Here is a 115343-nt window from a genome sequence, read left to right as displayed (position 1 = left end):
GCGACCCCGACCGCGCTGGAGTGGCAGGCCAACAACGATTTCCTGTTGCTGCGCTCGGCCGAACTGCAACCCTTCAGCGAAAAGCACAGCTACAGCCATGTGCTGCCGAACCTGGATTTCAGCATCAACCTCACCGATACGCTGAAAGCCCGGGCCTCGTTCGGGCAGAGCATCGCGCGGGCGCCGTACACCAACCTGATCGCCGGACCGAATCCGGGCACGCCGACCGGCTCGATCCTGGTCAACCCGTCCACGCGCGCGTCCGGCGCTGCGGAGAACCCGAGCCTGGATCCGCTGGAATCGAACAACCTGGACCTGGCGCTGGAGTGGTACTTCGCCGACGCCAGCTATGTCTCGCTGACGTTCTGGGACAAGCGCGTGTCCAACTTCATCGGCACCAGCGTCACCCGCGAAAACCTGTACGGCCTGCGCGATCCCACCTCAGGACCGGATGCGCAGGCGGCGCTGGCGTTCCTGCAGAGCGCGGCCTGCGCCGCGCAGGTCGGTGCCGCCGGCAACGACGTGGCGGGGGCCTGCTCGGCCAACGACACCTCGCTGTTCTCGGCGGTCGCCATGCTGCGCAACGCCGCGGCCACCGGCGGGCTGGGCGCCTACAACGGCAGCTCGGCGCAGACCCTGGCGCTGGAGAACGCCTACGACCTGGTCGGCGAGGCGGACGATCCGCTCTACGAGTTCGACGTGACGCGCCCGATCAACCAGAACAACGCCAAGATCCACGGCTGGGAACTGGGCGGTCAGTACTTCCTGGGCGATACCGGCCTTGGCGTGTACGCCAACTACACCATCGTCAAGGGCGACGTGGGCTTCGACAACACGGTGCTGGACCGCGACCAGTTCGCGCTGCTCGGCCTCAGCGACACCGCCAACGTCATGCTGATGTACGAGAAGTACGGCTGGAGCGCGCGCCTGGCCTGGAACTGGCGCGACCAATACCTGATCGCGGCCAACCAGAACGGGTCCAGCCGCAACCCGTACTACGTCGAGCCGTACCAGCAGCTGGACCTGAGCGTCAGCTACGCCATCACCGACAACCTGTCTGTAGGCTTCGAGGCGATCAACCTCACCAGTGAGGACGTGCGCTGGCACGGGCGCTCGGAGAAGCAGGTGATCAAGGTGATCGACCAGAGTCCGCGCTACACGCTGGGCGTGCGCTACAACTTCTGAGTCCGGCAGGCCGCGCGCGGCGATGGCCGCGTGCGGCAACGGCGCCCACGCCGCAGCGCGTCTTGCGGGCGCGGCGCTTTGCTGCAATGGTCGCGTGGCGCGGCGCGCGTCCCGCTCTGCCACCGACCCGCTGGAGCCCAGATGGCCCGCTACGAATTGCTCAACAACGTCGCCCACCAGGACCTGCGGGTGATCCTGCGCTTCGGCCCGGAATTCGGTGACGCCACCGGCGTGGTGCCGGCGTTCCCGACCGAATACGCCGAGTTGCAGCGCGAGTATCCGATCCTGCTGCGCAAGGACGCGGACGGCGGCTTCCAGTCGGTGGCGCTGCTGGGCTTCGAACAGCAGGAAAACCTGTTCCTGCAGGACGCGCGCTGGAATGCGGCGTACCTGCCGGGCATCGTCGCCAAGGGGCCGTTCCTGATCGGCTTCCAGGAACAGCACGAGGACGGCGTGCTGCGCCGCGAGCCGGTGATCCACGTCGATCTGGACCACCCGCGGGTCAGCTTCAGCGAAGGCGAGCGGGTGTTCCTGCCGCAGGGCGGGCACAGCCCGTATCTTGAGCACATCATCACCGTGCTGCGCGGCATCCGCGATGGCGTGGAAGGCGGCAACGCCATGTTCGCCGCGTTCGATGCGTTGGGCCTGATCCAGCCGCTGCGCATCGACGTGCAGCTCGGGCAGGCGCACAACGTGCACCTGGCCGGGCTGTACGCCATCGACCGCGAGCGGCTGGCGGCGCTGGATGCGCCGTCGCTGCATGGGCTGCACCGCGCCGGTTATCTGGAAGGCGCCTACTTGCTGCTGGCCTCGCTGCACAACCTGCGCCGGCTGATGGCCGAGAAACAGCGCCGCCTGCAGCACGCCGGCGTGGACGCGGTCGCCTCCGGGCAGGCGGCCTGAGCGGCGTGGCGGCGCTGGCACCGATTGCCGAGCGCAGCGACTGCCAGGCCGGCGCGCTGCCGCTGGCCGACCTGCTCGCCGCCGGGGAACCGGTGGTATTGCGTGGCCTGGTGCGCGACTGGGCGCTGGTCCAGGCCGGCTTGCGCGGCACCGGCGCGGCAATGGATCTGTTGCGCGGACACAGCAACGGCCGCCCGCTGCAATACTCCTACGGTGCGCCGGAGATCGCCGGGCGTCCGTTCTACAACGACGATTTCACCGCGTTGAACTTCGAGGTGCGGCGCGGCGATCTGCACGGCCTGCTGGACGCCATCGCCGCGCACCTGGACGACCCGCGGCCGCCGGCCTATTACCTGGCCTCGCTGCCGGTGGACGACAGCCTGCCGGGGTTCCGCGACGGCAACGACGTGGACTTCGCCGCGCACGCCATTCCGGCGCGGCCGAGCATCTGGATCGGCAACCGCATCACCGCGTCCTGCCACTACGACGCGCCGAACAACCTGGCCTGCTGCGCGGTCGGACGGCGCCGCTTCACCGTGTTCCCGCCGGAGCAGATCGCCAATCTCTACCCCGGCCCGCTGGAGCCGACCCCGGGCGGGCAGGCGATCAGCGTGGTGGATTTCGCCGCGCCGGATGTCGCGCGCTATCCGCGCTTTGGCGATGCGCTGGCGCACGGCCGCAGCGCGCTGCTGGAACCCGGCGATGCGCTGTTCCTGCCCGGCCTGTGGTGGCACCACGTGCAAGGGCTGGAGGCGTTCAACGTGCTGGTCAACTACTGGTGGAGCAGCGCGCCGGCCCATCTGCCGGCGCCGATGCAGGCGCTGTACCACGCGCTGTGGGCGATCCGCGACCGGCCCGAGGCAGAGAAGGCGGCGTGGCGGGCCATCTTCGACTACTACGTGTTCGGCCCGGCCGAGCGCGCCGGCGCGCACCTGCCGGCGCCGGCGCGGCACCTGCTCGGACCGATCGACGATCCGCAGGCGCGGCAGCTGCGCGCGATGCTGCTGGCCAAGCTCAACCGCTGACATCGCCATTCACGACTGCAGGAGAGACGACGCAATGGCCCAGATACGCAAGGTGGTGATCGCGGGCGGCGGCACGGCGGGCTGGATCGCCGCCTGCGCGCTGGCGCACCAGTTCCGCGACCTGCTGGACATCACCCTGATCGAATCCGAACAGATCGGCACGGTCGGCGTCGGCGAATCCACGGTGCCGCCGATCCGCAGCTTCCACCGTTTCCTGCAGATCGACGAGCAGCAGTTCCTGCGCAGCGTGGCGGGCACCTTCAAGCTCTCCATTTCCTTCGAGAACTGGCGCCGGCCCGGCGAGCGCTACCTCCACCCGTTCGGCCTCACCGGGCAGAGCACGCTGGTCTGCGCCTTCCACCATTTCTGGCTCGAGGCGCAGCGGCGCGGGATGGTCTCCGACCTGGGCGACTACTGCCTGGAAACCGTGGCCTCGCGCGTGGATCGCTTCGCGCTGCAGCAGTCGCCGCCGGTCAACTACGCCTACCATCTCGATGCCGGGCTGTACGCGCGGCTGCTGCGCGGCCACGCCGAGCGCCATGGACTCAAGCGCGTGGAAGGCAAGATCCAGCAGGTGCGGCAGCACGCCGAGAGCGGCTTCGTCCAAGCGCTGCTGCTGGAAGACGGTACGCTGGTCGAAGGCGACCTGTTCATCGACTGCACCGGTTTCCGCGGCCTGCTGATCGAGCAGACCCTGCACACCGGCTACGAGGACTGGAAGCAGTGGTTGCCCTGCGATCGCGCGGTGGCGGTGCAGACCGAAGCGGTGGCGCCGCCGGTGCCGTACACCCGCGCCATCGCCCACGCCGCCGGCTGGCGCTGGCATATCCCGTTGCAGCACCGCGTCGGCTGCGGGCTGGTGTTCTCCAGCGCGCACCTGTCCGACGACGAGGCGCGCGCCAAGCTGCTGCACGACGCCGCCGCGCCGCCGATCAAGGAGCCGTGGCTGGTGCCGTTCCGCACTGGTCGCCGGCGCAAGGCCTGGAACAAGAACGTGGTCGCGCTGGGCCTGGCCAGCGGCTTCATCGAACCGCTGGAATCCACCAGCATCCACCTGACCATCGCCGCGGTGATGCGGCTGATCACGCTGTTCCCGAGCGAGGGCATCGCGCCGTCGATGGTGGACCTGTACAACGCCGTCAGCTGCGCCGAGATGGAACACGTGCGCGATTTCATCATCCTGCACTACCACGCCAACCAGCGCGACGAACCGATGTGGCAGGCCTGCCGCGAGATGGCGCTGCCCGATTCGCTGCAGCAGCGGCTGCGCGCCTGGCGCGAGCGCGCGCACGCCTGGCAGGGCGCCGACGAACTGTTCCGGGTGGATTCGTGGATCCACGTGCTGCTCGGCCAGGGCATCGTGCCGGCGCAGCACCACCCGCTGGCGCGCGCGCTGCCGGACCAGCAGCTGCAGCAGTTCCTCGACGCGATCCGCCAGCCCATCGACCGCGCGGTGGCGCAGATGCCGTCGCAGCAGGACTTCATCGCGCGCTATTGCAAGGCCGGGCCGGAGGTCTGGGCGGGGCGGGCTCCTGTCGCGGCGCCGGCATGAGGGGCAGTGCGATGGGAGCCCGCCGTGCAGGCAGCAGCCGTGTTGCAGCGTCCGGTGCAGCAGGCACGCCGCATGCGTCTGGCTGACCGGCATCGCCCGCAGCAGCCCGGACCGATCCAAGCGGACGGCGAGCGCTACCCGGATGCGCCCACCTACCCGTCGTGGCGGGTCGCGGCGGGCGTGGCATGGCTATGATCGAACCACCGCCCTCTTCGAGGATTGCTGCGCATGCACCTGCACGCCCTGGGTCTTTCCGTAGCGTTGGCGCTGGCCGCGGCGCTGCCGGCGCATGCCGTCGACTTCACGAAAGCGGAACTGGCGCGCGCCACCGCGCTGCAGCGGCGCCTGCTGACGCTGGATTCGCACCTGGACACGCCGGCCAATTTCGAGCGCAGCGGCTTCGACATGATGGCCGCGCATGCCGGCAATCGCCTGGCGCAGGTGGACTATCCGCGCATGCTCGCCGGCGCGCTGGACGGCGGCTTCTGGGCGATCTACACCGGCCAGGGCGAGCGGAGTAGGCAAGCGCACCTGGACGATCGCGACGCCGGGCTGCAGCGCCTGATGGCGATCCACGCGTTGCTCGCGGCCTATCCAAAGCAGTTCGGCCTGGCCACCACGCCGGCCGATGCGGCGCGGATCAAGGCGTCCGGCAAGCGCGTGGTGTACCTGAGCATGGAGAACGCCAGCCCGCTGGTCGCCGATCCCATGCTGCTGCGCTTCTACCACGCGCAAGGCCTGCGGCTGATGAGCACGGTGCATTTCCTCAACAACGAATTCGCCGATTCGGCCACCGACCCGAAGGGGCCGGAATGGCAGGGCCTGAGTCCCGCCGGGCGGGAGTTGGTGCAGCAGGCGCAGAAGCTCGGCATCGTCATCGACCAGTCGCATGCCTCCGATGCGGTCTTCGATCAGTTGATCGCGCTGTCGCCGGTGCCGATCCTGCTCTCGCACGGCGGCGCGCGCGCGGTGCATGCGCATCCGCGCAACATCGACGATGCGCGGCTGAAGGTATTGGCCGCGCACGGCGGGGTGATCCAGATGAACGGCTACGGCGGCTACCTGATCGACACCGGCGCCGGCCCCGAGCGCAAGGCCGCCGAGCAGGCGCTGATCGACGGCTACGGCGGCTGGGAGCATCTGTCACTGGCCGATGGGCCCAGGCTCGGCGACGCGATGAAGGCGCTGGATGCCAACCATCCGGTGCGCCAGGCGACGCTCGACGACTTCTTCGCGCACCTGCAACACGTGCTGGCGCTGATCGGCCCCGAGCACGTGGGCATCGGCATGGACTGGGACGGCGGCGGCGGCGTGGTCGGCATGGAGGACGTCGGCGATCTGCCCAAGATCACCGCCTGGTTGCTGCGCAAGGGCTACAGCGAGCAGCAGATCGCCGCCATCTGGGGCGGCAACGTGTTGCGGGTGATGCAGCAGGCGCAGGACTGGGCGGCCGCGCAGGGGCGCGCCGGTGCTTCCTGAGATCTGCGCCTGCGCGGCTCGCTAGCGCGCTCGCGCTTGGCCGTGGTGCTCGGCCGGGCGCCCGCCGATGGCCGAAGACTGGCTTCAGGCCGGCCATCGGCGGGCGCGGTGCCGCGCGCGCCGAACCGGCGCCGTCGCATCGGCTAGCATCGGGCGACCATGAAGATCGTCATCGCCCCGGATTCGTTCAAGGAAAGCCTGTCCGCGCTGGAGGTGGCCACGCAGATCGAGGCGGGCTTTCGCGACGTGTTCCCGGCGTGGACCTACCGCAAGGTGCCGGTTGCCGACGGTGGCGAGGGCACGGTCGCGGCGCTGGTCGCGGCCAGCGGCGGGCGCATCGTCGGCCGCACGGTGACCGGGCCGCTGGGCGCGCCGGTCGCGGCCTTCTTCGGCCTCACCGGCGACGGCCGCACCGGCATCGTCGAGATGGCCGCGGCGAGCGGACTGGCGCTGCTGCCGCCGGCGCAGCGCGATCCACTCGCCGCCACCAGCTATGGCGTCGGCGAGCTGATCCTGGCCGCGCTGGATGCCGGCGCACGCCACCTCATCGTCGGCATCGGCGGCAGCGCCAGCAACGATGGCGGCGCCGGCATGGCCCAGGCGCTGGGCGTACGCCTGTTCGATGCGCAGGGCCGTGCGCTGGACGCCGGCGTGGGCGGCGGCGCGCTGGCGGCGCTGGCGCGGATCGATGCCAGCGCGCTGGACCCGCGGCTGCGCGAGTGCAGGTTCGAGGTCGCCTGCGATGTCGACAATCCGCTGACCGGGCCAACCGGCGCCTCGGCGGTGTTCGGGCCGCAGAAGGGCGCCACGCCGGCCCTGGTCGCCCGGCTCGACGCCACCCTGTGCCACTACGCCAAGGTCATCGAACGCGACCTCGGGATCGCGCTCGCCGGATTGCGTGGCGGCGGCGCCGGCGGCGGTCTGGGCGCCGCGCTGGTCGCGTTTCTGGGCGCGCAGCTGCGCCCGGGCGCGGACATCGTCGCCGAGGCGCTGGGGCTGGACGCGCTGCTGGCCGATGCCGACCTGGTGATCACCGGCGAGGGCCGCCTCGACGGCCAGAGCGTGCACGGCAAGACCCCGCTCGGCGTGGCCCGCATCGCCAGACGCCACGGCAAGCCGGTGGTGGCGATCGCCGGCGGCCTGGGTGCCGGCGCCGACCTGCTGCACGCGCATGGCATCGGCGCGATGTTCGGTGCGGTGCAACGCGCCTGCACCCTGGAGCAGGCATTGGCCGAGGCAGCGGCGAACCTGCGCATGGCGGCCAGGAACGTGGCCGAGGCGATCAGCATCGGACGCAGCCTGGGGCGCTGAGCGGCCCCAAGCCGCGCGTACCCGCCGCGACCTGGCGCCTGCGGCTACCGCCGCGTGCGAGCTGGCATTCGGCCGCCGTGATGCGCGATCGGCTGGTCGGCTGCGCCCGGACCATGGTGCTGCCGCCGCGTTCGCCGAACTGCGGCAGCCGGCTTGGGGCCTGGCGACGCGGCAGGAGACGCGCACCACATTGGTGCCAATCTCGGCCGCATATGGTGCGCAGTAAGCCTATTCAGCTACACTGTAACCGATTACAAAAAAGGAATTGCCTTTCCATGACCACCCAGAACCTCCCCCAGCGCGCGCCGCTCAGCCCGAAGTGGCAGTTCCGCTTCGACTTCTTCGACCGCCACGGCGGGCCGGCCTCGCCCGCCTTCAAGGCCGCGTTCAAGGCGCTGCCGTCGTTCGGCGACCGCCTGAAGATCAACATGAACTTCTTCGCGTTCTTCTTCGGCTGGATCTATTTCTTCATCCTCGGCCTGTGGCGCAAGGCGATCGTGCTGATCGGCATCTCGCTGCTGATCGGCGTGCTGTCGTTCTTCCTGCCCAAGATGGTCGTCAACGGGCTGGGCGTGGCGTATTCGGTGCTGGTCGGCATGATCGCCAACTACGCCTACTACCTGGAAGTGAAGAAGGGCAGCACCAGTTGGAACCCGTTCGAAGGCATGCGTTGGTGGTAAGCGGGGTGTAACCGGGGATGCGGGACTCGGGACCGGGGACCCGGAAGAGCGAAAAGCATAAGGCAAACCCGCCGCCGCGCCGCTTTTCCGGGTCCCCGGTCCCTGGTCCCTGGTCCAGGCTTCAAGCTCCCCATCTCCAGCACGTCAACCGATGGCCGTCGAGGAAGCGCGCGGTCATCGAGCGGGTACTGCGCGACCAGGTCACGCGCGCTGTTTCCCGCGCTGCAGCAGGCTGTGGCGGCGCCCGTAGAGCAGGTAGGCGACCACGCCGATCGCGTTCCACAGCGCGAACCACCGCTGCGTGGTGTGCGGCAGGCTCCAGAACAGGTACAGGCAACCGCCGATCGCCAGCGGCGCGACCACCCAGGCCAGCGGCGTGCGGAACTTGCGCACCCGGTTGGGTTCGCGCACGCGCAGCACCAGCAGGCAGGCGGCGACCGCGATGAACGCGGCCAGGGTGCCGGCGTTGGCCAGCGCGGCGATTTCGTCCAGCCGCGCCACGCCGGCCAGCGCCGCCACCAGGATCGCAGTGAACAGCGTGGTCGCCACCGGCGTACCGGTGCGCGCGCTGACCTTGGACAGGCCGCGCGGCAGCAGCCCGTCGCGCGACATCACGAAGAAGATCCGGCTCTGCCCGTACAGGAACGCCAGCAGCACCGTCGGCAGCGCGATCACCGCGGCCGCGGCGATCAGCGTCGCCGCCTTGCCGTGGCCGAGTTCGCGCAGGATCAGCGCCAGCGGTTCGGCGCTCTGGCCGAACACGGTGTAGCGCATCGCGCCGACCGCGGACAGCGCCACCAGCACGTAGATCAGGGTGCAGCCGACCATCGAGCCGAGGATGCCGATCGCCAGGTCGCGCTCGGGTTTCTTGGTTTCCTCGGCCGCGGTGGAGATCGCGTCGAAGCCGTAGAAGGCGAAGAAGATGATCGCCGCGGCGGCCATCACCCCGCGTTCGACGCCGTCGGCGCCCATCGACTTGGCGAAGCCGAACGGCATGAACGGCTCCATCCGCGCGCTGTCGAAATGCGGCAGCGCGATCACCACGAACACGGTCAGGGCGACGATCTTCAGCGCCACCAGCACCGCGTTGACCGTGGCGCTGGCCTGGGTGCCGAGCATCAGCATGCCGGCGACGACGAAGGTGATCAGCACCGCCGGCAGGTTGACGAACCCGCCTGGCACATGCGGCCCGGCGGTCAGCCACAGCGGCAGGTCCACGCCCACGCCCTTGAGGAAGCCGACCGCATAGCCGGACCAGCCCACCGCCACCGTGCTGACCACCAGCGAGTACTCCAGGATCAGGCTCCAGCCCACCACCCAGGCGATGCTCTCGCCGAGCGCAATGTAGCTGTAGGTGTAGGCGCTGCCGGCGGCCGGCATCAGCGTGGCCATCTCCGCGTAGGCCAGCGCGGCGCAGGCGCAGATCGCCCCGGCCACCGCGAACGACAGCAGCACCGCCGGGCCGGCCTTGTCGGCGCCGACCCCGATCAGTGTGTAGATGCCGGTACCGACGATCGCGCCGATGCCCAGCGCCACCAGGTGCGGCCAGCTCAGTGTGGGCACCAGCCGGCGGCCGGCTTCGTGGACGGTGACCAGATCGAGCGACTTGCGCCGGAACAGGAACGACATACGGGCCTCGGGGAGCGACAGGACACGCCCGCGAGTGTGGCCCAATGCGGTGCAGCAAAGCTATGCCTGGCGGCCCGAGCCGCCGCGCGCGCCGCCGCGGCAGCGGGCGCGGCGGCTACAGCCCGATCCGCTCGGCCAGCCGTACCAGTTCGGCGAGCGAGCCGGCCTGCATCTTGCGCATCGCCTGGCCGCGCCGCACCTTCACCGTGATCTCGCTGAGCTGCAGCCGCGCGGCGACCTGCTTGTTGAGCAGGCCCTGCACCACCAGCCGGGTCACCGCCTGCTCGCCCGGGGTCAGCGTCGCCCAGCGCCCGCGCAGCTCGGCCAGCGCGGCCTCGCGCTGGCGGCGTTCGCGGTCGCGGGCGATCCCGTGCTGGATCGCGTCGAGCAGGTCCTGGTCGCGGAACGGCTTGGTCAGGAATTCGATCGCGCCGTTCTTCATCGCTTCCACGCTCATCGCGATGTCGCCGTGGCCGGTGATGAAGATGGTCGGCAGGTGCAGCCCGGCCTCCAGCAGCTGCCGGTGGAATTCCATGCCGCTCTGCCCGGGCATGCGGATGTCCAGCACCATGCAGCTGGGCGCGTCGGCCAGCGCGTGCTGCAGGAAGGCGCTGCTGGAACCGAACGCGTGCACCTGCAGATCCACCGAGGCGAATAGGTCTTCCAGCGCGGCGCGGATCGAGGGATCGTCGTCGATCAGATACACCACCGGGCGCTGTTCGGACAACGGCAAATTCATTGGCGTGCTCCCGGCTTTGCGATCGGCAGGCACACGCCGAACACCGCGCCGCGGGGGCTGCGCGGCGCGGCCCAGATGCGCCCGCCGCTGGCCTCGACGATGCTGCGGCTGATGCTCAGGCCGATGCCGATGCCATCGGGCTTGGTGGTCCAGAACGCATCGAACAGGTGCGCCTGCGCCTCGGCCGACAGGCCGCCGCCGCCATCTTCGACGGTCAGCCGCAGCGAACGCGCATCCTCCGGTTCGGTGCCGATGCGGAGCGTGCGCGCCTCGGCCGGCGTCTGCGCCATCGCCTCCATCGCATTCAACACCAGGTTGACCAGCACCTGCTGGGTCTGCACCCGGTCGGCCAACACCGGCGGCAATGCCGGCGCCAGCTCCACCCGCAACGCGATGGCGTTGCGCTCCAGTTCGCTGCGCGACAGCGCCAGCACCTCCAGCACGGCGGCATTGAGATCGAACGCGCTCTTGCGCGGCGTCTCGCCCTTGCTAAGGCTGCGGATCCGCGCGATCACCTCGCTGGCGCGGTTGGCGTCGTCGAGGATCCGCTGCAGCGCCGCCTGCGCCCGCTCCAGGTTCGGCGGCTGCTGACCGAGCCAGCGCTGGCAGGCGTTGCCGCTGGTGACGATGGCGGCCAGCGGCTGGTTGACCTCATGCGCGATCGAGGCGGTCAGGCCGCCCAGGCTGCGCGCGCGCGCCAGCCGCAGCAGCTGCGCCTGCGCCGCATGCGCGGCGGCCTTGGCGTGTTCCATCTGCACCGCGATGGAGGTGGTCACCCCCACCACCACGATGCTGATGACCGAGTTGATCACCCCCACCCGGTACGCGCCGGCCGAGCTGAGCTGGAAACTGAGCACGATCAGCGCGATGCAGGCGCCGGCCAGTAGCAGCATACCGGCGCGGGTGAGCAGCCGCACCGCGAACAGGATCACCACCGTGTAGAACAATGCGGCGGCCACCCCGTAGTCGGTCAGCGTATCGGCGGCGAAGATCGCGCTCAGCGCCAGCAGCAGCGCCCCCAGCGCGAGCAGGCGGCGATGCGGCGAGGGCGAGGTGAAGCAGCGGATCATCGGCGTCATGGCAAGGGACGGGTAGTGCGGCGCGGCCGCCGCTTCAGCTTTCGGCGCCGGCGTTCCAGAACGCCTGTTGTACACCGGGTTCGCCTTCCAGGTGCTGGATCACCGTATCCAGCTCTTCGGCGCGTACCGCGGTCGCGTACAGGGTCGCGGCGATCTCCACGTCGTGCTGGCCGAACGGATGCTGGTCCACCTCGCGCGCCGGGTAGTGGGCGGCTTCCAGCAGCTCGATCAGCCGCTCGCGCACCGCGCCGTGCACGCCGCGCGCGCAGATCACGTAGAACACGTAGGTCGCCTCGATCGAGGATTCCTCCAGCGGCCGGCGGTTAATCCGGTTCACCACCGGGCGCAGCAAGGTATTGCTCAGCAGCACGAACACCGCCGCCAGCACCGCCTCGGCGACCAGCCCGGCGCCGGCGCAGGCGCCGACCGCGCCCGAGCCCCATAGCGTGGCCGCGGTGTTCAGGCCGGTGACGTTGGCGCCCTCCTTCATGATCGCGCCGGCACCGAGGAAGCCGATGCCGGAGACCACGTAGGCCACCACCTGCACCGCGCCCTGGGTGCCGCCATGGATCTCGAACAGGCGGTCGCCGAGCGAGACGAAGATGGCCGCGCCGACCGCGACCAGGGTGTTGGTGCGCAGGCCCGCGGTGCGCTGCCGCACCTGCCGCTCGAAGCCGATGACCGCGCCCAGCGCGAAGGCGGTGGACAGGCTCACCAGGGTGTCGAGCAGCGAGGCGAGGTTGAACAGGCGCAGCGCTTCCATCAGCGCGTGGACCGGTGGCGGAGTGGATGGGTCATCGCAATGCCTGCGGAGATGTCGGATGACAGGGACCGCACATGATGCTGCAGATGCGTGGCAAACGCGCGTCGCAGCGCCGCCGCCGAAGCCGACCACCAGCCTCGCGTCCGCTGCCGCCAGCCCGGCAGCAGCGCCACGGCGGGACCGGGCTGGCGCAGGCGCCGCCGCGCCGGCCGCGACAGACGCACCAGCACGCGGATGCGGTCCTCGCTTGGCAGCAGCGACAGGGCATCGGCGAGCACGCGCCCGGGGAAGCGGGATAGCGCCTTGGCAACCGCGCGCACGCCATGCGCGGCGAGCAGCTGGCACAGGATATCGGCGCGGCGCATGGCCACCGCCGCGCGCAGGGCGCGGTGCAGGGCGCGTTGGAAACGGGACGTGTACAGCAGCATGAGAACCTCCTTCCGGCACGCCACCGGAAAGCGCGTCTCAGCCCGGTGGGCAGGCAGACGTCTCCGGGAACGGACCGGGCAAGCGTGAAAAGGACAGCGCAGGCGGGAGCGTGGCGATGGCGCCACGCGGATGCGGGTCGGGGTCCATGGTGATCTCCGGATGAGGGCGGAACAGGCGCGGCCGTGCTATCGGCGAAGGCCGCAGGCCTTGCGGGCGTGGACGCGGCAACCAAGGCGGCGGTGCGACAAGCCCCGACGTGCCGCTGCCGGCAGGGGCAGCGGGTTGCACGCAACGCGGTCTTGTCGCGCTGGCCGGCTGCAGCTTCGCGACGGCGCAAAGCTTGGCATACGGGCATCACCCAGACCAGCATGCGCAGGGCGCTTTTTGATGGCCATGCGCATCGCCCGGATATACCAAGGTATCGTCGCTACGGACCGCGCTTGCGCGACGGCAAATGCGCAACGATTACGGGATGCCGTTGCGCCCGTGCTGCAGAAAGCCGGGGCGTGCCGACAGCCGTTCGTCATATGCCGCCACCGCCGGCAACGGCGGCCGCGCCATCGGCGTGGCCATCCATCGCTGGGTGGGCAGGCCCAGCACGATGTCGGCCAGGGTGAAATCCGCGGCCGCCGCGTAGGCGCCGGTGCGTTGCAGCTGCGCGTCGAGGATGCCCATGTGCCGGTGCCAGCCGTCCTCGCCCTGCGCCCGCGCCTGCGGCGCGCGGCGCAGCGCCTGAGACGCGGCCGGCTACACTGGCGGCATGCAAACCGATCCCCATTTCCTGATCCTGGCCGGCCTGCTGTGCGCCGTGCTCGTGCTGCTGCTGGCGGTGCTGCTGCGCCGCACCGACCACACCGCGCTGGAACAGGTGCTGCGCGAAGAACAGCGCAGCGGCCGCGGCGAACTGCGCGAGCAGCTCGACAGCCTGGCGCGGCAGCAGGACGCGCGCAGCGAAGGCTTCGCCCGCCATCTCGCCGATCTGTCCACCCGCACCGACCAGCGCCTGGATCTGCTGCGCGAGACACTGAGCGAGGACGCGCGGCGTGGCCGCAGCGAGGCCAGCGAGGCGCAGCAGCGCGTGGCCGAACTGCTCAACCAGCGCCTGGTCGAAATGCGCAGCCAGCTCGACGCGTTCGGCCAGCAGCAGGACGCGCGCATGTTGCACTTCGGCCAGCAGCAGAGCGAGTTGATCGCGCGCATCGACGCGCACCTGACCGCGCTGCGCGAGACCCTGGTCGAAGACGCGCGCAAGAGCCGCGTGGAAGGCGCCGAGTCGCAGCAACGCTTCGCCGACACGCTCGGCCAGCGCCTCAACGAACTCATCCAGCGCAACGAGCAGCGCATCGGCGAGATGCGCAGCACCCTGGAAGAGCGCCTGAAGGAACTGCAGGCCGACAACGCGGCCAAGCTCGAGCAGATGCGCGGCACCGTCGACGAGAAGCTGCAGACCACCCTCAACACGCGCCTGGACGCCTCGTTCAAGTTGGTCTCCGAGCGGCTCGAGCAGGTCCAGCGCGGGCTCGGCGAGATGCAGCAACTGGCCACCGGCGTCGGCGATCTCAAGCGCGTGCTGAGCAACGTCAAGAACCGCGGCGGCTGGGGCGAAGTGCAGCTGGAGAACATCCTCGAGCAGACCCTGACTCAGGAGCAGTACGCGCGCGGCGTGCGGGTGCGCCCGGAGCGCAACGAGGCGGTCGATTTCGCGGTGCGCCTGCCCGGTCGCGGCCACGAGGACACGCCGGTGTGGCTGCCGATCGATTCCAAGTTCCCGCGCGAGGACTACGAGCGGCTGCTCGACGCGCAGGAGCAAGGCGATCCGGAACAGGTGCTGCTGCTGGGCGCGCAACTGGAACGCGCGATCCGGGTGCAGGCCAAGTCGATCAGCGACAAGTACATCGCACCGCCGCACACCACCGACTTCGCGGTGATGTTCCTGCCCACCGAAGGCCTGTACGCCGAAACCCTGCGCCGGCCCGGCCTGGCCGACCTGCTGCAGCGCGAGCACCGCATCGTCATCGCCGGTCCCACCACCGTCACCGCGCTGCTCAACAGCCTGCAGATGGGCTTCCGCACGCTGGCCATCGAGAAGCGCTCCAGCGAAGTGTGGGGCGTGCTGGCTGCGGTCAAGAGCGAGTTCGGCAAGTTCGCCGGCATCCTGGAAAAGGCCGAAAAGCAGATCAGCACCGTTGGCAAGAGCCTGGGCGATGCCAGCCGCAAGACCCGCACCATCGAACGCCGCCTGCGCGGGGTGGAGACGCTGGCCGATGCGCAGTTCGCGCCGTCGCTGGATCTCGAACTGCCCGTGGCCGATGCCGATGCGGACGAGGATGCCGCGCGCGACGAGCAGGAATGAACGGCGTCGTTCCCGGCCTTTCATCTTCCTGCGGCGAGCGCATGGCGATCCTTGGCAACGCAGCCGACCGCGCGCGGCGCGCGATGGCCGCTGCGGCGCCATGCGCCTATGCTTGCGATCCCTCTTGTTGCAGGAACCGCACATGCACCAGTCGATCTATGACATTCCGCTGACCGCCATCGATGGCCAGCCTGCGGCGCTGGCCGAGCATCGCGGCAAGGTGCTGCTGATCGTCAACGTCGCCTCCAAGTGCGGCCTGACCAAGCAGTACGAAGGACTGGAAGCGCTATACCGCGAACAGCGCGGCGACGGGCTGGAAGTGCTCGGGTTCCCGGCCAACGACTTCAAGGGCCAGGAGCCGGGCAGCGAGGCGGAGATCCAGCAGTTCTGCCAACTCACCTACGACGTGACCTTCCCGATGTTCGCCAAGATCGCGGTCACCGGCGAGGCGACGCATCCGCTGTACCGCGCGCTGATCGAGGCGCAGCCGCACACCGAGGGCGATGGCCCGATGCGCGAGAAGCTGGCCGGCTACGGCATCGAGCCCAATCCGGCGCCGGGCGTGCTGTGGAATTTCGAGAAGTTCCTGGTCGGCCGCGACGGCCAGGTGCTGGGCCGCTTCGCCCCGGACGTGACCGCCGAGGATCCGCGTCTGCGCACGGCGATCGCGGCGGCGCTGGGGTAACTGCTTGCGGTGTTCGCTGCCGCAAGGCGATGCCTGGGCTATCCGGCTGCGTGTAGGTGGGGCTCCGCTGGCATCGAGCCATGAGCCCCGACAGGTCGCCGGCAGCTTTAGAAATCTCCGCTCCGTTCGTCGCGGCTGAAACCTGCTGCGGGCATAGTGTCCACCGAACCACCGAACCACTGGATGCGCCGCGCTGCAAGTCGGGCGGCAATGCCTCTCAGACTCGCGATGCTCACACAGTGGGAATGGCACAAAAGGATTCGGCCATAAAAAACCCGGCCGAAGCCGGGTTTTTTGCTTACCGCCAGAAACGCGCGCGGCTCAGCGACTGCCGCCGCGCCACTCCGGGATCGGCATCGCGTCCACCGGTACGGTCGGATTGGTCTCTTCCTCGCGCAGATAGTCGGGCAGGTCGTTGTCCTGGCGCTTGTTGTGGCTGCGCAGGTCGCCTTCGATCTGGTAGGTGCGGCGCTGCATCCACGCGTCGCGGGTCAGCTGGTACTCGTCCGGCGCGTTGTCGCGCATGCTGTCCAGCGACAGCAGCTGCGCGCGCGTATCCACCAGCTGCAGGCCCTGCAGGCCGATGCGCACGGTGTCTTCCTCGATCTGCCGCAGCGGCGACAGCGGTGCGTCGCCGGCCAGGCCAAACACATCGCGCACCGTGCGCGGCCCGAACAGCGGCAGCTCCACGTAGCGCGAGCGGCGCCAGCCCCAGGCGCCCAGGGTCTGGCCGAAGTCCTCGCTGCGCCGCGGCAGCTTGGCGTCGCTGGCCGGGTCGAAGAGGCCACCGATGCCCAGCGTACTGTTCATCACGAACCGGCCCAGGGTCTGCCCGGCCTGCAACGGCCGGCCCTGCAGCAGCTGGTTGACCATGGTCAGCGGCGAGCTGAGGTTGTCGAAGAAGTTGGTCACCCCCAGCCGTACCGGCCGCGGCACCACATTGACGTAGGCGCGCGCCAGCGGCCGCGCCACGGTACGGTCGACCACGTTGTTAAAGGTGTGCACCTTGCGGTTGTACTTCTCCCACGGATCGAAGCTCTGCGGCACGGTGACGCCGGCCGGCAGGGTCGCATCGGCGACCGGGTTGTACGGGTCGCTGCCGTACAGCGCGGCGTAGTCGTCTTCGGCCGCAGTGGCCGCGCCCCCGGTGGGCGGCACGCTCGCCGGGGCGGCCATCGCGTCGCCGGCGGTCGGGGCATCGGCCTGCGCCGCCTGGGCGTCGGCGCCCGGCGCCGGCACCATGGCAGCACCCGCAGCACCGTCGGCAACGGCCGTGTCGGCAGGCGTCGCCTGCACCGCGGTCGCGGCTGGCGGCGGCGGGGGGCGCTTGGGGGCGCCGGCGCAGGCGCCGAGTGCGGCGGCCAGGGCCAGGGAAGTGAGGATACGCAGCACGTTCATGGGGTCAGCTCGCCGCCGGGGGAGATTGGAAATCCAGGGTCGGCGCCAGCCGGTAGGCGGCGCTCAAGTCGGTCAGGCCGGCCGGGGCGCCATGCAGGGCGACCTCCGCCTGGCCCTGCGCACGCAGGCGTGCGGCCAGTTCGGCGAGCAGCGCCAGGCCGGCGCTGTCCACCCGCGACACCTCGCGCAGATCCAGCGCCCGCGCGCCGGCCAGCAGCGGCAGCGCCGCCGGCCACAGCGCGGTGGCCGCGGCGCGGTCGAGCACGCCGCTCAGCGCCAGCGTGTCGCCGTCGCGGCGCAGGCGTGGCTCACTTGCCACTGGTGCTCGCCGGTGCCACCTGCATCGCGCCGTTGCGCAGATCGGCCGCGACCTGCGGGATCGACTTGGTGCGCAGCGGCGTGTCGAATTGGTTGCGGAAGGTCTGCACGTAGGACACGCCTTCCACCATCACGTCGAAGATCTTCCAGCTGCCGCCGTTGTTGCGCAGCAAATAGTCGACCGGGATCGGGTCGCCGCCGCTGCGCAGCAGTTCGGTGGAGACCTTGGCGCCGCGGCCGCCCGGCAGCGGGGTTTCCGACTTCACCCGCACCTGCGGCTTGCCTTCGAAGGTCAGCAGCGAGGTGCCGTAGCGCTGCATCAGGTTGTCGGCCATCGCGTCGGCGAACAGCTTGACGTCGGCATCGGAGGCGCCGCGGCCGTGCACGCCCAGCACCAGGCGCGCGGCGTAGTCGCGGTCGAAGGACGTGTCCATCTCGCTGTCGATGAACTTCTTGAGCGCGGCATTGTTGTTCTTGAACTCGGCGCGGCGCTGTTCCAGCGTGGTCAGGATGCGGGTGCTGTTGTCGAGCACGACCTTGCTGGCCGAACCCTGCTGCGCGGCGGCAGCGGCAGGCGCGGCCTGGGCCAGCGCGATGGCGGGTGCGGCGGCGGCCAGGGCGGCGGCGAGCGCGGCGGAAAGCAGTTTGTTGGTCATGGCTTGGGTTCCGTTTCCGTAGAGGGAGGGGCGGTGTTCGCGGAGGATGCGGCAGCGGGCGTCGCGCCGGCGTTACTGCCGCCACTGCCGCTGCCGCCGCCGAACATGTACTTGCCGACCAGCTGGATCAGGTCCACCGCCGGCTGGGTGAAGGCGATCTCCTGGCCGGGCTTGAGCGTGTCCGGGTCGCCGCCGGGCTGCAGGCCGACGTAGCTCTCGCCGAGCAGGCCGCTAGTCAGGATGCCCGCCGAGGTGTCCGCCGGCAGGTCCTTGTAGCGGTCGTCGATGGCCAGGGTCACCACCGAGTCGAACTTGGCCGGGTCCAGCTCGATCTTCGCCACCTGGCCGATGATCACCCCGCCGATCTTCACCGGCGCCTGCTGGCGCAGCTGGCCGATCTGCGAGAAGCGCGCGGTCAGCTCGTAGCGGCCGCCGCCGAAGCCCCACTGGCGGTTGGTGGAGGCGAGCGCCAGCACCAGCAGCGAGGCCAGGCCCAGCAGCAGGAAGGCGCCGACGGCGAACTCGAGACGGGGACCACGGATAGCCATAACGTGTCTACCTTGTTGATTCATCTGGGCCGCGGCGACAGTGCCGCGGCCGGGTGTTGCAGCGGCGCCCGCCGGCGCCGGCGGACGTTGGCGTGCGGTTCCTACTGGAACAGCAGCGCCGACAATACGAAATTGAACATCAGCACCAGCAGCGAGGCATTCACCACCGCGCGGGTGGTGGCCACCGAGGTGCCCTCGATGGTCGGCTCGGCATGGAAGCCCACATACGAGGCCACCAGCGCCGCGGTGCCGCCGAACACCGCCGACTTCAGCATCGCCACGCCGAAGTCGTCCCAGAAATCCACGCTGCTCGACAGCGCCGACCAGAACGTGCCCTGGTCCAGGCCCAGCACATGCACCGCCTCGAAGTAGCTGGCGCTGATCGCCAGCGAGCAGAAGATGCCGGTCAGCAGCGGCACGGTCAGCACCGCCGCCCAGAAGCGCGGCGCCACCGCCTTGGCCACCGGGTCGATCGCCATCAGCTCCAGCGCCTTGATCTGGTCGGTGGCGCGCATCAGCCCCAGTTCGGCGGCGATCGAGCTGCCGGCGCGGCCGATGAACAGCAACGCGGTCAGCACCGGCGCCAGTTCGCGGTACAGCGACAGCCCCAGCAGCGTGGACAGCGCATCGGTGGCGCCGTAGGTCTGCAGCGTGCGGTAGCCCTGCAGGGTCAGCACCAGGCCGACGAAGGCGCCGCCGACGGCGATGATCGGCAGCGAGCGGGCGCCGACCTTGTAGATCTCGCGGACCAGTTCGGCCAGGAAATCGCGGGTCGGCAGCGAGCCGCGCAGCACGGTGATCGAAAACAGCCCGGCGCGGCCCAGCGCGCGGACCGAGGCGACGGCGCCCATCAGGCGGCGCTCCGCGCGCGCGGCGGCGCATCGAACGGGATCGGGCCGTCCGGGCGGCCGTGCAGGAACTGTTGAAGCAGCGGGTCGGCGCTGGCCTGCAGCGCGTCGGGCGTGCCGGCGAAGACCACCCCGCCGTTGGCGATGGCCACCGCCTGGTCGCAGATCGGCAGGGTCTCGTGGACGTGGTGGCTGACGATGATGCTGGTCAGGCCCAGGGTGTCGTTGAGGCGCTGGATCAGGCTCATGATCACCCCGGAGGCGATCGGGTCAAGGCCGGTCAGCGGTTCGTCGTAGATCATTAGCGGGGGGTCCAGGGCCAGCGCGCGGGCCAGCGCCACGCGCCGCGCCATGCCGCCGGACAGCTCGCGCGGCCAGGCGTCGGCGGCGGCGAGCAGGCCCACCGCGTGCAGCTTCAGCGCCACCAGCCGTTGCAGCACCGGCTCGGGCAGACGGGTATGGGCGCGCAGCGGCAGCGCCACGTTCTCGGCCACGCTCAGGTCGGTCAGCAGGCCGTTGCCCTGCAGCAGCACGCCGATGCTCTTGCGGGTTTCGCGCAGCGCGCGGCTGCCGCGCGGCAGCGGCTGGCCGAACACCTCGACCGAACCGGCGACCGGCACCAGCTCGCCGGTCAGCGCCGCCAGCAGGGTCGATTTGCCGCTGCCCGACGGGCCGAGCACGGCGGTGATGCTGCCGCGCGGCACGGCCAGCGAGACATCGCGCAGGATCGCGCGGCCGCCACGGTCGATGCGCACGCCCGACAACTGCACCACATTGGATTCGGAAGACGCCATCGCGGCCTTTAACGAGAAATCAACACAGGATTGAACCAGTCCGCTGAACTTAACCGAACTGGGCCGTGCAGTATTGTCGCATCCGTGACGCCTGCGTGCGCATTGTCCGTGGACACGGTACATGCAACAGCGTGTAGTGGGCCCTGGGCCGCCGGCTCCACGCCGGACTCGGCAGGTCTTCCAAACGGCCCCGCGCGTGCCGCGTCCATGCCGATCCTGCGACGGGATAGGGCGTGTGCAGCCACTGTAGCGGCGTGGGACGCCTCATCCGGCCCTTCGGGCCACCTCCTCCCGAAAAGGCCTGATTAGCGCTGTGTCTCAGCTGTCGTACGCAGTTGCTGCTCTGTGAGCCTTCCCGCGCCGGCCAGGGCACTGGCCAGGCGCGGCACCATGGCGGCCAGGTTGAAGCGGCGATTGAAGCGGTAGGCATGCGCATGCAGGTAGCGCGCGCCGTATTTGGGGAAGTCCACCGCATGGTGGGTGCCGCTAAGCGCCGTTTTGAGATTGCCCAGGATCGTATTGACCCAACGCAGACGAGGCTGCTGGACGCCTTTGCGGCCGCTTCCGGTCACGATGGCATCGTGGGTCAGGCCTGCCCAGCCCACACCGGTGAACGCTGTCAGCCCATCACTGACGACATGGGTGCCCGGTGCCAGTGCCTGCTGAGCCCACGTGTGCACGACGCTTCTTCGGAAGCTGGAGACCACATCCAGGCGGAGATAGCGCGGGCGCCCTTGATGCAGGGAAACCGCTGCAATAAACGGCACTTTATTGCGCCACTGCGGTTGGCCTGGACCACCGGCGCGTTCGCCGCCCAGATAGGCATCATCGATCTGGACCTCTCCGTCGAGCCGGCGTGACTGCTCACGATCGGCCATCGCCGACATCACTTTGTGCTTGATCCGCCATGCAGTGCGATAGCACACGCCCAGTTGCCGAGCCAGTTCCAGCGCAGCAATTCCGTTCTTGGCTTGGCTCACCAGATAGATGGCCAGCCACCACACCCGCAAGGGAAGCTTGGTGTCTGCCATGGGCGTGCCGGCGGTCAAGCTGGTCTGTACCCGGCAGCGCGCGCACTGCCACAGGTGCTGGCGTCCCCGCTCAAAGCCACTGGCATGCGTGTGTCCGCACTGCGGACACACGAAGCCATTGGGCCACCTGGCCTGAACCAAGGCCTCGACACATTGCGCCTCGGAGCCGTAGCGGCTCAGAAAAGCCGGAATCGAAAGCCCCTTTTGGAACTGGATCCGATTGAGCATCATCGCCGTATCTCACTGAAGAACCTGCATTTCTAAACCAAGGCAGCATCACCAGCTGAGACACAGCGCTAATCAGGCTCCCGCGGGAGCCTGATTAGCGCTGTGTCTCAGCTGTCGTACGCAGTTGCTGCTCTGTGAGCCTTCCCGCGCCGGCCAGGGCACTGGCCAGGCGCGGCACCATGGCGGCCAGGTTGAAGCGGCGATTGAAGCGGTAGGCATGCGCATGCAGGTAGCGCGCGCCGTATTTGGGGAAGTCCACCGCATGGTGGGTGCCGCTAAGCGCCGTTTTGAGATTGCCCAGGATCGTATTGACCCAACGCAGACGAGGCTGCTGGACGCCTTTGCGGCCGCTTCCGGTCACGATGGCATCGTGGGTCAGGCCTGCCCAGCCCACACCGGTGAACGCTGTCAGCCCATCACTGACGACATGGGTGCCCGGTGCCAGTGCCTGCTGAGCCCACGTGTGCACGACGCTTCTTCGGAAGCTGGAGACCACATCCAGGCGGAGATAGCGCGGGCGCCCTTGATGCAGGGAAACCGCTGCAATAAACGGCACTTTATTGCGCCACTGCGGTTGGCCTGGACCACCGGCGCGTTCGCCGCCCAGATAGGCATCATCGATCTGGACCTCTCCGTCGAGCCGGCGTGACTGCTCACGATCGGCCATCGCCGACATCACTTTGTGCTTGATCCGCCATGCAGTGCGATAGCACACGCCCAGTTGCCGAGCCAGTTCCAGCGCAGCAATTCCGTTCTTGGCTTGGCTCACCAGATAGATGGCCAGCCACCACACCCGCAAGGGAAGCTTGGTGTCTGCCATGGGCGTGCCGGCGGTCAAGCTGGTCTGTACCCGGCAGCGCGCGCACTGCCACAGGTGCTGGCGTCCCCGCTCAAAGCCACTGGCATGCGTGTGTCCGCACTGCGGACACACGAAGCCATTGGGCCACCTGGCCTGAACCAAGGCCTCGACACATTGCGCCTCGGAGCCGTAGCGGCTCAGAAAAGCCGGAATCGAAAGCCCCTTTTGGAACTGGATCCGATTGAGCGTCATCGCCGTATCTCACTGAAGAACCTGCATTTCTAAACCAAGGCAGCATCACCAGCTGAGACACAGCGCTAATCAGGCCGCGGGAGAGGGGATTCAGCGTGGTGCGCTGTGCGATCAGGCCGCGGCGGCTTCCGGCTTGCCCAGCACGCCGGCGACGAAGGCGCGGATCTCCGCGTCCTGCGCGTTGTCGAAGAAGCACTGCTGGAAACGCGCGCCGCCGACCGCCTGCTTGAGCAGTTCCGGATCCAGCGCGCGCAGGCCGTCCAGGTAGGACTTGGCGGTAGCCTGCTTGACCTGGGCCAGGATGCCGGCATTGGCCTGCTGCGATTCGCGGCGCTCGGCCGGATAGCCCATGCCGCGCTCGCCGCTGAAGGCCTTCTCAAAGATGGAGCGCACGTTGATCTCCGCGCCCCAGCCGTAGCCCTTGGCGAAGGCCAGCGCCAGCGCGTTGCCGTTGTTGACCTGGGCGAACAGGTAGGCGTCGGTCGGCTCGATGCAGTAGCCGCAGAACACGCCCGGGTAGGCGTTGAGCGACATCATCGCGCCCTGGCCGGTGCCGCAGCCGGCGACGACGAAATCCACCGCCTTGGAATTCAGCAGCAGGCTGGCGACGATGCCCAGGTGGATGTAGGTCAGGCGATGGTCGTTGTCGCCGTCCATGCCGACGTTGAACACGCTGTGGCCCTGTTCGCCGGCCACGTCGGTGAGCTGCTGCAGGATCACCGGGTTCTTGCCGGCCTGGCTGAACTCGTTCATCAGTGCGATTTTCATGGGTGTCTCCGATTGCGGGGGGAAGAGTGTTGCGGATGGGGGCGATGCTGCGCGTGTGGTGCCGACCCTTATCCGCCCTGGGGGAGGAGCGTCGGCTGCGGGCGGCGCGCGCTTGGCTCAGCGTGCCAGCCAGCCGCCGTCGACCGGGATGACGGTGCCGTTGACGTAATCCGAGGCGCTGCTGGCCAGGAACACCGCGGTGCCGCCGAGGTCTTCCGGTACGCCCCAGCGTCCGGCCGGGATGCGCTCCAGGATCGACTGGTTGCGCGCGGCGTCGGCACGCAGCTGCGCGGTATTGTCGGTGGCCATGTAGCCGGGCGCGATGGCGTTGATGTTCAGGCCCTTGGCGCCCCACTCGTTGGCCAGCAGGCGGGTGATGCCGGCGATGCCGGACTTGCTGGCGGTGTACGAGGGCACGCGGATGCCGCCCTGGAACGACAGCATCGAGGCGATGTTGATGATCTTGCCGCTGCCCTGGGCGATGAAGTGGCGGCCGGCCGCCTGCGACATGAAGAACGCGGACTTGATGTTGACGTTCATCACGTCGTCCCAGTCCTGCTCGCTGAAATCCACCGCGTCGGCACGGCGGATCAACCCCGCATTGTTGACCAGGATGTCGAGGCGGCCAAGGCCGGCCAGGGTCTCGTCGAGCACGCGCTGCACCGGCGCGATGCTGATCAGGTTGGCCTCGATCGCGACGAAGCGGCGCCCCAGCGCCTTGACCTTGTCCTCGGTCTCGGTGGGCGCCTGGATGCCGGCGGCGGCGATGTCGGCGCCGGCCTGCGCCAGCGCCAGCGCGATGCCCTGGCCGAGGCCGGTGTTGGCGCCGGTGACCAGTGCGACCTTGCCTTCGAGACTGAACGGATTCGTCATTGCGGGTGCTCCCTAGTGATGCGGATACGGTGGCGGGCGGCGGCGCACGTGGCGCGCGCGGCGGCTTACTTGAGCTGGCAGATGTCCAGCACGTGCATGTCGGTGTAGTCCAGGTTCTCGCCGCCCATCGCCCAGATGAAGGCGTAGTTGCTGGTGCCGGCGCCCATGTGGATCGACCACGGCGGCGACACGACGGCTTCGTCGTTCTGGATCACGATGTGGCGCTGCGCGTCGGGCTCGCCCATGAAGTGGTAGACGCGGTCGTTGGCGCCCAGGTCGAAGTAGAAATAGACCTCGCTGCGGCGGTCGTGCAGATGCGGCGGCATGGTGTTCCAGACGCTGCCCGGCTTGAGCACGGTCAGGCCCAGCAGCAGCTGCGAGGACTGGCAGGTGGCCGGCACGATGTACTGGTAGATGGTGCGCGCGTTGCTGGTCTCCAGCGCGCCGCGGTCCAGCGCCACCGCGTCCTTGATCGACAGTTGCCTGGTCTCGAAGCGCGCATGCGCCGGGGTGGAGGCCAGATAAAACCGGGCCGGGTTGGCCGTGTCGTCGGAGGCGAAGCTGACCTCGCTGCTGCCCATCGCCACGTACAGCCCGTCCTTCGGCCCCAGCGCGTAGGCGGTGCCGTCCACGCTGACCGTGCCGCTGCCGGCGCCGACGTTAATCACGCCCAGCTCGCGGCGCTCCAGGAACGGGTGGCCGGCGGCCGAGGCCGGCTCGGTCTGCTTGGGCAACTGCACCGGGGTGCTCACCGGCGCGGCGCCGCCGAGCACGAAGCGCTCGTAGTGGGTGTACTTCAGCGTGACCGCGTCGTCCACGAACAGGCCATCGAGCAGGTACAGCTCGCGCAGCTGGTCGTTGCTGGCGCCGTTGATGGCGTCGGGATGGGTGGCGTAGTGGGTCTTGCTGTACAGGGACATGGGGATCTCCGGGGCAAGCGCAGGCCAGGCAAGGCCCGCAGAAGGACATTCTAGCGGCTCTGGTAAACCGGTGTCATTGCGCAGTGCACGAAAGGACTCGGGACTCGGGACTCGGGACTCGGGACTCGGGACTCGGGACCAGCGGACAGCGGACAGCGGACAGCGGACAGCGGACAGCGGACAGCGGCTTTGAGCATGCATGCGCAATGGATGCCGCGCATGCAAGCCCGCGGGGTCACGGCGATGTCTCGCAGCAGGCTGATTGTCGCAGCCACGGTTTGCCGCATGGCGTCTGGAGAAAAGCCCCCTTTGGTAAAGGGGGCGCGCCGAAGGCGCGGGGATTCGGCAGGCTAGGCGCCGGGGCCCAAGGTTCTGCAACGCAGAACCTTGGGGGCACCTGCCCGCGCAGCGGAAAGGTGCCGCGCTTTAATCTTCCGGCGGCTGGCAGGAGTCGCGCACGATCAGGTGCGGGCGCACGCTGGCGATCGCCAGGGTCGGCGTGCCTTCGGGCTGGATCAGCATCGCCGCGGCGGTGCGGCCGGTGTCGCGGGTGTGGCGGCGCACCGAGGTCAGCGACGGCCACAGGCGCGAGGCCAGCGGGCTGTCGTCGTAGCCGATGATCGACAGCTGGCGCGGGATGTTGATCGCGGCGCGCAGCGCGACCTTGTACACGCCGGCCGCCATTTCGTCGTTGCCGGTGAAGATCGCGCTCGGGCGCTGCTTGCCGAGCAGCAGTTTCTCGGCCGCAGCCACGCCGGATTCGAAGGTGTAGCCGGCCTCGACGATGCGCTGCGGCGGCAGTTCGATGCCGCGCCGGGTCAGCGCGTCGATGAAGCCGGCGGTGCGCTCGTGCGCGGAGCGGTAGGCGCTGGGACCGGTGATCAGCGCGATTTCGCGGTGGCCCAGCGACAGCAGGTAGTCGGCGGCCTCGGCGGCGCCGTCGCGGTCGTGGGTGACCACCATCTGCGAGGTCTCGTCCAGCGGCAGCGAGGCGATGCGGGTGTAGCGCACGCCGATGCTGGCGAGCATGTCGGCCAGCGCCTGGTCTTCGGAAGCGCGCGGCACCAGGATCACGCCGTGCAGTTTCTGCTGCTGCACGAAGCGGCGCACGCCCTCGATGTAGCCGGGGCTGCGGCTGTCGCACGGGTGCACCACCAGTTCGAAGCTGGAGCCGCGCAGCGCGTCCAGCGCGCCGTACTGCATGTCCACGATGTACTGCGCGGTCGGGTTGTCGTAGACCATGCCGATCAGGAACGAACGCCGGAACGCCAGCCCGCGCGCCAGCGGATCCGGCGCGTAGCCGACCTCGCGCATCAGCGCCTCGACCTTCTCGCGCGTGTCCTTGCGCACCAGCGGCGAGTTGTTGATGATCCGCGACACCGTTTTCTTCGAGACCCCGGACAGGCGCGCGATGTCGTTGATCGTCGCCGCCTTGCCGTGGACGGAGGCATTCAGATCGGCGGATGGAGGTTTGCTCGGCGCCATGGACGGAAAACCGGACGGAAGGGGACGGATTCTACCGGTAGTCATGTTCACTCCAGGGCGCGGTAGCGGAAGTGGCGGAAATGCACTTTTCCATTTCCGGCCGCGTACAAGGCCGGTTTCAATGCCAGGAACTTGCCGGCGACGTTGTGGTGGTAGCCGGACACTTCCATCTGCACCGGGTACTTGGTCCAGGTGCTGCCGTCGCGGCTGCTGTGGATCGTGACGATGTGGCGGTCGTTGCACACCCGCAGCCACAGGCGGCCGCCCTTGGCGCTAGGCGCCAGCTGCGCCGGGCGCTCCTCGCCGTAGCGGTGCATGACGAACGCTTCGCCGTTGCTGCCCACCCCGGCGTACAGGCGCTCGCTGTAGAACAGCAGTGCGCCGCCCTGCGCGCCGGGTTCGATCTGCATTTCCACCTCGAACTGGTAGGCGGGGTCGGTGGCGATCAGCGTCAGCGGCGAGCTGTCGCGCGGCGCGCGGCCCTTGCCCTGCACGCTCAACGTGCCGTCGCCGAACGACAGCCGCCGGTCCTCGTCGCGGCCCGGGTTGAAGAACGCCCACTGCGGGCCGAGCCGGCCGCTGCGGAAATCGTCCGACAACGCCAGCCCGTGCGCCAGCGCCTGCCCACTGGGCTTTTTCAGCGGCGTAGCGAGATCGCCGCCCTTGGCCACGAACCAGCCGTCGGCGGTCCACTCGATCGGGTCCAGCAGCGCCTGCCGGCCCAGCGTCCAGTAGCCGTTCTCGTAGCCGTGGTAGAGCATCCACCAGCGCCCGTCGGTGCCTTCGACCAGGGTGGCGTGGCCGCGCGACCACCATGGCTCGGCCGCACGTTGGGTGCGCGTGATCGGGTTGTTCGGCGCGTTGCGCCACGGCCCGTGGATCGAGCGCGAGCGCGCGGTGATCACCATGTGCCCGGTCGGCGGGCCGGCGGTGCCGCCGACCGCGGTGGTCATGTAGTACCAGCCGTTGTGGCGGGCGATCTTCGGCCCTTCCTGCGCATAGGCTTCCACGTCCCAGCTTTCCGGGTATGTCCAGCCGTCGTAGACGTGCCTGGGCGTGCCGACGACCTTCAATCCGTCGTCGGACAGCTGCACGTAGTCGCCGCCGCTCAGGAACAGGTAGCGCTTGCCGTCTTCGCCGACCGCGTGGCCGGGATCGATGTACTTGCCCAGGCCGATGTCGATCGGCGTGCTCCACGGGCCGGCGATGGCGTCGGCCCAGACCACGAAGTTGCTGCGCTGGCCCTGCTCGCCGCGCCGCGCCGGGAAATAGATGTAGTAGCGCGTGCCGTGCTTGATCAGGTCCGGCGCCCAGATCGCACCGACGTTCTCGTTGATGGCATGGCCCAGCGGCTGCCAGTTGACCAGGTCGCGCGAGTGCCAGATCGGCAGGCCCGGGTAGGCGTCGAACGAGGACAGGGTGAGGTAGTAATCGTCGCCGTCCTTGAGCACCGACGGATCGGGATGGTCGCCGGCCAGCACCGGGTTGAGGAAGCTGCCGTCGCCCTGGTCGGCGATGCGCTGATGCTCGATGCCGCGCTTCCACTCGGCCGCCGCGGCCAGCGTGCTGGCGGCGAGCAGGGCGGCCAGCAGCAGCCAGCGCAGGGACGAGGGGGTAGGCGACGCCATGTCGGACATTCCTTGGTTCGTGCCGCAGCGGCTGCGTGCGGCGCGGTGCATCAGGCGCGCAGCGCGCGCGGCAACCACAGCGACAGTTCCGGGAAGAACGCCACGATCAACAGCACGCACAGCGCCGCCAGCCAGAACGGCCAGATCGTGCGCATGCTCTGGGCCACGGTGATCTGGCCGATCGAGGTGCCGATGAACAGCACCGAGCCGATCGGCGGGGTGATCAGGCCGATGCCGCCGGCCAGCACCATCACCAGCCCGAAATGGATCGGGTCGATGCCGTAGGCCTTCACCACCGGCAGGAAGATCGGCGTGCAGATCAGGATCTTCGGCGCCAGGTCCATGAACATGCCCAGCAGCAGCAGCATCACCACGATCATCAGCAGCACGGTGTTCTTGCCGTCGGCGATCGACTGCAGCAACTTCACCGCCGCCGCCGGCACCTGCAGGTAGGCCAGCAGCCAGCCGAACACCGCTGCAGTGGCGATCACGAACAGGATCACGCCGGTGGTGCGCGCCGCATGCGTGACCGCGGCGAAAAACTCGGCCCAGCGCAATTGCCGATACAGCAGCGCGGTGACCAGCAACGCGTACACCACCGCGATCGCCGCGCTCTCCACCGCGGTGAAGATGCCGGCGCGGATGCCGACGAAGATCAGCGCGACCAGGCCCAGCCCGGGCAGCGCGCCGAACAGGCGCAGCGCCACCGCGCGCCAGCCCGGGAACGCCTCGGTGCCGTAGCCGCGATGGCGCGCCACCGCGTAGCCGGTGATCATCATCGCCGCGGTCATCAGCAGCGCCGGGAAGATGCCGGCCGCGAACAGATCGGCGATCGACAGCCCGCCGCCGGCCGCGGCCGAGAACAGGATCAGGTTGTGCGAGGGCGGCACCAGCAGCGCGACCAGCGCCGCGGTCATGCTCACGTTGACCGCGTAGTCGCGGTCGTAGCCGCGGTTGATCATCTGCGGAATCATGGTGCCGCCGACCGCCGACACGTCGGCGATGGCCGAGCCGGACACGCCGCCGAAGAACAGCGAGGACAGCACGCTGACCTGGCCCAGGCCGCCGCGCATGCGCCCCACCAGCGACGAGGCCAGCGCGATCAGGCGATCGGAAATGCCGCCGCGCAGCATCAATTCGCCGGCGAAGATGAACAACGGAATCGCGATCAGCGACGCCGAACCGCTGCCGGCGGAGATCTGCTGCACCAGCACGATCGCCGGCAGATCCAGATAAAAGATGGTCGCCAGCGCCGCAGCGCCCAGCGCATACGCCACCGGCACCCCGATCAACAGCAGCAGCACGAACAGCCCGAGCAGGATTGCAATGGCCATGGCTCAGTTCGCTCCTTCAGCAGCGGTGGCCGGGCGCAGCACCTGCCACGCCTGGTGCAGCGCGAACACGCTCATCAGCGCGCCGCCGATCGACAGCGGCAGGTAGTTGATGCTCTGCGGCAGCCTGGCGCCGGCCATCTTGATGTCCAGCCCGTCCAGCAGCAGCACCGCGCCCCACCAGGCGATGACCGCGCCGATCGCGGCGATCACCAGCGGGCGGATCAGGTCGATCGCGCGGCGCACGTGGGCGTGCATCTTCTCGGCCAGCAGGAAGAACCCGAAATGGCGCCGGGTGTGCACGCCGGCGGCGGCGGCCAGGCTCATCGCGGTGCTCAGCAGCAGCAGCGTCACCGGCTCGGTCCAGCTCGGCGAATCGTTGAGCACGTAGCGGGTGAACACCTGCCAGCCCTGCACCACCACCAGCCCGAGCAGGGCGGCGGCGGCGATGCCGATGGCGAGGTTGGCGATCCGGTCGAGCAGCCGCTGCAGCGGCGCCACCGGGACGGCAATAGCGTGGTCGGTCATCGGCATGGCCTCAGGCGAAATCGCGGATGCGGCGGTACAGGGCTTCGATCTCCGGCTGCCGCCGGTAGTCGGCCAGCAGCGGCGCGGCGGCCTTGCGGAAGGCGGGCATGTCCACGTCGTTGACCGCCACGCCGTAGTCGAGCACTTCCTGGCGCGCCTGCGCCTCGGACGCGTCCCACAGCTTGCGCATCACCGCCACCGATTGCCGCGCGGTGTCCACCACCAGCGCGCGGTCGCCCGGCGACAGCGCCTGGAAGCTGCGCTGCGACATCACCAGCACGTCCGGCGCATAGGAATGCTCGCTCTGCGACCAATAGCGCGCGGCCTCGAAATGGCGGCTGGACTGGAAGCTGCGCATGTTGTTCTCGGCGCCGTCGATCATGTGCGTCTCCATCGCCGAGAAGGTCTCGCCCAGCGACATCGGCGTCGGATTGGCGCCGAGCATGCGCATCAGCTTGAGGAAGATGTCCGACGAGGCCACGCGCAGCTTGAGGCCGTGCAGATCTTCGGGACGATGCAGCGGGTGCTTGGTGTTGTAGAAGCAGCGCGCGCCGGAATCGTAGATGGCCAGGCCGACCAGATCGCGCTGCTCGAAGCTGCGCAGGATGCTGTCGCCGACATGGCCGTCGATCGCGCGGCGCAGGTGCGGCACCGAGTCGAACACGTACGGCAGGCACAGCGCCTGGGTCAGCGGGAAGGTGTTGTTGAGCGCGCCGGAATAGACCCGGGTGATGTCGATGGCGCCGAAGCGGGCCATGTCGATCGCTTCCGCTTCGCGGCCGAGCTGGCCGGAATGGTACTGGCGCAGCTTCAGCCGGCCGCCGGTCTGCCGTTCCAGGGTCTGCCCTAACCAGCGCACCGCCTCCACGGTGGGATAGTCGGCCACGTGCACATCGGTGGCGGTGAGCAGCCGGCTGCCGCCGTCGGCCTGGGCCAGCGTGCCCAGCGGCGCCGCGGCGGCCGCGGCCAGCCCTGCGCCCAGGAAACCTCTACGAGTGATCATGCTGCGCCCTCCCGCGCGTGGTCGGCATGCCGCGGCTCAGGCCGCGACCGCCCTGCAATGAAGTTCGCCATAGCCGTCGAAACGGATCGTCGCGTGCTGGCCGATGGCGATGTCGTGGATGCCGGTGGCATTGCCGGTGGCGATCAGCTCGCCGCGCTTGAGCGGCCGGCCGCGCCGCGCCGATCGCGCCAGCGCGAACGCGAACGCAGTGCGCAGCCCGCCAGGCAACAGGGTGGCACCGCCGCTGCCGACGCGTTGGCCCTCGATCAAGGTTTCCGCCAACAGCGCGGCCTCGTCCAACGCGGTCCAGTCGGCGACCTGCGGCCCCAGGAGCAGACCGTTGTTGTTGCCGAAGTCGGAAATCACCACGCGCGGCCCGAGTTGGTTGATCGTGGCCAGCGGGCTGCTGGCCACTTCCACGCCGATGAACAGCGTGGACGGCACCTGCGCGGCCTGCTCCGGGGTCCACTGCAGCTGGTCGGCCGGCACGTCCGCGTCCAGCCGCATCACGTACTCGGCCTCGACCGCGCCGAAGCCGCCGGCGAACACCGGGATGTCCGTTGTTCTACCGGTAGCATTCCACAGGTTGCGGGCGAAGATCGGGCCGAGCAGGCGCTCGTCGCCGGAATGGTCGCGGCGCTCGGCGGCGATGTAGCCGACCTTCCAGCCGACCACCCGGTCCGGCCATTGCGCGATCGCCAGGTCCTGCACGCGGTACGCGGTTTCCAGGTCGTCGGGGATGATCCCGGGGAAATCGGGCAGCGAACGGCCTTGCCGGCGGGCCTGGACGAAGCGGGCCGCGATGTCGGCCAACGCGGGCGGTGGCGTGTCCGAAGGACCGGAATGAGTGCTCAAGGGCATCTCCGCAAAAATGTAGGGGATCGGAAGAATTGCTGCGCCGCTCATCGACAGCACGTTGCGCAGTTGTATATGGTAAACCGGTGTCATTGGCAATATGCGGTGCGGCAAAGAGCTCGGGACTCGGGACAGCGGACAGCGGGTCGCAAGCGGCCCTGCTTTGACCGGCCGTGCCGATACTGCTGCACTGGCCGATGCGGCCCCGATCAACCCAGACACGCATGCGAGGAAACGATGGCGATGAGCCGAATCCAGGAAAATGCAGGCCGCACGGCAGCGCCGGTGGCGCCGATCACAGCACCGCAGCGATCCGGTGTCGGCACCCGCCGAACGCTTTTCTGCATTTTCGGGCGCTTTCCTGGTTCGGAAGGAGGCCGCGATGGGACCTCGGCATGCATTCGCAGGCCCTCGCCCTTGCGCCGCGGCACGTTGTTGGCGCTGGCCGCCGTGCTGGGCCTTGCCGGCCCCGCGCTCGCCGCCGAGCGCCCGAGCAGCGAGACCGCCGCCGAGCAAGCGGCGCGGATGCCGCTGTGGCCGGGTCCGGCACCGGGTTCCGCGCCCGGCCCCGAGCAGGCACGCATCGTCGAGCGCAGCGACGACCCGGCGCTGCCCGACCGCGCCATCAGTGGCCGCTACCAGCCCTACCTGGTGGTGTACCGGCCGAAGACGCCGAACGGCAGCGCGTTGCTGGTCGCCCCCGGCGGCGGCTACGCGCGCATCGTGCTGGACAAGGAAGGCACAGCCTTGCTGCCGATCTTCGCCGAACAGGCAGGCATCACCCTGTTCGTGCTGCGTTATCGGCTGCCCGACGCGGAAGCCGCGGGGACGGACGCGGCCGCGCAGCGCGACCAGCCGCTGGCCGACGCGCAGCGCGCGCTGCGCCTGATCCGCGCGCACGCCGCCGACTACGGCGTGGACCCGCACCGGGTCGGCGCGATCGGCTTCTCCGCCGGTGGTCATGTCGCCGCCAGCCTCGGCACCCGCTACGACGACCGCGTCTACCCGGCGCGCGATGCGATCGACCGGCTCAGCGCGCGGCCGGACTTCCTGCTGCTGCTGTACCCGGTCATCGATATGGGCAGCGGCACCGCGGCGCATACCGGCTCGCGCCTGCGGCTGCTCGGCCGTCATCCCGATGCCGCCACGATGAGCGCCTATTCGCTGCAGAACCGCGTGATTCCGGCAATGCCACCGACGTTCCTGGTGCACGCACAGGACGACCGGGTGGTGCCGGAGGAGAACAGCCTGCTGTTCTACCAGGCGCTGCGCCAGGCCGGGGTGCCGGCGGAACTGCACCTGTTCGCGCATGGCGGCCATGGTTTCGGCACCCGCGGCATCGCCGGCCTGCCGCTGGCGGCGTGGCCGACGCTGGCGCTGGAATGGATGCGCAACGTGCAGGGCGATGCGGCTGCGCGGGCGCCGATTCCGCCTGCCGCGCCGAAGCAGTAGCAGGCGTCGCCGCGGTGCAGTGGACCACCCCGCCATGACCGGGCGCGCGAACGCGGCTCGCATCGGGCCGCCCTGCGCGGCGCTCGCCACAGGCATGCCGCGCTGCATCCCCCCGCCCCTTTCCGCTGCCGGCGCGGGCCTTCGCCCGTGGCCGCTGGCGCTTGCCCACGGACTCCGCCACGCATGACCACGCCCGCCGCCCTCCCGCCTGCCGACGTTGCCACCGCGTCCACCACAGCCGACGACCACGGCCGGCGCCGCTTCCTGCACGGCAGCGCGCTCGGCGCACTGGCCTTGAGCGGCACGCTACCCGGCGGCAGCGTCGGTGCCGCGTCCGCCGACCCGCAAGCGCCGCTGGCGCGGACCCGCGGCGGGCGCATCCGCGGCTACCGCGAACAGGGCGTGCACGTGTTCAAGGGCATTCCCTACGGCGCCGACACCGCGCCGCGCCGCTTCCAGCCGGCGCTGCCGGAGCAACCGTGGCGCGGCGTGCGCGATTGCACCCGCTACGCCGCTTCCGCGCCGCAGCTCAAGCTCGATCCGGTCAGCGAGGACTGCCTGTTCCTCAACGTGTGGACGCCCGCCCTGCGCGACGGCGCAAAACGCCCGATCCTGTTCTACATCCACGGCGGCGCCTACAGCAACGGCTCCGGCAGCGATCCGCTATGCGACGGCGCGCGCCTGTGCCGGCGCGGCGACGCGGTGGTGATCAGCGTCAACCACCGCCTCAACGCCTTCGGCTACCTGTACCTGGCGCAGTTCGGCGGCGCCGCATTCGCCGCGTCCGGCAACGTCGGCCAGCTCGATCTGGTGCAGGCGCTGCAGTGGGTGCGCGCGCACGCGGCCGAGTTCGGCGGCGATGCCGGCAACGTCACCGTGTTCGGCCAGTCCGGCGGCGGCGCCAAGATCGCCACGCTGATGGCGATGCCGGCCGCGCAGGGCCTGTTCCACCGCGCCTGGACGATGAGCGGCCAGCAAGTCACCGCCGCCGGGCCACGCGCGGCCACGCAGCGCGCGCAATTGCTGCTGCAGGCCTTGCAGCTGGATGCCACGCAGCTGGCCGCGTTGCGCACGCTGCCGATGCAGCGCCTGCTCGAGGCCACCCGCACGCGCGATCCGTCGCGGGCTGAGAACACCTCCCTGTACCTGGGTCCGGTGCTGGATGCGCAGGTGCTGCACCGGCATCCGTTCTGGCCGGACGCGCCGCCGCAATCGGCGACGATCCCGATGGTGATCGGCAACACCCACGACGAGACCCGCGCCTTCCTCGGCAACGACCCGGCCAACTTCGCGCTGAGCTGGGACACGCTGCCGGCCAGGCTGCAACAGGAGCAATTCGTAGACCTGCTGCCACAGGTGGTGATCGCCGAATACCGGCGGCTGTATCCGCACTACACGCCGAGCGAGGTGTTCTTCGCCGCGACCACCGCCGGGCGCTCATGGCGCGGCGCGATCGAGGAAGCCGAGGCGCGCGCACGGCAGGGCGCGCCGACCTGGGCCTATCAACTCGATTGGGGTTCGCCGCTGGACGGCGGCAAGTTCGGCGCGTTCCACACCCTGGACATCCCGCTGGTGTTCGACAACATTCTCCAGCCCGGTTCGCGCACCGGCGACGGCACCGACGCGCAGCGCGTGGCCGATGCGATGAGCGAGGCGCTGCTCGCCTTCGCCCGTCACGGCGATCCCAACCACGCCGGGCTGCCGCGCTGGGAACGGTATTCGCTGGCCCGGCGCGAGACCATGTTGTTCGACGCCGACAGCCGCCTGGCCAACGACCCGCGCGGCGGCGAACGGCGCTTGTACCAGCAGGTGCCGTTCGTGCAGCGCGGGACATTCTGAGGCGGCGGATGCGAACGGACGACCACGCCGTGTTTCCGCGCATTGGCAAGCGGTCGCGGCAGTGACTTCATCCCGATAGACGCCACGGCGCGGCTTCGCGCGAGATGGCGCCGCTATTTTGTGGGAGCGACTCCCACAACGTTCATTGAACTGAGAGGAAAACCGCTCCCGCCTGCATATGGGGCCGCAACGACTGCTCATCGGCTGGCGCACAGGCCAGCATCGCCATGCGCGTCCAGTCCGCGTCGACCACCGGCGCGCTACCAGCCGGTGTCCTCGGCCAGCACCACCTGATTGCCGCCGCCGATGCGCGCGCGCTGCAGTTGCGCTTCGGCGCGTTGCATCAGCGTGGCGGCGGTGTCGGTGGGCGTGGCAAGCAGGGCGCCGACGCTGACACTCACCTGTTCGTTGGCCATGTCGGCGTGCGCGATCGCCAGCAGCTCGACCATGTCGCGCAAGGCCGGCGCCACCTGGCGCAGGTGCGCGCCGCTGGCGTCGTACAGCACCAGCGCGAAGCGGTCGGCGTCGATGCGCATGGTCACGTCCATCGGCCGCAGCAGGCATTGCAGCACCTCGGCCACGTCCACCACCGCGCGATCGGCCTCGCGCGGGCCATAGCGCTGCACGAACGCGGCGTATCCATCCAGTTCGACCAGGATCAAGGCCAGTCCGCGCTGCAGGCGCCGGGTCTCGGCCAGCGCCACCGCCAGATGTTCGTCGAAGCGGCGGCGATCGCCCAGGCCGGTGAGCGCGTCGCGCAAGGCCTCGTCGTCGCGCACCCGGCGCTGCAGAAACCCCTCGCGGCGCGAATGCTCGCGCAGATAGCCGCCGACCGCGCCGATCGGCACCGCCGCCCACAGCAACCACTGCAGGCGCAGATAGGCCTCGCGCGCCGCGCCGTCCAGCAACAGGTGCGCGGCCGCGGCGCTGATCGCACACAGGGTCAGCGCCACCGCCACGCTCTGCCACAACGCCAGGCCCAGCGGGAAGAAGCCGGCGACGATCACCAGGGTCATCACCGCAGCGGCATAGCGCAGTTCCTGCGGCGGATAGCCGATGCTCGACAGCACCAGCCCGGTGCCGCCGACAAGCAGCAACAGCGCCGCCCGGCCCGGCCCATGCGCATGCGCGCGATGGATCGCCACCGCCACCCACAGCAGCGCCAGCAAGGTGGCCGCGCGCACCGCCACCGCATAGCCGACCAGCCCGGTGCTGCCCGACCAACCGAAATGCAACGCATCCCAGGCCAGCAACGCCAGCGCGATCAGCACCCCGAGCGAGGCCGCCACGCGTTGCGCGAAGCCCATCGTGGATGCGGTGTAGCGGCGATACACCCGTTCCAGCGGCGGGTCGAAGCGCAGCGCGGCAAAGCCGTGATGCAGTTGCCTGGCGTAGTCCTCACCGGACAGCGCATCCGGCGGCCCTTCGTAGCGTTGGTGCATGCAATCCCCTGTACGCGGCAGCGTGGAACAGAACGCGGCGGCTATCACACAATTCACCGCACAACGCTCAGCGCCAACGCTGCAGACTTCGACTTCGGCGTACATGAGAAGTCAATGGCGCGCAATTGTCCACTTTTGTCCACCGCGCATGCGCGCGATGCGCAGCGCATGCCAGCGACAGGATGCAGCGTGGACACGCCACGGCTGGCATGCGACAACGCGTGCCGCCGGTGGCCGCAGCGGCCCGTGCGACGGCGCTCAGGTCTTCGCCGGCAACGCCCAGACGCTGTTGGGATCGCCGTTGCGGCCACGCCGATGGGTCGCGCGCGCCATCTGCCAGTACGCCCAGGCCAGGGCCAAGGCGCAGCCATCCACCGCCAGCAGCAGCGTGCTGCTCCACGGGGCCACCCAGCCGTCGGCGCCGCGCAGCGCGGCCAGCGGCACCAACGCGTTGAGCACGGCGCAGGCCAGCAGCAGTTCGTACGCGCCGCGCGCGGTCGGACGCAGCAGCGCCCAGGCCACGCCCAGCCCGAACACGGCGTAGTACACGACACGCTCCTGCCCCGGCGGCAACAGCCGCGCAGCGACGAACAGCGCCGACACGCCGGCCACGCAGCCCAGGCAGAGGCCGACGGTCAGCCGCGCCATCGCGTGCGTGCGCCACGGCTGCGCCTGCTGGCGTCGCTTGCGCCGCGCCTCCACCCACAGCAGATTGCCGGTGTAGAACAGGAACGCGCCGCCCAAGCCGAGCAGGAAATACAGCCAGCGCAGCGGCGCGCCGCCGAAGTTGGCGTAGTGCAGCGCCTGCAGCCCGCGCAACGACGCCACGCCGGGCGCCATGGTCTGCGGCGCCAGCACCCGCAGCACCTTGCCGGTGGCCGCTTCCATGGCCACGCCGGCCAGCGTGTTGAGCCGGCGCTGCGGCGGCTGGCCATAGATTTCCACACGCGCATTGGCATCGCCGGCGTCGTGGAAGGACAGGCTGTCCGGCGCGAAGCCCGGACTGGCCGCGCGCGCCCGCGCCAGCAGGTCGGCCACCGGCAGCAGCGGCGCCTTGATGTGCGCCGGCAGCAGCACGCCCAGTGCCAGCACCGCGCCGGACCAGGCGAAGATCGCGTGGAACGGCAGCGACAGCATGCCGATCACGTTGCGCGCGTCCTGCCACAGGCGCTTGACGTTGCGCCCGGCGCGCAGCGCGAACAGGCCCTTCAGGAACACCGGCGCATACAGCACCACACCGCTGACCAGGGCCAGGCCATAGAAGATGCAGACCACGCCGGACAGGTAGGTGCACAAGGTGCGCGGCAAGCCGCCGGTGAAATGCAGGTCGTACAGGAACCCGACGAAACCGCTGCGTTGCGGCAGTGGCAGCGGTTGCCCGTCGGCGCCGGGCTGGAACTGCACCGTGCCGCCGAACGGCTGCGCCGGCGGCCCGAACGCATACAGCCGCGGCGGCGCGCCGTGCTCGTCCGGCAAGGTCAGGGTGAACGATTCGGCCAGCGCCGGGTAGCGCGCCAGCACCGCGTCGGCCAGTGCCTGCGCCGCCTGTTCCGTTGCCTGCGCCGGCGGCGCGACCGCGGCGGCCCGGCGCGGCCAGCCGCCGAGTTCGTGGGTGAACACGGTGATCGCGCCGACGTAGAAGGCGATGAACAAGGCCATGCCGGCGAACAGGCCCATCCAGCTGTGGGCGGACAGGAACTGGCGCAGGGACGCCGCCTTCATGCCGTCACCTGTACCAGGCTCAGCAGCGCGCCGGCCATGCGCAGCGCGCGCGCAGGCGCTGGTGCGCGGTGGCCAGGTAGAACGCAAGCGCCGCCAACGGCGCGGCGAGCAGGTACAGGGCAGTGGTCAGCGCGTGCATGGCCAGGGTGGATTACCAGCGCGCTTCGAAGCCGATGCCGACCACGCGCGGTGCGCCGAGGAGGGCGACCGGCTGGTCCGACCAGCGGTACTGGGTGGATTGCCGGTCGAGCAGGTTGTTGGCGAACAGCCACGCGCTCCAGTCCAGCACGCTGCTGGTGGTGTCCTGCAGCGTGCGTGCGCGCTTCTCGCCGGTGACGAGGACGCGGTCCACGGTGGTGGGATCGGCGACATCCGCCTCGGCGGCCGGCGCAGGCGCTGGAGCATGCAAGGCCAGAACCGCTGCGACGGAAACAGATGAGGGCAACCCATGGACGCGCACGCGCATCGCTCCGTGAAAGAAAATCGAACGGAGGCATGCGACGGCTGTGCCTGGCTGCCGGACCCGGCAGCGCTGGGCGCGGACTTTAACAGAGCGTGAAGATGGCGGCTACAGGAAGAGGGGGAGTGGCAGGTCGCTCCCGTGTAGGAGCAACTGTCTTCTCATCCGATAACCTCACGCCATGGTGTGCGATCTCGTGCCATGGCGTTGAGTCGGATAAGCAGCACGCGCATGCATGCGGTGATGGCGACCTTGGCGGGCTTGCCGCGTGCCCGTAACTGTTGATAACGCTCCTTGAAGGAGGCTTGAGTGCGCACAACGCTCCAACAGGCCATGTACAGCACTCGTCGGATCGTGGCACGCCCGCCGCGGATGCGGCGTTTGCCGCAGTGCTGCCCGCTGTCCACGTTGTAGGGAGCCAGGCCGACCAGGGCCGCGATCTGGCGACGATCCAGCGTCCCCAGTTCGGGCAGATAGGCCATCAGGCTGGCGGTGGTGACCTCGCCGATGCCCGGGACCGTGCCCAGGGCGTGCGCCAGCGCATCGTCGAGCTGGCACCGCACCTGCTTGATCGCCTGGTTCATCCGCTGGATACGGCGGCGCACGTCGCCGATCTGCTCGATCAGGCACGCGCGCACCATGGCCAGGGTCGCCTGATGCAAGCGACGGCGCTCGTCGTCACGTTGCTGGACCAGTTGCTCGCGGCGCTGGACCAGCATGCGCAGTTGCTCACGCAAGGGATCGGGAGCCGGCGCGGGCGCTTGCACCAGGTGAGCCATGCGCGCCAGCAAGGCCGCATCCAGCGGATCGGTCTTGGCGGTTGTGCCCAAGGCCGTGGCGAAAGCGCGTGCCCGGCGCGGATTGATCCGGGTCACCGGGATCCCTGCCGTGGCCAGTGCCGTCATCACCGCCCGTTCGTAGCCGCCGGTGGCCTCCAGCAGCGCGTTGCCGACGCAGTGCCCGGCAAGGTGGTCGCACAGGCGCTGGTGGCCCTGGGCGGTATTGGGAAAGGACAGCAACTGGTCCAGGGGAAGCACGTGGACGGCCAAGGTGTCCTTGGCCACATCGATACCGATCCAAAGAGGCATAAGCGTTAGGTAGACTGGGGGACAGGAGAGAGCCACCTCGTCGCTGCCCACGCTTGTGAAGTTCGAGCGAACGCTCGTTCAACTGTTCGGGCTAGGCAACGAGGTCGATGTGCGGCCGCCCTGGCTCCTACACGTGCTTGAACACTACGGCCTGTCGGCGTGCCGCACATCGCTCTCCACTCAAACTGTAGAGCAATCTCCAGACACAAGCGGCTTCAGCCGCGACCAGGCGTTACCGGTAACGCCCGGTCGCGGCTGAAGCCGCTCCTACAGGGAGTGCGCAGGCCCCTGCCGGAGCCCGCGCGAACCTCAGCGCTAGGCGATCAATGCCAGTGCACGTCGAGCGACAGGCCGACGATGCGCGGTTCGTTGTACACCGCCGCCATGTAGTTCTCGATCACGCCCTTGAGGTTCTTCTCGTTGGTGATGTTGCGCGCGAACGCCGCCACTTCCCACGCGCCGTAGTCGCCGCTGTAGCCCAGCTTCAGACCGCCTTCGAAGCTGCCCTTGGAATTGAACTCGGTCGAGTCGTACAGCACGAAGCTGGTCTTGCCCTGCTTGTTCCAGTCGGTGGCCACGAAGAACGCGCCGCCGTCGGCGACCGGGATGTCGTAGCGCGCGGCCAGGTTGACGTTGTAGGTGGGCGCGTTCGGCAGCGGATTGCCATTGATCTGGGCGAAGGTGTTGGCGCCAACCTTGAGCGTCGGATCGTTCACCGTGCACACCACCACGCCGTTCAGCGCGCACACCTGCGCGTACACGCGCGTGTCCTGGATCTCGCTGTGCAGCAGGCTCAGGCCGTCGCTCAGCGACAGGTTCGGGATCGGGCGCCAGTCCAGGTCGGCTTCCATGCCGTAGGCCTTGGCCTTGTCGGCATTGAACAGCACGCCGTTGCCGTTGGAGTCGTTGCCGTTGAGCTGGATGTCCTCGACCGTGTAGGTGAAGCCGGTGACGTTCAGGCGCAGGCGGTTATCGAACAGGCTGCTCTTGATGCCCGCTTCCCACGACAGGATGGTTTCCGAATCGGCGGTGGTGAAGTCCGAATTGAACACCGCCGAACGGCCCTGGATGGTCGGGCCGCGGAAGCCGCGGGCGACCTTCGCATACACGCTGACGTTGTCGTCGAGCGCGTACATCGCGCTGAAATCCCAGCTCGGCTGGGTGTCGGCCATGCGCACGTCGCGGCGGCCGCGGTAGGTGACCACGCCGGCGGCAGTGTCGGCGGTCTTGAGCAGCCTGGTTTCCTTGCTGTCGCGGGTCTGGCGCACGCCCGCGGTCAGGGTCAGCGCATCGGTGGCCTTGTAGGTCAGCTGGCCGAACCCGGCCCAGGAGGTGTTGCTGTTGCGCAGGCGCACCCAGTTGTTCGGATTGCGCGCGGCGGTCTGCAGGAAATAGGCGCGCTGGTAGAAATCGGTGGTGTCCTTGCCGTCGAAGTAGAACGCGCCGGCTTGCCACTGCAGCGCCGCGTCGCCTTCGCTGGCCAGGCGCAGCTCCTGCGTGTACTGGTCCAGGTCGCGCACCTGGCCCATCGACTGGCCGTAGCCGTTGGCCACGCCGTTGACCGGATAATTCGCCGCCGCGCCGCCGTCTGTATCGCCGCGGCTGTAGCCGGAGGTGGTTTCGTAGGCGCTGATCGAGGTCAGCGACACGCCACCGAAGTCGTACACCGCCTTGAGCGAGCCGCCGTGGGTCGTGTACGCCTGCGGATTGTCGTGCGCCTCGTCGTAGGCCACTTGGTCGCGCGGCACATCGACCTTGTTGGAGCCCTTGGTGACCGCATTGCGCAGGAACAGGGTAGAGGTGCCGTCGTAGTCGCGGGTATGCGCCGAGGCCAGCAACGAGAAGTTCTCGCTCGGCTTGAGCAGCAACTGCAGGCGCGCGTTGCGGTCGTCGTAGCCGCCCATCGCGTCCTTCTTCGGCGTCACCGTGCCGTCGGCGCTGGGGCCGCTGTAGGTGTTGTCCACCCAGTCGTCGCGGTGCTGATACAGCGCCGACACGCGGAACGACAGCACGTCGTTGATCGGCCCGCCGAAGCCGCAGTCGAGCGAGGTGGTGCCATAGCTGCCGTAGCTGGCGCTGAGCCGGCCGCTGTAGTCGGCACTGGGCTTGATGCTGTCGAACTTGACGATACCGGCGGTGGTGTTGCGGCCGAACAGCGACCCCTGCGGCCCGCGCAGCACTTCCACCTGGTCCAGGTCATAGACCGGATTGGACTTCAGCACCACGTGCTCCAGCACCACGTCGTCCTGGATGATCGACACCGGCTGCGAGGCGCCGAGGTAGAAATCGATGTTGCCCAGGCCGCGGATGTAGAAGCGCGGGAAGATGCGCCCGGTGGTGGTCTCGGCGTAGAAACTGGGCACCCGCCCGGACAGCGCCAGCAACGTATCGTCGCCGCCGGCGGTGTAGTTGCGCATCGCATCGCCCTGCACCACGCCGACCGACACCGGGACGTCCTGCAGATTCTGCTCGCGGTACTCGGCGGTGACGGTGACGGTGTCCAGCGAGGTCGCCGCAGCGCCCGACGCCGCCGCATTGCGCGTGGCTTGCGGCGCGGTGCCGACCAGCGATGGCGACGCATCCTGCGCGACGGCCGCGGTGGCGGCCGAGGCCAACAACAGGCCGGCGCAGGCCTGCGCCAGGCGGTTGCGGACCGGAGCGCCAGCCAGACGCGACGAGCGCACGGCCGAGCGGCGCGCGCAAACAGGGGGATGCAGCAACATGGCGATTCCTTTGGGGCGCTGGATGACGATTCCGTTCCGCTTGCGCAGCAGCTGGCGACGGCGCGCCATGATATGGCGCAGCGCGGCACGATATGTCATCCATGTTGCAACTCCGTGGCATCGCCGACATGCGCGCGATCGCATGCACGGGAAGCTCGGTCCCCGCCAGCCGGCGGGTCTGTGCCTGCGGCAGCGCCGCGTGCAGCGCCGCGTCAGTCGCTATCGATCCCGATCACCGTCAACCGCAGATTGGGGGAGCCTTCCCCCGCTGCGACCTCGGACAGCATGCCGGTGACGCGCACGATCTGCCCGGCGCCTTCCTCTTCCAGATGCGCCGCCTGGTCCTTGCTCAGCGCCAGGCGCAGGCGGCGCACATCCTCATGGCGCGGCGCCTGTCCGGCGGGCGACGCCGCCACGCACACCGGCGTCGGCAGCATCAGCACCTCGCTGGCGCCATCGGACGCCGCGGCAGCGCCGACCGGCGCTGCTCCCGCACGCCGCTCCAGCTTGCCGGACAGCGTGACCTTGATCGGGCCATACGGCAGGCAGTGCTTCTGCGCCTGCGCCAATGGCGCCGCGCCGAACAACAGACAGGCAAGCAACGACACGGTGCGCAACGACATTCGGTTTATCCGTGGACGGCAGAGGCGGGCAAGGATACGGGAGCTGCATGACCGCTGCGCGTTGCCGAAGCGATCTTGACGATCAGTGCAACGTTTGCCGCCATCTGCAATCCAATGACGCTTGCGGCGCACACGCCACAGGCCTAGTCATGAGGACGGCAAGCGCCATCGCTTGGCATCAATCGGCCCGCATCGGCGAAAGTTTTTTACCACACGTAGGACAGAAAGCATCGCTTGCCGATACGTCGTGGCCGTCACGACAACGCTGCCGCAGCAGCAGACGCGGGTTGCGGTATGCCGAGTAGAAGATCGCGAAGGCTGCGCCATAGAAGACCAACCAATGTCCGGAGAATGCACGGATGACGGAAGCATCATTGACGTTTTTCAGGTGATCCTGCGATTGGTTGGTCGCGATGAACCAGAGGAAGTTCGCAAGGGCATAAGCGGCTAGTGCGTATCCCGCATAGCGCATCCATGGCGGGCAACCGGACAATACCGTTCTCCAGTAGTCGCGTTGTGGTCTTCCGCGATTGGCGCGCTTGGCCACCAGCACCGCAGGAATCCATACCACGACGATGCCGATGTGCAGCGACCATACCAGCGCGCCGCCGGGAACGTGAAGTGCGAACAGGGAGGCGACGTGCACGCCGATGCTCAGCAGCAGCCCGGCCGCCGCCAATGCCATGAACGGGAGAAGGAGGACTGCCATCATGTGCTCCTGATCGATGTCCTGCGGCCAGGTCGGCCGCGCCAAGCAGCTTGGTCCGAACGCATTGCCCAACGGTGAAATGATACCGCGAAGCGGCGCCGGCACTGCAACGCGTCAGGTCGCGATGACCCGGACCTGTACGACATTGCCTTCCGGATCATGGCCATCCAGGTGCAGTTGCTCGCGCCAGCGCCACGCCGACGCGAGCGGCTTGAGGGCGCCGCCACAGGACTCGGCGGCGGACCGTGCCTGCTCCAGGCTCTCCACCAGGAACGCGCATTTGATTGGCGTCTCGGTTCTGACGTGGAGCGGCCCAGGTGCGGGAGTTTGTGTCCTGTCGCCCGCCATGCGGACCACCGCTATTTCGTAGTGGCCATTCCCCACCACCACGAAAGCGTCGTCCTGTTCCACAAGCTCAAGCGAGAGCGTCTTCCTGTAGAACTCCGCGACCCGCTCGATGTTCCTGGCGTAGATCACGGTGAGGGCATGGACGGGATGGGAGGTGCTCATGCAATCGGCTCCGGTTCGAAGGCTTGGTTGGGCAGCGCCTGGCCGTAGCATGGACAGAATCGCGCAAACGCATCCTGCGCATTGATCGACCAACACCCGTCCTCGCCCGTGAACATTTCGAACGCGAATCGGACCTCGGCGTCGGGATGCGTCGCAGCGGCGATCATCCCTTCCAGCGTCAGCTTGAGCGCCGCATCATTGTCGATGCGAGCGCGCATGCGCGACATCGTCTGTCGAGCGGCAAGGCAGGTTTCGCCGGTCCTCATGCGCTAGCCTTTCGTTGCACTGCATGCAGGAAGATGTCCGGCATTCTGCCGGCAAGCCCGGCATCGCCCAGCGCGGCGCTTCACGTCTCCGGCTCTTGCTCGCCGTAGAATTTCAAGCCCAGGCGGATGCGGTCGCGGCCCTGCGCGCGGCGGTGCCGGTTGCTGTCGCGTAGCGAATAGACGCACCCGCAGTATTCCTGCTGATAGAAATTTTCGCGCTTGCTGATCTCGATCATGCGCGCGCTTCCGCCGCCCTTGCGCCAGTTGTAGTCCCAGTACACCAGGTCCTGGTAAGGCGCTGCGGCACGGTGGCCGCAGTCGTTGATCTGCTGCATGTTCTTCCAGCGCGAGATGCCCAGCGAACTGGTCATCACCGTAAAACCGTGCTCGTGCGCGTACAAGGCCGTGCGCTCGAAGCGCATGTCGAAGCACATCGTGCAGCGGATGCCGCGCTCCGGCTCGTTCTCCATGCCCTTGGCGCGGGCGAACCAGTTCTCGGTGTCGTAGTCGGCATCGATGAAGGGCACGCCGTGCTTCTCGGCGAAGCGGATGTTCTCCTGCTTGCGCAGTTCGTATTCCTTCAGCGGGTGGATGTTGGGGTTGTAGAAGAAGACCGTATAGGCGATCCCCGAGGCCACGAACGCCTCCATCAGCTCCCCGGAACATGGCGCGCAGCACGAGTGCAGCAGCAGGCGTTCGCCGCCGTTGGGCAAGGTCAGCGTCTCTGGCGATCGGTTCATGGGCTAGCTCCTGCGATGGTTCGGGCGGACTCGGTTCCGCGCCGCGTCGGCGATCTCACGGACCAGGCGGACCTTGGCCCACGGCTGCGCCTCGGTCAACCTAGTGCCTTGCCCGGTGGACGCCAAACCACGTCGCGTGTTCAGGCATGAACGCTCCAAGGCGGGAGCGGGAGGTCGGCCCGGTCGCGCCGCCCCATCCTCCGCGATGGCTGCCATGGAACTACGCTCGGCAAGTCTACAAAAAAGCGGCACCAAGTCGAAGGGTGGTTGCGGCGATCGGAGCGATTTCGCGGGAATTTTAGCCCATGCGATCAGCTCGACCTGGTTTTTTGCGTCGTCTCATGCCTCGCGCGCGTCGCAGATGCAGGGCGCAAATGTGAACAGACCTGAAGCGGGCGCAGGCCGAAGTTCCGCAACCCGGTTGCGATGTTGCGCGAAGCGTTTGTTCGCTTATCCGTTTGCGATTGCGCCGAGCGGCGTGGCGGCGCGCGCCCTGCATTGCACCATTTCGCCATTGGTTGATGGACGCCTCATGGACTCTCGTATCAATCGCCCGACGGGAACCGCGGGTTCGCCCCCCCGTGTAAATCACGATCGACAGCCGCAAAGTGCCCCTGTCGCTCTGCCCCCCGCGCAAGGTGGCGACCCTCGGCTGGAGGGACTGCCGCCGCGCAGAAGCGCGCCCGGTGGCGCGGCGTCGCCTCCGCGCAAGCGCGCAACGCCGCCCGCAGCGAGTTCCACGCCAATGCCCCCTGCCGCATCGGCGGCGCACGCAGATCGCCCCGAGCGGGACATGTTCTCGATCGTCAGACAGCTGTCGTTCCTGTCGACCGACCGCGATGCGGGCAACGTTCCCGCAGCATCGGCGGTGTCCGGGAATGGCGTGGTTTTCTCGCGCTCGAAGCAAACGCTGGGCGGCAGCGACGTCGGCATGGTCGCCACCATCGACGGCCAGGAGCATCTCGTCAAAACCGGAATCTCGCGTAGCCTGCTCGGTCAGGCGGTGACCTGTTGCGTGAAGGGGCAGGTCGATCAGGCGAACAGACGCCTTGGCTATATCGTCGATGGCGCGGCCAGGCTCTTGAAGGGCGACCCTACGCAGGAGAACCAGAAACCACTACTGGAACAGGCGTTCCATGCCTTTCTGCAGACGGAGAAGGGCAAGGAACTCGCGGAAAAAGCGAAGACGGAGGCGTTGGACATCGCCGATGTCGGCGACATTCATGCAAGCCTTGTTGACGCAGAACCTCGATTGAGGAATACGCTCGGTGTGCCGGTATTGTTCGACGTCATCAACGTGGCAGCCGGGCAACAATTGGTCAACGCATTGCAAGGCACTTACCTGCCGAAGCAGCACATGCCGGATTCGTCGCTGCTGGCCGTGCAGAACAATGCATTGATCGCGTCCCGGCTCATCGCCGATGCCAAGCCGCTGGATGCGTTCCTGACCGAGCCCTTTCTTCCGCCCGGCGTTTCGCTCAAGGACGCCAAGCGCGCCGCCGCGCTCCTCAAGGACACGGCGGCCGCGGGCAGCGCGGATTCGGATGACCGCGCGCGCGCGCAAGCGCTGATCGCGGAGATCAACGACCCCGCCAATCTTGATGCGGGCAAGCAAGCGTTGAAGGAAATGCTGGTACAGAAGGGACTGGATGGCCTGTTCGTTTCGCTGCTGGCCAGATTCACCCTTGGCGAATCTTCCGATCTTGGCCCGGACAACATGCTGGTCGTGCCTGGCGAAGACGGCCGCAACAAGGCCGTCAGCATCGACGTCACCGGATTCCGCTACGCGCGGGAGAACGATGCGCCGGCAGGTCCGCGGGATCCGCCACGGCATGGCTGGGGAAAGGTCATCGACACTCCCGCGCTCGCGCTGGATGTGCTGCTCGACGGTAGCGTGATGAACAGCCGTTATGCGAAAGGCCTGGATTCGGTCCACGCGGCCGTCGTCGACTGCCTGCGCGGCGCGCTGCGCGAGAACGCCACGCCGGAAGCGCAAACGGTCAAGCACTGGTATGCCGCGCTCGATGTCCACGCGTCGACCGCATCGCTACGTGCGTTGCATCGAGGCTTGGGCGGCATCGCCGCATCCCCATGGATGCCGGATGCCGGCTTGGTGGACCAGGTATTGCAGCGCAATGCCGACTTTATCAACGATATCGTGCATAGAGCCCGGACCTGATCGGGGCCAGGCTGCGAGGCGACGCAGCCTGACGCGATCCGGTCGTCATTGCGCCGCGATGCGCGCCTGTGCACGCGATCGCCACACTGCAATGACCGCATACGGTCCCAGGACCAACAAGGCCGCGGCCACGAAGCCAGACTGATCGAACCCGGTTTTGCGAAGGCGTCTGCATCGCTCATCGGCGATGCCGGAGAGGATCTCTACGGCGCGTTGGCGATCGCAACCGGAACTTCGATGTGAGCCGTCCGCCAAGCGCTCGGCCGGCACGCCGCGTTGAGCGTACCGGCCGGCACTTCAGGACAAACGGGCCGGAGGAAAGGCGTATTTGAAACCGATACGTCCTCTGGTCCTTTTATTTGCCCTGGTCCTTTTATTTTCGATGTTCCACGCATTGCGCCAGCTGTGTCACCGCATGCCAGCCAAGACATGCGCTCTGTAATCTAACACGTGGGGAAATCTCAGCCTCTGGCCCCTTTGTTGGGCCCCGGTCGGTGATGCACCATCGTCGGGAAAACCTCGGCAGTAGGCAGCTCCTGCGAAATGGTGCGTTTTGATCGGAAGCGGTTGAGTTCGATGGCCCCCCACATACGCCGTGACAGCACCAGGCCACGCACCGATACCGGCGTTGCCGCCCTTGTGGCGACGGCATCGCCCAGCGCGCAAGCGCTCAGTCGGCGCGCGGCCGGTGCGCACTGCTCGCCGCCACCTGCTCGGGCGCAGCGGATTGGTCGTCCTCTTCGATCTCGGTGATGATGACGCTGCTGTGCGGCGCCTGCGCACCGGCATCTTGCACCGCCTGCGCGATGTTCTCGCCGACGATTCTTGCGTAAGCGTCCTGCTGCTCCGGGGACAATTCTTCCAGGTATCGTGCGGTGCTCTCCAAGTGTTCCTGCATTTCCTCGGGAGAGTCAGGTGCGCCTGTCGAGAGTGCGGTTCCGTCGGGGCCGGTGCATAGACGCTTCAGGCCGCTTCCTGCCATGCTCATCCCGCTTCCTGCCATTTTCATCGCCAGTTCTGCGCTGCGGGCGATCGGGCCCGGCATCGTCACCGCCATCAGCGACATGATGACGCCGGCATAGAACTGCGAATTGGGCGAGGACTCGATCAGGCTCTTGTCGGCGAACGTCTTGGACAATTTCTCGGCGCCCAGCGCAAGCGCGATGACCATGCTGCCGCCGCACATGCCCTTGAAACGCTCCATTGCATCCTGCCGAGTGGCCTGCTTGTTCCATGCCGATTGCCCCATCACCGCGCTCACGATGCAGGTGTCGCTGAGCAGATTGATCGTACCCAACCGATCCGGCTGGACGAGGTAGATGGTCGAGCCGGTCACCGCGGTGGCCAGTAGCGTCAATGCCAACTTGGAGGAGAAATCCTGGTTGCGGATTTCGCGCGGCAGACTCGGCGTCTGGTTGCCATCGAGCTGCAGTACGCTGGCGAGCCGTTTGCTGCACGCGTCCAGCGTTTCCAGCAGATGCGTGCATTGCATATTCACCGTTCTGGTGAGTTCCTTGCCTCCGTCCTCACCGACGAAGCTGCGGCGCGCCTGCTGAAAGGCGTCGCAGGAAGCGTCCAGTTGTCCGCGGATTTCCAGCAACTGTCCGCGCAGCGCATCATTGATCTGGGCAGGCGTCAGGCGGGCACGCAGTTGCTTCGCCTGGTTGTTCAGACCCACCGCATCCGCTGTGGCTGCCCCCAGGCGCGCGCCTTTGTCCAGCATGCTGTTGCCGAGTTTGCTGAGGCTGTTCCACAGGAAGGGGGTCAGCATGATGGCCGTGAAGGTCACCGAAAGGCCTGCGCCATACCCCATATTGTTGCTGACCGCCTCGGCTTGCTTGCGCAACGCCGGGTCGCCGAATTTCTTCGGAAGTTCGGTGGTGAGGAACAGCGTGTTGATCAGCACGTTGTAGAGATGCCCTTCGTTGGCCTCGCGGCCCAGCTGGCCTCCTCCGACGAGCGGAAAGGGCAGGCCGTCGGCGGTGGGACGCAAGGCCGAGGCGGACAGCGCGAGAACGCCCTTGGTGGCAGTGGACATCGTGAAGGCGAAGGTTTTTGCCTGCTTGCCCATCAGCGGACTGGGAACCACGACCGGCCAGAAATTGACGAGATTGGCGATCGATTTCAAGACGCGCGAACTGACCGGTGTGGCGTGATCGAGCGGCTGCAGGGCGTCCATGACGGCCTTGATGTCGCTTTGCAACTGCTTGCGCTGATGGGTTCCCAGCCCTTCTGCATGTTCGATGAGTTCGCCGAGTTCCTGCATTTGCTGTCGACAGGACGACAAGGTATGCGGTGTCATTCTTTCCGGATCCTCGCCTTTCATGACCGCCAGGAACGCCGGATCGTCCGCATGCATCTGCAGCATCGTGCGCAGGTCGGAGAGCGACCAGAGATTGGATGCGGCTGTCGAGAGCGCAGTGGACGCTCGCTTAACGCCGCTTGTCAGCGCAGCGCTCGCGCGCGTGGCGAGCGTTGCCGGCGCGGACGTGGGGGCGGTGTCCTCTAGCGAGCTCGGTTGCGATTCAAGCAAGAGGTCATCGGTCGTAGAGGAGCGCATGGAGGCCGCAGCCGATGGGCTGGAGCGGCTGCGTGGGGGGAGCGCTGACAAGGCCGGGTCGACCGGCGTCGCTGCCGGCGATGCTGCCGGCGATGAGGGGGATTCAACTGTCACGACTGCTTCTTTATCCGAAGGCGCGTGCGTTGGGGCTGAGGAAGAGGGGCCTGCGGCCTGTGGTTTCATTTGGTCACCATCAATGGTCCGGGGAGAGGGGAGATACCAGCCGACATGTCTGGCTGGTTTAGCTAATGTGAACAAACATGTGCGGCCGGTCTTGCGGGGCGCGAAATAGTGTGCTGCCAGCAGAACTTCGAGGCGCACTGTCATTGCGTTGTCATTGTTTTATGGCGTAGCGATCCGGCGGCAGCCAACGGCGTGCATACGAGCGCGAAGGGCCGCGACTGAGCCGGCGGGCCGGCGGCTACGGCCACGCGCGCCAGTTCAGGCGGATGCGGCGGGTGCGGCGTCGGCAACGCAGCGTGCTGGGCCGGGTGATCCGGGACATCGGACGCAAGCGGGAGACCCTGGAAGACAGCGCCCGGCCATCGCTGCAGGTGGTTGGAGCGGACCGAGCGGATCTGGCGCCAGCGGCGCAAGGACACGCGCAAGCGGTATGCCTTGCACGCCTAGGAGGCGCAGTGCATCGGCAACAAGGGGGCCAAACACAGGAGCCGGAGGCTGAAGCCCCCCGACTTTAGTTCTTATCAATCAATAATTTGCAGCGGACTGAGTTAGCAAAAGCGCGTGCATGGCGCAATCTTCGTGGTTGCCACCAGTGAGGACCGCAGACCATGCGCGCGGGCCAGGTAGTGCAAAAATGCGATGCTCAGCGTTTGATGGTCGATACGGCTTGCCAACATCGTCAGCGCATCTGAATAGGCATCGCCTACGACGGACTGCATAAGCAGCCCAACTCGCGACCAATGACTACATCGTCATCTTTGGTCCTTGCTCGCGTTGCTGGGTCTGTTGCTGGGTTTGCTCCAGCGCCTGCTGGCGCACCTGGTCCTGCCTGATGACCTCTGCCTGCACCAGGTTCTGCTCCGCCGGCTGCTGCGCCGCCTCCCGCCCATCGACGCGGGCGTGGAAGAACGGCAGCTTGTCGCCAAACGGCGCGTAGACCGCGAGCACGTTCTCCGCCCCGTCTTTGCCCAGCGCGCCGGTCACCCGGTCCACCCGCTCCTCGGCCTGTTGCTTGTAGAGCGCAGCGGTGACGTTCCGGCTCTCCTCTTCGTTCCAGTTCCCCGTTCCGCTGACCCAAGAATGGATAGTCTGGTAGGTGGAATGGTCCGGATGCGCGGGGTTGTCGGCCAGCACCGGGCCCGGCGCATCCTTTTCTTGAGCCGGTTCGGTTTCCTGGCCTTTGCTGCGCCCTGGCGCGGTCACCGATACCGCGCCCAGCGTCGGCAGGTGAGCCATGGCCGGCTTGCCCAGCTCGGCCTTGGCTTGGCGCAACTCTTCTGAAGTGGTCACCGCAACCTGGTGTGCCACCCCGTCTTGGCCGACTTGGTAGTGAACGACTGCGCTGTCGTAGCCGTATTGCCCCTGCTCGTTCGGCTGCAGCTGCTGCATTGTCGGGCCGGTGAGGCCTGCGGCCTGTTGCGTGCGCTGGGTGGCGCGTTCCACCGCCTGCAGGTTGTTTTCCTGGGCGTTGAGGTCGATGCCGGCGGCGCGATAGCGGTGCAGAAGTTCGTTGTGTTCCATTTGTGCGGCCGTCGGCGCGGGACGCGCTTCGATGGCCGCCAGGGTTTCCTGGGCGCGCTGCAGCGAGGGCTGGCGCATCTGCTTGGTCAGCTCCAACTCCACCGCCAGATTACCCGTCGCCATCCCGTCCCTGCCCGCCCACTGCCCCTCAGCCGTGCCTTGGTAGAGCTGACCGTCATGTCCCTGCACGCGATCCTGCCTGGCCTGCGCATTCTCCACTGCAGCCGGCACACCCACACCGTAGTCCTGCCCGCGCTGCGCGGCATGGCTTTCCAGATAGGCCTGGGCGATGGCCTCACGGCCGGTGGCGATGTTGTTCTCGATACGCGCCAGGGCTTCCTGGTTCAGGCGCTGCGCCTGCTCCGGGCTGGCGGTCTGCGGCTCGTAGACGCCGTGGTCGTTGGCACCCGACACACCGGTTTTGACCTGGCGCTCCCAGGACTCGGTGGCCGGATTGCGCTGCCAGTTCTGGTTGTCGAGGCCCGTCCGGTCGCCGGCCTGGGCCGGGAGGTTGAACGGATCCTGCGGCGGGGGCGCCTTGCCCAGCGCGAACTCGGCGGCCTTGGCATTCGCCATGGCACCCAATTCCTGAGATTTGATGTAGCTGGCTTCCACAGGTGCCTGTGTGGGGCTGTCGCGTCCATCGGGCGCGCGGTCGAACGCGCCTTGGCGCTCCCAATCCCGCCCGTTGAACTGCCAGTCCACGCCGGCCCGATCGGTCTGATGGAAGATGTCGCGGTTCTCTTTGAGGTCAACGGCCTTGTCGAAGGCCTTGCTCATCAAGATGGCGTCGCCCACCACCAGGGCCGAAGGCACGAACCCACTGCTGCTGCCCAGCGCGGCCGCGGTGGCCGCACCGCCGGCCCAGCCGCCGGCATTGCGTGCAATGGCATGATCGACCTCCGACTGCGCGGCCGTGGTGTTGCCCTGCTCCATCAACGCCGAGGCGGTGCGCGCGGTCATGACAGCATCCGCGCCCGTGGCCAGCAATCCGCCGGCACGGGTCAGGCCGCGGGCGGATGCCTCGCCCATCAACAATTGCATGGCGACTTCGCCACGCTGTCCGCGGGGCACACGAAGGTTGCGTGCGGCTTCCTCACCCAGGGTCTGCTCGACCTTGAGGATGCCCTGCTCGGACAAAATCACGCGACCATCGTGATGGGCATTGGCGATGGCGAGCGACAAGCCATTGCGCTGAAGTTCGATGTCACCGCCCCGAACGATGGCGGTGTTGCTGACTTGGATTTGATTAAGCGTGGTAACGATGCGCGACTCGGAATGCGCGACGGCCCCCCAGCCGTGGTCCACCCCAGTAAAGTCCTTCAGGGCCTCGATTTGTTGGACATGGCTTTGGTAGTAGGCAGGGACATCCCGAAAGAACTGACGGACGCGCTGGGTCGTTTGTGCCGGGAGTTCCCCTACTGGAGTGTTGGTGTTCAAGTCCCCGTTGATCAGCCCGACCTTGACCGTGTCTCGCAACTGTTCTACGCGCTTGGTCACCCTGTCGATTGCATCAGGGTCGCCTATCAAAGCAGCTTGACCGTCTCGCGTCGATTGGATGCGATTCAACCGTTCAAGCATGCCCTTCTGGTATTCCGCTAAAGGGCCGCCACTGTGTGGCGTCACCCCAAGCGCGTCAGCAAGCTGAGGACTAGCCGGCAGAAACAAACGGTTTTCAGAGGCATGGATATGAAACTTCCCAACCTCTTGCAACTTTGCCAACAACTCGCTGTTCTTCAGCGTCTGCTGTTCGATGTTGTGATGGTCTTGGAAAAGCGTCGGATAATTAGGCATTTCTCAGCATCCATTCCCTGTGGCCTTGGCGCTTGAATCAGCAGTTCACCGTGTCGTAGAACCAAAGCCCATTGGACTCGCTCGGTGTGACAATGCCCGCTGCCTCAACAGCCTCCTTGAACGCTCTATCGCAGAAGACGCCGCCATGGAAAGACAACCTGAAAACATGTGCCGAACCCAGAACGTCCCGCCTGAAGGCCAGCCGGATGTCGCCGGTGAGGTCGTAGTATTTCCCAGCTTCGAAATCGTCACTGATCTCGATGTTGAGCTGGGAGGCCTCTTCGTCCAAGGCATCCAATGTGCGGACGATATCGCACAGGAAGACGGTCGGGCCCTTGGAGCCATCGGCCAAGCGATAGTCAACGTCAGCGAAGGCGAAGGCGTCCGCATCCACTGACTCCATCACACGGCGTAGCCGTTCGGAAACCAACCAATAGCCGCTGAAGCCACCCTCCAGGTCTTGAGGCAGCATGCCTTCACTTGGGTGGTAAACCAAGCGTGGGGTTTCGCGCAATGGCGGGAATCCGCCTTCCTTTGGCTTCAAGATGAGACGCGGCGGCGTTCGCAGAACTTTCTCGTTTTCAAAGGCCACCCCGTGACCTTTTCCTCCACGCCGAGCGTCCGGCTGCAGTTGGAAGAACGCTCCCTTTTTAGGCTGATTGGTCATCTTGGTATCCATGCGTTGCATCCCGTCCATAGGCTCATGTCCTTCGATTGCTGTGACCGGAGTCTAGCGCTATCACCGCCTGCTCGGGCAGACAAAGTGGACACATGCCTCGCCCTTGTGCCGCTCCTTCCGCTGCGCGCAAAGGGCTCAGCGCTGTGGCGGCTCCCACCCTGACCACATGGCCTCATCAGGGCTACAGAACATGCGCTCGCCGTGTGCCTTGTTGATACTCATGCGCTCGTAGTCCTGCTGGCCCGGCATGTGGTAGATCCTCTTGCGCTGAGTTCAGATATCCGCCGCATCGATGAAAGAGATCCCGCTGGCTTCTGAGTCGTCAGGTATCCCGGCATCGTGAATCGCACCCTTGAACTCCCGATCGCAGAACACCGACGGATTGAACGGCAACCGGAATACGTGCGACTCCCCCAGCACCTCACGCCGGAAGGCAAGGCTGGCTCCCCCGCCCAAGGAATAGAATTTCCCACGCACATACTCGTCATCGACCTTGATCTTCAGCCGTGATGACTCTTCGTCCAAGGCATCCAGTTCTCGAACAACGTCACACAGGAAGTGTCGCGGACCCTTGATGCCATCAGCCAAGCGGTAATCCACCTCGGTGAACGCAAATGCGCCGGGATCAACCGAGCACATGACGTCATGGAATCGCTCGGACACCAACCAATAACCGCCGAACCCTGGCTCCAAATCACGAGGCTCGGGACCTGCGCTGGGGTCATAGGTCATCTGCGGTTGTTCGAGCATAGAAGGAAAGCCGCCTTCTTCTGGACGCAGGATGACTCGGGGTGGCGACCGCAGCTGGCGGAGGTTGTCGAACCTCACCCCGCAGGGCGGCCTGTTGCTCTCCATGTCCGATATGAACATGTAGAAGGCACCTGGCCTGGACTTATTGGTCATAGTTGTTTCCATGCGACGATGGTCCAGTTCGGGCAGCAACTTGCTTTAGGTTTTGAACGCTTGCGCGCCAGGTCAGGGCGGGATGACGGTGGAAAAACCCGCCGCCGACCGGCGGCGGGAAATATCCGCGACTTTTCAGTTGCGCGCCATCAGTAGAGTGACAATCCAGCGTCCGCAATTTTTCCAATGGGCATGAAAGCCAAGGCGCCGCATTGGCCTGGATTGGCGCCGGCATAAGCCGCGGCTGTCACAATGCCATATGCGGTGTTACCAGAATACATTGGCCCTCCGCTATCACTGCCAAAGCATGCTAAGTTATCACCTACAGCAACCGCGAACGAGGCTGCATCACAATTTTTGCCGTTGCATGCTTTAGGTGGGAAACTATATCGCGTGCTTGACACCACACCGCAGAAGTTTCCTGTGTTGACGCCGCGATGGCATATGCGCCCTCCTACACTCTGCGCACCCGCAAACAGAATGGATAGACCAGAGCTTTCGCTAGTGCCGGAACCATATATCTCTCCGAGAGCGGAGTATCCCACTGCAGGAAAGCTATGCCACTGAAGATCGTGTTTGGCGTCCCATAATTCACCCTCTTTCTTCAATATTGCCGTAATCTGGCCTCCGCTATCGTATGGCTGCCAATTGTAGTAGACCATGGTGTCAGGACAATGCCCGGCGGTCACTATTCCGACTTTGGAAGTTGCCCTATGCCTGACCATAAATCCGCCCGTGCAGAGATTTTCATTGGATCCTTGCAGTATAGATCCTCCTCTCAGATATGCTGCGGGGCGCATTGGACCTACAAGGAAGTCAATTCGCACGGGTGTCTGAAGAATCTTCTGTAGCGACGCGGCCTCATCCGAGTAAGAGCTTTTATCATTACTCTTGGTATAAACATGAAGAACAATATCGCCGGTACGCTCGTCGACAAACATACCTTGTAGCCCGGGGATATTTTTGTATAATTCTTGCTGATGCGCCGTTATGATCGCCCAAAGCTCCTCAATAGTTTTAGGGGCGCCTGTTTTAACGACAACAGGAACGTCGCCAAACGTTGTCGATATTTTAGCAACAGGGACGGGTTCGCTTCCTTTGAGCCGAACCACGAACCTCAGCTCAGGTTCTTCCTCCCAATATGCACCAGCCAACCTATCTCTATATTTCTCCACTAGCCCGGCAACTTGCTGTTGAGAGCCTTGCTGTAAGTTAATCCGCTTTGCCGCTTCTTGCTCCGATATCATTGCGCTTTTTGCATAAGACTTTGCTTCAACGCTATCGGCCTGCACACCTTGCGCTTGGGCTACAAGTGCGAAAGAAAAATGCAACAATGCAGATAACAGAAATCTTGAAGTGGTCCTCATCTTCAATCTCCTATACACCCCTGCGCTGAGGCTTTTAGCAAGCGAAGGGCCACGTGGTCAACACCAGGCCAAACACGCTGCGGTCTGACGTATACGCGGGCACGATACCGCGAGGCCTGTCCAGACAGCCGGCGTGTGCGACCCCATGGCAGGCATAGATGGCCGCACGCGTGGACTCCCTTTATGCACGGTGACCGATCAATCGGCGGCGGCCAGGCTCACCACCAGTTCGCCGTCGCGCACGCGCACGTGCAAGGTCTGGCCGATGGCGAAGCCCAGTTCCTCCATCCAGCGGCCGCACAGGCGCAGCGCCGGCACGGTCTGGCCGCTGGCGGCCTGGTGGATGCGGCCGACGGTGCAGCGCTGCGGCGGGCGCGTGCGGCGTGGGGGGCGTTGTTGGCGCGCAAGCTCGGCGGCGTCGGCCGCGGCGATCTGCTCGGGCGTCAGCATGGGGATGAGCTCGGACTCGACGATGGTCCAGTTCGGGCAGCAAGTAGCCTTGCGCGTGGCATGCTTGCGCGCAGGGGCGGGACGGGATGACGGTTGACGCATGGCAAAGCCTCCTTGTGAGACAGGAACCCGCCGCCGGCCGGCGACGGGATGTCGGGAGGTTAGAAACCGCTAACAGACGGCGGGCGTATTTCCCCGAAGGGTGTTGTATTAGCCGCCCTCCCGACGCAGGCATCGCGTCGGTTGCGCCTGAGAAACAGGCACAAAAAACCCACCGGTTTTTCGGAGGTGGGTACCGCTGTTAGAGGAGTTTCTACGCTCCTTGGGGAGTAGATTGCTACTGGTTGTTTCGAATGTCAACTGATCGACGTGGCGAAATCGCAAGATTGAACGTGAACTTGATGCTGCTATCGCAGATCTCTTCTCTGCTGACAGCAGACCTGCAAATTAGGCCACACAGCGAAGCGACCTCAGCTTGGACGGGCTGTTGTGCTCAAGCCTCTGGATATCACTCGCACCCAACACCATCGTTATCGCGGTCCAGCTTCGGAGCGTACCCTGGATCGCCACGGCGGACGGGCGCGGCACCCGCGGCCCGAGCTTCGGTGCAGTTGGCAAACGGCCGAGTGTTGCCACTGGCATGGGATGGGGCAGAGAAGCTCTGCCGAGAGCCAGAAGCGCCACCTCGGTGGCAGTGGTAATCGCCGGTCTTCCGGTTGTTGTGGCAGCCTTCGGCGTTCAGACCGCCTGGATGTGCGAATGCCAATGATGGGGCGAGCAAGGTGATTAGTGTCGCAAAGACGATCGCAGCGCGCATGTTATATCTCATCTTGGAGAATTTTGGTCAGCAAATTTACTTCCTCCGACCCCTTTATTGCGCTAACAAAAGTGCACTTTGACCCTAATTTTCCGGTGATTAAACCATCATCGCGTCGTAGTGTTCGACAAACCCAGTCCTAACAAAAACATCTTTGAACTTGTCTAGGAACTTTGTTCCGTCTATCGCCCCCATGTCCGTCAAATTAATTGCATCCGAGTGAGATCCTCGATTTATGTAACGGTAAAAAGGTTTAAATGCCTCGTCCTCACTCTCAAGCTTTGTTAGCTCTTTGTGAAGTGAGTCGGATTTGTGAACAAAGGAATAGTAATATTCAAGAATGTTCCTCATGATGTTAGGAAGAATGACTGGCAAGACCTTTCCGTCACGAGCATCTTTTAAGATAGACCAGTACGACTGATAGTCATTTTTGATGTCGTCAAAACTCATCGCTGATACCTTTGATGAGTTATCTTTGACAACCCTGAAAAATTCATAATTCTTATCGGGCTTTTGGTTGAAATGCCTGTAAAGCTCGTGAAAGAAGAACATACTGTGAGTCAAGATGATGATCTGCCGGAACTCATTTGGTTCAATCAATCGCTGGCATATCAATGACGAAACCTCATAAAGATAGTTATGCGAAAGGCTCGATATGGGGTCATCAAGAACGAGAATCCGTCGAGTTTTATCCACGGCGGATTCAACTCCGATTCGCAACGCTGTTGAGGACCTCCTCGGAGAAGACTTCGAGGGGCGTTTTGAATCCGAGTATCTTGCGCGGACGATTGTAGAGTCGCTGTTCGATCCATCGCAGGTGCGCATCGGTGATGGTGCTGAAATCGATGTGTCGTGGCAAGTACTGGCGCGTCAATCCGTTGGCATTTTCGTTGCTGCCTCGCTGCCATGCGCAGTACGGATCTGCAAAATAGAAGTCGCTCTGCAAGCAGGCGGCAATGAGCCGATGATCGGCGAATTCCTTGCCGTTGTCGGCGGTGAGGGTGTGCACCGTGTGGCCTAGGCCGCCCAGGCGCTGGACGATGGCGTTGCGCACGTTCTCGGCGGTGCCGTCAGGCGAGTAAGCCAGCAGATGCAGGCGACTGCGGCGTTCGGTCATGCTGACCACCACGGCCTTTCCGTGTGAGGCCCGGAGGGTATCCAGCTCCCAGTCGCCGATGCGGCTTCGCTGCTCCACCACGCTGGGGCGCTGTGTCCAGCTGCGCCGATGTGTCAGCTGTCCGCGGCCATCGCGCACGCCCCGCCGACGGCGCTTGCGGCGGCGCTTGCGTAGATGCGTGAACAACTGGCCACCGCGCTTGTGGTCAGCGTAGATGTGCCGATAGATCCATTCGTGACTGGCCAGGCCGGTGCGACCGGCAATCTGTTCCGGGCTGAAGTCCTCGCTCAGCAGGACCTCGATCTGTGCGATGCGCTCAGCGTCGATGCGTGGACGCCGGCTGGCCTGCGTGCGCCGATGCTCGCTGATGCGCTGTGCGTGATCTGGCAGATAGTGCCGAGCGTGCTGATTGCGGCGCAGTTCGCGGCTGATCGTGCTGGGCGCGCGCTCCAACGCATCGGCGATGGCCCGCATCGACATCCCGGTTTCATATAACGCATGCAAACGGTATCGTTCGGCCTGGTCCAGGCGGCTGGATGACATGGGCAACTCCACTTGGCGGTGAAGTCGCTCAAGTCAGGTCGCCGGGCCACTTCACAACCGTTGGTGTTGCGAATCGGAGTTGAAGCCGCCCACCGATGTCGTCTGATCATGGGCCCCGTTACAAAGCGCCAAAAAGTACAGGAGTGCGATCAGCGTCTTCTCCCCTTCACTCAGCGACTTGTAACGCGAAGCGTTGCCATTTCCACGCTTCAGCTCATAGTAGCCGGGCTTCACCGTTGACTGAACAAGTTTAAATTCATTAATACCAATGCTCTTCAAGGAGCGATTGATGGCAGCAACCGAAAGGTCGATGTTGGTAATCTTTCCTTGATTCTCTTCGATACTAGTCTCTAGGTCTGCCACTGCCTTAGCAATGTGAGATAACTCCTTGTCCAGCTCCCCTATCTTGCCATCACTAGCCTTAGTCTTTGCATCATAGTCGTTTATGGCATCGTCATAGTTAGCTCGCATTGCTGACCAAAATTGCTCCTTGATCTGGCCCAGCGCCGCAGGCTTATTTATGATCAATTTATTGTATTGGTCTATTTTTATTTGAATCTCATCTATGCATTGATTCACCTCAGCAACAAAGTCTTCCGTCTTATTCAACTCCACGACCTCACCAGGGCTATTCCTTTTTTTTTCGATGACAGTCTGGTTGCTGTCAAGGGCCTTGTCCAACGCAGCCTTGGCCTTGATGAAGTTTGCATCGCTCTGAACGTACTCATCAGAAAACTCAGAACCCGACAGAATTTTCTTGTAATTATTCACCAAGCCCGTGTAGGAGGTTTCGAATTCCTCCAGTTTTTGAATACTTTCTTGATACGTCTTGTCGAATAGATTTTTCAAGTTCTCTTCGAATTCAGATTTCAATTCCTGCTGACAGAAAGGACATACATTTTCACTGAAAGGCAGGAATGCTTGGCCCTGCCTAACCCAATCAGAGTTTCCTAGCTTTTCAATCAATGCCGATAGATAACTATCGCTTGTTCCAACAATCCGCTGTGCCAACAGATGTTCGTTGAAAGCGATGAAGTTAGAAACTTTTGGAAGCGAAGCTTTCTTAAGCCCAGTCGCACCATTGATCTCGGCGGCCCTTGATGCCAAAACAACGAGGTCGACCGACTGATTGGCTTTAGGTGAGGCAATAAGCTTGTTCCACAACTTGTCCTTTGCCCCCTTCAGTCCTTCTAGACAGAAATCAAGGTCACCATCTTCATATGTCTCTTTGATTGACCAAACCGCATTTTTTACGGCCGTATGATCGCTATTCTTTTGACTGTCGTGATTTTGCCTCATCGTCGTCACAGTGACTTTTCGTGTGACATGCTCGTTGATTAACTTACGAGCTTTATCTATCGCTTCATTAGCCTCCTTGTTTTCTTCACCCAAGGTAAAAATTCCAGGGAATGCGTTGTCACCATAGAAAGTTTGATCGATGTAATCCGCGTTGTAGACAAGGATTTGATATGGTCCCGCGCCATCATCCAAAAGCGAGCACTTGCTGAATTCACCTTCCTGTTTTTTTAGCGCTCTTGCAATCGTTGACTTGCCAGAACCGTTGTGGCCATAGAACAAAGCAACACGCTTACTGAGAGGGATCAGTAAGTCTGAGTCGGGAAACGTTGCAACATCACGCATTTTGATGGACTTAAGCATTTTGAAATTCCCTTTAGGCTCAAAACTCAGTCACAACGGAATCGACATTTGAGCTGTACAAGCACGTGAGAAGACTTATTTCTGCCGTTCAATCGGTGGGATGCTGTCGCCTCCAGCGACAGGCTTTAGTTCTTCTGTCCTAAAGGGGCCAGAGGAAATATCCATTTCAAACGCATATTTCCTCTGGCCCCTTTGCGGTCGATGTGGCGGCCAGGAACATGGCGAGTCCGGCCAGCGCCGTGATGATTGAAACTTTGGTTAACATCGATTTCCCCCCTGAGAAAATGTCGAGTTCCAGCTTTTCTACGCGTACTGAGGTTGTGCGCTACTTACCCCAAGCAGGCGCAACAATTCATCAATGTCCGAGGGGAGTCCCTCCTCCCTGATAGACGACCCCGTTTTAGCACGAAGGAACGCGGCGCGGGGAGACAAATGCAGATGCTGAGCGGTAACCGATTTCATTGCGACAACGCCTCATTATCCAATGAATCATTGCTGCTCATGCCCTACTTATTCAGGGCAACTCCATCGCGTTATTGCGCTGCGTCAATTCCGCCACATCCCCAACGGTAACAACCCGCACCCGCGCACCCTTGCCGTTACGACCAGCAGGCACCGACAACCGCACGGTCGCGATCTTCGGCTCCAAATCCCGCGGCGCCTCCAACGCAGGAAATGCCGCCCGCGCCAGTTCCCGGCCACGCGCGTCTTCCAGCACCACGTATCCCGCAGGCGCATCCGCATGGCCGAGGCTATGCACAGTCACCTCGATAGCATCCGCACTCACTCGCACATCGCCACGCCCAATCCCTAAATCCGGCCGCTGCTCGACCGGCACCGCGGCAGGGGCGATGAGTTCGAACTCCATCACCACCGTCTTGCCAGCCGGGAATTCCACGTCCACCGCTCCGCTCTTCTCGAACGCAAATTCGCGCGTGGCGGCCTTACCGTCGATGCGCCCATCGCCATCGCGATCGACGCCCGCACGCATGCGCCACTGCCCGGCGGCCACGTTCCAGCCGGTCATCTGCGCCCGCTGCAGCTTGCCGCTGGTGTTGTAGCCGATGACGGTGAAGCGGTCCTGGCGCGGTTTGGGCAGCAGCAGGGCGATCTGCATTGCGCCTTCGGGGTCGGCGAAGCGCCAGCTGACGGTGTGGCCGGGATAAGTCTGGTTGCGCTTGAGGGCCACGCCGCCCAGGCGGGCGCGCTGCAGGTGCACGGTGGGCGATTCGACGCGGTCGCTCCACCAGTGGCCTTCGGTGTTCATGTAGAAGCTCTGCAGTTTGTCGCGGGTCTCGGCGCGGTACAGGGTTGCCAGCCAGGCGGTGTCGCCCGTGGCTTCCCAGGCGGCGTGGTGGGCGAAGTCGGGGACGGCGTCGGGTTTAGCGGCGGCCTCGGCCAGGTCGGCGCCCCAGCTGTCGCGTTTGCCGAGTAGGTCGAGGACGTTTTCGTTGAGCAGCGACAGGCCCGCCGGGCCGGCGTTGGCGACGCGGTAGTCGATGGGCTTGAGGTAGCGCGCTTCGCCGGTCCAGCGCCAGGCGGCCCAGAAGGTGTGCAGGGTGTCGGCGCCGCCGCTGCCTTCGAACAGGTCGCCGCCGCGGGTGTTGCCGGTGGTCCAGTTGATCTCGTTGGGCAGCGCCCATTGGCCCTTGGCATTGGTGTAGGCGTAGGCGAGGTAGCCGTCGGCCAGGCCGGTGACGATGCGGCGGCTGTTGGGGTCGGCGTTGTAGCCGCCGAGGAGCAGGGCCGGGTGCAGTACCGGGAACGAATAGGGTTTCTGCCACTGCCAGTTCGGCTCGCGGTAGACCTTGCGCCCGCCGAACCAGTTGCTGGCGAACAGCAGGTGGCCTTGCGGGTTGACCTGGATGATGCGGTCGAAGGCCTTCACCGTGCGCATCAGGCGCTCGACGGTGAGCGGGTCGCCCCAGTTGAGGTAGAGCATGGCGCTGTTGAGGTTGATGCCTTCTTCGTAGGCATGCAGTTCGTCGGTCTCGATGGTGGACAGGCCGTCGGTGAACATGCCGTTGCGGTAGTTGGCGTCGGACAGCGCGGTGAGCGAGGCGTTGAGCTTGTCCGGGTCCACGCCCATCAGGGCCACGCCCGGCCATTGCTGGGTGAGGTCGGAATCGTCGGAGATGCCGCCGCCGAAATCGCCGTAAGCCACTTGCCGCTCGTCGATCCACCAGCGGATGTAGCGGCGGGTGGCCTTGAGGTCTTCCAGTTGCCAGAACGCCCAGGCCGGCACGCCCTTGGGCGGGGTGGGCAGGTCCACCGGCAGCGCGCCCTGGTTGCCGTAGCTGATGTCGTTCCAGTATTGGCGGGCGAGCGCGTTATCCGGGTCCACGCGCAGCAGGTCGCCGATGTCGGCGTCCAGGCGCGCGTACAGCAACTGGCGCTTGGAGGTGGTGTGTTCCTCGACCAGGAAGCCCCAGTTGTCCTTGACCTGGTTGAAGCGGTCGGCGATGTGTTCGGCCTTGGCCTGGTCGCGCGGCTTGAACAGCAGGCGCAGTTGCGCGCCGTCCAGCGCGCGCGCATCGAAGCCGGGTGCGGCGGAGGCGATGCTGAGCATCAGGCTGTCGTTGGTGAGGATGCGGTCGCGCAGGTCCAGCCACAGCGTGCGCGCCTGGCCGGGCTTGACCGACACCGAGACGTCGAGCATGTCGCGCGCCGGCCAGATCGGGTCCTTGATGCGGAGGTTGAGCGGGATCAGGCCGTCGTGGGTGGCCGGCAGGTCCAGCGCCGGCAGGTCGATGGCGATGCCGTCCAGGCCGTCTTGCATGTTTTCCCAGCCGTAGGACCAGCTGCGCATCAGCGCTTGGTCCGGCGGGGCGTCGCCGAGGCTGGAGGGGATCAGGATGTGCACGATGGGCAATGGCGGCGCGGCGGATGTTTCGTCGCTGCGCTTGCGCGCCGGTGCCTTGCTCGGCAGCGCGACCACGGTGCTGCGTTCGGCCGGCGGGTAGCGGCCAGCGATGTAGCCGCGCAATGTGGCGAGGTTGGCGTAGTCCGGCGCGATGTCGCTGCGTATGGTGTAGCTGAGCGTGGCGCTGGGGTCGGACGGCGGCGCGCCCGCGCCGACGTCGTAGGCCCAGATTTCCTGGATCGGGGTTTCCTGCGCGGTGTTGGTGAAGCGCAGGTGGCCGCCGCGGCGGCGCTCGAACTGGTCGACGCTGCGCACGGTGCCTTGGCTGCGCTGGAACAGCGGCGCAGGCGTTTCGCCGGCAGCGGCGTAGCTGGCCTGGCCGTATGCGGCGCCGCGCAGTTCGATGCGGTTGAACGGTTCGTCCGGTAGCGCCAAGTCCAGCGCCTTGCCGCCTTCGACGTAGACGTTCCAGTCCGGCAATTGGAAGTAGTCGTTGCGGCCGGGCAGGCGCGAGCGGTTGTAGACGCCGGGCCAGGTGGTCTCGGCGATGCCGTCGGTGGCCTTCCACATCCACTGCTTGAGGTCCTTGGCGTCGGTGAACTCGACCTTGCGGATGCGGGTGGACGGTGCGTCCAGCGCGGGCGGTGCGTGGCCGTGGTCCCAGCCGAAGCGGTGCAGCCAGGCGTTGCGCGCTGCGGTGTCGGGCAGCGGTTCGGCGCTGCGCGGTTCCTGCTGGCGCGCCAGGGCCGCGGCGCCGGCGGCGTCGAGCATGCGGTCGTAGACGCGGATCTCGTCGAAGTCGCTGCCGCGCAGGAAGTGGTAGCGGCTCTGCACCTGGTGCGGCGCCAGCACCCGCCCGGCCAGGCCGAGCTGGTCGAGCGCGGCGTCGAAGTCGAGCGCGCCGCCGTTGGCGCAGGCCTGCGCGCAGTCGGCGCGCGCGGCTTCCTTGCCGTCCACGTACAGGCGCACGCCGCGGGTTTCGTCCCAGGCGAAGGCGAGGTGGGTCCAGGCGTTAGCGGCGGGGTTCTTGTCGAGGGTGAACGACACGCGGGTGCGCGCCAGGTTGGCGTCGGTGACGAAGGCGTCGAAGCCGTGGCCGTTCCAGTCGATGCGCAGCCAGGCCATGTCCCAGCTGCTGTGGTCGGCGTAGCCGACGCGGAAGATCACGAACGGCGCTTCGCCGACCGCATAGCGCGCGCGCCAGAAGAAGGACACCGTGCCGCGTTGGGTGTAGAGGTTGCCGGGCGCGTTCCAGGCGAGGACGCCGTCGTCGGCCCATTCGATGGCATTGCCCTTCACGCCGGTGGGGACGAGGGCGACCTTGTCGCGGAAGTTGGGGGTGGCCTCGCCCTGAGCGATGTCGGCGTCGAAGCCGTGGTCGGCGGAGACGCGGAACAGCAGGTCGGGGGTAGTGGTGGCGGTAGCGGTGGGTGCGGCGAAGGCCGGGAGTGCCAGGCAGGACAGCATGGCCAGGCAGCGGGCAAGGATGCGATTGCCGGTATTCGTGGGGGTTTCGAGACCCATCCGTGCGCAGCGGCGCGCGGGCGGCGCGGGATCGCGGTACGGTGCGTGCGTGTCGCGGCTGAAGCCGCTCCTACAGGGGAACAAGATGGCGGCAGCGCGCACGGCGCTGCGGCGGATTGCGTCTTCCATATCGCTCCTTTGCGATCGCCGTGCGCACGTGCCGCCGCATGGCGATCCTCCCTATCCCCGATCCGGCGAGTATGCAGGCAGCGGGCATGGCTGGTGCCGCGCGGGGGCGCGCGACACCAGCGGGCGTGTAACTCAGAACTTGTAGCGCACGCCGAGCAGGTACTGGCGGCCGGTTTCGGTGTACTGCAGCGGCAGGCGCCCGGTGGTCGGCGAGTACACCCACTCGTCGGACGCTTCGTTGGTCAGGTTGATGCCTTCCAGGCTCAGTTCCAGCTGCTCGCTGATCCGGTAGCGCAGCGAGGCGTCGATGACGGTGGTGCCGGTCATGCCGTGGGTGCCGTCGACGTTGAAGCCGGCTTCGGTGCCCGGCGCCTGGGTCAGGTAGTCGTCGCGGTTGGTGGCCGAGACGCGCCCGGAGAACACCTCGCCTTCGTAGAACACGGTGGCGTTCCATGAGGACTTGGACAGGCCGGTGAGGTCGTTCTTCATCACCGGCTTGCCGGTGTTGTCCAGGTACTGGATCTGCGAATCGACCCAGGTGTAGTTCAACTGCACGCCCAGGTTGGACCACTTGCCGGGCAGGAAGGTGAAGGGCTGGATGTAGTTGGCTTCCACGCCCTTGAGCTTGCCGCCGGGGGTGTTGAGCGGGATGCTGAAGGTGAAATCGTCGTTGACCGAGGCGTTGGTGCCGTCGAGCAGCGATGCCGGCAGGCCGCTGCTGGAATACGGACGCACTTCGCGCGCGGTCTGGATGAAGCTGTCGATGTCCTTGTAGAACAAGCCCACGCCGGCCATGGCGCCTTCGTCGAAGTACCACTCGACGCCCAGGTCGACGTTGGTGGCGCGGATCGGGTCCAGATCCGGGTTGCCGCCGCTGACGGTGCGCGCGCCGCCGGCCACGGCGACGGTCACGCCCGGGGTCAGGCTGCCCAGGCCGGGCCGGGTCATCACTTTGGCCGCGCCCAGGCGGATCAGGACGTCCGGGGTGATCTCGGCGACCAGGTTGAACGAGGGCAGGGTGTCGTCGTAGCTGCGCTCGACGGTGGTCTGGGCCGACACGTTGTTGATCAGCGCATAGCCGGTGGAGGCCTGCTTGGTGCGCACGTAGCGCACGCCGATGTTGCCCGACAGCGGAATATTGCCCAGGTCGGTGGAGAACTCGCCCATCAGGTAGGCGCCGCGGTCCTTCTCTTCCACCCTGCGGCTGTTGTTGCTGCGCGGGGCGACGGCGAACAGACCGCTGTTGCTGTAGAGGTCGAAGCCATCGACGAAGGCGTTCAGCTCCGGGATCACCCAGTTCGACGGGCTGCCGGCGATGCCCTTGAGTCCGGCCTGCCCGGTCATGTCCACCGGCACGATCTTGGTCCCGTTGGCGAAGTTGGGCACGGTGCTTTCCGAGGCGCGGCGCAGCTCCACGGTCTTGAAGGTGTAGTCCTTGGCCAGCACGCCGCCCTTGAGCCGGAAGCCGGGACTGATGGTCCAGTTGAAGTCGATCTGACCGGTGTCGAAGTCGTTGTCCACGTATTGCGGACGCAGGCGGATCTCGGCCAGTTCCCAGCCACGCGGATCGGTGGTGTCGATGCCGTAGTTGATCACCGGCGCACGGCTGTTGCCGCGGTAGTCGTAGCTGTAACCATCGACGTCGTACTTGTCCATGATGACGGTGGTCTGCACCGGGTTCTCGTGCCTGGAGCGCGAGGTGCCGACCTTGCCGGACAGGGTGACGTCGTCGCTGAAGCGGTGCTGCGCGCTGAGGCCGATCTGCTTGAACACGGTGCTCCACTCGTCGTGGCGGTTCTCGCTGCGGATGTCGACGTTGTCGAACTCGCCGTAGACCAGCGCGTTGTTGCGGATCTCGCCGTTGCGCACGATGGTGGTGGGCTTGCCGTCGCGGTCGGGACGCCGCGCCGCGCCGGTGGCCGCATCGCGGTTGCGGCTGAAGGAGATCGCTTCGATGTAGTGTTCGTCGCGCTCGGCGTCGATCTTGGAATACAGCGTATCCAGCGCGATCTCGGTGGCGTCGCTGGGCTTCCACTGCAGCGAGCCGGTCACGCCCAGGCGCTTTTGCGCGTGTTCCATCTGCACGTAGCGCGGGAAGCGCGGCTGGTAGACGTTGGCCGCGCGCGCGGCGGCGTACGGCGAGGACGCCGCGAAGCCGCCGTTGCTGGTGCCGCCGGCCCAGCGGCCGGTGTTGGAGCCTTCCTCCAGCGCCTGGCGCTCGGAGTAGGCCACCGACAGCAGCGCGCCGAAGGTGCCGTCGGCGAAGGTGTTGGAGATCAGCGCGGCCAGGCGCGGGTCGGCCTTCTGCGCCATCGCGTTGTAGCCGGCCTGGCCGCTGGCGACGAAGGTGAAGCCGCTGTAGTCGAACGGGCGTGCGGTCTTCAGGTCGACGGTGGCGCCGAGCGAACCTTCTTCGACATCGGCCGAGGCGGTCTTGCGCACGATCAATTGCGAGAACAGGTCGGAGGCGAACACATTGAAGTCGAAGCCGCGGCCGCGATTGGTGCCGCCGCTCTGGTCGCCGGCGCCGACCGTGGTCAGCGCTTCCATGCCGTTGATGCGCACCCGGGTGAAGTCCGGGCCGAGGCCGCGCACCGAGATGCTGCGGCCCTCGCCCGCCTCGCGGGTGATGACCACGCCGGGGATGCGCTGCAACGATTCGGCCAGGTTGAGGTCGGGGAACTTGCCCACGTCCTCGGCCACGATGGCGTCGACCACCCCGGCTTCGCCGCGCTTGATGTCCAGCGCCTTCTCCACGCTGGCGCGGTAACCGGTGACGGTAACCGTGTCGAGTTGGGTGGCCGGCTCGGTGCCGGTGGCCGGCGTGGGATTCTGCGCGGGAACGTCCTGTGCCTGGACGATGCCTGCCTGCAGGGCCAGTCCGATCGAGAGCGCGAGCAAGGTAACCGGTGTCTTCCGGCGTTCGGTGCGAGATTGCATGTCCTCCCCTCCCAAGGGTTACATGAACTGCGTGATATTTCGGGCTGTTGCCGCGGGATGACACCGCTGGTCAAAACCGACGTTAACAGTTGCAAAACATTGCGGCATCTTGCAGCGCAACAGAAACCGCGCCGGATTTGCGTGCTTTCGGCACAAAGCCGTGCCTGGCCTGGCGCGGCCGCTGCGAGGCTAAGGCGCTGGCTTCCGCGAAAAATGACACCGATAGCCAACAACTTGGCCGTGGCCGCCGTTCCCGGCATGCTTGCATCCCCCCTTCGACCGATCAGGCTCTTCCTGCCATGACCACATCCCGCATCGTCTGCTTCGGCGAACTGTTGCTGCGCCTGGGCGCCCCCGGCCACGAACGCCTGCTGCAATCGCCGCGGCTGGACGTGCACGTCGGCGGCGCCGAGGCCAACGTCGGCGTGGCGCTGGCGCATTTCGGCCACGACGTGGCGATGGTCAGCGTGCTGCCGGACAACCCGCTGGGCGAAGCGGCCGCCGGCGAACTGCGCCGGCACGGCGTGGACACCCGCGGCGTGCGCTTCGTGCCCGGGCGCATGGGCCTGTACTTCCTGACCACCGGCGCCGGGCACCGCCCCAGCGAAGTCACCTACGACCGCGCCGGCTCGGCCTTCGCGCTGGCCCAGGCGGACGCCCACGACTGGCCGGCGCTGCTGCGCGGCGCGCAGTGGCTGCACCTGTCCGGGGTGACCCCGGCGCTGGGCGAACGCGGCGCGGCCGCGGCGCTGGCGGCGGCACGCAGCGCGCGCGACCTGGGCGTGCGCGTGTCGTTCGACGGCAACTACCGGCCCAAGCTGTGGGAGGCCTGGAACGGCGACGCGCCGGGCATCCTGCGCCAGCTGCTGGCGCAGGCCGACGTGCTGTTCGCCGACTACCGCGACCTGGGCGTGGTGCTGGGCCATTCCTATCCGCAGGACAGCGCGCAGGCGCGGGTGCAAGCCGGCGCACGCGATGCCTTCGCCGCATTCCCGCAGTTGCAGGCGATGGCCTGCACCCAGCGCGTGGCGCACAGCGTGGACCACCACAGCCTGGGCGCGATGCTGCTGCGCCGCGACGGCAGCGTGGCGCAGGCGCCGGCCGAGGAATTGACCGGCATCGTCGATCGCATCGGCGGCGGCGATGCGTTCGCCGCCGGCGTGCTGCACGGCCTGAGCCACGGCTGGGACGACACCGCCACGATCCGCTTCGGCCTGGCCGCCGGCTGCCTGAAGCACTCGCTGCCGGGCGACTTCCATGCGCTGGGCGAGGCCGACGTGCAGGCCTGCGTGGGGACCTCGCGGTTCGATGTGAAGCGGTGAAAGGCCGGGAATGGGGAATGGGGAATGGGGATTCGTGGGCGCGCTGGTGGCGGCGTTTTTGCGCGCGGCCCTGCGTTGCTGGCGATGCGTGTTGTTGTCGCGGCTGAAGCCGCTCCTACAGGGGGCATGCGCGCGTCTGTAGGAGCAACTGTCTTCTCATCCGATAACCTCACGCCATGGTGTGCGATCTCGTGCCATGGCGTTGAGTCGGATAAGCAGCACGCGCATGCATGCGGTGATGGCGACCTTGGCGGGCTTGCCGCGTGCCCGTAACTGTTGATAACGCTCCTTGAAGGAGGCTTGAGTGCGCACAACGCTCCAACAGGCCATGTACAGCACTCGTCGGATCGTGGCACGCCCGCCGCGGATGCGGCGTTTGCCACAGTGCTGCCCGCTGTCCACGTTGTAGGGAGCCAGGCCGACCAGGGCCGCGATCTGGCGACGATCCAGCGTCCCCAGTTCGGGCAGATAGGCCATCAGGCTGGCGGTGGTGACCTCGCCGATGCCCGGGACCGTGCCCAGGGCGTGCGCCAGCGCATCGTCGAGCTGGCACCGCACCTGCTTGATCGCCTGGTTCATCCGCTGGATACGGCGGCGCACGTCGCCGATCTGCTCGATCAGGCACGCGCGCACCATGGCCAGGGTCGCCTGATGCAAGCGACGGCGCTCGTCGTCACGTTGCTGGACCAGTTGCTCGCGGCGCTGGACCAGCATGCGCAGTTGCTCACGCAAGGGATCGGGAGCCGGCGCGGGCGCTTGCACCAGGTGAGCCATGCGCGCCAGCAAGGCCGCATCCAGCGGATCGGTCTTGGCGGTTGTGCCCAAGGCCGTGGCGAAAGCGCGTGCCCGGCGCGGATTGATCCGGGTCACCGGGATCCCTGCCGTGGCCAGTGCCGTCATCACCGCCCGTTCGTAGCCGCCGGTGGCCTCCAGCAGCGCGTTGCCGACGCAGTGCCCGGCAAGGTGGTCGCACAGGCGCTGGTGGCCCTGGGCGGTATTGGGAAAGGACAGCAACTGGTCCAGGGGAAGCACGTGGACGGCCAAGGTGTCCTTGGCCACATCGATACCGATCCAAAGAGGCATAAGCGTTAGGTAGACTGGGGGACAGGAGAGAGCCACCTCGTCGCTGCCCACGCTTGTGAAGTTCGAGCGAACGCTCGTTCAACTGTTCGGGCTAGGCAACGAGGTCGATGTGCGGCCGCCCTGGCTCCTACACGTGCTTGAACACTACGGCCTGTCGGCGTGCCGCACATCGCTCTCCACTCAAACTGTAGAGCAATCTCCAGACACAAGCGGCTTCAGACGCGACAGGAAGTGAGGCGGTCGCGATGCCAAGCCCTCCATGGAAAACGCGGCATCGACGCGACGACGAATCCCCAATCCCAGATTCCCGCCTTTGCGGGAGCGGCTTCCGCCGCGCGCTGCGACACGCTTCACGTGTGGGGCGGTTTCCATGTGCGGATTGGTGCAGACCTTGCTGCAATGGCCGGCGCAGCGGCGGCTCTGGTTTCACGCGTCGCGACTGACGTCGCTCCCACAAGGAGCGCTGCCGGCCACCGCGGAGACTGTGCCGGTCGCCACTGTGGGAGCGACTTCAGCGCGACGCGGGACGCCATCGAACGCGACTGATTGCAGGCGCCGGCCGGACCTCCCATCCGATTCGCGCGGCGGTGGTTTCATCGTTCCTGTCGCGGCTGAAGCCGCTCCTACAGGGGACATGCGCGCTTCTGTAGGAGCGGCTTCAGCCGCGACAGGCACTCAAGGAAAAACGGCCAGCATCGCTGCCGGCCGAATCCCCACTCCCGGCTGCTTACAGCTCGATGCAATCGAACTGCACGTCCGGATTCACGTCGGCGTCGTAGTCCACGTCGTTGCGCTCGAAGCCGAACAGCTTGAGGAATTCGTGCTTGTAGCCGGCGTAGTCGGTGAGCTCAAACAAGTTCTCGGTGGTGACCTGCGGCCATAGCGCCTTGCACGCGTCCTGCACGTCGTCGCGCAGTTCCCAGTCGTCCAGACGCAAGCGGTTCTGCTCATCGGTGGCCGGCGCCTGGCCGTCTGCGCGGTACATGCGCTCGCGGAACAGGCGGTCGAGCTGGTCGATGGTGCCTTCGTGCAGGCCCTTTTCCTTCATGATCTTGTAGACCATGGAGATGTACAGCGGCATCACCGGGATCGCCGCGCTGGCCTGGGTCACCACCGACTTGAGTACCGCCACGTTGGCGCTGCCGCCGCTTTGCTGCAGGCGCGCGTGCAGGCGTTGCGCGGTCTGGTCCAGGTCCACCTTGGCCTTGCCCAGCGCGCCGTGCCAGTAGATCGGCCAGGTGATCTCGGTGCCGATGTAGCTGAAGGCTACGCTGCGCGCGCCCGGCGCGAGCACGCCGGCGGCGGCCAGCGCGTCGATCCACAGTTCCCAGTCCTGGCCGCCCATCACGGTCACGGTGTCTTCGATCTCCTGCTCGGTGGCCGGCTCGATCGAGGCCTCGATGATCGCGTCCTTGTTGGTGTCGATCGCAGTGGCGGTGTAGGTCTGGCCGATCGGCTTGAGCGCCGAGCGCTTCACTTCGCCGGTGCCGGGCAGCTTGCGCACCGGCGAGGCCAGCGAATACACCACCAGATCGACCTGGCCGCCCATCTCGGTCTTGATCAGTTCGATCACCTGCGCGCGCGCGGCGTCGGAGAACGCATCGCCGTTGATCGACTTGCTGTACAGGCCCGCCGCTTTGGCATGCTTGTCGAACGCGGCCGAGTTGTACCAGCCGGCGGTGCCGGCCTTCTTGTCGCTGCCGGGCTTTTCGAAGAACACGCCCAGCGTGTCGGCGCCGAAGCCGAACGCGGCGGTGATGCGCGAGGCCAGGCCGTAGCCGCTGGAGGCGCCGAGCACCAGCACCTTCTTCGGCCCGTCGCTGCGCACGCCCCGCGCGCGCGTGGCGGCGATCTGCTCGAGCACGTTGCGCTCGCAGCCGAGCGGATGCGTGGTGGTGCAGATGAAACCGCGAACTTTGGGATGGATGATCAACGCCTACTCCTCGTCAACAAGATGCTGGCGGCATCTTAGGGCCTGACAGCGTCATTGGGGAGGCCGCGGCGGGGCTGGGCAGACTGCCATGGCGGCAGTGGCGGGCTGGCGCACACAGCCGCAGCGTTGCCGACATGACCGGCGCGGGCTGGCGTGCCGCGCATCAGCCAGTCAGAACGTGGCCTCCCGCGTAATGCCGGATGCGCGGCACACCGCTACGTCAGCGCGTTGGACCGGCGAGACGCTTGTCGTCGCGGTGACGGCACGCGACCAACATCGCGTGCCGTCCCCCTGCCGTGGTGGTTTCGGGGCGGCCAGCCTCTTGCAAGGATACGACCGGTATCAGGAGGTCGCGTCGTCGCGAACGGGCAGACAGGTGCAAACAAGGCGTTGATCACCGCTAGCGCCTGTTCTTTTTTCCTGCCATTCAATACTTTGATAGAAAATTAAGACATGCGCGAGATCCGATCTCCGGCGCGGAACGAATGCGTGGTGCACCGACCGAACTCCACGCCAGCCTCGTGGGCGATCGCACGCCTCAGGTAGTGCATGCGACCGGCTCCCCACGGACATGACACCGTGGTGTACGAGGAGTTGATCGATGCCGTGCTACCGGTGGTCGGCACGCTGCGATGCCGGCGTGGTCCGGAGATGCCCATCCGCACACCGACGATCAGCCGCGCACTCAGATAATGCGCCGTGTGATCGCCTTGAGCACCGCGCGGTTACGGTTGCCGAGCGTATCCAGGATCGTGATCCGCTTCACGGTCACGTTCATTTTGTTAGCTCCGATATGTCCGGGTATACCAACTGCGGAAGCGGAGTGTTGCTGTGTATGGGATGCTCTTGCCTCGATAAAGCTGCGGGGCTCCCTGCGCGCGCAGGGGCGCGCGCAGGGAGCCCGCCTAATTGTGGGTCAGGGGATGCTGCTGGCGGTTCCGGGCAAGGATGCTTCTGCTCGGCATCGTGTTCGGGCGCGCGAGAACTTGAACTTGAAGAAGAACTGCCGCCCGTTACAATTCGTTTAGACTGGCTCATTCGTTTTTCTACTTTTTTCTGATATTGACAAGAAAAGTAGAATACAAATTCCGTCTATTTTTGATTCGAATGCCGAAAAGATGAGGCGATAACCGAACTTCGCGCCCGTCTCCGTGGCCAAAGCACCGTTGCCGATTGGGTGGCCACCGTCGTTCCTGCTGCGTTACCGCGACGGCGGCGCCTGGGCCGAGCGCACCTTGCACTGCTGCGTCGCCGCGCCGGCCGATATCGGTTTGCAAACACGCGTGCTGCGCACCATGTCCAGCCTACGCATGGACACCCAGAAACGCTGGCCGTACCGACGGGCCTTGGCGCCAGCCTGCCTGGCCGGCATGGACGCGCGGCGCGGCAAGATGCAGTCAGCGCGCGTGGCGGCAGCGATGAGACGCATGCAAAAAAGACGTCCGGCAGGTCGCATCGATGACCAGCGGTCACTGTTCCCGCCACCGCATGGCGATCACACTAGGGCCATGCCATCGCCGACCGCCCGTTGGCCCGGCCTGCAGCGCGATGGCGTACACCGACAATTCCTCAAGGACACGACAATGCCCCTGCCACATCCCGATCTGTTGTTCATGCTGCTGGGCGCGAGCTGGGGCGTGTTCGAGATGCTGCTCGGCCACCGGCGCCGCGCAGCCGATGGCGGCGCTCACGACCAGGGTACGCTGCAGCTGCTGTGGCGCGTGCTGAACGCGGCGGTGGCGGTGGGCGTGTTGCTGTCCTTCCTTGGCGCATGGCGCTATGCGCCCGCGCTGCAGGAGCAGGCGCGCTGGCTGGGCTGCGCGCTGCTGGCCGGCGGCCTGGGGCTGCGGCTGTGGGCGATCCGGGTGCTGGCGCGCTGGTTCACGGTGGACGTGACCATCCAGGACGACCACCGGCTGATCCGCCACGGGCCGTACCGCTACCTGCGCCATCCGTCCTACACCGGCGCGCTGCTGGCGTTCTATGGGCTGGCGATCGGCCTGGGCGATGGGCTGTCGCTGCTGGCGATCGTGCTGCCGGTGACCTGGGCGTTCCTGCTCCGCATCCGCGTGGAGGAAGCGGCGCTGACCCAAGCCTTTCCGCGCGAGTACCCGCAGTACGCCAGGCACAGCTGGCGGCTGCTGCCGTTCGTCTGGTGAGGGCGGCCGCCACCCGGGCGTGGCATGGCCCGAGGCGATTGGTATGACCAATATCCGCGGCAATCGCGTTGCCTGCGTTTGACCTGGCCGGATGTGCCGCGATCTAATGGGTTCCCCCCTGCGTTCGGCAATTTTTGGTATGACCACTTCATCCGCGTCCACGAAGGCCGGCGCACGCCGCCGGCCAGTGGCACGCCAGCGCGACCCTGCGCCCGCGCTCGGCGGCGGCCGCCTCAGCGACCGCGTCGCCGCGCAATTGCGTGCGCTGATCGCGCAGCGGGGGCTGCAAGCGGATGCGCGCCTGCCGGCCGAGCGCACGCTGGCGCTGCAGCTGGGCGTGTCGCGCACCGCGTTGCGCGAGGCGATCGCCCAGCTCGCCAGCCAGGGCCTGCTGCGCGCCCGCGCCGGCGGCGGCACCTACGTGCAGCGCCCGCCCACGCCCGAGGAACGGGTGGTGGCGCCGCTGCAGCCGTTCCTGCCGCTGCTGCAGGGCGATCCGGAATACCGCTTCGACGTGCTGGAGACCCGCCATGCGCTGGAAGGCGCCACCGCCTGGCACGCCGCGCTGCGCGCCACCGACGCCAACCGCGCGCGCATCGCCGCTGCGTTCGAGGCGATGCTGCAAGCGCATGCGCACGGCGATGCGGCGGCCGAGGCGCGCGCCGACGCCGACTTCCACCTGACCATCGCCGAGGCCGCGCACAACCGCGTGCTGCTGCAGGTGATGCGCGGCCTGTTCGACCTGCTGCACACCAACATCTCGCAGAGCCGGCACAGGCTGTTCCAGTCGCCGCGCACCTTCGCCCCGCTGCTGGCGCAGCACCGCGCGCTGCGCGACGCGATCCTGGCCGGCGAGCCGGACCGCGCACGCGACGCCGCGCATGGGCACCTGGCCTTCGTGCATACCGCGTTGCGCAGCCTCGACGAAGACGAAGCGCGCCGCGCGCGCGCCGCGCGCCTCCCCTCCTCTCCCGACGACCCGCGCCGATGATCATTTCCGCCGCTTCCGATTACCGCGCCGCCGCCCAGGCGCGGCTGCCGCCGTTCCTGTTCCACTACATCGACGGCGGCGCCTACGCCGAGCACACGCTGCGGCGCAACGTCGCCGACCTGGCCGACATCGCGCTGCGCCAGCGGGTGCTGCGCGACATGGCCGAGTTGAGCCTGGAGACCGCGCTGTTCGGCGAGCGCCTGGCGCTGCCGCTGGCGCTGGCCCCGGTTGGGCTGACCGGCATGTACGCGCGCCGCGGCGAGGTGCAGGCCGCGCGGGCGGCGGCGGCCAAGGGCGTGCCGTTCACCCTGTCCACGGTATCGGTGTGCCCGATCGAGGAAGTGGCGCCGGCGATCGACCGGCCGATGTGGTTCCAGCTGTACGTGCTCAAGGACCGCGGCTTCATGCGCAACGCGCTGGAGCGGGCCAGGGCCGCCGGCGTGACCACGCTGGTGTTCACCGTGGACATGCCCACCCCCGGCGCGCGCTACCGCGATGCGCATTCGGGCATGAGCGGGCCGCACGCGCCGTTGCGGCGCATGCTGCAGGCGGTGACCCATCCGCGCTGGGCCTGGGACGTGGGCCTGCTCGGGCGCCCGCACGATCTGGGCAACATCTCCGCGTACCGCGGCAGCCCGACCGGATTGGCGGATTACATCGGCTGGCTCGGCGCGAACTTCGACCCGTCGATTGCGTGGAAGGACCTGGAATGGATCCGCGAGTTCTGGACCGGGCCGATGGTCATCAAGGGCATCCTGGATGCGGACGATGCGCGCGATGCGGTGCGCTTCGGCGCCGACGGCATCGTGGTCTCCAACCATGGCGGGCGCCAGCTCGACGGCGTGCTGTCCAGCGCGCGCGCGCTGCCGGCGATCGCCGACGCGGTGAAGGGCGAGCTGAAGATCCTGGCCGACTCCGGCATCCGCAGCGGCCTGGACGTGGTGCGCATGCTGGCGCTCGGCGCCGATGCGGTGCTGCTCGGCCGCGCCTTCGTGTATGCGCTGGCCGCGGCCGGCCAGGCCGGGGTGGAGAACCTGCTGAGCCTGGTCGAAAAGGAAATGCGGGTGGCGATGACGCTGACCGGAGCAAAGTCGATCGCGGCGATCTCGCGCGATTCGTTGGCGCGGGTCACCCGCGAATCCGCTGTGTCGCCGTAAGTGGCGTGGGGGGCGCGGCGACGGTTGCGGTTGCCGCCTACGCGAGCATCGCGCGAGTGGCTGCACCGTGGATGGCACTGGCACATTCACTGCTTGCGGCACTGTGGTGACTGCGCTCGTGCGTAGAGGCGATGCCCACGGCTGGATCCAGGCTCCGTTCGTCGCGGCTGAAGCCGCTCCTACAAGGAGCTGCGTGTGTTGCGCGGTCAGCGCTTGGATCCAGTGTAGGAGCGACTTCAGTCGCGACACGGTACGCCAGCAGGTGCGGGAAAAAGCGACAAAGGGAAGCCGCAATCCGCGACCGCCCGCCGGCTCAGCTCCCAGGCAACCGCTGCTCTAGCGTCGCCATCTCCTTCCACGGATGCGCGCGCAGGCGCGCGGCGCGCTGCAGCGCCTTGGCCAGCGGGAACGCCTGCGGCGAGGCGATCCGCGCCAGTTCCTCCCAGCGCAGCGGCACCGCCACGGTGGCGTGCGCGCGCGCGCGCAGCGACCACGAGCACACGCTGGTATTGCCGCGGCCGTTGCGCAGCCAATCGACGAAGATCACCCCGCTGCGCTTGGCCTTGCTCATCGTAGCCACGTAGCGCTCCGGCGCGGAGGCGGTCAGCGCCTGGGCGAAGGCTTCGCAGAAATCGCGCGCCTGCTCCCAGTCCGCGTCGGGCACGATCGGCACCACCACGTGCAGGCCCTTGCCGCCGGACAGGCGCACGAAGCTTTCCAGCCCGGTCTCGCGCAGGCGGGTGCGGATCTCGCGCGCCGCGGCCTTGATCTGCGTCCAGCTCACGCCCTCGCCCGGGTCCAGGTCGAACACCAGCCGGTCGGGGTGCTCGGGATCGTCCACGGTCGATCCCCAGGGATGCAGCTCCAGGGTGTTCATCTGCACCAGTTCCAGCAGGCCGGCCAGATCGTCGATGTACAGGTAGTCCTCGGTGCCGCTCTTCTGCTTCAGCGCGATCGCCTGCACGTGCTGGCCGAGGGCGCGGTTGTTGTGCTTCTGGAAGAAACATTCGCCGCCGGCGCCATCGGGGCAGCGCAGCAGCGACAGCGGCCGCCCGGCGACTTCCTGCAGCAACCACGGCGCGATGGCGCGGTAGTAATCGGCGACCTCGCCCTTGCGGATGCCGGCGCCCGGATACACCACGCGCTCGGGGTGGGTGATGGCGACCGCCGCGGCCGCGGCATCGGCGCTGGCGGAGGACGCGGTCTTCTGCGCCGCGGTGCTTGCGCGCGGCGCAGGCTTGGCGATCGCCGGTTTGCGCTTGGCAGCGCCGGTTTTCGCGGCATCGCCGTTCGACGTGCCGCGTTTCGCCGGCGTGGCTGGCCCGCGCGCGGCCGGTGCGGTCTTCTTCGCCGATGCCACAGCGCGCGCTGCCACGGCATGGTTGCCCTGGCCGGCCGCCGGCAGCGGCGCACGATCGCCGCCCAGATCCTGCAGCGGCTTGTCCGCGCGCAGGCGCTTGAACGCGGCCTGGCGCAATAACCCTTCCTTGGCCCAGCCGCGGAAAGCGACTTCGGCCACCAGCTGCGGCCGCACCCAGTGCACGCTGCGCCGCGGGAACGGCGCATGGGCGGGAAGCTCCACCGTCGCCTGCTCGCTGTGCAATGCCTGCAGCTGCGCAAGCAACCGCCGCAGGCCGGATTCGTCGAAACCGGTGCCGACACGGCCGACGTAGCGCAACCCGCCAGCGCTGCGCTGCGCCAGCAGCAGCGCGCCGAAACCGTTGCGCGCGCCCTTCGGATCGGTGTAGCCGACGATGGCGAAATCATCGCTGTTCTCGTGCTTGGTCTTGACCCAATCGCCGCCGCGGCCACCGTGATGGCGCGCGTCCGCGCGCTTGCTGACCACGCCCTCGTAGCCCTTCGCCGCCGCCGCGGCGAACACCTCCGGGCCATGGCCGAGCACGTGGTCGCTATAGGCCAGCACGCCCGGCGTCTCGCCGAGCAGCGCGCGCAGCAATTGCTTGCGCTGCAGCAGCGGGACCTCGCGCAGGTCCACACCGGCCACGCCGAGCAGGTCGAACACCAGGTAGCGCAGCGGCTGCCTGGAGCTGCCCTCGATGACCCGTTGCAAGGCGGAGAAATCGCTGCGGCCCTCGGCATCGAGCACCACCAGTTCGCCGTCCAGCCGCGCCTGGCGCACCGGCAAGGCCTGCACCGCGTGCGCGACCTCGGGGAAGGTCTCGGTCCAGGCCTGGTCGTTGCGCGAGCGCAGCGTCGCCTTGCCGGCGTCCAGATCGGCCAGCAGGCGGTAGCCGTCCCATTTGATCTCGTGCAGCCACTGCGCGCCGTCGGGGGCGCGCTCGCGCAGCAGCGTCAGCTGCGCGCGCGCGCCTGGCGGACACGGGCGATCGCGCGCGCCTTCCAGCGCGAGTGCGCGCTTGCGCCAGGCCGCGTCGCTGCGCCGCGACCGCGCTGCGGGTGTTGCGGCCGTTGCGGCGGGCGCTTGGCCGCGCGTGGGTTTTGCCTTGCTGGCCTTGCTGGCCTGAGTGACCTTGGTCGCCTTGGCGGCGCGCTTCGCAGCCGCCGGCGAATCCTGCAGCAAGTCATCGGCCTCGCGATCGGCGGCGAACGCGTCGTCGCGCTTGATCAACAGCCACTGCGGCTGCTTGCCGCGCAACGCGGTGCGCACCAGTTTCCAGTTGCCGTTGAGGCGCTCGCCGTGCAGCACGAAATCCAACTTGCCGGAGGCGATCGCGGCCAGCGGTTCGCCGTCGCACGACCAGGTGCCGTGGTCGAACACATCGACATGGCCGGCACCGTAATGGCCCTCGGGAATATCGCCGGCGAAGCCGGCATAGGACAGCGGATGGTCTTCCACCTGCACCGCCAACCGCTTTTCGCCGACCCGCAGCGACGGGCCCTTCGGCACCGCCCAACTCTTCAGTACGCCATCGGCTTCCAGGCGGAAATCGTAGTGGCGCGAACTGGCATGGTGCAGCTGCACGACGAAGATCGGGCGCCGCGACGGCGCCGCGACGCTGTCGTCGGCCGGTTCCGGGGTCGCGCCGAAACGGCGCTTGCGGGCGTACTCGCGCAGCGTCATCGCGCCCTACCCCGCCCTGCGCCGCGCCGGCAGCTTGCTTGCGGTGGCCTTTTTCGCCGGCTTGGCCTTGGCCGCGGATTTTGCGGCGGGTTTGGCCGCCTTCTTCGCCGCTTTCCTGGCCGGCTTCTTCGCGGTCTTGCGCACCGGCACCGACGCCTCTGCCTTCTTCGCCGGGGTACGGCGCTTGGCGTCCAGGCTCTTCTGCAGCAGCGACATGAAATCGACCACGTTGGTGGCGGCGTCCTCGCGCTGCGGCGCTTCGGCGTCATCCTCCACATGAGCGGTGCCTTCCTGCGCCTCGATCCGTTTCTGGATCACCGCCTGCAGGCGCTCGCGGAATTCGTCGTGATAGGACCGCGGATCCCACTTGCCGGACATGGAGTCGATCAGCTGCGCGGCCATCTCGGTCTCCTTGGCGCTGATCCGGTAGTCGGCGGCCTTGCCGCTGAGCAGCGTGTAGTCGTCCAGCGCGACCAGCTCCTGCGGATAGCGCAGCAGGATCAGCACCAGCGCGTCTTCCTGCGGCAGCACCGCCGACAGGTATTCGCGGGTGCGGATCACCACCCGCGCGATACCGACTTTGCCGGTGGCGCGCAGCGTCTCGCGCAGCAGCACGTAGCCCTTCTCTGCCTTCTTGCCCGGCACCAGCACGTAGGGTTTCTCGAAATAGCGCAGGTCGATGTCGGCGGCGTCGACGAAGGCCTCGACCTCCACCGTCTCGTGGCTTTCCGGCGCGGCCGAGGCGATGTCCTGCTGCTCGACCACCACGTAGTTGCCCTTGCTGTACTCGAAGGCCTTGACGATGTCCTTCCACGGCACTCCTTCGCCGGTATCGGCGTTGACCCGCTCGAAGCGGATCGGGCGCTTGTCGCGCGCATCGAGCATGCGGAAATGCAGATCGACGCGGCGTTCGCCGGACATCAGCGCCACCGGCACGTTGAGCAGGCCGAAGGACAGGGTACCGGTCCAGATCGGGCGCGCCATCAGTGCGCCTCCACGCGCAGCGCCGGCGCCGGCAGATGGTCCAGCGCCTGCCACGCCTCCTCGATCACCGGCCGCGCCTGACGCCAGTCCAGCTGCGACTCGCCGCGGACCTGCTCCCAGTGCGCGGCCAGTTCGCCGTCGGTGTCGGCCATGGGCGCGCGCGGCCAGCCGCCGGCGTGGGTGCGCAGCGCGAACGCGTAGGCCGGGCACAGGTCGCGCCATGGGGTGCCGTGGCGGTCGCGGCGCTGGCGATAGTCGGCCAGGCTGTATTGGCGGTAGTCCGCTGCGTCGTGCGGATGCGGACCTGGAGCCTCGCCGGGACCTTGCGGCGGCATGGCCGGCAACGGATCCAGGTGGGCATTGAACAACAGCGGATCGGGGCGGGCGCTGGGGCACATGGCGGAAGCTCCGGGCGGCATCGGCGGCATGGGATGGGCAGCAGTAGCGCCGGTGCCGTTAGGCGTTGGTGACAGTCGTGTGGACGCATTGCGATTCGCAGTGGCTTCACTGCCATCGCGCTGCACTGTCCGCCACATTCCCCAACCAAAGTAGGAGGAATCGGCCATGTCCATAGCCACCGACCCGCTGCGTCGCAACGACCCGGTTCCCGGCGAACAACGCGGCAAGCGCGACGGCCAGGACCGCGAGGACCGCGGCGCCGGCGACAGTCCCGAGACCATCGTCGAACACGCGCCGCGCACCGGCGCGGACCGGCCTGCGCCAAACGCCGCCGCGGCCGATAGCGCCAACCAGGACTACGCGCACAAGCACCATGCCGACGCCAATCAGGACGAGGCGCTGGAAGAGACCTTCCCGGCCAGCGATCCGGTATCGCCGTTCGTGCCGTCCAAGGCGCCGTAGGCCTGTCGGCCATCGCCCCCTTGTAGGAGCGGCTTCAGCCGCGACAGGCTGCATGAATCAACGATCCTGTCGCGGCTGAAGCCGCTCCTACACGGGGCGGTGCGTTCCGCTAGACCTTCCCCGCCGCCTGCAACGCCGCGTACTCCGCGTCGCCGAACAGCCGCGAGCGCACCAGGAAGCGCACGCCCTCGCCGTTCTCCAGCGAGAACATGCCGCCGCGGCCGGGCACCACGTCGATGATCAGCTGGGTGTGCTTCCAGTAGTCGAACTGCGAGGCGCCGATGTAGAACGGCGCGCCGCCGATCTCGCCCAGTTGCACGTCGCGGTCGCCGACGATGAAGTCGTCCTGCGGATAGCACATCGGCGAGGACCCGTCGCAACAGCCGCCGGACTGGTGGAATAGCAGCGGCCCATGCCGCGCGCGCAGCGTGTCGATCAGCTGCAGCGCCGGCACTGTCGCCAGCACCTGCAGCGGCACGCCGGAGGCCGGCGCGGCGGCGTCCATCAGGCCGCCATGTCCAGCACGATGCGGCCTTCGATCTGGCCGGCGCGCATGCGGGCGAACACGGCGTTGATGTTCTCCAGCCGGGCGGTGGCCACGGTTGCGGCGACCTTGCCCTGCTCGGCGAAGTCCAGCGATTCCTGCAGGTCCAGGCGGGTGCCGACAATGGAACCGCGCACGGTCACCCCGTTGAGCACCATGCCGAAGATGTCCAGCGGGAACTGGCCCGGCGGCAGCCCGTTCAACGACACCGTGCCGCCGCGGCGGACCATGCCGATCGCCTGCTCGAACGCCTTCGGCGACACCGCGGTGACCAGCGCGCCGTGCGCGCCGCCGATCTCCTTCTTCAGGTAGGCCACCGGGTCGGTGGTCAGCGCATTCACAGTCACCGTGGCGCCCAGGCGCCTGGCCAGCGCCAGCTTGGCGTCGTCCACGTCCACCGCGGCCACGTTCAGCCCCATCGCCTTGGCGTACTGCACGGCCATGTGGCCGAGCCCGCCGATGCCGGAGATCACCACCCAGTTGCCGGGCTTGGTGTCGGTGACCTTCAGGCCCTTGTACACGGTGACGCCGGCGCACAGGATCGGCGCGATCTCGACGAAGCCGATGTTGTTCGGCAGATGGCCGATGTAGTTGGCGTTGGCCAGCGCGTACTCGGCGAAACCGCCGTTGACCGAGTAGCCGGAATTCTGCTGCGCCTCGCACAGCGTCTCCCAGCCGCCCAGGCAGTGCTCGCAATGCCCGCAGGCCGAATACAGCCACGGAATGCCGACCCGGTCGCCTTCCTTGACGTGGTGTACGCCGGCGCCGACCGCGACCACATGGCCCACGCCCTCGTGGCCGGGAATGAACGGCGGATTCGGCTTCACCGGCCAGTCGCCTTCGGCCGCGTGCAGGTCGGTGTGGCACACGCCGCAGGCCTCGATCTTGACCAGGATGTCGCCGGCCTGCGGCCGCGGCACCTCCACTTCCTCGATCGTCAGCGGCTTGCCGAATGCGCGCACCACGGCGGCCTTCATCGTCTTGTTCATCGCAACGCTCCTGTAGCAACGGTGACGCCACCATCGCGCATCCAGCGACGGGCTGCCTTGATCCAGATCAGTCGGCGCCGGACGCGGGACAGCGGCAGCGCGCACGCCGCCACGCCCTGCCCTGCGCCGCGCTCAGAAGAAGCCCAACGCCTTCGGCGAGTAGCTGACCAGCAGGTTCTTGGTCTGCTGGTAGTGGTCGAGCATCATCTTGTGGTTCTCGCGGCCGATGCCCGACTGCTTGTAGCCGCCGAACGCGGCATGCGCCGGATAGGCGTGGTAGCAGTTGGTCCACACCCGCCCGGCCTGGATCGCGCGGCCCATGCGGTACAGCCGCGACGCATCGCGGCTCCACACGCCGGCGCCCAATCCATACAGCGTGTCGTTGGCGATCGCCAACGCGTCGGCCTCGTCCTTGAACGTGGTCACCGACACCACCGGCCCGAAGATCTCCTCCTGGAACACGCGCATCTTGTTGTGCCCCTTGAACACCGTCGGCTTGACGTAGAAACCGCCGGCCAGCTCGCCGTCGAGCGTGTTGCGTTCACCGCCGATCAGCACCTGCGCGCCTTCCTGCCTGCCGATGTCGATGTAGGACAGGATCTTCTCCAGCTGCTCGCTGGAGGCCTGCGCGCCGACCATGGTGTTGGGATCCAGCGGATTGCCCTGCTTGATCGCGGCCACGCGCTTGAGCGCCTTTTCCATGAATTTGTCGTAGATCGATTCCTGGATCAGCGCGCGCGACGGACAGGTGCACACCTCGCCCTGGTTGAAGGCGAACAGCACGAAGCCTTCGATCGCCTTGTCGAGGAAATCGTCGTCCTCGGCCATCACGTCGGCGAAGAAGATGTTCGGCGACTTGCCGCCCAGCTCCAGCGTCACCGGGATCAGGTTCTGGCTGGCGTATTGCATGATCAGCCGGCCGGTGGTGGTCTCGCCGGTGAAGGCGATCTTGGCGATGCGCGGGCTGCTGGCCAGCGGCTTGCCCGCTTCCAGGCCGAAACCATTGACCACGTTGAGCACGCCCGGCGGCAGCAGGTCGCCGATCACTTCCATCAATACCAGGATCGAGGCCGGAGTCTGCTCGGCCGGCTTCATCACCACGCAGTTGCCGGCGGCGATCGCAGGGGCCAGTTTCCAGCACGCCATCAGCAGCGGGAAGTTCCACGGGATGATCTGCCCGACCACGCCCAGCGGCTCGTGGAAGTGGTAGGCGATGGTGTCGCTGTCGATTTCGGAAATGCCGCCTTCCTGCGCGCGGATGGCGCCGGCGAAATAGCGGAAGTGGTCGGCGCACAGCGGCACGTCGGCGTTGAGCGTCTCGCGCAGCGGCTTGCCGTTGTCCCAGGTCTCGGCATAGGCCAGCAGCTCGAGATTTTGCTCGATGCGGTCGGCGATCTTCAGCAGCGCGTTGCTGCGCTCGGTCGCCGAGGTCTTGCCCCAGGCGTCCTTGGCCGCATGCGCGGCATCCAGCGCGGCCTCGACGTCCTGCGCGTCGGAGCGCGCCACCGAGGTGAACACCTTGCCGGTGATCGGCGTGCTGTTGTTGAAGTAGCGGCCGCTCCTGGGTTCCACCCATTGCCCGCCGATGAAATTGCCGTAGCGCGACTTGAAGATGGACTGCGGATCGGTGGCATGCGGCTTGGCGGTGGTGACGGCGTTCATCGGTGTCTCCTGCGGCGGTGGGAAAGGAATGGGACACGCCCATCCAGCCAAGCAGTCACCGCAAGAGCGATGCCAGGTTTTCGCTGTTGCGCCGCGTCATGGCCGCGCGCCGCGGCCAATGGGCGCGCAGGCTGCATTCCTGCTGCAGCGCGTCACGCGTGCCGATTGCGCGCCGGCGGCGGATGTGGTGTTTATCGCAACACCTGTCCCACCACCTGTCGCAATCTGCGACAGCGGAGCCGTCATGGCACACCCGCAATCGCAGCACCAGCTCGGCCACGCGCGCCGGATCTTCTTCGAGCGCGGCGGCGCCCCGGTCGGCCAGGTGCCGGACACCATCCTGCAGTCGTGGCAGCGCTGCCAGCGCCTGGGCCTGCCGGCGCAGGGCACGCCGCCGATCGAGCCGGTCAGCGCGCCGCGCCTGCGCGAATTGCGCGCGGCGCACGAACGCCTGTGGCGGCTGGCCCGCGCCGAACTGGAAGGCCTGGCCGGCGATGCCGCCGCCACCGGCCGCATCGTGCTGCTGACCGACGCGGCCGGCTGGATCCTCGATGCCGAAGGCAGCCCGGGCTTCCTGGACAAGGCCGGGCGCGTGGCGCTGATGCCGGGCGCGTGCTGGAGCGAGACCCAGGTCGGCACCAATGCGATCGGCACCGCCATCGTCGAGAGCCATTCGGTGGAAGTGCGCGGCGGCGAACACTATTTTCCGCCGCACCAGATCCTCAGCTGTGCCGCAGTGCCGATCTTCGATCCCTACGGCCAGCTGGCCGGCGTACTGGACATTTCCGGCGATGCCAGCGTGCAGCACATGCACGCGCTCGGCCTGGCGCGCAGGGCGGTGGCCCGCATCGAGCACCGCTATTTCGACGACGCCATCGCCGAGTGCGAACTGCTGCGCGTGCACCACGATCCGGCGCTGCTCGGCACCGCGCACGAAGGCCTACTGGCGTTCCGCAACGGCACGCTGGTCGCCGCCAACCAGGCTGGCCTGCGCCTGTTCGGGCTGCAGCGGCACGACCTCGGCCGCGTGCCCTACGCGGCCCTGTTGGAACAGCCGCTATCGCAATTACGCCAGCACGGCAGCGTGTTCGACCTGCAGGGCCGCGCGCTGCACGGGCGCGTGGACAGCGCGGGCGAGGCGTTGCCGCGGCGGCGTTCGCCGCCGCCGCCGATCAGCGTGGCCACGGCCACGCGCGCGCCGCCGCATGCCGATGCGCCGCTGTTCGATGCCGCGCTGGAACGGGCGCTGGACCGCGCGCGGCGCGTGCTCGACGCGCAGTTGCCGGTGCTGGTGCAGGGCGAGACCGGCACCGGCAAGGAAGTATTCGCGCGCGAACTGCAGCGGCGCAGCGCGCGCGCCGGCAAGCCGTTCGTCGCGGTGAATTGCGCGGCGCTGCCGGAGGGCCTGATCGAGGCCGAACTGTTCGGCTACGAGGACGGCGCCTTCACCGGCGCGCGCAAGCACGGCAGTCCCGGCCTGTTGCGCCAGGCCGAGGGCGGGGTGCTGTTCCTGGACGAAATCGGCGACATGCCGCTGGCGCTGCAGCCGCGCCTGCTGCGCGTCTTGCAGGAACGCGAGCTACTGCCGTTGGGCGGCGGCAAGCCGGTGAAGCTGGATTTCGCGCTGATCTGCGCCACCCATCGCGACCTGGACGAGGCGATGGCCGAGCGCCGTTTCCGCCCCGACCTGTATTACCGCATCGCCCAGCACGGCGTGCAGATTCCGGCGCTGCGCGTGCATCCGGATCGGCGTGCGGTAGTGCAGGAATTGTGGGCGCGGGTAGGGCAGGGCCGGCGCCTGACCGCGGCGGCGCTGGCGGCGCTGAGCGCCTATCCGTGGCCCGGCAACCTGCGCCAGCTGGTGGCCTGCCTGCGCACCCTGGTCGCGCTGAGCGATGCCGGTGCGGTGGTGGATGCCGATGCGTTGCCGGCCTATCTGCCCGGCGCGGCGCGCGGCCTGCAGGCGGCCGGCGGCGACACGACGCCAGGGCAGGGCGGATCGCACAGCGAACCGCAGGCGATGCGTCCGGACGCGCCAGTTCCCCGAACCGACCTGGACAGCCTCGCCCTGGCGGCGATGCGCCAGGCGCTGGAGGCCTGCGGCGGCAACGTCGCCCGCGCCGCGCGCCAGCTCGGGGTCAGCCGCAGCACGCTGTACCGCCGGCTCGGCCTCGGCATCCGCTGAGCGCACGCAGCGCCGAGCGCCCAGCGCTGGCCGATGCCGGACCTGGCAAGCATGCCGATCGCGGCGCGCGTCTTCGCTGCGATCGCCGGCCAGGCAGCAGCGGGCACGTTGCTCGACGCAGCGGGTATGCAGGCCACAGCGTCACTCCGGCCCGTTCTCGATCGGCGGCTCACTGTGCGGCAGGAACGGCGTCAGGAAGTCCCTGCGGGAAACACCTGCGTCTGCGGAGGGCGCTGGCGGCACCTGCATCGGAGCGAAGATGCGCTGCAACTCGGCCGGTTCGATCGTGGACAGGAAATACGGGCGCCACAGCGTCAATTCGTGGTTGTCCGCCAGATTGATCATGCTCGCCGGCTGGTCGGTCGCGGTGACGAACTGGGCGAAGCGATCGCCGCTGGCGCTGCCGGCGCGCTCGGCATCGGTATCGGTATCGGCATCGCTGTCGTGCTCCCAGTGCGGGTGATGCATGAACAACGGCGTGGACTGGATCGGATCCAATTCGCGGGCGAACTGGCGCAGCGAGAATCGCAATGCGCTGTCCTCCGATTTCAGGCTATCCACATAGAGCGTCTCGATACCCGCTTGCCCCAGGCGTGCCTGATTAGCGCTGTGTCTCAGCTGTCGTACGCAGTTGCTGCTCTGTGAGCCTTCCCGCGCCGGCCAGGGCACTGGCCAGGCGCGGCACCATGGCGGCCAGGTTGAAGCGGCGATTGAAGCGGTAGGCATGCGCATGCAGGTAGCGCGCGCCGTATTTGGGGAAGTCCACCGCATGGTGGGTGCCGCTAAGCGCCGTTTTGAGATTGCCCAGGATCGTATTGACCCAACGCAGACGAGGCTGCTGGACGCCTTTGCGGCCGCTTCCGGTCACGATGGCATCGTGGGTCAGGCCTGCCCAGCCCACACCGGTGAACGCTGTCAGCCCATCACTGACGACATGGGTGCCCGGTGCCAGTGCCTGCTGAGCCCACGTGTGCACGACGCTTCTTCGGAAGCTGGAGACCACATCCAGGCGGAGATAGCGCGGGCGCCCTTGATGCAGGGAAACCGCTGCAATAAACGGCACTTTATTGCGCCACTGCGGTTGGCCTGGACCACCGGCGCGTTCGCCGCCCAGATAGGCATCATCGATCTGGACCTCTCCGTCGAGCCGGCGTGACTGCTCACGATCGGCCATCGCCGACATCACTTTGTGCTTGATCCGCCATGCAGTGCGATAGCACACGCCCAGTTGCCGAGCCAGTTCCAGCGCAGCAATTCCGTTCTTGGCTTGGCTCACCAGATAGATGGCCAGCCACCACACCCGCAAGGGAAGCTTGGTGTCTGCCATGGGCGTGCCGGCGGTCAAGCTGGTCTGTACCCGGCAGCGCGCGCACTGCCACAGGTGCTGGCGTCCCCGCTCAAAGCCACTGGCATGCGTGTGTCCGCACTGCGGACACACGAAGCCATTGGGCCACCTGGCCTGAACCAAGGCCTCGACACATTGCGCCTCGGAGCCGTAGCGGCTCAGAAAAGCCGGAATCGAAAGCCCCTTTTGGAACTGGATCCGATTGAGCGTCATCGCCATATCTCACTGAAGAACCTGCATTTCTAAACCAAGGCAGCATCACCAGCTGAGACACAGCGCTAATCAGGCCGGCGTGGCGGGTTGAAGGCATACACGCTGACCTTGCCGCTGGCCCCGGCCGCACGCAGGAAGTGCGCGATATCAGCGTCATCGCCGTATCTCACTGAAGAACCTGCATTTCTAAACCAAGGCAGCATCACCAGCTGAGACACAGCGCTAATCAGGCAGGCGTGGCGGGTTGAAGGCATACACGCTGACCTTGCCGCTGGCCCCGGCCGCACGCAGGAAGTGCGCGATATCGAAGCCGGCGACCGTGGCCGCTGCCGCGCCCAGGCTATGCCCGGTCAACGACACCGATAGTGCCTTGCCGCTATCCCGCGCGCGGTCCGCATAGCGGGTCAGCACGTCCTTCATGACGGCTCCGTCGCTGCGCGGCAACTGCGCTTCGGACTGCCACCATTCCTGCCAGCCCGCTCCCACCTTGCCCAAGGTCGGCAGGCGCTCGTCCAGCATGTTGACGTGCGGCTGGGCGAGCTGGCTCTTCATGTCGCACAACAGATCGTTCGCAGCATCCAGGCGCGTGCCGGAAAAGCCCAGCACCACGACGATCGCCTCGTCCGTCGCGCCCTCCCACAGTTTCAACCGCGGCGTGGACATCGACGCATCGAGATGCAGCCCACCGATGGCGGCGACCGCCGCCAGATCGGCCGTATAGGATTCGCCGGCGCAGGCGCGCATGCATTCGAGCACCACGCGGCAGCGCAGCTCCTCTTGCGGATCCTGCCCGGGCGACGGCGCCGCTGCGTCATCCACGTGGGCAAGCGCACTGGCGAGATCGGCGGTGTGCGCATCGAGCTGCAGCAGGCGCGCTCCGGATGGCGGTGTCGCGCCTGCCGCCACCGAACGCGGCGCCGTGCGCACGCGCCTGACCGGCGCAGCGCCGAGGCCGGCGAACACCCCCGCGCCGTCGCGCGCGTGGCCGGCGGTGGCGCCAACGGCGACAGGCGTGCTGGCATCGGCACCGCGCGACGGCGCGGGCGGCAGACGTGGCAAAGACATCGGAACGGTTCGCATCCGACAGCTTCCGAATGAGTCTGCCGGGAGCTTAGGCCTGCCCCTGCCTGGCGAGCGGCCCGGAGCGAAATAACGTATGAAAAACGGTAGCCGGCCAGGCGAGGGCGGACGCGCGTGGCAGGCAGGCTGCGCTCAGTGCGCGAACTCCCACTGCAGCCCGAGCGTATAGCCGCGATCCGGCCCCGGCTCGTAGTAGCGGCCGTTGCCGTCGTTGACGATGACCGAGCCGATGTAGGCGTGATCGAGCGCGTTGTCGATGCGTGCGAAGCTGCGCAGCGCGCCGTGCGCGGTGCTCCAGCGGCGCGAGGCCTCCAGGTTCAGGAGCGCGTAACCGGGGGCGGTCTCGCTGGCCAGATCGTTGGCCACGGTGTCGCCGGCGGCCACCGCTTCGACCGCGAACTGCCAGGCGCGCGGCTGCCACTGCCAGCGCGCGAAGACCTGCTGGCGCGGCACCCCGGGCAGGCGCGCGCCGGCCGCCACCTGCGCGGTGGGCGTGGCGCAGCCGCTGCTGGCGCAGGTCAGGTAGCCCTGGCGCACGGTCGCCTGCAGCCAGGTGTAGGACAGCTGCAGCTGCGCGGTGTCGCCCAGCGGCAGCAGGTAGCTGGCCTCGGCGCCCTGGCGGCGGGTGCGGCCGATATTGCGGTAGGTGCTGCGGCCGTTGGTGTTGCTGGCCACCGCCAGTTCGTCGTCGGTCGTGGCGCGGAACAGCGCCGCTTCCCAGGCCGCGCCGGCCTGGTTCCGCCATTTCGCGCCCAGTTCCAGGTTCTCGCTCCTGGCCGCGGACAGGTCCAGCGCCAGCCCGGCGCCGCCGTCGTTGCGATAGCCCAGTTCGTTGAAGGTCGGCGTCTCGAAGCCGCGGCCGGCCGAGGCGTAGAAGCGCAGGTCGTCGCTGGCGCGGAATACCACCCCTGCAACTGGCGTGGTCGCCGAATAATCGGTGCGGCCGCTGTCGTCCGGGTTGCGGCCGACGATATAGGCGTCGTCGGAGCGGAACCGCACCTGGCTGTGGCGCACGCCGGCCAGCAGCGACCAGCGCGCGCCGAACTGCCACCAGGCCTGGGCGAACTGGTCCACGTTCTGCACCTGGTCCTCCTGGTCGCGGCGCAGCCGGCCCTTCACCCCCAACGTGCTGCCGACGAAGTTCTCGTAGCCGGTGCGGTGCTGCTGCTGGCGGTCGGCATTGGCGCCGACGGTGAACTGGAACGGCCGCCCGCCCAGCTCGCCCTGCCAGGCCCAGCGCGCGTCCACGCCGCCGTAGTCGCCGTCCAGGTCGATCAGCCCGCCGGCATGCAGCGGATTGGCCTGCACCGCCACCGGCACCGCCAGGTACTGCTGCACATCGCGGCGCCCGGCGTAGCCCATCAGCCGCCAGGTCTGCTGGTCCACCTGCTGGGTGAAGATCGCCCCGGCCTGCGCCTGGCGCGTGGACTTGCGCGTATCGAACTGGGTCGCCACGGCGGTGGCCTGCTGCGGGTCGGCATGGAACTGGGCGCGGGTCAGGCCCAGCGGATCCTGCGCCCACGGCGCGTCCAGGTAGTTCAGCACCAGGTCCAGGCGCCGGCCGGGGGCCAGATCGAAACCGAACCTGGCGTTGACCGATTCGCGCCGCGCCTGGCTGTGGTCGCGGTAGCCATCGGTGCGGAAATGGGTGGCGGCCACGTTGTAGTGCACGTCGCCTTGCTGGCCCTGCAACTGCGCCCCGGCGCTATACGTGCCGTTGCTGCCGACGGTGCTGCGTAGCCGCCACGGGTCGTCGGGCATGCCGTCGGCGCTCCACAGCTGCACCACGCCGCCGGAGGAGTTGCCGTACAGCGCAGAGAACGGGCCACGCAGCACCTCGATGCGCTCGGCGCCCAACAGGTTGAAGTGCGACAGCTGGCCCTGGCCGTCCGGCATCGTCGCCGGGATGCCATCCAGCAGCAGGCGCACGCCGCGCACGCCGAACGCCGAGCGCGCGCCGAAGCCGCGGATCGACAGCTGGGTGTCCTGCGCGTAGTTCTGGCGGTCGCGCGCCAGCAGCCCGGGCACGCCGGACAAGGCCTCGGCGACCTGCACGCCGGTGCGGTTGCTGTCGCCCAGGGTGATCGCGGTCAGCGAGGCCGGCAGGTCGAAATCGTCGACCCCGGCGACCCGTGCGGCCTGCACCTGCACGACCGGCAGGGTGGCGGGATCGGCATCGGCCGCGGCGGCGCAGACGACGGGCAACAGCCCCGCGGCACAGAGGCCGCAGAGCAGGGCGAGGGGATGGCGATTGGGCATGCACGCATCATGGCGCATGCACCGCCCGGGCGCACGCCGCGTAGCGCAAAGCCCCGCCACGCAAGGACCTGCGTTTGCTAGGATGGGGCGTTTGACCGCGCCGGCTCCGGTCCCTCCCGGCCCCCACCTTTCGCCACCAAACGAGTACCGCCGTGTCCTTCTTTGCAAACGTGGAACAGGTCCCAGGCGACCCGATCCTGGGCCTGACCGAGGCCTACAACGCCGATTCCCGCCCGACCAAGGTCAACCTGGGCGTGGGCATCTATTACGACGAGAGCGGCCGCATCCCGCTGCTGCGCGCCGTCCAGCAGATCGAACGGCAGCTGGCGCAGGACGCCAAACCGCGCGGCTACCTGCCGATCGACGGCCTGCCGGCGTACGACCTGGCCACGCAGAACCTGCTGTTCGGCGCCGAGTCGCCGCTGCTGGCCGCCGGCCGCGTCGCCACCTCGCAGACCATCGGCGGCAGCGGCGCGTTGCGCGTGGGCGCGGACCTGCTGAAGAAGCTGCTGTCCACCTCGACCATCGCCATCAGCAACCCGAGCTGGGAGAACCACCGCGCGGTGTTCTCGGCCGCCGGCTTCGACGTGGTCGACTACACCTATTTCGATGCGGCCACGCACGGCCTGAACTTCGACGGCATGCTCGCCGACCTCAACAAGCTCGCGCCGGGCACCGTGGTGCTGCTGCATGCCTGCTGCCACAACCCGACCGGCGCCGACCTGACCCAGGCGCAGTGGCGCACCGTCGCCGCGCTGCTGAAGGAACGCAACCTGTTCCCGTTCGTCGACATCGCCTACCAGGGCTTCGACAAGGGCATCGACGAAGACGCCTACGCGGTGCGCCTGCTGGCCGAAGCCGGCGTGGACAGCTACGTGGTCGCCAGCTCGTACTCCAAGTCGTTCTCGCTGTACGGCGAGCGCGTCGGCGCGCTGTCGGTGGTCTCGGCCACTGCGGCCGAGAGCAAGGCGGTGCAATCGCAGGTCAAGCGCATCATCCGCACCATCTACTCCAGCCCGTCCACGCACGGCGCCGCGCTGGTGGCCGGCGTGCTCAACAGCCCCGAACTGCGCGCGATGTGGGAGCAGGAACTGACCGAGATGCGCGAGCGCATCCACGCCTTGCGCGCCGGCATGGTGCAGAAACTGGCCGCCCTCGGTGCGCCGGAGTTCGGCTTCATCCAGCAGCAGGCCGGCATGTTCTCCTACTCGGGCCTGAGCAAGCCGCAGGTGGACCGGCTGCGCGAAGAGTTCGGCATCTACGCGGTCGGCACCGGCCGCATCTGTGTGGCCGCGCTGAGCCAGGCCAACCTGGACTACGTGACCCAGGCCGTGGCAACCGTGCACAAGGGCTGATCGCGCGCGGTACTGCAACGCGAAGCCGGAAGCGCCTGCGCTTCCGGCTTTTTTATGCGCGCCATCGCCCCACCTGTTGTCCTGATTAGCGCTGTGTCTCAGCTGGTGATGCTGCCTTGGTTTAGAAATGCAGGTTCTTCAGTGAGATACGGCGATGACGCTCAATCGGATCCAGTTCCAAAAGGGGCTTTCGATTCCGGCTTTTCTGAGCCGCTACGGCTCCGAGGCGCAATGTGTCGAGGCCTTGGTTCAGGCCAGGTGGCCCAATGGCTTCGTGTGTCCGCAGTGCGGACACACGCATGCCAGTGGCTTTGAGCGGGGACGCCAGCACCTGTGGCAGTGCGCGCGCTGCCGGGTACAGACCAGCTTGACCGCCGGCACGCCCATGGCAGACACCAAGCTTCCCTTGCGGGTGTGGTGGCTGGCCATCTATCTGGTGAGCCAAGCCAAGAACGGAATTGCTGCGCTGGAACTGGCTCGGCAACTGGGCGTGTGCTATCGCACTGCATGGCGGATCAAGCACAAAGTGATGTCGGCGATGGCCGATCGTGAGCAGTCACGCCGGCTCGACGGAGAGGTCCAGATCGATGATGCCTATCTGGGCGGCGAACGCGCCGGTGGTCCAGGCCAACCGCAGTGGCGCAATAAAGTGCCGTTTATTGCAGCGGTTTCCCTGCATCAAGGGCGCCCGCGCTATCTCCGCCTGGATGTGGTCTCCAGCTTCCGAAGAAGCGTCGTGCACACGTGGGCTCAGCAGGCACTGGCACCGGGCACCCATGTCGTCAGTGATGGGCTGACAGCGTTCACCGGTGTGGGCTGGGCAGGCCTGACCCACGATGCCATCGTGACCGGAAGCGGCCGCAAAGGCGTCCAGCAGCCTCGTCTGCGTTGGGTCAATACGATCCTGGGCAATCTCAAAACGGCGCTTAGCGGCACCCACCATGCGGTGGACTTCCCCAAATACGGCGCGCGCTACCTGCATGCGCATGCCTACCGCTTCAATCGCCGCTTCAACCTGGCCGCCATGGTGCCGCGCCTGGCCAGTGCCCTGGCCGGCGCGGGAAGGCTCACAGAGCAGCAACTGCGTACGACAGCTGAGACACAGCGCTAATCAGGACCTGTTGTGGGAGGGGCTTCAGCCCCGACGCATGGCACCCACCGAACGCACCAACCTCCCATCGCCCTTGACGATGCGGCGCTTCTGCACGCCATCGCCCGCCCGCTAATCGAAATCTCATGCAACAGCCGCGACAATAGGCGCCTTCCCCCACCAAAGGCTGCCTGCGCCCATGTCGCGAACCTCGCTGACCCGCTTCCTGATCGAAGAACAGCACGCCGGCCGCATCGGCCCGGAGCTGCGCCAGCTCATCACCATCGTGACCCGCGCCTGCAAGCGCATCTCCATCGCGGTCAGCAAGGGCGCCCTGGGCGGCGTGCTCGGCGATGCCGGCACCGGCAACGTGCAGGGCGAGGCGCAGAAGAAACTGGACGTGCTCAGCAACGACATCCTGCTCGAAGCCAACGCCTGGGGCGGGCATCTGGCCGCCTGCGCATCGGAAGAGATGGACCACTGCCAGCCGGTGCCGGACAAGTATCCCAGCGGCGATTTCCTGCTGCTGTTCGACCCGCTGGACGGCAGCTCCAACATCGACGTCAACGTCTCCGTCGGCACCATCTTCTCGGTGCTGCGCGCACCGCCCGGCACCGACAAGCCCGGCGACGAACACTTCCTGCAGCCCGGCACCGCCCAGGTCGCCGCCGGCTACTGCATCTACGGCCCCAGCACGATGCTGGTGCTGACCCTGGGCCACGGCACCCACGCCTTCACCCTGGAACGCGAGGAGGGCAGCTTCCTGCTGACCCAGGCCGACATGCGCATCCCCGAGGACACTGCAGAGTTCGCGATCAACATGTCCAACCAGCGCCACTGGGAAGCGCCGATGCAGCACTACGTCGCCGACCTGCTGGCCGGCAGCGAAGGCGCGCGCGGCAAGAACTTCAACATGCGCTGGATCGCCAGCATGGTCGCCGACGTGCACCGCATCCTGACCCGCGGCGGCATCTTCATCTACCCGTGGGACAAGAAGGACCCAGGCAAGGCCGGCAAGCTGCGCCTGATGTACGAAGCCAACCCGATGGGCCTGTTGGTCGAACAGGCCGGCGGCGCCGCCAGCACCGGCCGCGAGCGCATCCTCGGCCTGCACCCCGAGCAACTGCACCAGCGCGTGCCGGTGTTCCTGGGTTCCAAGAACGAGGTGGCCGAGGCGGTGCGGTATCACGTGGAGCATGACAAGACGCAGGGCTGAGTCTTCGCTGCACATTGCCGGGGATACACCCGCTACTGGGATCCCCGGCAAACGCTCAAGCGCGCTGGACGAAAGGATGCGTTAGCGGGAACAAGCCAACGCCACTTCGCAATTCGGCACAATGGACTTGGCAACGAGGGGATGCGCGGCATGCACTGGAGCAAGGCGTTCAAGTACGCCGGTGTGCTGTTGGTCGTGCAATTCGCTCTCGGAGTGGCCGAGGGGGTTTTCTTCCCCGAATCCGCGACGGGCATTGCGTTTTTGCTCCTTGACGCGGCAGTTTCATTCTCCGTGTGCGCTGGGATATTCGCAGCTCTTTCCGCCCGCCAATCCGTCAAGCCGTTCGCCGATGCCTGGGCCGCATTGTTCCTTCAAGCGGCGCTGTCGGTGCTGTTAGCGCTGGCGCTCAAACGATGGCTGGGCATGCCACCAGCACGTCTGCTGGCCTTGGATTGGCGTGTGCTTGTCTGCGCGCTCCTGGCCGGTAGCGCACTGGGCTTCAGCCTGCTGCGGGTCGCCAAACAACAGGCTGATGCCTAGGGATCCACTCGTGCCAGAATCACTTCGCAGCCAGACTTCAGCGGGCGCGATGCCGAGGGCTGTCACTTCTGGCGTCGCCGCCAGCTCCCGCTGCGCTGTCGCCGTGCGCAGGCCTGTCAACGGCATCCATCGCCGGGAAATCGTGCGGCGCTACGCGAGCGGGCGGGCAACGGCGCTCCCCGCATGGCGTGCGTAGCGCGCCGTTGCTACGATGCGCTGCCACTTCCCGCGAGCCGCTGCGCCATGAGCCTGCATGTCTGGTGGATGTTCCTGCTGACGGTGTTCGTGTTGTCGGGCACGCCGGGGCCGAACATGCTGCACGTGATGACACGCAGCGTGCGTTTCGGCGTACGCCGCAGCCTGCTGGCGATGGCCGGTTGTCTGCTGGCGGTGGTGCTGGTGCTGCTGGCCTCGGCGGCGGGCCTGGGCGCAGTGCTGGATGCGTCGCCGCGCGTGTTCGAAGTGCTGCGCTACGCCGGCGTCGGTTATCTGTTGTGGCTGGGAATCGCCGCCTGGCGTAGCGGCGAGGCGCCGTTGGACCCGCAAGGCGCACCGCCCCTGGCGGCGTCGCTGTCGCCACTGCAGCTGTTCCGTGGCGGGCTGGCGATCGGATTGAGCAATCCCAAGCTGCTGCTGTTCGCCGCCGCGTTCCTGCCGCAGTTCGTCGACAAGAGCCAGCCGCAGTGGCCGCAATTCGCGATCCTGGTGGCCACCTTCGCCGCATGCGAGCTGTTCTGGTACGCGGTCTACGGCATCGGCGGCCACGGCATCGGCCGCTACCTGTCCCGGCCCGGCCTGCGTCGGCTGTTCGACCGCGTCGTCGGGACCCTCTTCATCGGCTTCGGCATCGTGCTGTTGCGCTTCCGGCCGCAGTAGCGGGCAGGATCGCGGCGACGGACGCCGATGCCGCGGCCCGCGGCCGATTGCCTGGCACGCCACGATCGAGCTGGTCTGGCACGGTTTGGCGGATGCGGATATCCGCCTCGAGGATCCGGCCAATGCCGGCACAGCTGCGATGCCGCAGGATCGCTGGTAAGGTCGCGCGATGTCCGATTCCACTGCCGATTTCATCGAAGTCTTCGACGCCGCCATGTCCCGCGAGGATTGTGCGGCAATCATGCGCCGCCTGCGCGGCAGTGCGCAGTTGCAGCCGGGCGAGGTCGGCAGCGGCGTGTTCCCCGACCTCAAGCATAGCCGCGACCTGCGCATCAGCGGCCTGGAGCCGTGGCGCGACGTGGAACAGCGGCTGCAGCAGGCGGTGTTCGCCGGCCTGCTCGGCTATCTGCGCAAGTATCCGCAGGCGCTGATCTCGCCGCTGATGCTGCAGGTACCGGGCGCAGATGGCCAGCCGCACCGGCTCGGCGCCGACGATTTCGCGCTGCTCGACGATGCGGCGCTGTCCAGCCTGGCCCGCACCTGCCTGCGCCCGGGCGCGATCAACCTGCAGTGGTACGCCGCGGGCGAGGGCGGCTATCCGTACTGGCACTGCGAGCTGTACCCGCGCGATCCCGGCGCTGAGACCCTGCACCGGCATCTGCTGTGGACGCTGTACCTCAACGACGATTTCCAGGACGGCGAAACCGAGTTCCTGTTCCAGCAGCGCAAGATCGCGCCGCGCGCCGGCAGCCTGCTGATCGCGCCGACCGCGTTCACCCACACCCACCGCGGCAACCGCCCGCAGGGCGGCGACAAGTTCATCGCCACCAGCTGGATCCTGTTCCAGTCGGCGCAGGCGTTGTACGGCCGTGAGTAGGGAATGGGGAATCGGTAAAAGCCGGCTAACGGAAACAGCGTCGCGTGCTCTTGCCAATCCCCAATCCCGGCTTTTCCACAGCCGCATGGCTGGTCATTTCCAATCCCGGCCTCAAAACAACTCGCCCTGCGGCGATGGCGCACGCACCGGCAGGGGCCTGACGAAGCGGCTGCAGTCCAGCGCCGGGCGCGTGCGTTCGGCATAGCCCAGGCGCTTGTGCGCCAGCGCGAAACGCCGCGCCAGCAGGTCGGCATAGACGCCTTCGCCGCGCATGCGCTTGCCGAAAGTGCTGTCGTAGTCCTTGCCGCCGCGCAGCTGCTGCACCGTGCTCATCACGTGCGCGGCGCGGTCGGGGTGGTGCGCCTGCAGCCAGTCGCGGAACAGCGGCGCCACCTCGTGCGGCAGGCGCAGCAGCACGTAGCCGGCCGAGTCGGCGCCGGCGGCATGCGCCGCTTCCAGCACCGCTTCCAGGGCGTGGTCGTTGATCCACGGGATCACCGGCGCCACCATCACCCCCACCGGCACCCCGGCCTCGTGCAGCGTGCGCATCGCGCGCAGCCGCGCATGCGGCGCCGAGGCGCGCGGCTCCAGCCGCGCCGACAGCCGTGGGTCCAGCGAGGTCACCGAGAAATGCACGCTGACCAGGTTCTCGCGCGCCAGCGGCACCAGCAGGTCCAGGTCGCGCTCGACCAGCGCGTTCTTGGTGATCAGCGAGAACGGATGGCGGGTTTCCCACAGCACTTCGATCAACTGGCGGGTCAGCTGCAGCTTGCGCTCGATCGGCTGGTAGGCGTCGGTGTTGATGCCCAGCGCGATCGGGCTGGGTACGTAGCCGGGCTTGGCCAGTTCGCGGCGCAGCAGCTCCGGCGCATTGGTCTTGGCGAACAGCCGGGTCTCGAAGTCCAGCCCAGGCGACAGGTTCAGGTAGGCGTGGCTGGGACGGGCGAAGCAGTAGCTGCAGCCATGCTCGCAACCGCGATACGGGTTGACCGACTGCGAAAAGCCCACGTCCGGCGACTGGTTGCGGCTGATGATGCTGCGCGCGGTCTCCTCGCGCACCTGCGTGCGCAGCCCCGGCGCGGCGAATTCCTCGCTGTCGTCGGGATGCCAGCCGTCGTCCTCGGCCTGGCTGATGCTGCGTTCGAAGCGGCCCGGCAAATGGCTACCGGCGCCGCGTCCCTTGATGGTGGTGGTCATCGGCACAGGCTACGCCGCCACCGTCGCGGCCGCTGCGACGGCGACGCAGCGTCGCTGAATCTTTCAGCGCTACGCGCAGGAGCCGCGCCGGCCCCGTAGAATTCGCCGATGTTCGTATTCGCAACCTTGCAAAACACCTGGGACTGGCTGACCGGCATCCCGCATTTCGGCGCCTATGTCACCGCCGCCTATCTGCTGTACATCCTGTGGCTGAGCGGCTGGATCGTGCTGCAGAAGCGCGAGCCGGCGGCGACGCTGAGCTGGGTGCTGTCGCTGGCCGCGCTGCCGTACCTGGGTTTCGTCATCTACTACCTGCTCGGGCCGCAGAAGGTGAAGCGGCAACGCCTGCGCCGCGGCCGCGCGCGCTCGGGCATGGAGCACTACAGCAGCGTCTGCCCGCCCGACGCCGACTGCACCGAACTGGCCAAGATCGCCCAGGCCACCACCGGCCTGGCGCCGAGTTCGGCCACCACCGCGCAATGGCTGGTGGACGGCGCCGCCACCTACGACGCCATCGTGCGCGACATCGCCGCCGCGCAGCACCACGTGCACCTGGAGTACTACATCTTCAACCCCGACCGCAGCGGCACGCGCATCCGCGACGCGCTGGTCGAGCGCGCCCGCGCCGGGGTCAAGGTGCGCCTGCTGCTGGACGCGGTGGGTTCCTCGCAGGTGCACAAGCGCTTCCTGCAGCCGCTGCTGGACGCCGGCGGCGAGACGGCCTGGTTCCATCCCACCCAACTGCTGCGCCCGTTCAAGTTCAAGCGGCCCTGGGTGAACCTGCGCACCCACCGCAAGATCGTGGTGATCGACGGGCGCATCGGCTTCACCGGCGGCATCAACGTCACCGACGAGGAGAACGAGGCGCTGCGCCCCGACGCCTACCGCGACCTGCATGTGCGCTGCGAGGGCCACGTGGTGCGCAGCCTGCAGCTGGTGTTCGTCGAGGACTGGCTGTACGCCAGCCGCCAGGGCCGCGACGCCTTCGACATGGCGCAGATCTGGCCGCACGACATGCCCGGCCGCGACGACGGCGCGATCAAGGCGCAGGTACTGGTGTCCGGCCCGGATTCGTCGTGGGAGAGCATTCACCGCATGCAGGTGGCGGCGATCTACGAGGCGCAGCGGCGGGTGTGGCTGGTGACGCCGTATTTCGTCCCGGGCGAGGCCGCGCGCATGGCGCTGACCTCGGCCGCGCTGGGCGGGCTCGACGTGCGCCTGCTGGTGCCCAAGCGCAGCGATTCGCGCTTGGTGACGCTGGCCGCGCGCTCGTATTTCGACGAATTGCTGCAGTCCGGGATCAAGATCTACGAGTACGGCCCGCGCATGCTGCACAGCAAGGCGCTGATCGTCGACGACGAACTGTGCATCGTCGGCAGCGCCAATTTCGACAACCGCAGTTTCCGCCTCAACTTCGAGGTCTCGGCGATGTTCCGCGACCGCCAGCTGACGCAGGAGCTGGCCACGCTGATCGGCCGCGAGCTCGGCGCCGCGGTGCAGGTGCGCGACGACCGCAAGCGCTCGCTGTGGCGCCACCGGCTGCCCGAAGCGATGGCACGGCTGACCTCGCCACTGCTGTAGCGCTGGCCACGCAGCGATCGGGTGGCGACGCGGACCGCCGCGCGGCGACCGTCGGCGCAGTTCGTCGTGGAACCGGCCGCCCGCGCGGCGCTACACTGCATCCATTCTTGGGGAGATCGTCATGTACTGGCTTTTTCTGCTGCTCGCGCTCGCTGCCTTCGTCCTGGCGTTCTCCACGCCGCACATGTCGTTGCTGGTGCTGGCCTTGCTGGCGGCGCTGGGATTCCTGCTGGCCTGGGCGCGCGGCTGGTACGTGGCCAAGATCGGCGACGCCAGCCAGCGCGATGCGGCGCCGATGATCGATCCGGCCGAGCTGCGCCGGTTGCGCGAACAGACCGAGGCGCGCCGCGCCGCGGCGGCCGCAGCCAGCGACGACGCGCTGTCCTCGTAAGCGTCGCCCGCCGATGACCCGACTCAGCGTCAACGTCAACAAGATCGCGGTGCTGCGCAATTCCCGTGGCGGCGAGTTGCCGAGCGTGCTCGAGGCGGCGAACGCCTGCCTGCAGGCCGGCGCGCACGGCATCACCGTGCACCCGCGCCCGGACCGGCGCCACATCCATGCCGAGGACGTGCTGGCGCTGGCCGAGCTGACCGGCGCGCGCGGCGTGGAATTCAACATCGAGGGCAATCCGTTCGCGCCACCGCGGCCCGGCTATCCTGGGCTGATCGCGCTGTGCGCGCAGGTGCGCCCGGCGCAGGCCACCCTGGTCCCGGACGGCGACGGCCAGCTGACCTCCGACCATGGCTTCGACTTCGGCCGCGACAGCGAACGCCTGCGCCCGTTGATCGCCGAACTGAAGGCACTGGGCTGCCGGGTCAGCCTGTTCGTGGATGCCGGCAATCCGGATCTGGCACGCGCCGCCGACGTCGGCGCAGACCGCGTCGAGCTGTACACCGGGCCATATGCCGCAGCGTTCGACCGCGGCGACGCCGCCGCGGCCGCCGTCTTCGCCGCGGCTGCGCGCCGCGCGCAGGCCGCCGGACTCGGCGTCAATGCCGGCCACGACCTGGCCCAGGCCAACCTCGGCGCGTTCCTGGCCGCGGTACCGCAGGTGCTGGAGGTCTCGATCGGGCACGCGCTGATCGGCGAGGCGCTGTACGCCGGGTTGGATGCCACGGTGAAGGCGTATCTGAGAATTCTGGATGCTGCGCGGTAGCGCGCATTCGCGTTAGGCGGTCATCGGCGCTCATGCGCTAGCGGTAGCGGTTTTTCGCTTTCGCGATCGGCCACGACCGAGGAAGTCGAAGGAAAAGTGTCGCGGCTGAAGCCGCTCCTACAAAATCCGGCGGGGCGTTACCGAACCTGGAGGCGATTGCAGGCCAGCGCCGGGCCAAAAAAAAACGCCACCGTTGCCGGTGGCGTTTGCAGTCGCGTCATGACTGAGGTGTTGCGGTAGAGCTTATTGCTGCACGAAGCCGATCTTTTTCATGTCCGAATTCTTGGCGGCGGCCAGCACCTTGGCCATCACTTCGTACTCGGAATCCGGATTGGCATCGATGCGCAGTTCCGGCTGGTTGGTCGGATCGCGCTGTACTTCGTTTTCCATCATTTGCGGAAGCGCCGTCACAGCCACCGGGCTGTTGTTCCAGAAGAGCTGGTTCGACGCATCGATACGCAGATCGATCGGCGGCGGCGGGTCGCGCAACTGCGGCGGCGGGTTGATCACTCGCTGCGGCAGGTCCACGTCGATCGGATACGTCATGATCGGCGCGGTCACGATGAAGATGATCAACAGCACCAGCATCACGTCGACCAGCGGCGTGACGTTGATGTCGGCCATGGGACCACGGCCGCCTCCTGAACTGAATGCCATGGCTCAGTTCCCCTTCTCTTTGGTCGCAACGAAACCGACGTCCAGCATGCCCTGACCCTGCGCGATCTTGGTGATCTCGTTGATCGTACGCATCTTGGTCGTGCGGTCGCCACGCAGGTTGAGCGGCGGCTGCGGGGTCTGCTGGGCGGCGGTGGAGAAGCGCGATTCCAGGGCTTCCTTGGAAACCGGCTCGTCGTTCCAGTACAGCGACCCGTCTTCCTTGACCGACAGCGTGATCGGATTGGAACGTTTTTCGTCCTTGTCCGGATCCTGCTTCAGGTTGGCCTGGGGCAGCTCCACCTTGACCTTGTGGGACATCAGCGGTGCCGTGATGATGAAGATGATCAGCAGCACCAACATCACGTCCACGAGGGGCGTGACGTTGATGTCGGCCATGGGGCCGCCGCTGTTACCACTACTGAAAGCCATAACGGGCTCCGTTAATCGTTGCGTGGACGACTCGACCGCGGATCAGCGAACGCGCGAACCAGTGGCGAAGAAGTCATGCAGGTCGTGGGCGAACGTATCGAACTTGGCGATCGTCGAGCTGTTGACCTTGCTGAAGAAGTTGAACGCGAACACGGCCGGGATCGCGACGAACAGACCGATCGCGGTCATGATCAGCGCTTCACCCACCGGGCCTGCAACGGCGTCGATCGAGGCGGAGCCAGTGGCACCGATCTTGATCAGCGCGCCGTAGATGCCCCACACCGTACCCAGCAGACCGACGAACGGCGCGGTCGCACCGACGGTGGCCAGCAGGGTCATGCCCGACTGCAGCTTGGTGCTTTCACGGGTCACGGCCTGACGCAGGGCGCGGTCGACGAACTCCGAACGGCTCAGGGTTTCGCCCAGGCCATTGCCGGCGCCGGCTTCGGCACGCTGGTGGTGCGCAGCGGCCTGTGCGGCGTCGAGCGCGATCTTCGAGAACGGCTCGCTGGCCGGCTGCTCTTCCATCGCACGGATGGCGTCCTGCGCGTTCGGCGTATCCCAGAACAGGCTGGTGACGCGGTCGGCCTGGCCCTTCAGACGGGTGGCGCGGAAGATGTTGATGACGGTCCAGTACCAGGACGACGCCGACATGATGATAAGGGTGATGAGCACCACCCAGGAGACGGCGAAGTCACCCGGCTTGGAGGTCATCTCGGTGATCAGGTGCTCGAAGCCCATCTGCGACAGGGCGTTCGATGCGTTGTTGCCCCCCGCAGCAGCGGCGATGAAAATTTCCTGCAGCATGACGCTTACCTTTGTTGTGTGTGGTGATGAGGGTGGTGCAAAGAGTAGACAGGGCGTGCAGACCGGCGGGTGCGCCGACCTGCTGCCTTTGTATCAGTTCAGCGCGAAGTTGACCGGTACGCGGACGCGGCCGGCGGTCTTCTGTCCATTGACGACAGCGGAATTGAACCGCCACTTGCGCGCTGCTTCCATGGCGGCGCGGTCCAGATCGCGATTGCGGCTGGATTTCTCGACGGCGACGTTGGTGACGTTACCGTTTGCATCGACGTCGATGATCAGGATCACCTCGCCTTCCGCGCCCGACCGGAATGCGGACGGCGGGTACTTCGGCGGGTTCATGTTCTTCGACGAAATATCGACGCTGGCGCCGATGTCGGTCGCGGCCGCAGGCGGCGCAGGCGGCGACGGCGGCGTGGCGATGTCCGTGTCGCGCGGCGTCGGCACATCGATCACCGGCGCTTGCGGCGGCGGCGGCAACGGGGTCGGCTTCGGCGGCGCCAGGTTCTTGACCGGCGGCGGCGGCGTCTCCGGCGGCTTCGGCGGCGGCGGCGGCGGGGGTGGCGGCGGCGGCGGGGCGTCGACCAGGGTGACGACGATGTTGCGTTCCTTCTCCGCTGCGGCCTTCGGCGCAACGGCTGGAATCAGCAACAACATCAGCGCTGCCAGATGCAGCGCGATTACGAAGGCAATACCGATGATGCGCGGCCAGCTGAGGCCGGAAGCTTCATCTCTGTCGTAATGCCGATTGATGACCAATTGTTCCGTCATGCGCCAATGACTCGATTTAGGGGGGCCGGGATTCGTGAAGAATCTGAATCCCAGTTCTGGCGGCTTGACACCGCAGGAACCTCCAAGCTTATACCAATCCCTGCGACCTGCACTACTTTTAGCACTGGTTTTCGGGGGCTTTTTTTGCGTTTTACTTCAGGTTGATAATTTTTTTGGCGTCTTCCGGTTTCTTGACGCCCTTGGCCAGCGCCTGCTTCGCGGCCTGCTTGGCTTCCGGGATGCGGCCTTCCTGGTGCAGCACCTTGGCCAGGTTCAGATAGGTTTCGCCGTCCTTGGACAACGGCGCGGCCTTCTGCCAGTTCTCGATCGCCAGCGGCACCTGGTCGGTGTAGTAGTAGGACTGCGCCAGCGCCAGATAGGTCTGATAATCGGGCTTGAGGATGCCCTTCTGCAGGCCTTCGGTAATGACCGCGATGACGTCCTTTTCCTTCTTGTCGGTGTTGGCGTAGATCGAGTACAGCTGCTTGTACTCCTTCTCGTCGGTCAACTGCCCGGCTGCGCGCAGCTTGTCCATCACCGCGGCGGCCTTGTCCATCTGGTCGGCCAGCATGTACATGCTGGCCAGGTTGAGCTGGGCCTTCTTGTCGTTCGGCGTCTTCGCCGCCAGCGCTTCGGCGGCCTTGACCGCTTCGCCGGTCTGGCCGGCGGCGGCGTAGGACGCCATCAGCAGCTGGTTCCAGCTGTCCTTGGGCTCGGGCGAGGCGGCGATGGCCTGCTTCAGCACCGGGATCGCCTCCTGGTAGCGCTCGGTCTGGTACAGCGCCTGGCCCTTGAGGATCAGGTCTTCCGGACGGGTCGACTTGGATTCGGCGAGAAACTTGTCCAGCGTCGCCAGACCCGGGGCCGTCTCGTCGTCCTGCAGCTGCAGCTGCAGCTGCGCCAGCATCAGCATCGACTGGAAGTGGCCGTTGTTGTCCAGGCCGTTGAACTGGATCGCCTGCTGCAGGTATTGCTTGGCCGCCTTGCTGTCGTCCAGGTTGTAGGCGGCCTGCGCGGCGAGCTGCGCGGCGATCGACTTGTCGTATTCGTTGGCCGCGCTATTGGCCAGGATCTCGTCGGCCTGGCTGCGCACGCCAGCGTAGTCCTCGCCTTTGTTGTAGGTGTCGATCAGCTTCTGCAGCTTGCTGCCGAGCTTGGCCGACGGCTTGCCGGTCGGCTCCTGGCGGGTGGCGTTGGGGAACATCACCGCGGCTTTTTCGTTCTTGGACTTGCGCGAGGAGCGCTGCTCGGAACGGTCGGACTGCGCGACAGCGTCGGCCACCACCGCGCCGCCGAGGGCAGCAGTGATCAGCAGGGACAACAACGCTTGCTTGCGAATACTGAATTTCATGGATCACCTCGGTGGAACCGCCCTGAGCGGCACGGAAGACGGAGCGGCCATCCTGGGCCGAGCCAGCAAAACTAACAGAAACCTATACGCGGTGAAAACGTTTTTAGGACGCATTGCCATGCACAGCGCACGCCCATGCGCGACGTCGCCAATGCGCTCAACCGCACTTCGGCGTCCGTCCGGCACTGCGTGCCTGCGTATACACGGGCTCAAGCGTAGCGACATCGCGTTGCAGTTCGCCGATGCGGGCGCTGGGATCGGGGTGGGTGGACAGCCATTGCGGTGGGCGCTGGCCGCCGGCGGCCATCATGTTCTTCCACAGATCCACCGCCTGCGCCGGGTCGAAACCGGCCTGCGCCATCAGCCGCTGGCCGACCACGTCGGCCTCGCTCTCCTGGGTGCGCGACCCCGGCAGCAGGAACGCGGCCTGCGCGGTCATGCCGCCAACCTGGCCGACCGTATCGGCGGCGGCGCTGCCGTAGCGCGCGCCGGCCAGCGCGCCGAGCACGCTGAGCCCGGTCTGGGTGCCCATCTGGCGGGTGATGCGTTCCTCGTGGTGGCGCGAGATCACGTGGCCGATCTCGTGGCCGAGTACCGCCGCCAGCTGATCCTGGTTCTTGGCCACGCTGAAGATGCCGCTGTTGACGCCGACCTTGCCGCCGGGCAGCGCGAACGCGTTGGGTTCCTTGTCGTCGAACAGCGCGGTTTCCCACGCCGTGCCGCGCCATTGCGCCGGCAACTGCGCGACCAGCGCATCGACCACGCAGCGCACGTAGGCGTTGCGCTTCGGATCGGCGTCGATCGGCTGCGTGGCCTTGGCTTCGGCGAACGCCTTCAGCCCGAGCTGGTCCAGGTCCTGCTGCGACACGCCGCCCACGACCTGGGTGCGCCCGGTCGGCGATGTGGTGGTCGCGCACGCTGCCAGCAACACCGCGATCGATGCCCCCAGTACAACACTCTTCATACCGGTCCCCTATGACACACGTCTCAGTGTGGTGGCACTTGTCTTAACATTTCGTCAAACAAATCTTCAAGTTGTGCCAAACCAGTACAGCGCGGCGACGGCGACGGCATTGTTCAGGCCGTGTGCGGCAATCGGCGCCCACAGCGTGCCGGTGCGTTTGTACAGCCATGCGAACGCCGCGCCCATGCTGCCGTAGACCAGCCACAGCTGCAGGGTCTCGGCCACGCCGTTGCCGGTGGTGCCGGGCAATTCGTGCACCAGCGCGAACGCCAAGCCGCTGAGCGCCATGCCCAGCCGCGGCCGGCCGGCATCCCACAGGCGCCCGAATAGCACCCGGCGGAACAGCAGTTCCTCGTAGGCCGGGGCGATCAGCACCGCGAACACGACCAGGAACAGCGGCATCTGCGCCATCGCCTCGCGCATCAGCGGCAGGTTGGTCGGCACCGGCTTGATCCCCAGCTGCGCGCCGAGGTTGGACAGCACGGTGCTGCCCACGAACACCGCCCCCGCCACCAGCAACACCCAGCCCCAGGTGGCCGGCACGCGCGCGGCCTGCCAGGAGGCGCGGCGCTCGGCCGCGCTGGCCGGGCGGCGCAGGAAGTACAGCAGCAAGGCCGCGGACAGGGTGCTGACCAGGGCGATCAGCAGCTGCGCCAGCGCCCCGGGCTGGCCGAGCCGGGAGGCGACGGCCGTGGCCAGCCGATCGGCGGGAATGCCTTGCGCACGCAGCTCCAGGCTGATCTGGAAACCGCGCACCACGCCCCAGACCAGGCCGGACAGCACGCTGACCGCCAGCAGCACGACCGCGGCCAGCAGCAGATCGAGGACGAACCCGAGCACCGGCTTGCCCGCGCCGGACGGTGGCGGCGCGGCATGGGGCAGGCGGGGCGGGGCGGGCATGTGCGACGGCAGCGAGGTCATCGCGATCCTGGGCGAGAGCAGGCTAGGGGGAGCGCAACGCTGCCGGCCCCCGGCGCGCGCCGGGGGCGGCGATGCCGCGTCAGATGTCGAGGTTGGCGACCTTCAGCGCGTTTTCCTCGATGAAATCGCGACGCGGCTCAACCACGTCGCCCATCAAGGTGCTGAAGATCTGGTCGGCGGCCACCGCGTCCTCGATACGCACCTGCAACAGGCGGCGCGTGTCCGGGTTCACCGTGGTTTCCCACAGCTGCTCGGCGTTCATTTCGCCCAGGCCCTTGAAGCGCTGGATCTGCCGGCCCTTCTTGGCCTCGTCGAACAACCAGGCATGCGCCTGGGCGAAGCTGCTGATCGACTGGGTCTTGTTGCCGCGCGCGATCTGCGCGCCTGCGCGGACCAGCCCGTTCAACGCCAGCGCGACTTCGCGCAGCGGGCGCAGTTCGCCGCTCTCGAACACCGCCATCGGCAGCACCTGGGTCAGTTCTTCGCCCATGTGGCGGCGCACCGCGATCAGCGTCGCCGGACGCTGTTCGGTGGCCGGCTCGAAGCGCAGCTGGTAGCGGGCGGTGCCCAGGCTGCCGCGGTTGAGCACGGCCTGCAGCGCGGTCAGGCTCGGGTGCTGGTCGCCTTCGGCCTCCAGCTGCGCCACGTCCAGCGGCGGCAGGTCGATCAGCGCGGTCAGCAGCGCCGGATCGTAGCGGTGCGCGTTGCGCGCCACCGCGTCGTTGGCGCTGGCGAACAGCAGCAGCAGCTTCTCCAGCGCGCTGCCGGTGATCGGCGGCTCGTCGGTGGCCGGGATCAGCGCCGCCCCTTCGACCGCGCTGTTGGCCAGGTAGGCGTTGAGCGCGTTGTCGTCCTTCAGGTACAGCTCCTGCTTGCCCTGCTTGAGCCGGTACAGCGGCGGCAGGCCGATGTAGATGTAGCCGCGCTCGATCAGCTCCGGCATCTGCCGGTAGAAGAACGTCAGCAGTAGGGTGCGGATGTGCGCACCGTCCACGTCGGCGTCGGTCATGATGATGATGCGGTGGTAGCGCAGCTTGTCCGGGTTGTACTCGTCGCGGCCGATGCCGGTGCCCAGCGCGGTGATCAGCGTGCCGACCTGGTCGGAGGCCAGCATGCGGTCGAAGCGCGCGCGTTCCACGTTGAGGATCTTGCCGCGCAACGGCAGCACCGCCTGGTTTTTGCGGTTGCGGCCCTGCTTGGCCGAGCCGCCGGCCGAGTCGCCCTCGACGATGAACAGTTCCGACAGCGCCGGATCCTTTTCCTGGCAGTCGGCCAGCTTGCCGGGCAGGCCGGCGATGTCCAGCGCGCCCTTGCGCCGGGTCAGGTCGCGCGCCTTGCGCGCGGCCTCGCGGGCGCGCGCGGCATCGACGATCTTGCCGGCGATGGCCTTGGCCTCGTTGGGGTTTTCCTGCAGGAATTCCTGCAAACGGGCGCCGAACGTGTTCTCAACGGCCGGCTTGACCTCGGAACTGACCAATTTCTCCTTGGTCTGCGAGGAGAAGCTCGGGTCCGGCACCTTCACCGACAGCACCGCGATCATGCCTTCGCGCATGTCGTCGCCGGACAGGGTGATCTTGGCCTGCTTGGCGATGCCGTTCTGTTCGATGTAATTGGTCAGGGTGCGGGTCAGCGCGGCGCGGAAGCCGGCCAGATGGGTGCCGCCGTCCTTCTGTGGGATGTTGTTGGTGAAGCAGAACATCGTTTCCTGGTAGGCGTCGGTCCACTGCAGGGCCACGTCCACGACGATGCCGTTCTGCTCGCCGGTCACCGAAATCACGTTCGGGTGCAGCGGCGTCTTCAGCTGCGCCAGATGCTCGACGAAGCTGCGGATGCCGCCTTCGTACTCGAACACGTCCTGGCGGCCTTCGCCGCGCTCGTCCTGCAGGGTGATCTTGACCCCGGAGTTGAGGAAGGACAGCTCGCGCAGGCGCCGCGCCAGGATGTCGTAGTGGAATTCGACGTCGCTGAAGATCTCCACCGCCGGCTTGAAGCGCAGCGTGGTACCGCGCTTGTCGGAAGGCTCGAGCTGCTTGAGCGGGTACTGCGGCTCGCCCAGCTTGTATTCCTGCTGGTAGTGGTGCCCATCGCGCCACACGTCCAGCCACAGGTGCTCGGACAGGGCGTTGACCACCGAGACGCCAACGCCGTGCAGGCCGCCGGACACCTTATAGCTGTTGTCGTCGAACTTGCCGCCGGCATGCAGCACGGTGAGGATCACCTCGGCCGCGGAGACCCCTTCTTCCTTGTGGATATCCACCGGGATGCCGCGGCCGTTGTCGGACACCTGCACCGAGCCATCGAGCATGATCTTGACCAGCACGTTGTCGGCGTGGCCGGCCAGCGCTTCGTCGATCGAGTTGTCGACGACCTCGAACACCATGTGGTGCAGGCCGGTACCGTCGTGCACGTCGCCGATGTACATGCCGGGACGCTTGCGGACCGCTTCCAGCCCACGCAGCACGGTGATCTTGCTGGAGTCGTAGGTGGTGTTGGCGGGCGAGGTTGGCGGATTCTGTTGTTCGGTCATGCGCTTGCCGTAGGCTCCACGAGTCGGACGACGGCGGGCAGGAGCCCGGTCGCGCCGATGGATAGGGGATTGCGGCGAATTATAGCAGCCCCGGCGCTCCCGCCCCCGCGGCTGTCATGAACGGGCCATGGCCTGCCCATGTTCCACGTGGAACCGGGCAATCGGCAGCGCGCTATCGGCCAGCGCCTGCGGGGTCTCGGTCGCGGTGACGAAGACCTGCGCCGGGCCGGCCTGCAGGCGTTGCAGCACGCGCCGCTGGTGATGCTGGTCCAGTTCCGAGGCCAGATCGTCCAGGGCGATCACCGGCCACTCGCCGCGTTGCTCGGCATAGTCTTCGGCCTGGGCCAGCAGGCAGGCCAGCGCAGTGAGCTTGGCCTGGCCGCGCGACAGGGCGTCGCGGCCGGGGATGGTCGCGAACGCCAGGCTCCAGTCGGCACGGTGCGGTCCGACCGAGGTATAGCCGTACTGGCGGTCGCGCTCGCGGTTGAGCAACAGCGCATCGGCCAGCGGCACCTCATGGCGGCGCCAGCCCGGTGCGAACTGCAGGTGCTGGATGCCCAGCGCTGGCGCCAGTTCCGGCCCCAGCGCCAGCAGGCGCTGCAGCAGCCGTTCCAGATACTGCTCGCGGCGCGAGGTCAGCGGTTCGCCGGCCTCGGCCAGCTCATGGTCCCAGGCGTCCAGGGCCGCGCCGCCGCCGCCGCTCTTGAGCAGGGCGTTGCGCTGGCGCAGCGCCCGCGCATAGCGGCGCCACAGGGACAGAAAGTCAGGTTCCACGTGGAACAAGCCCCAATCGACGAAGCGCCGGCGCGGTTCGCCGCCGCCGCTGACCAGCAGGTGGCTCCCGGGTTCGAAAGTGACCACCGCCAGCGCGGCGCACAGCGTGCCCAGGTAGGGAACATCCTCGCCATCGAGTCGACCACGCCAGTCCTGGCCGCTATGGCGCAGTCCGGCGCGGCGCCGACGCGGCTGTTGCGGCTCCGCGCCGCGCTCATGCCATTCGACGAACACCTCGAGCGCGTCCTGGCCCTGGCTGACCAGGCCGTCGCGGACCCGACCGCGAAAGCTGCGGCCGTAGGCCATCAGGTGCATGGCCTCGAGGATCGTGGTCTTGCCGGCACCGTTGTCGCCGGTGATCAGGTTCAGCCCGGGCGCAGGCGCCAGTTCGAGCGCGGTGAAGCGGCGCAGGTGATGGAGGTCGAGACGGGAGACGTGCATACGCGGAATCGGGGCGAGGGCGCTCGCACCGGGCGCACGCGGGTCGGCTCATGAGGGCAGGGCGGCAGCATACCCAAAGCGGGTGCGAACGTCGTGTGGCGAGGAATGCTGGACGCTTGCTGCTGCGTCAGCGTTTGGTGGCGCAGCCATTGGGACCGCCTTTGTGCGGCGATCGGGACCGCTATGCCGCATGGCAGAAGACATCAAACGGTGCCGGTAAGGCCCGTCGCGACTGAAGTCGCTCCTACAGGGAGCATGCAGGGCGGCGAGAGCGCCTGGCGAATCGCGGGCAAAAGAAAACCCGACGCGAGGCCGGGTTCTCTTGTGTGTTCCACGTGGAACACGGGATGTCGAACGCCGGTCAGAGGCGCAGCGGCATCACCACATGGCGCGAGCGGGCGCTGCTGGCCTCGCGCACCAGGGCTGAGGAGTTGGCATCGCGCAGCTGGATCACGATGAACTCCTCGCGCAGCGCCGACAGCGCGTCGAGCAGGTAGTTCACGTTGAAGCCGATCGCCAGGTCGCTGACCTTGGTGTCGGCCTCGATCTCTTCCTGCGCTTCTTCCTGCTCGGGATTGTGCGCACTGATCTTCAGCTGGCCCGGCGAGACTTCCACGCGCACGCCGCGGTACTTCTCGTTGGACAGGATCGCGGCACGCTGCAGTGCGGCGCGCAGCGCTTCGCGATCCAGCTTGACCTCGCGGTCGGCGCCGATCGGGATCACCGCTTCGTAATCGGGGAAGCGGCCGTCGATCAGCTTCGAGGTGAAGGTGACATCGTCGCGCTTGACCCGCACGTGGCTGCGCCCGACTTCCAGTTCAACCTCGCGATCGCCGCCTTCCAGCAGCCGCTGCAGCTCGGTCACGCCCTTGCGCGGCACGATAATTTGGCGCTTGGCGCCGCTGGCATTCTCCAGCGCGGTCTCGCACAGCGCCAAGCGGTGGCCGTCGGTGGCCACGCAGCGCAGCGTCTGGTCGTGCAGGTCGAACAACAGGCCGTTGAGGTAGTAGCGCACGTCCTGCTGCGCCATCGCGAACGCGGTGCGCTCGATCAGTTCCTTCAGCGCCGCTTCCGGCACCAGCACCCGCTCGGTGGCTTCGACCTCGTCGACAGACGGGAAATCGTTGGCTGGCAGCGTAGCCAGGGTGAAGCGGCTGCGCCCGGCCTGCACGGTGATCTTGTCGCCGTTCTGGGTCACCGTGATCTTGCTGCCATCTGGCAGCGCCCGAATGATCTCGAACAGCTTGCGTGCCGGGATCGTGGTTTCGCCGTCCTGCGCATCGTCGACCGCGATGCGCGACACCATTTCCACTTCCAGGTCGGTACCGGTCAGCGACAGTTGCCCGTCGTGCACCTGCACCAGGAAGTTGGCCAGAACCGGCAAGGTCTGGCGGCGTTCGACCACATTGACGACTTGCGCCAATGGCTTGAGGAAGGCTTCGCGCTGCAGTGTGAAACGCATGTGGTTCCGTGCCCCTATGCTTTAAAAAGATATGGAATAAATCAAAAGCTTGGTGGTGATGGTAGAGCGATTTTCGGTGCAAAGGTAGCTTAACTCTTTGGAATCAAAGGGGTTTTCGGCCCCTCAATCCCGGGTATTACTGCCCCTGTAGGGGTGGGGAAACCTGTGGATAGTTTTCCCGGCGCCGCCACGCTGCACGTTATCCACAGTTTCTACCGGATTTGTCGCGAAGTCATGCACCGTTTTATCAAAGCGTCGTCGGCAGGTGTCGTGGAGGGCACGCCATGCCTCCCCTCCGCGCCTTGCCGGGCGCCGGCCGGCCGGGCTACTCGCTCAACTTGCGGATCAGCTTGTCCCAGTCCTCGCGCAGCTTGCCGTCGGTTTCCATCAGGTGCTTGATCTGGCGGCAGGCGTGCAGCACGGTGGTGTGGTCGCGGCCGGCGAACGCATCGCCGATCTCCGGCAGGCTGTGTTCGGTCAGCTCCTTGGTCAGCGCCATCGCCACCTGCCGCGGCCGCGCCAGCGAGCGCGTGCGGCGCTTGGACAGCAGGTCCTTGATCTGCAGGCCGTAGTAGTCGGCCACGGTCTTCTGGATGTTGGGGATGCCGATCGCCTGCTGCTGCGCGCGCAGCAGGTCGCGCAGCGTCTCCTGGGCGAACTCGGTGGTGATCGCGCGGCCGGTGAAGTTGGCGCGCGCGGCCAGCGTGTTGAGCGCCCCTTCCAGGTCGCGCACGTTGGAGCGCATCTTCTTGGCGATCAGGAACGCCACGTCGTCGGGGATGTAGGCGCCGCGCTCGCGCGCCTTGGCCAGCACGATCGCCGCACGGGTCTCGAAGTCGGGCGGGTCGATCGCCACAGACAGGCCCCAGGCCAGGCGCGACTTCAGCCGCGGCTCCAGGCCTTCGACCTCGCGCGGGTAGCGGTCGCAGGTCAGGATGATCTGCTGGCGGCCGTCGAACAGCGCGTTGAAGGTGTGGAAGAACTCTTCCTGGGTGCGGTCCTTGCCGGCGAAGAACTGGATGTCGTCGATCAACAGCGCATCCACCTGCTGGAACTGGCGCTTGAACTGGTCCATGGTCTTGTCCTGCAGCGCGCGGATCATCGCGCTGAAGAACTGTTCCGAGCGCAGGCACATGACCCGCGCGTTGGGGTTCTGCTCGCGCATCGCGTTGCCGGCGGCGAACATCAGGTGGGTCTTGCCCAGGCCGGTGCTGCCGTACAGCAGCAGCGGGTTGTGCGCGCGGTCGCCGGGTTTCTGCGCCGCCTGCGTGGCCGCGGCCAGGCCGAGCTGGTTGCTGCGGCCTTCGACGAAGTTGGCGAAGGTGTAGTGCGCGTCGAGGTTGCCGGCGAACGGCTCCAGCAGCGCCGGCGGCGGCGTGCGCGCGGCCGCCGCATCGCTGGCGGCCGCGAGTACCGGCTCCGGCGCGCGCGGCCGCGAGCCGACCTGCAATGCCACCTCGCCGCTGCCGGCGAAATAGGTCATCAGCTCGCGGATCCGCGCCAGGTAGCGCTCGCGCACCTGTTCGACGATGAAGGCGTTCGGGGCGTACAGGACCATGCTGTTGTCATGGCGCTGTTCGGCTTGCAGCGGTTTCAACCAGGTGTGAACGTCCTCGGCTGGAAATTCAGCTTCCAGACGTTCCAGGCAACGGGGCCAAGCATCCAT

General features: G+C 67.1%; 94 protein-coding genes and 2 pseudogenes (1 of these 96 running past the window's edge). 27 read left to right on the top strand and 69 right to left on the bottom strand.

The window, feature by feature from the left end; translation table 11 throughout:
* From KHF85_RS00475 to KHF85_RS00445, 7 genes are all read left to right on the top strand, one after another.
* On the top strand, positions 1-1185 hold the 3' end of the coding sequence (locus KHF85_RS00475) for a TonB-dependent receptor (protein ID WP_284568096.1). 1995 nt of this gene lie to the left of the window's left edge; the window shows 1185 of its 3180 coding nt (coding positions 1996-3180); its start codon lies off the left edge, out of view; it ends in the stop codon at positions 1183-1185.
* Positions 1186-1326: 141 nt separating this feature from the next.
* Complete coding sequence (locus KHF85_RS00470) at positions 1327-2088, top strand: SapC family protein (protein ID WP_284568095.1); 762 nt, start codon at positions 1327-1329, stop codon at positions 2086-2088.
* Positions 2089-2093: 5 nt separating this feature from the next.
* Positions 2094-3113 (top strand): cupin-like domain-containing protein, encoded by a 1020-nt coding sequence (locus tag KHF85_RS00465; RefSeq protein WP_284568094.1) that lies wholly within the window; start codon positions 2094-2096, stop codon positions 3111-3113.
* A 34-nt stretch (positions 3114-3147) separates the two neighbouring features.
* Positions 3148-4665 (top strand): tryptophan halogenase family protein, encoded by a 1518-nt coding sequence (locus tag KHF85_RS00460; protein ID WP_284568093.1) that lies wholly within the window; start codon positions 3148-3150, stop codon positions 4663-4665.
* A gap of 228 nt (positions 4666-4893) precedes the next feature.
* Positions 4894-6144 carry a dipeptidase gene (locus KHF85_RS00455; protein ID WP_284568092.1) on the top strand — a complete coding sequence of 417 codons (1251 nt, stop codon included), beginning with the start codon at positions 4894-4896 and terminating at the stop codon, positions 6142-6144.
* Between the two features lie 159 nt (positions 6145-6303).
* Positions 6304-7455 (top strand): glycerate kinase, encoded by a 1152-nt coding sequence (locus KHF85_RS00450; RefSeq protein ID WP_284568091.1) that lies wholly within the window; start codon positions 6304-6306, stop codon positions 7453-7455.
* Between the two features lie 275 nt (positions 7456-7730).
* Positions 7731-8135, top strand: a complete 405-nt coding sequence (locus KHF85_RS00445; RefSeq protein ID WP_284568090.1) for a DUF2628 domain-containing protein — start codon at positions 7731-7733, stop codon at positions 8133-8135.
* A gap of 201 nt (positions 8136-8336) precedes the next feature.
* Here the strand turns inward: KHF85_RS00445 and KHF85_RS00440 are convergent, their stop codons facing one another.
* The 6 genes from KHF85_RS00440 to KHF85_RS00415 form a co-directional block, all read right to left on the bottom strand.
* Positions 8337-9764, bottom strand: coding sequence for an amino acid permease (locus tag KHF85_RS00440; protein ID WP_284568089.1), 1428 nt, complete (start codon positions 9762-9764; stop codon positions 8337-8339).
* Between the two features lie 115 nt (positions 9765-9879).
* On the bottom strand, positions 9880-10491 hold the full coding sequence (locus KHF85_RS00435) for a response regulator transcription factor (RefSeq protein WP_284569612.1): 612 nt from the start codon (positions 10489-10491) through the stop codon (positions 9880-9882).
* Positions 10492-10499: 8 nt separating this feature from the next.
* Entirely contained in the window at positions 10500-11582 is a 1083-nt protein-coding gene (locus KHF85_RS00430) for a sensor histidine kinase (protein ID WP_284568088.1), read from the bottom strand.
* A gap of 34 nt (positions 11583-11616) precedes the next feature.
* Positions 11617-12345, bottom strand: coding sequence for an MgtC/SapB family protein (locus KHF85_RS00425; RefSeq protein ID WP_284568087.1), 729 nt, complete (start codon positions 12343-12345; stop codon positions 11617-11619).
* Positions 12345-12773: a hypothetical protein gene (locus KHF85_RS00420; protein WP_284568086.1), complete on the bottom strand. Its 429-nt coding sequence runs from the start codon at positions 12771-12773 to the stop codon at positions 12345-12347. Before KHF85_RS00420 ends, KHF85_RS00425 begins: the two co-directional genes overlap by 1 nt.
* A gap of 466 nt (positions 12774-13239) precedes the next feature.
* On the bottom strand, positions 13240-13449 hold the full coding sequence (locus tag KHF85_RS00415; protein ID WP_284568085.1) for a glutathione S-transferase family protein: 210 nt from the start codon (positions 13447-13449) through the stop codon (positions 13240-13242).
* Between the two features lie 85 nt (positions 13450-13534).
* Between KHF85_RS00415 and rmuC the strand changes: the two genes are divergently transcribed.
* The gene (gene rmuC / locus KHF85_RS00410) at positions 13535-15127 is read left to right on the top strand and encodes a DNA recombination protein RmuC (protein ID WP_284568084.1); all 1593 of its coding nucleotides are present in this window, start codon (positions 13535-13537) and stop codon (positions 15125-15127) included.
* Positions 15128-15269: 142 nt separating this feature from the next.
* Positions 15270-15812 carry a glutathione peroxidase gene (locus tag KHF85_RS00405; protein WP_053839492.1) on the top strand — a complete coding sequence of 181 codons (543 nt, stop codon included), beginning with the start codon at positions 15270-15272 and terminating at the stop codon, positions 15810-15812.
* Between the two features lie 321 nt (positions 15813-16133).
* On the opposite strand, the gene KHF85_RS00400 is transcribed toward KHF85_RS00405, so the two are convergent.
* The 17 genes from KHF85_RS00400 to KHF85_RS00320 form a co-directional block, all read right to left on the bottom strand.
* Positions 16134-17210, bottom strand: a complete 1077-nt coding sequence (locus tag KHF85_RS00400; RefSeq protein WP_284568083.1) for an MlaA family lipoprotein — start codon at positions 17208-17210, stop codon at positions 16134-16136.
* A gap of 4 nt (positions 17211-17214) precedes the next feature.
* Positions 17215-17529: an STAS domain-containing protein gene (locus KHF85_RS00395; RefSeq protein WP_047324375.1), complete on the bottom strand. Its 315-nt coding sequence runs from the start codon at positions 17527-17529 to the stop codon at positions 17215-17217.
* Complete coding sequence (locus KHF85_RS00390; protein ID WP_009609455.1) at positions 17519-18184, bottom strand: MlaC/ttg2D family ABC transporter substrate-binding protein; 666 nt, start codon at positions 18182-18184, stop codon at positions 17519-17521. The genes KHF85_RS00395 and KHF85_RS00390 overlap by 11 nt, the downstream gene beginning before the upstream one ends.
* Positions 18181-18732, bottom strand: a complete 552-nt coding sequence (gene mlaD, locus KHF85_RS00385; RefSeq protein WP_009609453.1) for an outer membrane lipid asymmetry maintenance protein MlaD — start codon at positions 18730-18732, stop codon at positions 18181-18183. Before mlaD ends, KHF85_RS00390 begins: the two co-directional genes overlap by 4 nt.
* 101 nt (positions 18733-18833) lie before the next feature.
* Positions 18834-19583: an MlaE family lipid ABC transporter permease subunit gene (locus KHF85_RS00380; RefSeq protein ID WP_064542399.1), complete on the bottom strand. Its 750-nt coding sequence runs from the start codon at positions 19581-19583 to the stop codon at positions 18834-18836.
* A complete protein-coding gene (locus tag KHF85_RS00375) occupies positions 19583-20374 on the bottom strand; it encodes an ABC transporter ATP-binding protein (RefSeq protein ID WP_053839453.1) in 792 nt (263 codons plus the stop codon). The genes KHF85_RS00380 and KHF85_RS00375 overlap by 1 nt, the downstream gene beginning before the upstream one ends.
* Before the next feature lie 305 nt (positions 20375-20679).
* Positions 20680-21636 carry an IS1595 family transposase gene (locus KHF85_RS00370; protein WP_284568082.1) on the bottom strand — a complete coding sequence of 319 codons (957 nt, stop codon included), beginning with the start codon at positions 21634-21636 and terminating at the stop codon, positions 20680-20682.
* 91 nt (positions 21637-21727) lie between these two features.
* The gene (locus KHF85_RS00365; RefSeq protein WP_284566649.1) at positions 21728-22684 is read right to left on the bottom strand and encodes an IS1595 family transposase; all 957 of its coding nucleotides are present in this window, start codon (positions 22682-22684) and stop codon (positions 21728-21730) included.
* A 111-nt stretch (positions 22685-22795) separates the two neighbouring features.
* Positions 22796-23452 (bottom strand): RpiB/LacA/LacB family sugar-phosphate isomerase, encoded by a 657-nt coding sequence (locus KHF85_RS00360; RefSeq protein ID WP_009589753.1) that lies wholly within the window; start codon positions 23450-23452, stop codon positions 22796-22798.
* Positions 23453-23569: 117 nt separating this feature from the next.
* Positions 23570-24325: a 2-dehydro-3-deoxy-D-gluconate 5-dehydrogenase KduD gene (gene kduD / locus KHF85_RS00355; protein WP_284568081.1), complete on the bottom strand. Its 756-nt coding sequence runs from the start codon at positions 24323-24325 to the stop codon at positions 23570-23572.
* Positions 24326-24390: 65 nt separating this feature from the next.
* Complete coding sequence (kduI, locus tag KHF85_RS00350; protein ID WP_284568080.1) at positions 24391-25245, bottom strand: 5-dehydro-4-deoxy-D-glucuronate isomerase; 855 nt, start codon at positions 25243-25245, stop codon at positions 24391-24393.
* Positions 25246-25671: 426 nt separating this feature from the next.
* Entirely contained in the window at positions 25672-26730 is a 1059-nt protein-coding gene (locus tag KHF85_RS00345) for a LacI family DNA-binding transcriptional regulator (RefSeq protein WP_284568079.1), read from the bottom strand.
* A 47-nt stretch (positions 26731-26777) separates the two neighbouring features.
* Positions 26778-28358, bottom strand: a complete 1581-nt coding sequence (locus tag KHF85_RS00340) for a family 43 glycosylhydrolase (RefSeq protein WP_284568078.1) — start codon at positions 28356-28358, stop codon at positions 26778-26780.
* Between the two features lie 50 nt (positions 28359-28408).
* Positions 28409-29692 carry a TRAP transporter large permease gene (locus tag KHF85_RS00335; protein ID WP_284568077.1) on the bottom strand — a complete coding sequence of 428 codons (1284 nt, stop codon included), beginning with the start codon at positions 29690-29692 and terminating at the stop codon, positions 28409-28411.
* Between the two features lie 3 nt (positions 29693-29695).
* On the bottom strand, positions 29696-30217 hold the full coding sequence (locus KHF85_RS00330; protein ID WP_284568076.1) for a TRAP transporter small permease: 522 nt from the start codon (positions 30215-30217) through the stop codon (positions 29696-29698).
* Positions 30218-30227: 10 nt separating this feature from the next.
* Positions 30228-31220, bottom strand: coding sequence for a TRAP transporter substrate-binding protein (locus tag KHF85_RS00325; RefSeq protein ID WP_284568075.1), 993 nt, complete (start codon positions 31218-31220; stop codon positions 30228-30230).
* Between the two features lie 36 nt (positions 31221-31256).
* Positions 31257-32081 (bottom strand): 2-keto-4-pentenoate hydratase, encoded by an 825-nt coding sequence (locus KHF85_RS00320; protein ID WP_284568074.1) that lies wholly within the window; start codon positions 32079-32081, stop codon positions 31257-31259.
* 231 nt (positions 32082-32312) lie between these two features.
* Between KHF85_RS00320 and KHF85_RS00315 the strand changes: the two genes are divergently transcribed.
* Together KHF85_RS00315 and KHF85_RS00310 are read left to right on the top strand one after the other, a co-directional pair.
* Entirely contained in the window at positions 32313-33527 is a 1215-nt protein-coding gene (locus tag KHF85_RS00315) for an alpha/beta hydrolase (protein WP_284568073.1), read from the top strand.
* 183 nt (positions 33528-33710) lie between these two features.
* Entirely contained in the window at positions 33711-35366 is a 1656-nt protein-coding gene (locus KHF85_RS00310) for a carboxylesterase/lipase family protein (protein ID WP_284568072.1), read from the top strand.
* 260 nt (positions 35367-35626) lie between these two features.
* Here KHF85_RS00310 and KHF85_RS00305 read toward each other — a convergent pair whose 3' ends face one another.
* The 10 genes from KHF85_RS00305 to KHF85_RS00260 all read right to left on the bottom strand — a co-directional run bounded on the left by KHF85_RS00305 (position 35627) and on the right by KHF85_RS00260 (position 45649).
* A complete protein-coding gene (locus tag KHF85_RS00305) occupies positions 35627-36808 on the bottom strand; it encodes a GGDEF domain-containing protein (RefSeq protein ID WP_284568071.1) in 1182 nt (393 codons plus the stop codon).
* A gap of 258 nt (positions 36809-37066) precedes the next feature.
* Positions 37067-38530: a PepSY-associated TM helix domain-containing protein gene (locus tag KHF85_RS00300; RefSeq protein WP_284568070.1), complete on the bottom strand. Its 1464-nt coding sequence runs from the start codon at positions 38528-38530 to the stop codon at positions 37067-37069.
* A 151-nt stretch (positions 38531-38681) separates the two neighbouring features.
* Entirely contained in the window at positions 38682-38882 is a 201-nt protein-coding gene (locus KHF85_RS00295; protein WP_284568069.1) for a hypothetical protein, read from the bottom strand.
* A 269-nt stretch (positions 38883-39151) separates the two neighbouring features.
* A complete protein-coding gene (locus KHF85_RS00290; RefSeq protein WP_284566813.1) occupies positions 39152-40078 on the bottom strand; it encodes an IS110 family RNA-guided transposase in 927 nt (308 codons plus the stop codon).
* Positions 40079-40401: 323 nt separating this feature from the next.
* Positions 40402-42801 carry a TonB-dependent receptor gene (locus KHF85_RS00285; RefSeq protein ID WP_284568068.1) on the bottom strand — a complete coding sequence of 800 codons (2400 nt, stop codon included), beginning with the start codon at positions 42799-42801 and terminating at the stop codon, positions 40402-40404.
* 212 nt (positions 42802-43013) lie between these two features.
* Positions 43014-43424 carry a hypothetical protein gene (locus KHF85_RS00280; protein WP_284568067.1) on the bottom strand — a complete coding sequence of 137 codons (411 nt, stop codon included), beginning with the start codon at positions 43422-43424 and terminating at the stop codon, positions 43014-43016.
* A 178-nt stretch (positions 43425-43602) separates the two neighbouring features.
* Positions 43603-44178, bottom strand: coding sequence for a hypothetical protein (locus KHF85_RS00275; protein ID WP_284568066.1), 576 nt, complete (start codon positions 44176-44178; stop codon positions 43603-43605).
* A gap of 69 nt (positions 44179-44247) precedes the next feature.
* Positions 44248-44643: a VOC family protein gene (locus KHF85_RS00270; protein ID WP_284568065.1), complete on the bottom strand. Its 396-nt coding sequence runs from the start codon at positions 44641-44643 to the stop codon at positions 44248-44250.
* On the bottom strand, positions 44640-44861 hold the full coding sequence (locus tag KHF85_RS00265) for a hypothetical protein (RefSeq protein ID WP_284568064.1): 222 nt from the start codon (positions 44859-44861) through the stop codon (positions 44640-44642). The genes KHF85_RS00270 and KHF85_RS00265 overlap by 4 nt, the downstream gene beginning before the upstream one ends.
* Positions 44862-44989: 128 nt before the next feature.
* On the bottom strand, positions 44990-45649 hold the full coding sequence (locus tag KHF85_RS00260; RefSeq protein WP_284568063.1) for an epoxyqueuosine reductase QueH: 660 nt from the start codon (positions 45647-45649) through the stop codon (positions 44990-44992).
* Positions 45650-46442: 793 nt separating this feature from the next.
* On the opposite strand from KHF85_RS00260, the gene KHF85_RS00255 reads away from it, so the two are divergent.
* Entirely contained in the window at positions 46443-47828 is a 1386-nt protein-coding gene (locus tag KHF85_RS00255; RefSeq protein WP_284568062.1) for a type III secretion system effector protein, read from the top strand.
* A 670-nt stretch (positions 47829-48498) separates the two neighbouring features.
* Here the strand turns inward: KHF85_RS00255 and xopX are convergent.
* The 12 genes from xopX to KHF85_RS00200 form a co-directional block, all read right to left on the bottom strand.
* The gene (gene xopX, locus KHF85_RS00250; RefSeq protein WP_409976633.1) at positions 48499-50571 is read right to left on the bottom strand and encodes a XopX family type III secretion system effector; all 2073 of its coding nucleotides are present in this window, start codon (positions 50569-50571) and stop codon (positions 48499-48501) included.
* A 744-nt stretch (positions 50572-51315) separates the two neighbouring features.
* Positions 51316-53886 carry an XVIPCD domain-containing protein gene (locus tag KHF85_RS00245; RefSeq protein WP_284568060.1) on the bottom strand — a complete coding sequence of 857 codons (2571 nt, stop codon included), beginning with the start codon at positions 53884-53886 and terminating at the stop codon, positions 51316-51318.
* Between the two features lie 37 nt (positions 53887-53923).
* Positions 53924-54583, bottom strand: a complete 660-nt coding sequence (locus KHF85_RS00240) for a DUF1629 domain-containing protein (RefSeq protein WP_284568059.1) — start codon at positions 54581-54583, stop codon at positions 53924-53926.
* 255 nt (positions 54584-54838) lie between these two features.
* On the bottom strand, positions 54839-55480 hold the full coding sequence (locus tag KHF85_RS00235) for a DUF1629 domain-containing protein (protein WP_284569611.1): 642 nt from the start codon (positions 55478-55480) through the stop codon (positions 54839-54841).
* A 137-nt stretch (positions 55481-55617) separates the two neighbouring features.
* Complete coding sequence (locus KHF85_RS00230; RefSeq protein ID WP_284568058.1) at positions 55618-56835, bottom strand: S1 family peptidase; 1218 nt, start codon at positions 56833-56835, stop codon at positions 55618-55620.
* A gap of 198 nt (positions 56836-57033) precedes the next feature.
* Complete coding sequence (locus KHF85_RS00225; protein ID WP_284568057.1) at positions 57034-57387, bottom strand: SymE family type I addiction module toxin; 354 nt, start codon at positions 57385-57387, stop codon at positions 57034-57036.
* Between the two features lie 406 nt (positions 57388-57793).
* Positions 57794-58102, bottom strand: coding sequence for an excalibur calcium-binding domain-containing protein (locus KHF85_RS20545; protein ID WP_409976632.1), 309 nt, complete (start codon positions 58100-58102; stop codon positions 57794-57796).
* A gap of 99 nt (positions 58103-58201) precedes the next feature.
* Positions 58202-58798, bottom strand: coding sequence for an AAA family ATPase (locus KHF85_RS00220; protein WP_284568056.1), 597 nt, complete (start codon positions 58796-58798; stop codon positions 58202-58204).
* A 7-nt stretch (positions 58799-58805) separates the two neighbouring features.
* Entirely contained in the window at positions 58806-59762 is a 957-nt protein-coding gene (locus tag KHF85_RS00215; protein WP_009597007.1) for an IS30 family transposase, read from the bottom strand.
* A 51-nt stretch (positions 59763-59813) separates the two neighbouring features.
* Positions 59814-61421: an AAA family ATPase gene (locus KHF85_RS00210; RefSeq protein ID WP_284568055.1), complete on the bottom strand. Its 1608-nt coding sequence runs from the start codon at positions 61419-61421 to the stop codon at positions 59814-59816.
* A 514-nt stretch (positions 61422-61935) separates the two neighbouring features.
* A complete protein-coding gene (locus tag KHF85_RS00205) occupies positions 61936-65751 on the bottom strand; it encodes a LamG-like jellyroll fold domain-containing protein (protein WP_284569610.1) in 3816 nt (1271 codons plus the stop codon).
* 318 nt (positions 65752-66069) lie between these two features.
* Positions 66070-68877: a TonB-dependent receptor gene (locus KHF85_RS00200; protein ID WP_284568054.1), complete on the bottom strand. Its 2808-nt coding sequence runs from the start codon at positions 68875-68877 to the stop codon at positions 66070-66072.
* A 299-nt stretch (positions 68878-69176) separates the two neighbouring features.
* Here KHF85_RS00200 and KHF85_RS00195 point away from each other — a divergent pair, with 299 nt between their 5' ends.
* On the top strand, positions 69177-70199 hold the full coding sequence (locus tag KHF85_RS00195) for a sugar kinase (RefSeq protein WP_284568053.1): 1023 nt from the start codon (positions 69177-69179) through the stop codon (positions 70197-70199).
* A gap of 156 nt (positions 70200-70355) precedes the next feature.
* On the opposite strand, the gene KHF85_RS00190 is transcribed toward KHF85_RS00195, so the two are convergent.
* A complete protein-coding gene (locus KHF85_RS00190) occupies positions 70356-71282 on the bottom strand; it encodes an IS110 family RNA-guided transposase (RefSeq protein WP_284566813.1) in 927 nt (308 codons plus the stop codon).
* 727 nt (positions 71283-72009) lie between these two features.
* Complete coding sequence (gene fabV / locus KHF85_RS00185) at positions 72010-73215, bottom strand: enoyl-ACP reductase FabV (RefSeq protein WP_284568052.1); 1206 nt, start codon at positions 73213-73215, stop codon at positions 72010-72012.
* A 1583-nt stretch (positions 73216-74798) separates the two neighbouring features.
* Here fabV and KHF85_RS00180 point away from each other — a divergent pair.
* The 3 genes from KHF85_RS00180 to lldD all read left to right on the top strand — a co-directional run bounded on the left by KHF85_RS00180 (position 74799) and on the right by lldD (position 77522).
* Positions 74799-75374 carry a methyltransferase family protein gene (locus KHF85_RS00180; RefSeq protein ID WP_284568051.1) on the top strand — a complete coding sequence of 192 codons (576 nt, stop codon included), beginning with the start codon at positions 74799-74801 and terminating at the stop codon, positions 75372-75374.
* Positions 75375-75513: 139 nt separating this feature from the next.
* Positions 75514-76365 carry a transcriptional regulator LldR gene (gene lldR / locus KHF85_RS00175; RefSeq protein ID WP_284568050.1) on the top strand — a complete coding sequence of 284 codons (852 nt, stop codon included), beginning with the start codon at positions 75514-75516 and terminating at the stop codon, positions 76363-76365.
* Entirely contained in the window at positions 76362-77522 is a 1161-nt protein-coding gene (gene lldD, locus KHF85_RS00170; RefSeq protein ID WP_284568049.1) for an FMN-dependent L-lactate dehydrogenase LldD, read from the top strand. Before lldR ends, lldD begins: the two co-directional genes overlap by 4 nt.
* A gap of 313 nt (positions 77523-77835) precedes the next feature.
* Here lldD and ligD read toward each other — a convergent pair whose 3' ends face one another.
* From ligD to KHF85_RS00155, 3 genes are read right to left on the bottom strand one after another with little or no spacing between them, the layout of a single operon-like run.
* A complete protein-coding gene (gene ligD / locus KHF85_RS00165; protein WP_284568048.1) occupies positions 77836-80565 on the bottom strand; it encodes a DNA ligase D in 2730 nt (909 codons plus the stop codon).
* Between the two features lie 6 nt (positions 80566-80571).
* Positions 80572-81549: a non-homologous end joining protein Ku gene (gene ku, locus KHF85_RS00160; protein ID WP_284568047.1), complete on the bottom strand. Its 978-nt coding sequence runs from the start codon at positions 81547-81549 to the stop codon at positions 80572-80574.
* On the bottom strand, positions 81549-81947 hold the full coding sequence (locus KHF85_RS00155; protein ID WP_284568046.1) for a hypothetical protein: 399 nt from the start codon (positions 81945-81947) through the stop codon (positions 81549-81551). Before KHF85_RS00155 ends, ku begins: the two co-directional genes overlap by 1 nt.
* Before the next feature lie 166 nt (positions 81948-82113).
* On the opposite strand from KHF85_RS00155, the gene KHF85_RS00150 reads away from it, so the two are divergent.
* A complete protein-coding gene (locus tag KHF85_RS00150; protein WP_284568045.1) occupies positions 82114-82410 on the top strand; it encodes a hypothetical protein in 297 nt (98 codons plus the stop codon).
* Between the two features lie 109 nt (positions 82411-82519).
* Here the strand turns inward: KHF85_RS00150 and KHF85_RS00145 are convergent, their stop codons facing one another.
* From KHF85_RS00145 to adh, 3 genes are all read right to left on the bottom strand, one after another.
* The gene (locus KHF85_RS00145) at positions 82520-82915 is read right to left on the bottom strand and encodes a DUF779 domain-containing protein (RefSeq protein ID WP_284568044.1); all 396 of its coding nucleotides are present in this window, start codon (positions 82913-82915) and stop codon (positions 82520-82522) included.
* Positions 82915-83943, bottom strand: a complete 1029-nt coding sequence (adhP, locus tag KHF85_RS00140) for an alcohol dehydrogenase AdhP (RefSeq protein ID WP_058359819.1) — start codon at positions 83941-83943, stop codon at positions 82915-82917. Before adhP ends, KHF85_RS00145 begins: the two co-directional genes overlap by 1 nt.
* Positions 83944-84075: 132 nt before the next feature.
* Positions 84076-85605, bottom strand: a complete 1530-nt coding sequence (adh, locus tag KHF85_RS00135; RefSeq protein WP_284568043.1) for an aldehyde dehydrogenase — start codon at positions 85603-85605, stop codon at positions 84076-84078.
* Between the two features lie 244 nt (positions 85606-85849).
* Between adh and KHF85_RS00130 the strand changes: the two genes are divergently transcribed.
* Complete coding sequence (locus tag KHF85_RS00130; protein WP_284568042.1) at positions 85850-87790, top strand: sigma-54-dependent Fis family transcriptional regulator; 1941 nt, start codon at positions 85850-85852, stop codon at positions 87788-87790.
* 141 nt (positions 87791-87931) lie between these two features.
* On the opposite strand, the pseudogene KHF85_RS00125 reads toward KHF85_RS00130, so the two are convergent.
* From KHF85_RS00125 to KHF85_RS00110, 4 genes and pseudogenes are all read right to left on the bottom strand, one after another.
* Positions 87932-88393: pseudogene (locus KHF85_RS00125) on the bottom strand (XopAP family type III secretion system effector); the annotation flags it as partial.
* The gene (locus KHF85_RS00120; RefSeq protein WP_284566649.1) at positions 88392-89348 is read right to left on the bottom strand and encodes an IS1595 family transposase; all 957 of its coding nucleotides are present in this window, start codon (positions 89346-89348) and stop codon (positions 88392-88394) included. The pseudogene KHF85_RS00125 and the gene KHF85_RS00120, both read right to left, overlap by 2 nt.
* 231 nt (positions 89349-89579) lie before the next feature.
* Positions 89580-90428: pseudogene (locus tag KHF85_RS00115) on the bottom strand (lipase family protein); the annotation flags it as partial.
* A gap of 132 nt (positions 90429-90560) precedes the next feature.
* Positions 90561-92687 carry a TonB-dependent receptor family protein gene (locus KHF85_RS00110; RefSeq protein WP_284568041.1) on the bottom strand — a complete coding sequence of 709 codons (2127 nt, stop codon included), beginning with the start codon at positions 92685-92687 and terminating at the stop codon, positions 90561-90563.
* Positions 92688-92839: 152 nt separating this feature from the next.
* Here KHF85_RS00110 and KHF85_RS00105 point away from each other — a divergent pair, with 152 nt between their 5' ends.
* The 6 genes from KHF85_RS00105 to KHF85_RS00080 all read left to right on the top strand — a co-directional run bounded on the left by KHF85_RS00105 (position 92840) and on the right by KHF85_RS00080 (position 98641).
* The gene (locus tag KHF85_RS00105; protein WP_284568040.1) at positions 92840-94042 is read left to right on the top strand and encodes an amino acid aminotransferase; all 1203 of its coding nucleotides are present in this window, start codon (positions 92840-92842) and stop codon (positions 94040-94042) included.
* Positions 94043-94196: 154 nt separating this feature from the next.
* Positions 94197-95153, top strand: coding sequence for an IS1595 family transposase (locus tag KHF85_RS00100; protein ID WP_284566649.1), 957 nt, complete (start codon positions 94197-94199; stop codon positions 95151-95153).
* Positions 95154-95331: 178 nt separating this feature from the next.
* Entirely contained in the window at positions 95332-96348 is a 1017-nt protein-coding gene (locus KHF85_RS00095; protein WP_237652694.1) for a class 1 fructose-bisphosphatase, read from the top strand.
* A gap of 150 nt (positions 96349-96498) precedes the next feature.
* Entirely contained in the window at positions 96499-96888 is a 390-nt protein-coding gene (locus KHF85_RS00090) for a hypothetical protein (RefSeq protein WP_284568039.1), read from the top strand.
* A gap of 243 nt (positions 96889-97131) precedes the next feature.
* Complete coding sequence (locus KHF85_RS00085) at positions 97132-97764, top strand: LysE family translocator (protein ID WP_284568038.1); 633 nt, start codon at positions 97132-97134, stop codon at positions 97762-97764.
* Positions 97765-97933: 169 nt separating this feature from the next.
* Positions 97934-98641 (top strand): 2OG-Fe(II) oxygenase, encoded by a 708-nt coding sequence (locus tag KHF85_RS00080; protein ID WP_284568037.1) that lies wholly within the window; start codon positions 97934-97936, stop codon positions 98639-98641.
* A 111-nt stretch (positions 98642-98752) separates the two neighbouring features.
* Here KHF85_RS00080 and KHF85_RS00075 read toward each other — a convergent pair whose 3' ends face one another.
* Positions 98753-99838 carry a PA0069 family radical SAM protein gene (locus KHF85_RS00075; RefSeq protein ID WP_284568036.1) on the bottom strand — a complete coding sequence of 362 codons (1086 nt, stop codon included), beginning with the start codon at positions 99836-99838 and terminating at the stop codon, positions 98753-98755.
* A 108-nt stretch (positions 99839-99946) separates the two neighbouring features.
* On the opposite strand from KHF85_RS00075, the gene cls reads away from it, so the two are divergent.
* The 3 genes from cls to KHF85_RS00060 all read left to right on the top strand — a co-directional run bounded on the left by cls (position 99947) and on the right by KHF85_RS00060 (position 102576).
* Positions 99947-101419 carry a cardiolipin synthase gene (cls, locus tag KHF85_RS00070; RefSeq protein ID WP_284568035.1) on the top strand — a complete coding sequence of 491 codons (1473 nt, stop codon included), beginning with the start codon at positions 99947-99949 and terminating at the stop codon, positions 101417-101419.
* Between the two features lie 121 nt (positions 101420-101540).
* Complete coding sequence (locus KHF85_RS00065; RefSeq protein WP_284568034.1) at positions 101541-101810, top strand: hypothetical protein; 270 nt, start codon at positions 101541-101543, stop codon at positions 101808-101810.
* A gap of 13 nt (positions 101811-101823) precedes the next feature.
* Positions 101824-102576 carry a pyridoxine 5'-phosphate synthase gene (locus tag KHF85_RS00060; protein ID WP_284568033.1) on the top strand — a complete coding sequence of 251 codons (753 nt, stop codon included), beginning with the start codon at positions 101824-101826 and terminating at the stop codon, positions 102574-102576.
* A 243-nt stretch (positions 102577-102819) separates the two neighbouring features.
* Here KHF85_RS00060 and KHF85_RS00055 read toward each other — a convergent pair whose 3' ends face one another.
* The 11 genes from KHF85_RS00055 to dnaA all read right to left on the bottom strand — a co-directional run bounded on the left by KHF85_RS00055 (position 102820) and on the right by dnaA (position 115343).
* Entirely contained in the window at positions 102820-103233 is a 414-nt protein-coding gene (locus KHF85_RS00055; protein WP_003470010.1) for an ExbD/TolR family protein, read from the bottom strand.
* 3 nt (positions 103234-103236) lie between these two features.
* The gene (locus KHF85_RS00050) at positions 103237-103662 is read right to left on the bottom strand and encodes an ExbD/TolR family protein (protein ID WP_003470008.1); all 426 of its coding nucleotides are present in this window, start codon (positions 103660-103662) and stop codon (positions 103237-103239) included.
* A gap of 42 nt (positions 103663-103704) precedes the next feature.
* Positions 103705-104469, bottom strand: a complete 765-nt coding sequence (exbB, locus tag KHF85_RS00045; RefSeq protein WP_003469996.1) for a TonB-system energizer ExbB — start codon at positions 104467-104469, stop codon at positions 103705-103707.
* A 93-nt stretch (positions 104470-104562) separates the two neighbouring features.
* On the bottom strand, positions 104563-105237 hold the full coding sequence (locus tag KHF85_RS00040; RefSeq protein ID WP_003469994.1) for an energy transducer TonB: 675 nt from the start codon (positions 105235-105237) through the stop codon (positions 104563-104565).
* A 151-nt stretch (positions 105238-105388) separates the two neighbouring features.
* On the bottom strand, positions 105389-106588 hold the full coding sequence (locus tag KHF85_RS00035) for a tetratricopeptide repeat protein (protein WP_284568032.1): 1200 nt from the start codon (positions 106586-106588) through the stop codon (positions 105389-105391).
* 157 nt (positions 106589-106745) lie between these two features.
* Positions 106746-107552, bottom strand: a complete 807-nt coding sequence (locus tag KHF85_RS00030) for a M48 family metallopeptidase (protein WP_284568031.1) — start codon at positions 107550-107552, stop codon at positions 106746-106748.
* Between the two features lie 66 nt (positions 107553-107618).
* Complete coding sequence (locus KHF85_RS00025; RefSeq protein WP_284568030.1) at positions 107619-108473, bottom strand: CPBP family intramembrane glutamic endopeptidase; 855 nt, start codon at positions 108471-108473, stop codon at positions 107619-107621.
* A gap of 79 nt (positions 108474-108552) precedes the next feature.
* Positions 108553-111000: a DNA topoisomerase (ATP-hydrolyzing) subunit B gene (gyrB, locus tag KHF85_RS00020; protein ID WP_284568029.1), complete on the bottom strand. Its 2448-nt coding sequence runs from the start codon at positions 110998-111000 to the stop codon at positions 108553-108555.
* Positions 111001-111114: 114 nt separating this feature from the next.
* Positions 111115-112215: a DNA replication/repair protein RecF gene (gene recF / locus KHF85_RS00015; RefSeq protein ID WP_284568028.1), complete on the bottom strand. Its 1101-nt coding sequence runs from the start codon at positions 112213-112215 to the stop codon at positions 111115-111117.
* A 361-nt stretch (positions 112216-112576) separates the two neighbouring features.
* Positions 112577-113677, bottom strand: a complete 1101-nt coding sequence (gene dnaN / locus KHF85_RS00010) for a DNA polymerase III subunit beta (RefSeq protein ID WP_003476768.1) — start codon at positions 113675-113677, stop codon at positions 112577-112579.
* Positions 113678-114002: 325 nt separating this feature from the next.
* On the bottom strand, positions 114003-115343 hold the full coding sequence (dnaA, locus tag KHF85_RS00005; protein WP_284568027.1) for a chromosomal replication initiator protein DnaA: 1341 nt from the start codon (positions 115341-115343) through the stop codon (positions 114003-114005).

It is taken from the genome of Xanthomonas graminis pv. graminis (genome assembly GCF_030168915.1).
In the GTDB taxonomy this organism is placed as follows: domain Bacteria; phylum Pseudomonadota; class Gammaproteobacteria; order Xanthomonadales; family Xanthomonadaceae; genus Xanthomonas_A; species Xanthomonas_A translucens.
This window is presented reverse-complemented; position numbering and strand designations above follow the sequence as displayed.

What these genes read in the sequence shown, in the direction of transcription:
- KHF85_RS00030 (WP_284568031.1), bottom strand. Translation starts at nt 107,552, where the DNA reads ATGAAGAGTGTTGTACTGGGGGCATCGATCGCGGTGTTGCTGGCAGCG.
- KHF85_RS00230 (WP_284568058.1), bottom strand. Translation starts at nt 56,835, where the DNA reads ATGAGGACCACTTCAAGATTTCTGTTATCTGCATTGTTGCATTTTTCT.
- KHF85_RS00370 (WP_284568082.1), bottom strand. Translation starts at nt 21,636, where the DNA reads ATGATGCTCAATCGGATCCAGTTCCAAAAGGGGCTTTCGATTCCGGCT.
- KHF85_RS00270 (WP_284568065.1), bottom strand. Translation starts at nt 44,643, where the DNA reads ATGAGCACCTCCCATCCCGTCCATGCCCTCACCGTGATCTACGCCAGG.
- KHF85_RS00285 (WP_284568068.1), bottom strand. Translation starts at nt 42,801, where the DNA reads ATGTTGCTGCATCCCCCTGTTTGCGCGCGCCGCTCGGCCGTGCGCTCG.
- KHF85_RS00240 (WP_284568059.1), bottom strand. Translation starts at nt 54,583, where the DNA reads ATGGACGGGATGCAACGCATGGATACCAAGATGACCAATCAGCCTAAA.
- KHF85_RS00080 (WP_284568037.1), top strand. Translation starts at nt 97,934, where the DNA reads ATGTCCGATTCCACTGCCGATTTCATCGAAGTCTTCGACGCCGCCATG.
- KHF85_RS00330 (WP_284568076.1), bottom strand. Translation starts at nt 30,217, where the DNA reads ATGACCGACCACGCTATTGCCGTCCCGGTGGCGCCGCTGCAGCGGCTG.
- KHF85_RS00210 (WP_284568055.1), bottom strand. Translation starts at nt 61,421, where the DNA reads ATGCTTAAGTCCATCAAAATGCGTGATGTTGCAACGTTTCCCGACTCA.
- KHF85_RS00155 (WP_284568046.1), bottom strand. Translation starts at nt 81,947, where the DNA reads ATGTGCCCCAGCGCCCGCCCCGATCCGCTGTTGTTCAATGCCCACCTG.
- KHF85_RS00095 (WP_237652694.1), top strand. Translation starts at nt 95,332, where the DNA reads ATGTCGCGAACCTCGCTGACCCGCTTCCTGATCGAAGAACAGCACGCC.
- KHF85_RS00090 (WP_284568039.1), top strand. Translation starts at nt 96,499, where the DNA reads ATGCACTGGAGCAAGGCGTTCAAGTACGCCGGTGTGCTGTTGGTCGTG.
- KHF85_RS00325 (WP_284568075.1), bottom strand. Translation starts at nt 31,220, where the DNA reads ATGATCACTCGTAGAGGTTTCCTGGGCGCAGGGCTGGCCGCGGCCGCC.
- gyrB (WP_284568029.1), bottom strand. Translation starts at nt 111,000, where the DNA reads ATGACCGAACAACAGAATCCGCCAACCTCGCCCGCCAACACCACCTAC.
- KHF85_RS00320 (WP_284568074.1), bottom strand. Translation starts at nt 32,081, where the DNA reads ATGCCCTTGAGCACTCATTCCGGTCCTTCGGACACGCCACCGCCCGCG.
- KHF85_RS00420 (WP_284568086.1), bottom strand. Translation starts at nt 12,773, where the DNA reads ATGCTGCTGTACACGTCCCGTTTCCAACGCGCCCTGCACCGCGCCCTG.
- KHF85_RS00050 (WP_003470008.1), bottom strand. Translation starts at nt 103,662, where the DNA reads ATGGCTTTCAGTAGTGGTAACAGCGGCGGCCCCATGGCCGACATCAAC.
- KHF85_RS00315 (WP_284568073.1), top strand. Translation starts at nt 32,313, where the DNA reads ATGGCGATGAGCCGAATCCAGGAAAATGCAGGCCGCACGGCAGCGCCG.
- dnaN (WP_003476768.1), bottom strand. Translation starts at nt 113,677, where the DNA reads ATGCGTTTCACACTGCAGCGCGAAGCCTTCCTCAAGCCATTGGCGCAA.
- lldR (WP_284568050.1), top strand. Translation starts at nt 75,514, where the DNA reads ATGACCACTTCATCCGCGTCCACGAAGGCCGGCGCACGCCGCCGGCCA.
- KHF85_RS00305 (WP_284568071.1), bottom strand. Translation starts at nt 36,808, where the DNA reads ATGCACCAACGCTACGAAGGGCCGCCGGATGCGCTGTCCGGTGAGGAC.
- ligD (WP_284568048.1), bottom strand. Translation starts at nt 80,565, where the DNA reads ATGACGCTGCGCGAGTACGCCCGCAAGCGCCGTTTCGGCGCGACCCCG.
- kduI (WP_284568080.1), bottom strand. Translation starts at nt 25,245, where the DNA reads ATGTCCCTGTACAGCAAGACCCACTACGCCACCCATCCCGACGCCATC.
- ku (WP_284568047.1), bottom strand. Translation starts at nt 81,549, where the DNA reads ATGGCGCGCCCGATCTGGACCGGTACCCTGTCCTTCGGCCTGCTCAAC.
- KHF85_RS00245 (WP_284568060.1), bottom strand. Translation starts at nt 53,886, where the DNA reads ATGCCTAATTATCCGACGCTTTTCCAAGACCATCACAACATCGAACAG.
- KHF85_RS00075 (WP_284568036.1), bottom strand. Translation starts at nt 99,838, where the DNA reads ATGACCACCACCATCAAGGGACGCGGCGCCGGTAGCCATTTGCCGGGC.
- KHF85_RS00440 (WP_284568089.1), bottom strand. Translation starts at nt 9,764, where the DNA reads ATGTCGTTCCTGTTCCGGCGCAAGTCGCTCGATCTGGTCACCGTCCAC.
- KHF85_RS00120 (WP_284566649.1), bottom strand. Translation starts at nt 89,348, where the DNA reads ATGACGCTCAATCGGATCCAGTTCCAAAAGGGGCTTTCGATTCCGGCT.
- KHF85_RS00055 (WP_003470010.1), bottom strand. Translation starts at nt 103,233, where the DNA reads ATGGCATTCAGTTCAGGAGGCGGCCGTGGTCCCATGGCCGACATCAAC.
- KHF85_RS00300 (WP_284568070.1), bottom strand. Translation starts at nt 38,530, where the DNA reads ATGAAGGCGGCGTCCCTGCGCCAGTTCCTGTCCGCCCACAGCTGGATG.
- KHF85_RS00345 (WP_284568079.1), bottom strand. Translation starts at nt 26,730, where the DNA reads ATGGCGCCGAGCAAACCTCCATCCGCCGATCTGAATGCCTCCGTCCAC.
- adh (WP_284568043.1), bottom strand. Translation starts at nt 85,605, where the DNA reads ATGAACGCCGTCACCACCGCCAAGCCGCATGCCACCGATCCGCAGTCC.
- mlaD (WP_009609453.1), bottom strand. Translation starts at nt 18,732, where the DNA reads ATGGCTATCCGTGGTCCCCGTCTCGAGTTCGCCGTCGGCGCCTTCCTG.
- KHF85_RS00150 (WP_284568045.1), top strand. Translation starts at nt 82,114, where the DNA reads ATGTCCATAGCCACCGACCCGCTGCGTCGCAACGACCCGGTTCCCGGC.
- KHF85_RS00260 (WP_284568063.1), bottom strand. Translation starts at nt 45,649, where the DNA reads ATGAACCGATCGCCAGAGACGCTGACCTTGCCCAACGGCGGCGAACGC.
- recF (WP_284568028.1), bottom strand. Translation starts at nt 112,215, where the DNA reads ATGCACGTCTCCCGTCTCGACCTCCATCACCTGCGCCGCTTCACCGCG.
- KHF85_RS00375 (WP_053839453.1), bottom strand. Translation starts at nt 20,374, where the DNA reads ATGGCGTCTTCCGAATCCAATGTGGTGCAGTTGTCGGGCGTGCGCATC.
- KHF85_RS00400 (WP_284568083.1), bottom strand. Translation starts at nt 17,210, where the DNA reads ATGAACGTGCTGCGTATCCTCACTTCCCTGGCCCTGGCCGCCGCACTC.
- KHF85_RS00310 (WP_284568072.1), top strand. Translation starts at nt 33,711, where the DNA reads ATGACCACGCCCGCCGCCCTCCCGCCTGCCGACGTTGCCACCGCGTCC.
- KHF85_RS00455 (WP_284568092.1), top strand. Translation starts at nt 4,894, where the DNA reads ATGCACCTGCACGCCCTGGGTCTTTCCGTAGCGTTGGCGCTGGCCGCG.
- KHF85_RS00450 (WP_284568091.1), top strand. Translation starts at nt 6,304, where the DNA reads ATGAAGATCGTCATCGCCCCGGATTCGTTCAAGGAAAGCCTGTCCGCG.
- cls (WP_284568035.1), top strand. Translation starts at nt 99,947, where the DNA reads ATGTTCGTATTCGCAACCTTGCAAAACACCTGGGACTGGCTGACCGGC.
- KHF85_RS00335 (WP_284568077.1), bottom strand. Translation starts at nt 29,692, where the DNA reads ATGGCCATTGCAATCCTGCTCGGGCTGTTCGTGCTGCTGCTGTTGATC.
- KHF85_RS00430 (WP_284568088.1), bottom strand. Translation starts at nt 11,582, where the DNA reads ATGACGCCGATGATCCGCTGCTTCACCTCGCCCTCGCCGCATCGCCGC.
- KHF85_RS00390 (WP_009609455.1), bottom strand. Translation starts at nt 18,184, where the DNA reads ATGACCAACAAACTGCTTTCCGCCGCGCTCGCCGCCGCCCTGGCCGCC.
- KHF85_RS00085 (WP_284568038.1), top strand. Translation starts at nt 97,132, where the DNA reads ATGAGCCTGCATGTCTGGTGGATGTTCCTGCTGACGGTGTTCGTGTTG.
- KHF85_RS00180 (WP_284568051.1), top strand. Translation starts at nt 74,799, where the DNA reads ATGCCCCTGCCACATCCCGATCTGTTGTTCATGCTGCTGGGCGCGAGC.
- KHF85_RS00200 (WP_284568054.1), bottom strand. Translation starts at nt 68,877, where the DNA reads ATGCAATCTCGCACCGAACGCCGGAAGACACCGGTTACCTTGCTCGCG.
- KHF85_RS00235 (WP_284569611.1), bottom strand. Translation starts at nt 55,480, where the DNA reads ATGGAAACAACTATGACCAATAAGTCCAGGCCAGGTGCCTTCTACATG.
- KHF85_RS00195 (WP_284568053.1), top strand. Translation starts at nt 69,177, where the DNA reads ATGACCACATCCCGCATCGTCTGCTTCGGCGAACTGTTGCTGCGCCTG.
- KHF85_RS00255 (WP_284568062.1), top strand. Translation starts at nt 46,443, where the DNA reads ATGTTCTCGATCGTCAGACAGCTGTCGTTCCTGTCGACCGACCGCGAT.
- KHF85_RS00470 (WP_284568095.1), top strand. Translation starts at nt 1,327, where the DNA reads ATGGCCCGCTACGAATTGCTCAACAACGTCGCCCACCAGGACCTGCGG.
- KHF85_RS00360 (WP_009589753.1), bottom strand. Translation starts at nt 23,452, where the DNA reads ATGAAAATCGCACTGATGAACGAGTTCAGCCAGGCCGGCAAGAACCCG.
- xopX (WP_409976633.1), bottom strand. Translation starts at nt 50,571, where the DNA reads ATGAAACCACAGGCCGCAGGCCCCTCTTCCTCAGCCCCAACGCACGCG.
- KHF85_RS00065 (WP_284568034.1), top strand. Translation starts at nt 101,541, where the DNA reads ATGTACTGGCTTTTTCTGCTGCTCGCGCTCGCTGCCTTCGTCCTGGCG.
- KHF85_RS00145 (WP_284568044.1), bottom strand. Translation starts at nt 82,915, where the DNA reads ATGGACGCCGCCGCGCCGGCCTCCGGCGTGCCGCTGCAGGTGCTGGCG.
- KHF85_RS00225 (WP_284568057.1), bottom strand. Translation starts at nt 57,387, where the DNA reads ATGCGTCAACCGTCATCCCGTCCCGCCCCTGCGCGCAAGCATGCCACG.
- rmuC (WP_284568084.1), top strand. Translation starts at nt 13,535, where the DNA reads ATGCAAACCGATCCCCATTTCCTGATCCTGGCCGGCCTGCTGTGCGCC.
- KHF85_RS00415 (WP_284568085.1), bottom strand. Translation starts at nt 13,449, where the DNA reads ATGGGCATCCTCGACGCGCAGCTGCAACGCACCGGCGCCTACGCGGCG.
- KHF85_RS00425 (WP_284568087.1), bottom strand. Translation starts at nt 12,345, where the DNA reads ATGGAAGCGCTGCGCCTGTTCAACCTCGCCTCGCTGCTCGACACCCTG.
- kduD (WP_284568081.1), bottom strand. Translation starts at nt 24,325, where the DNA reads ATGACGAATCCGTTCAGTCTCGAAGGCAAGGTCGCACTGGTCACCGGC.
- lldD (WP_284568049.1), top strand. Translation starts at nt 76,362, where the DNA reads ATGATCATTTCCGCCGCTTCCGATTACCGCGCCGCCGCCCAGGCGCGG.
- KHF85_RS00290 (WP_284566813.1), bottom strand. Translation starts at nt 40,078, where the DNA reads ATGCCTCTTTGGATCGGTATCGATGTGGCCAAGGACACCTTGGCCGTC.
- KHF85_RS00265 (WP_284568064.1), bottom strand. Translation starts at nt 44,861, where the DNA reads ATGCGCGCTCGCATCGACAATGATGCGGCGCTCAAGCTGACGCTGGAA.
- KHF85_RS00445 (WP_284568090.1), top strand. Translation starts at nt 7,731, where the DNA reads ATGACCACCCAGAACCTCCCCCAGCGCGCGCCGCTCAGCCCGAAGTGG.
- KHF85_RS00365 (WP_284566649.1), bottom strand. Translation starts at nt 22,684, where the DNA reads ATGACGCTCAATCGGATCCAGTTCCAAAAGGGGCTTTCGATTCCGGCT.
- KHF85_RS00405 (WP_053839492.1), top strand. Translation starts at nt 15,270, where the DNA reads ATGCACCAGTCGATCTATGACATTCCGCTGACCGCCATCGATGGCCAG.
- KHF85_RS00130 (WP_284568042.1), top strand. Translation starts at nt 85,850, where the DNA reads ATGGCACACCCGCAATCGCAGCACCAGCTCGGCCACGCGCGCCGGATC.
- KHF85_RS00190 (WP_284566813.1), bottom strand. Translation starts at nt 71,282, where the DNA reads ATGCCTCTTTGGATCGGTATCGATGTGGCCAAGGACACCTTGGCCGTC.
- KHF85_RS00035 (WP_284568032.1), bottom strand. Translation starts at nt 106,588, where the DNA reads ATGAAATTCAGTATTCGCAAGCAAGCGTTGTTGTCCCTGCTGATCACT.
- KHF85_RS00205 (WP_284569610.1), bottom strand. Translation starts at nt 65,751, where the DNA reads ATGCTGTCCTGCCTGGCACTCCCGGCCTTCGCCGCACCCACCGCTACC.
- KHF85_RS00215 (WP_009597007.1), bottom strand. Translation starts at nt 59,762, where the DNA reads ATGTCATCCAGCCGCCTGGACCAGGCCGAACGATACCGTTTGCATGCG.
- KHF85_RS00460 (WP_284568093.1), top strand. Translation starts at nt 3,148, where the DNA reads ATGGCCCAGATACGCAAGGTGGTGATCGCGGGCGGCGGCACGGCGGGC.
- KHF85_RS00340 (WP_284568078.1), bottom strand. Translation starts at nt 28,358, where the DNA reads ATGGCGTCGCCTACCCCCTCGTCCCTGCGCTGGCTGCTGCTGGCCGCC.
- KHF85_RS00060 (WP_284568033.1), top strand. Translation starts at nt 101,824, where the DNA reads ATGACCCGACTCAGCGTCAACGTCAACAAGATCGCGGTGCTGCGCAAT.
- exbB (WP_003469996.1), bottom strand. Translation starts at nt 104,469, where the DNA reads ATGCTGCAGGAAATTTTCATCGCCGCTGCTGCGGGGGGCAACAACGCA.
- KHF85_RS00380 (WP_064542399.1), bottom strand. Translation starts at nt 19,583, where the DNA reads ATGGGCGCCGTCGCCTCGGTCCGCGCGCTGGGCCGCGCCGGGCTGTTT.
- KHF85_RS00040 (WP_003469994.1), bottom strand. Translation starts at nt 105,237, where the DNA reads ATGACGGAACAATTGGTCATCAATCGGCATTACGACAGAGATGAAGCT.
- KHF85_RS00025 (WP_284568030.1), bottom strand. Translation starts at nt 108,473, where the DNA reads ATGACCTCGCTGCCGTCGCACATGCCCGCCCCGCCCCGCCTGCCCCAT.
- KHF85_RS00100 (WP_284566649.1), top strand. Translation starts at nt 94,197, where the DNA reads ATGACGCTCAATCGGATCCAGTTCCAAAAGGGGCTTTCGATTCCGGCT.
- adhP (WP_058359819.1), bottom strand. Translation starts at nt 83,943, where the DNA reads ATGAACAAGACGATGAAGGCCGCCGTGGTGCGCGCATTCGGCAAGCCG.
- KHF85_RS20545 (WP_409976632.1), bottom strand. Translation starts at nt 58,102, where the DNA reads ATGCGCGCTGCGATCGTCTTTGCGACACTAATCACCTTGCTCGCCCCA.
- KHF85_RS00280 (WP_284568067.1), bottom strand. Translation starts at nt 43,424, where the DNA reads ATGTCGTTGCGCACCGTGTCGTTGCTTGCCTGTCTGTTGTTCGGCGCG.
- KHF85_RS00110 (WP_284568041.1), bottom strand. Translation starts at nt 92,687, where the DNA reads ATGCCCAATCGCCATCCCCTCGCCCTGCTCTGCGGCCTCTGTGCCGCG.
- dnaA (WP_284568027.1), bottom strand. Translation starts at nt 115,343, where the DNA reads ATGGATGCTTGGCCCCGTTGCCTGGAACGTCTGGAAGCTGAATTTCCA.